Genomic DNA, 83,405 nt, shown 5'->3' with positions numbered 1-83,405 from the left:
AGCCTTACAGCGCCGATGGTACTGCAGGGGGGACCCTGTGGGAGAGTAGGACGCCGCCGAACAATTATTGGGAAAACCCCCGCATCACCGATGCGGGGGTTTTCTGCGTTTTCCGGTCTCTGTGCCGGGGACGGCATTCCGGGGCCAGGAGGCCCCGGTCGCTCACAATCGTCCCGCCGCCTTCAGTGCCAGATACGCGTCCGCCAGCGCCGGTGCCAGGGCGTCGGGCGTCGCGTCGACGACTGTGACGCCGTGGCGGCGGAGCTGTTCGGCGGTGCGGTGGCGTTCGGCCTGGGCCTGGGCCGCTGCTGCGGCCTCGTAGACCGCGTCCGTGGTGCCGCGGGCCCCGGCCATGCGGGCGATGCGGGGGTCCGCGACGGAGGCCACCAGCACCGTGTGGCGCTGGGTGAGCCGGGGGAGGACCGGCAGGAGGCCCTCTTCGACGGGGGCCGCGTCGAGCGTGGTCAGCAGGACGATCAGGGAGCGGCGTGGCGCCGTACGGAGGGCGGTCGAGGCCAGGCCCCGGGCGTCCGTCTCGACGAGCTCCGGCTCCAGCGTGGCCATGGCGTCGACCAGGGACGGCAGGAGGTCGCCGGCCGCACGGCCCTGGACGAGGGCGCGGACGCGGCGGTCGTAGGCGAGGAGGTCGACGCGGTCGCCGGCTCGGGAGGCCAGCGCGGCCAGGAGCAGGGCGGCGTCCATCGCCGCGTCGAGGCGGGGGGCGTCGCCGACCCGGCCGGCGGAGGTGCGGCCGGTGTCGAGGACGACGAGGAGGTGCCGGTCGCGTTCCGGACGCCAGGTGCGTACGGCGACGGTGGACTGGCGGGCGGTGGCGCGCCAGTCGATGGAGCGGGTGTCGTCACCGGGGACGTACTCGCGCAGACTGTCGAACTCGGTGCCCTCGCCGCGGGTCAGCAGGCTGGTGCGGCCGTCCAGTTCGCGGAGCCGGGCCAGCTTGGACGGCAGGTGCTTGCGGCTGGTGAACGGGGGCAGCACGCGGACCGTCCACGGGACCTTGTGGGTGCCCTGGCGGGCGAACAGGCCGAGGGGACCGTAGGAACGGATGGTCACGCGGTCGGCGTGGCGGTCGCCGCGGCGGGTGGGGCGCAGGCGGGTGGTGACCCGGCGGCGCTCGCCCGGCGGGACGGTCAGCCGGTGCCGGGACGCGGCCGTCTCCGTGCCGGGCTGCCAGCTGCTCGGCGGCCAGGCGTCGCGGAGCCGGGCGCGCAGCGGGCGCCGGGACGGGTTGGTGATCGTGAGGGTGACGTCGGCGGGTTCGCCGAGGCGTACCGAGGTGTCGCCGGAGCGGGTCAGGAGCAGGCGGCGCACCGGGGCCGCCAGGGCGTAGTCGCAGGCGCAGGCGGCGGCCAGGGGGACGTTGACGGCGAGGATGCCCGTCCAGCCGGCGTCCCAGATGCCGACGGGGAGGGAGCTGAGGGCCGCCAGGAGGGCGGCGCGTCCGGTGGGGGCCATCAGCGGGGGACCGGGACGTGGGTGAGGACGGCGTTGATGACGGAGTCGGCGGTGACGCCCTCCATCTCGGCCTCCGGGCGCAGCTGGACGCGGTGGCGCAGGGTGGGCAGGGCGAGGGCCTTGACGTCGTCGGGGATGACGTAGTCGCGGCCGGTCAGCCAGGCCCAGGCGCGGGCGGTGGCGAGCAGGGCGGTCGCGCCGCGGGGGGAGACGCCGAGGGTGAGGGACGGCGACTCGCGGGTGGCGCGACAGATGTCGACGACGTACGCGGCGATCTCGGGGGAGACCGTCGTCTTGGCCACGGCGGTGCGGGCGGCCTCGAGGTCGGCGCTGCCGGCGACGGGGCGTACGCCGGCGGCGCGCAGGTCGCGCGGGTTGAAGCCGGCGGCGTGCCGGGTGAGGACGTCGATCTCCTCCTGGCGGGAGGGGAGGGGGACCGTGAGTTTGAGGAGGAAACGGTCCAGCTGGGCCTCGGGCAGGGGGTAGGTGCCCTCGTACTCGACCGGGTTCTGGGTCGCGACGACCAGGAACGGGTCGGGCAGCGGGCGCGGGGTGCCGTCGACGGTGACCTGGCGTTCCTCCATGGCCTCCAGCAGCGAGGACTGGGTCTTGGGCGGAGTGCGGTTGATCTCGTCGGCGAGGAGGAGGTTGGTGAAGACCGGGCCGGGCTGGAAGGAGAACTCGGCGCTGCGGTTGTCGTAGACGAGGGAGCCGGTGACGTCGCTCGGCATCAGGTCCGGGGTGAACTGGACGCGCTTGGTGTCGAGGTCGAGAGCGGAGGCCAGGGCGCGGACGAGGAGCGTCTTGGCGACGCCGGGGACGCCTTCGAGCAGGACGTGGCCGCGGCACAGCAGGGCGACGACGAGGCCGGTCACGGCGGGGTCCTGGCCGACCACGGCCTTGGCGATCTCGGCGCGCAGGGCCTCCAGGGCGGCGCGGGCATCGGCCCGGTGCCCGGTCTGCCCGGCATTGTCAGTGGTCGGGTCCATCATGGACGGCGTACCTCGCTTTCGAGGGCGTCGAGCTGTTCGGTGAGGGTGATCAGGGCCGCGTCGTCGCGGGGCGGCGGGCCGAAGAGCAGGTCGTGCAGGGACTGTCCGTTCCTTTGCAGGTGGGCGGAGAGAGCGGGGAGCAGGGCCTCGGGCGTGTGCGCCTGGGCCACGGGGACGCCGACGAGGGGGGCGATGCGGGTGCGGGTGGCGGAGCGCAGGGCGGCGGCCGCGCGGTCGCGGGCGTCGGCCTTGCGGTAGAGGCGGGCGCGGCCTTCGACGGTCTCGGAGGCGCGGATCGCGACGGGGAGCCGTTCGGGGACGAGGGGGCCGAGCCGGCGAGCCCGCCACGCGGCGGCGACGGCGGCGGCGACGAAGAGCTGCAGCGTGCCCCACAGCCAGCCCGAGGGGATCAGGTCGAAGAAGCTGCGCTCGCCGGAGTCGGGGGCCGTGTCGTCGGAGAGGGAGGGGAGGTACCAGACCAGATGGGGGCGGGAGCCGAGGAGTTGCAGGGCGAGCGAGGCGTTGCCCTGCTGGTCGAGGCGGCGGTTGTAGAGGATGTCGGGGGCGCCGAGGACGACGGTGTCGCCGCTCCCGGCGGTCTGCGGGACGCGCAGCAGGGTGGGCAGGCGGTCGCTGGGGTAGCAGCGGTCGGCGTCCAGGAGGGGGGTGGTGTAGCGGATGCCGCCGGTGTCGGCGGTGCCCGCGCGCCGGGCGGCGGGCAGGTCGCAGTGGGGGGACAGGGCGGTGTCGAAGCTGACGGCGGGGTCGGCGCTGACGCCGGGGACGAGCCGTTCGACGGAGGCGGGGCCGGGGGCGACGAGGACGGTGCGGCCGCCGGAGCCGGCGGTCGCGGCGTGCAGCCGCTTCTGCTGACGGGGTGTCAGCAGGTCGGGCACGGCGACCAGGAGGGTGGTGTTCCGGCCGGCGGCGGCGCGGGCCTCGTCGAGCGTGGTGACGACCCGCGTGGACACCCCGCGGTCGGCGAGGAGCCGGGAGACGGCGCGGCTGCCGGAGGGGTCGGCGGAACGGGGGTCGAGGCGGCCGTGCCGGGCGTCCGAGCGCAGCACGGCGATCGCGACGGCTCCCGCCAGCAGGATCACCAGGGCGAGCAGAACGGCCCGCGCGCGGGTCCACAGGTGGCGGGCGGTGGGGGAGGTCGAAGTGGTGGCCGGGAGCGTGGCCTCGGGGGTCGTCATCCGGCCGCTCCCGGGCGAATGCCGGGCGCCGCACCGGCGCCGGTGTCCGCGCTGCCGCCGGTGGTGGTGAGCCGTGGCCGGGTGGCCTGCAGGTCGCGGTCGAGGCCGGCGATGCGCCGGTACGACTCCTCGGTGGCCCGGCGTCCGCCGTATGTGACGTCGTCGAAGTCCCGTGCGGCGGTGTGCAGCCGCCCGGTGTGCTCGGGCAGGACGCGGCCGGCCTCGGCGGCGGCCTCGTCGGCGGTGCGGCCGGGGCGGACGTCCAGCAGGGCGCGTTCCTCCAGGGAGCGGACGATGGCCCGCATGCGTTCCTGGACGGCCTGGTTCCAGTGGCCCTGGGCGGCGTGCGCCTCGGCGGCGGCGCGGTGTTCGGCGGCGCTGCGCGGACGGTCGTCGAACAGGGCCGCCGTGGCGGCGGGTGCGCGGCGCGGGGTGCCCAGGCGCCACCACAGGGCGGCCAGCACGGCGAGGACCGCGACGATGATGACGACGAGGCCGGTCGTGCCGCCGGGGGAGGCGGTGGAGGCCGCGTGGAAGACCTTGTCGAGCCAGTCCCAGAAGGCGTCCAGGGCGCGCTGGAGCAGACTCGGCTCGTTCTGGTGGTACATCCGCTTCGACAGTTCGCGTCGGGCCGCCTCCCGCGCCGGGTCGCGCGGGATCGTCAGCGGCGGCGCGTCGTCGGAGGCCGGCAGCGCCCGCACGGCCCTGCGGCCGGCCGGTGCCGGGCCGGCCGCGTGCAGCGCGAGCCGTACGGCCGTGCGCGGCAGTGCCGGTACGGCGGTGAGGACTCCCCCCGTCAGGTGCACCGCGTCAGCTCCCCGGGGTGGTGCCGGAAGGGGCGGAGCCGTAGCCGGGGACGCCGGCGGCGCGGGCCAGTTCCAGGTCGAGGGCCTCGCGGCGGATGCGCTGGTCGATGTAGAGCAGCACGGTCACGCCCGACGAGATCGGGAAGGTGATGGTGGAGCCGATCACCGCGCCGATGCCGCTGATGACGAGGTACGTCCAGCTGAAGGCGGCGCCGTCGGCGGTGAGGAACATGCCGACCCCACCGCTGGACGCGGCGGCGAGGAGGTTGAAGGGGACGACGACGATGGCGGCGACGATCTCCGCGAGGACCGCGGCCAGCAGCTGAATGCCGAGGACACGCCACCAGTTGCCGCGGACCAGCTTCGTGGAGCGGCTCATCGCCTTGCGGATGCTCTGCTTCTCCAGCATGAGGGCGGGCGAGGCGAGCGAGAACCGGATCATCAGCCAGAGCGTCACCACCAGCCCGGCCAGCCCGCCGAGGACGGCCAGCGCGGCACCCGCGGCCGTGGATCCCGCCGCGACGACCAGGATGCCCGGCGTGATGCCGGCACCGGTGACGACACCGGAGATGAGGATCAGCAGGAAGACCAGACCGAACAGCCTGGGCACCTGCGGGCGGGCGTCCCGCCAGGCCTCGCCGGCCGTCACCGGCCGGCCGAGCACCGCGCGGCTGGTGACCGTGGTGAGCAGCGCGGTCGCCAGCACGGTGCCGATCAGCGAGATCAGCACGCCGACGCCGAGGACGAGGAACGTGTCGCCCAGGGCGCGGCCCAGTTCCTCCGGGGTCGCGCTCGGGTCGCCGAGGGCGTCGGCGTCGGCGGTGTCCTTGAGCCACAGGCCCTGCAGCAGGACCAGGACGACCTGCGAGAAGACCGCGACGATCAGCGAGATGCCCAGCACCGTGCGCCAGTAGGTGCGCATCGTGGACACCGCGCCGTCGAGGATCTCGCCCACGCCCAGCGGGCGCAGCGGGATCACGCCGGGCTTGGCCGCGGGCGGGGGGCCGCCCCAGCCGCCGTAGCCGGGCGTCTGCCAGCCGCCCCAGCCGCCGGGGCCGCCGTAGGCGCCGGGGCCGGCCGGGCCCGCGGGGGGCGGGGTGCCCCAGCCCGGGCCGGGCGGCGGCGGGGGCGGGGTCTGGCCCGGGGCCTGGTCCTGACCCTGGGGCGCCGTGGGCGCGGTCCACTGGCCCGGTGGCGGCTGCTGCCGGGACCACTGGGCGCCGGGGTGCTGCGGAGGTGCGTCCGGCTGGTCCGCGGGCGCGGAGGAGCCGCCGGGCCGGTCGGCGCTGCCGGGCCGGTCGGCGCCGGACGCGTCGGATGCCCGCCCGTCGCCCGGTTGGTCGGGCGGGGTGGATCCGGGCGGGACCCAGCCCGGAGTGTCGTTCATCATCGCTCCTTCACGGTGCCCGTTCGCGGTCGCGGCGGCAGGTCGGGAGCCATCGTGCCATGGGGTGGTCAGGGGGCGACCGGCCGCGGTGGACGCAGCACACCTTCAATTGTCCGCCGAAAAAGGGGCAGACTGATCGCATGGCTGATCAATACGCGCACACGCGCGAGGACAACCGGCCGACCGACGCCCCGGCGATCCCGGCGATCCGCTGGGAGGAGCCGCCCGAGGGCCCCGTCCTGGTGCTCCTGGACCAGACCAGACTGCCGGCCGAGGAGGTCGAGCTGGTGTGCACGGACGCGTCCGCGCTGGTGGAGGCGATCCGGAGCCTCGCGGTGCGCGGGGCGCCGCTGCTGGGCATCGCCGGCGCCTACGGCGTCGCGCTCGCCGCCGCACGCGGCTTCGACGTGGACGAGGCCGCCACCGCCCTGGCGGGCGCCCGCCCCACCGCGGTGAACCTGTCCGTCGGCGTGCAGCGCGCTCTGTCCGCCCACCGGGCGGCGCTCGCCAAGGGCGGCACGACCGGGCAGGCCGCCGAGGCGGCACTGGCGGCGGCGCGGCAGCTGCACCGGGAGGACGCCGAGGCCAGCACCCGCATGGCCGAGCACGGGCTGGCGCTGCTGGACGAGTTGCTGCCCGGCGGCGGGCACCGCATCCTCACCCACTGCAACACCGGCGCGCTGGTGTCCGGCGGTGAGGGTACGGCGTTCGCCGTGGCGCTGGCCGCGCACCGCGCCGGGCGGCTGCGGCGGCTGTGGGTGGACGAGACGCGGCCGCTGCTGCAGGGCGCGCGCCTGACGGCGTACGAGGCGGCCCGGCACGGCATGGCGTACACGCTGCTCACCGACAACGCGGCCGGTTCGCTGTTCGCCGCCGGGGAGGTCGACGCGGTGCTGGTCGGCGCCGACCGGATCGCCGCCGACGGCTCGGTGGCGAACAAGGTGGGCAGTTATCCGCTCGCGGTGCTCGCCCGCTACCACCACGTGCCGTTCATCGTGGTGGCGCCGGTGACGACGGTGGACCCGGACACCCCCGACGGGGCGGCCATCGAGATCGAGCAGCGGCCCGGGCACGAGGTGACCGAGTTCGTCGTACCGCAGGCGCCCGTGGTCGGTGCGGGCGCCGGCACCCCGGTCGCGCCGCTGGGGACGCAGGCGTACAACCCGGCCTTCGACGTCACCCCGCCCGAGCTGATCACGGCGATCGTCACCGAGGAGGGCGCGGTGTCGCCCGTGACCGCGGAGGCGCTCGCCGAGCAGCGCGCCCGGTCGTCGCAGGCCGCCGGCAACGGCTGAGACACGGCGAGCGCGGTCCGGGCGGGTGTCCGGCCCGGTCCGCCGGGGCGGCCCGGGGCCCGGACCGCGCTCGCCGGAACGAACCGGAACGAAGGGGCGTTCGCGCCGATCTGCCCAAGTGGGCGGCGCGGTCGTCCGTGGTGCGCAAGGATTCGGCCAGTGATCGACGTGTTCCCGACGCCCGCGGGTGCGGACCAGGGCAGACAGCGGCGGGGTCGTACGACTATCGTCACGAGCCAGTGACGTGCCTCACCCGCACCTTCGCCACTGTTACGAGAATGGGATGATGTCGTTTATGAAGGGACGAGTCCTTGTCGTCGACGACGACACCGCACTGGCCGAAATGCTCGGCATCGTGCTGCGTGGTGAAGGTTTCGAGCCGTCTTTCGTGGCCGACGGCGACAAGGCGCTGGCTGCTTTCCGTGAGACGAAGCCGGACCTGGTGCTGCTCGACCTGATGCTGCCCGGCCGTGACGGCATCGAGGTGTGCCGTCTGATCCGGGCGGAGTCCGGGGTACCGATCGTCATGCTGACGGCCAAGAGCGACACCGTCGATGTCGTGGTGGGCCTGGAGTCGGGCGCCGACGACTACATCGTGAAGCCGTTCAAGCCGAAGGAGCTCGTCGCCCGCATCCGGGCGCGGCTGCGCAGGTCCGAGGAGCCGGCGCCGGAACAGCTGACCATCGGCGACCTCGTCATCGACGTCGCCGGGCACTCCGTGAAGCGGGACGGGCAGTCGATCGCGCTCACCCCGCTGGAGTTCGACCTGCTGGTGGCGCTGGCCCGCAAACCGTGGCAGGTCTTCACCCGCGAGGTGCTGCTGGAGCAGGTGTGGGGCTACCGGCACGCGGCCGACACGCGCCTGGTCAACGTGCACGTGCAGCGCCTGCGGTCCAAGGTCGAGAAGGATCCGGAGAAGCCGGAGATCGTGGTGACCGTCCGTGGCGTCGGTTACAAGGCGGGGCCGGCCTGACATGTCGCAGAACAGTGCCGCCTCGGCGCCCGGCCGGTCCGGAACGCGCGTCGGGCGGCCTGTGGGCCGGGCGGGTTCCCACTGGGCCCGGCTGCTGGAGGGCGGACTGCTGCAGGGCGGCGTCCAGGGCAGCCCGGTGCTGCGGCTGATCCTGCGCTGGGTGCGCCGGCCGCTGCTGCCCGTGATGCGGCTGTGGCGGCGCAACATCCAGCTCCGGGTCGTGGTCAGCACGCTGCTGATGTCGCTCGGCGTGGTGCTGCTGCTGGGGTTCGTCGTCATCGGCCAGGTGCGCAACGGGCTGCTCGAGGCCAAGGTCAAGGCCTCCCAGAGCCAGGCCACCGGCGGGTTCGCCGTGGCCAAGCAGAAGGCGGACGAGGTCGTCACCGGTACCGGCGACGACGGCTCCGCGGCGGACGGCCGCGAGTCGCAGAACGTGATCCAGTGGATGAGCGACCTCGTCGCCTCCCTCTCCAGCGGCGGCCAGGGCGCCTTCGACGTGGTGACCCTGCCGGCCGGCGGCAACGCCGGCGGCGGGCGCGGACCGCGCGCCTCCGGCACCGTCGACCCGACCGCCAGCGTTCCGGAGGACCTGCGCGCGCGGATCGGCGAGGGCACCACCGCCGCGCGCAGCTACACCCGCATCGTCTACAAGACCGGCGGCAAGGCCCCCCAGCCCGGCCTGGTCATCGGCAAGCAGCTCAACGACCCCAACGGCGACCCCTACCAGCTGTACTACCTCTTCCCGCTCACCCAGGAGGAGAAGTCGCTCAGCCTGGTCAAGGGCACCCTGGCGACGGCCGGCCTCTTCGTCGTCGTCCTGCTCGGGGCCATCGCCTGGCTGGTGGTGCGGCAGGTCGTCACACCGGTGCGGATGGCCGCCGGGGTCGCCGAGCGGCTCTCCGCGGGACGGCTGCAGGAGCGGATGAAGGTCACCGGCGAGGACGACATCGCGCGGCTCGGCGAGGCCTTCAACAAGATGGCGCAGAACCTCCAGCAGAAGATCAGCCAGCTGGAGGAGCTGTCGCGGATGCAGCGCCGGTTCGTCTCCGACGTCTCCCACGAACTGCGCACCCCGCTGACGACCGTGCGGATGGCCGCCGACGTCATCCACGAGGCGCGCGGCGACTTCGACCCGGTGACCGCGCGGTCGGCGGAACTCCTCGCCGACCAGCTCGACCGGTTCGAGTCGCTGCTCGCGGACCTGCTGGAGATCAGCCGCTTCGACGCGGGCGCGGCGGCCCTGGAGGCCGAGCCGATCGACCTGCGGGACGTGGTGCGGCGCGTCGTCAGCGGCGCCGAGCCGCTCGCCGAGCGCAAGGGCAGCCGCATCCGCGTGGTCGGCGACCAGCAGCCCGTCGTCGCCGAGGCCGACGCGCGCCGGGTGGAGCGCATCCTGCGCAACCTCGTGGTCAACGCCGTCGAGCACGGCGAGGGCCGCGACGTCGTGGTCAAGCTCGCCGCGGCGGGCGGCGCGGTCGCCGTCGCCGTGCGCGACTACGGCGTCGGGCTCAAGCCCGGCGAGGCCACGCGCGTCTTCAACCGCTTCTGGCGGGCGGACCCGGCACGCGCGCGTACCACCGGCGGTACGGGCCTGGGCCTGTCCATCGCGCTGGAGGACGCGCGGCTGCACGGCGGCTGGCTGCAGGCCTGGGGCGAGCCGGGAGGCGGCTCACAGTTCCGGCTGACCCTGCCGCAGAGCCTGGACGAGCCGTTGCGGGGCTCGCCCATACCGCTGGAGCCGACGGACTCGCGGCGCAACCGCGGTCTGCACGACGCCGGCGGGCCACGCGACGGAGACAAGCGCGCCACCGTACCGGCGCAGCCGCCCACCGCACCGACGCCCCTGCCGCGGGATCCGATCGTGCCGCGGCTGGCCATGGTGCCGCCCACCGCCGACCCGACCGCGCTGCCCGGCAGCGGCGCGCGCGTGGTGGCCCGGCCGGCGGCGGGAGCACGGCGTGCGGAGGACACTGCCGGTGGGGCCGGTGATGCCGGTGGCCCGGATGGTGCCGGAGATGTCGCCGGGGCCGACAGCGCGGATGCCGCCGGTGAGGCGGCCGGCGCGGGCTCGGCGGAGGCGGATACGGCGGCCCCGGACACGGGCGGGCCGGATGCGCCGGACGCGGGCGGGCCGGTGCCGGACGCGCCGTCGGCCGGAACGGCAGGGGCGGCAGAGAACGCGGAGAACGCAGAGAACGCGGAGAACGCGGAGAACACCGACGGGCCGGCGGAGGATGCCGGGAGGCCGGTTGCGGAGACCGAGCCGGGCAGGGCCGCCGACGGCAGGAAGTCGGAGGTCGGGCCCGAGGGGGCGCAGAAGGAGCATGGGGAGGCATTCCGTGGGCGCTGACCGCGAGGGAGGCGCGGATCGCGTGGGGGGCGCGGATCGCGAGGGCCGCGCGGGGCGTACGCGGGGCGTACGGCGGCCGGTGCGCGCGGTGGCGTACGCCGCGTGCGGTGCCGTCCTGCTGGCCGGGTGCGCCTCGATGCCCGACAGCGGGGACCTGCGGGACGTGGAGTCCACACCGCGCCAGGACGCGCAGGTCCGGGTGTTCGCCATGCCGCCCAGCGAGGACGCGCAGCCCCCGGAGATTGTTCAGGGCTTCCTCGAGGCTCTGACCAGCGACGATCCGCACTACGACACGGCGCGCAAGTACCTCACGGCCCGGGCCGCGCAGGCCTGGCACCCGGAGTGGTCCACCACCGTGCTCGCCGGCGCGCCCGCCATACGGGCGGTTTCCCCGCACAACCGGGAGGACACCGACGACTACCTGGTCAGGCTGGCCGGCGACCAGGTGGCCACGGTCGACGCGCAGCAGTCGTACACGCCCGTCACCAGGCGCTACCGCCAGACCCTGCACCTCACGCGCGACAAGAAGTCCGGGCAGTGGCGCATCGACGAGCTGCCGCAGGGCGTCGTCATGGGCAAGTCGGACTTCCAGCGCAACTACCTGTCCGTCGACAAGTACTACTTCGCCTCCAACACGCCGACCGGCTCCGGCGCGCGGCTGGCGGCCGTCGCGGACCCGGTGTACGTGCGTCGGCGCGTGGACCCGACGACGCAGATCGTGCGCTCCCTGCTGAACGGGCCCACCAGGTGGCTGGGCCCGGTGGTGCGCTCCAGCTTCCCCACCGGTGCGGGGCTGAAGAAGGGGGTCGCCTCGCTGGCGCCCGACGACCAGAACAAGCTGACCGTGCCGCTGGAGACCGGATCCGCGCGGGTGGGGGAGCGCAGGTGCGCGGAGATGGCGACGCAGCTGCTGTTCACGCTGCAGAGCCTCACGCCCACCGTGGAGGAGGTCGAGCTGGAACGCGCCGACGGCCACCGGCTGTGCGACCTGCCCCTGGGCAGAGCCGAGGCGGTGGCCACGCACGGCTCGCTGCAGCAGCCGTCCTACCTGTACTTCATCGACGACAAACACCGTCTGGTCCGGCTCTCCGCCGACGGCAACCGGACACAGACCGATCCGGTGCCCGGCGCGTTCGGGGAGAGCGGCGCGCAACTGGGGTCGGCGGCGGTGTCGCGCGACGAGCACACCGCGGCCGGGGTCAGCATCGACGGCGGGAACCTGTACGTCGCCTCCATGGCGTCGGGCAGTTCGCTCGGCGACCCCGTCCTGCACAGCCAGGGCAGTGCGGTCGAGGACCGGCTGACGACGCCCAGCTGGGACGGCGACGGCGACCTGTGGGTGGCCGACCGCGATCCCAAGCACGCGCGGCTGCTCGTGCTCGAGCAGGGCGCGGGCTCACCCGTCGAGGTGCGCACACCCGGCCTGGACGGGCGCATCGAGGCGGTGCGGGTGGCCGTCGACGGGGTGCGTGTCGCACTCGTGGTGGAGAAGGGCGGCAGGCGCTCGCTGCTCATCGGGCGGATCGAACGCGACAGCGGCGCCAACGGACGGCCGGTGATCTCCGTCCTCGAACTGCGCTCGGCCACACCCGAGTTCGAGGACGTCACCGACATGTCCTGGGCCGGGGACAGCCGGCTCGTGGTCGCCGGGCGCGAGGAGGGCGGCGTGAAGACCATGCGCTACGTCCAGGTCGACGGCTCCACGCCGGAGGGCCCGGCGCCGACCGCGCTGACCGGCGTGAAGAAGATCGCCGCGTCCGAGGACGACCGGCTGCCGCTGGTGGCGTACTCCGAGGACGGCATCGTCCGGCTGCCGTCCGGAGCGCAGTGGCAGAAGGTGGTCAAGGACGGGTCGGCACCGGTCTACCCGGGGTGAGGCGACGGGCACGGACTGCCGGTGACCTGTGCGCCGGGATGGCCGGTGACCGCGTCCGACCTGCGGCTTTCTGGTGCCGTTTGGTGCCGTCCGATGCCGTCCCTCGTGCGGGGGACGGCTGTGGGCGGTGGCGCGCGGTTGTCCACAGGCGGTTCTCCACAGGGGTGGCCGGGGCGTGCGGGCGCGGGCACAGTGGTCGCATGCGGGGGTGGTGGCAGGACCTCACCGGCCTGGTGCTGCCGGCCGAGTGCGCGGGTTGCGGCAGGGCTCGCACGGTGCTCTGCCGGGAGTGCCGTACGGCCCTGACCGGGGCCGCGCCGCGCCGGGTGCGGCCGGTGCCGGAGCCGGCGGGGCTGCCGGCGGTGCACGCGGCGGCCGCGTACGCCGCCGGGGTGCGCGCCGCCCTGCTGGCCCACAAGGAGCGGGGCGCCCTGCTCCTGGCGGGCCCACTGGGCGAGGCACTGGCGGGTGCCGTGCGGAGAGGACTTCGGGACGCGGGAGCGGAAGGGGGTGCAGGCGGGGGCGGCGCCCGTGCGGTGCTGATCGTCCCCGTGCCGTCGGCGCGCACAGCGGTGCGGGCGCGCGGGCATGATCCGACGCGGCGGATCGCCCTGGCGGCGGCGCGGGAGCTGCGGCGGGGCGGCACGGCGGCGCGGGTGGTGACGGTGCTGCGGCAGCGCCGGATTGTGGCCGACCAGTCGGGGCTCGACTCCCGGCAGCGGCTGGCCAATCTCTCCGGCGCGCTGGAGGCCGTCCCCGGCGGCGGCCGGTTGCTCGCCGGCGGCGCGGTCGTCCTCGTGGACGACCTGATGACGACGGGCGCCTCGCTGGCCGAGGCGGCGCGGGCCGTGCGGGCCGCCCTGGTCGCGGAGGCGGGCGCGGAGACGGGCGCCGAGGCGGTCCGTGGTGCGGGCGGGAAGTGGACACGCACGTGTGGAGACCCGATGACGGCCGTGTACACCGGGGAGATCCGGGAAGGCACAGGGGAACGGACGGCGCGGGCGTCGGGAGGGAGGGCGGTGCGGACACCGCGGGCACCCCGGGCACCGGAGCGGGCGGAAGCCGGTCGCCGGTGCGGACCGGTCTGCGCGGCGGTGGTCGCCGCGCCATCGGATTCCTTCGCAATAAGCCGGAACTGACTGAGAACGTGCGACGTTGCAGGTAATAAGGACGCCAATTCACCTGAACGGAGGTACGCCGCAGTAGAGGGTGACGGCATCCGTCCGGGCGAGATATGTTCGGTTGTGAGGGAAGGCGCAGGCCACACCCTTCATATCCGAATGCCGTGCTGCGGGTTTTTCGCAATCACCCGAGCCGGTGGGGTGGAGATCTTGCCCACGGGGGAGGAGGAGGTGGACGTCACCGAGTCCGAGGTTCCGGGGCTCACCGGAGCTTGGTGCAAGTGGGAGATGCTCCGCCGTCGGAGCGGGGCTATCCGGGAACGGAGTTCTGCGTGGACATCGTCGTCAAAGGCCGCAAGACCGAGGTACCCGAGCGGTTCCGCAGGCACGTGGCCGAGAAGCTGAAGCTGGAAAAGATCCAGAAGCTCGATGGCAAGGTGATCAGCCTCGACGTCGAGGTGTCCAAGGAGCCCAACCCCCGACAGGCGGACCGGTCCGACCGGGTGGAGATCACGCTTCGCTCCCGTGGTCCGGTCATCCGGGCAGAGGCAGCGGCCAGCGATCCGTACGCGGCACTGGACCTGGCCACCGAAAAGCTCGAGGCCCGGCTGCGCAAACAGCACGACAAGCGATGCGCCCGGCGCGGCACGAAGCGGCTCTCGGCGGCCGACGTCGCCGACCACGTCCCGGGTGTCGCCACCCTGAGCGGCAACGGCAGCCCCGTTGTGCAGGAAAAGCCGGAAGAGGTGCCGACCAAAAAGATCGGCCCGCTCGAGGTGAAGGGCGACGGACCCCTCGTCGTCCGCGAGAAGACGCACGTCGCCGCCCCGATGACTCTCGACCAGGCCCTCTACGAGATGGAACTGGTCGGCCATGACTTCTACCTCTTCGTCGACTCCGAGACCAAGGAGCCGAGCGTCGTCTACCGGCGGCACGCGTACGACTACGGTGTGATCCACCTCAGGACGGACCCGATGATCGCGCAGGAACCCTCTCCCGAGGCGGGCGGCTCGCTGGGCGGCTGACCCCCGGGTGACGGCGGAGCCGGTGCCCCTGGAGCGCTTGTGCGCCCCCAGGGGCACCGGCGTGCGACCCTCGGCGCACCGCTTCGTCACCTCGGTGCCGTCCGGGCATGGAATCATGGCCGCAACGGCTCAACGGACGGGCCGTTGCCTTGGGTTGGCGATGGCACGGGACCACAGGCCACAGCCTCAGGGGGAGGAACGATGGCGGACACCTTCGGACCGGTCGGACCGATGCGGGACGGGGAGGCCGACGACCGCGTCGCCGGCGCGAACCGGGACGCGGAGGCCTCGCGCAAGGAGCCGATCAGAGTCCTGGTCGTGGACGACCACGCCCTCTTCCGCCGCGGCCTGGAGATCGTGCTCGCCGCCGAGGAGGACATCCAGGTCGTCGGCGAGGCGGGCGACGGCGCCGAGGCCGTGGAGAAGGCCGCCGACCTGCTGCCCGACATCGTCCTGATGGATGTGCGGATGCCCAGGCGGGGCGGCATCGAGGCGTGCACCGCCATCAAGGAGGTCGCCCCCAGCGCCAAGATCATCATGCTGACGATCAGCGACGAGGAGGCCGACCTCTACGACGCGATCAAGGCGGGCGCGACCGGGTACCTGCTGAAGGAGATCTCCACCGACGAAGTGGCCACCGCCATTCGCGCCGTGGCCGACGGCCAGTCGCAGATCAGCCCGTCCATGGCCTCCAAGCTGCTCACCGAGTTCAAGTCGATGATCCAGCGCACCGACGAGCGCCGCCTGGTGCCCGCACCGCGGCTGACCGACCGTGAGCTGGAGGTCCTCAAGCTCGTCGCCACGGGGATGAACAACCGGGACATCGCCAAGGAGTTGTTCATCTCGGAGAACACCGTGAAGAACCACGTGCGCAACATCCTGGAGAAGCTCCAGCTGCACTCCCGGATGGAGGCGGTGGTCTACGCGATGCGGGAGAAGATCCTCGAGATCCGCTAGCTCAGGACTGGCCCAGGACTGGCCCAGGGCTGGCTCAGAACTGGCCCAGGACTGGCCCAGGATCAGCCCAGAACGCGGGCCAGTTCCCGGATGAGCGGCTCGCGCAGCTCCGGTGCGTCCACGCGCTCCACGCGGACGTCCGTGCACGCCACCCAGCTCGCCGCCTCCACCAGCGCTTCGGCGACGGCCGGTACGGCCCGCGCGCCGTCCAGGGTGACCTGCCGGGCCACCAGCGTGCGCCCCTCGCGCGCCGGGTCGACGCGGCCGACGAGGCGGCCGCCGGCCAGGACCGGCATCGCGAAGTAGCCGTAGACCCGTTTCTGCCGGGGCACGTAGGCCTCCAGGCGGTGGCTGAAGCCGAAGATGCGTTCCGTGCGCGCCCGTTCCCAGATCAGGGAGTCGAACGGGGACAGCAGCGTGGTGCGGTGGCGGCCGCGCGGCGGGGTCTCCAGGGCCGCCGGGTCCGCCCAGGCGGGCCTGCCCCAGCCCTCGACCGTGACCGGCACCAGGCCCGAGTCGGCGATCACCGCGTCCACCTGCTCGCCCTTGAGACGGTGGTAGTCGGCTATGTCCGCGCGCGTGCCCACCCCCAGGGCCTGGCCCGCCAGCCGCACCAGGCGGCGCAGGCACTCGCGGTCGTCCAGCTCGTCGTGCAGCAGCGCGGCCGGGATCGCGCGCTCGGCCAGGTCGTACACCCGCTTCCAGCCGCGGCGCGTCACGCACACCACCTCGCCGTACATCAGTGCCCGCTCCACCGCGACCTTGGTGCCGGACCAGTCCCACCACTCGCTGGTGCGCTTGGCGCCGCCCAACTCGGTGGCCGTCAGCGGGCCCTCGGCCCGCAGCTGCTTGACGACCTGCTCGTAGGTGCCCTCGGGCAGCTCGTGGTTCCAGTGCGGGCGGCTGCGGTAGGCGTGGCGGCGGAAGGCGAAGTGGGGCCACTCCTCGACGGGGAGGACGCAGGCGGCGTGCGACCAGTATTCGAAGGCGTGCGGCGCCGGGGAGGCGCTGCCCGACCCGGTCACCCAGTAGGCGTCTTCCACCGCCCGGCGGCCCACCGCGCCCAGACGGGCGTAGGGCACCAGCTCGTGGGAGCGGGCCAGCACCGAGATCGTGTCGAGCTGCACCGCGCCGAGGCGGCGCAGCACCCCGCGGACACCGGCCCGGCGGTCGGGCGCGCCGAGCAGGCCCTGGGCGCGCAGGACGATGCGGCGGGCTTCGTCGGCGGACAGCTCCGTGGTCGGACGCGGCAGGCTCGTCATGGCACCGGACGATAGAGGACGCCACTGACAACGCTGATAACGCTGACAGCACCGACAACGCCGCCGGGGCAGCCGGCGCGACCGGCACCGCCGGGACAGCCGGCACCGCCCGCCCCTCCGCGCTACCGCGCTACGCCGGCCGTTCCGGCGCCGGTATGTACGGCATCGTCGACGGCAGGCCCAGGTCCGACGGCAGCAGGGAGCCGACCCAGCAGTCGCGGCGCACGCCCTGGTGGACGAGGGCGGAGCGGTGGGTTCCCTCCAGGGTGAAGCCGACGCGCTCGGCCACCGCGAGGGAGGCGGTGTTGCCGACCTCCGCGCGCCACTCCACCCGGTCGACGCCGAGCCGGGTGAACGCCCAGCGGCAGGCGGCGGCGACGGCCTCGGTGACGTAGCCGTTGCCGCGGTGCTCCTTGGCCGCCCAGTAGCCGATCTCGGCGGTGCCCGGCGGGTGCATCGACAGGCCGAGCATGCCCGCCAGCGCGCCCGAGGGGAGGAAGAGGCCGAAGGTGAACGCCGAGTCGTTCGCCCAGCCGTCGGGCACGATCTGCTCGGTGAACGCGCGCGCGTGCTCGTACCGGTACGGCGAGGGGACGGTCGTCCAGCGCTGGATGCTCGGCTCCTGCACGGCGGCGTAGACCGCGTCGGTGTCCTGCGGTCCCACGGTCCGCATCAGCAGGCGCCCGGTGGTGAGGGTGACGGGTTCCATCGGCTGATTCTGCGCGGACACGACGGGTGCCGCCACGCATTTTCGCCCCGGGTGAGCGGGCGGCCTCGCCCCGGGTGAGCGGGCGGCCACGATGCGCGCAATTCCGTGCGGCAGCGCGGCACCATCCGCGCCGCTCGGCCGTTGTCCTCTGTGCAGGAGACGCGCAGCAGTGGACGGCCGCCGTTTCGCCGGACCTCCCGGCCCGGCGGGATCCTCGCATACGATGGCCGTTGCTCAGTACGTCAAGTGGTAACCGACCGTCCCAGGCCCGACCGGCAAGGAGACAAGCCCCCGTGTCCGTCCTCTCGAAGATCATGCGTGCAGGCGAAGGCAAGATCCTGCGCAGACTGCACCGCATCGCGGACCAGGTCAACTCCATCGAAGAGGACTTCGTCGGCCTCTCCGACGCCGAGCTGCGGGCCCTCACCGACGAGTACCGGCAGCGGTACGCCGACGGCGAGAGCCTCGACGACCTGCTGCCCGAGGCGTTCGCGACGGTCCGCGAGGCCGCCAAGCGCGTCCTCGGCCAGCGGCACTACGACGTGCAGCTGATGGGCGGTGCCGCCCTCCACATGGGTTACGTCGCCGAGATGAAGACCGGTGAGGGCAAGACCCTGGTCGGCACGCTGCCGGCCTACCTGAACGCGATCTCCGGAGACGGCGTCCACATCGTCACGGTCAACGACTACCTGGCCGAGCGCGACTCGGAGTTGATGGGCCGCGTCCACCGGTTCCTCGGCCTGTCCGTGGGCTGCATCCTGGCGAGCATGACGCCGGCCCAGCGCCGCGAGCAGTACGCCTGCGACATCACCTACGGCACGAACAACGAGTTCGGCTTCGACTACCTGCGCGACAACATGGCCTGGTCGAAGGACGAGCTCGTCCAGCGCGGCCACAACTACGCCATCGTCGACGAGGTCGACTCCATCCTCATCGACGAGGCCCGTACGCCGCTGATCATCTCCGGCCCCGCGGACCAGGCCACCAAGTGGTACGCCGACTTCGCCAAGCTGGTGCAGCGCCTCAAGCGCGGCGAGCCCGGCAACCCGCTCAAGGGCATCCCCGAGACCGGCGACTACGACGTCGACGAGAAGAAGCGCACGGTCTCCATCCACGAGTCCGGTGTCCAGAAGGTCGAGGACTGGCTGGGCATCGACAACCTCTACGAGTCGGTCAACACCCCGCTCGTCGGCTTCCTGAACAACGCCATCAAGGCCAAGGAGCTGTTCAAGCGCGACAAGGACTACGTCGTCATCGACGGCGAGGTCATGATCGTCGACGAGCACACCGGCCGCATCCTCGCCGGTCGCCGCTACAACGAGGGCATGCACCAGGCGATCGAGGCGAAGGAAGGGGTGGAGATCAAGGACGAGAACCAGACGCTCGCCACGATCACCCTGCAGAACTTCTTCCGCCTCTACAAGAAGCTGTCCGGCATGACCGGTACGGCGATGACGGAGGCCGCCGAGTTCCACCAGATCTACAAGCTCGGCGTGGTGCCCATCCCCACCAACCGGCCGATGATCCGCAAGGACCACCCGGACCTCATCTACCGCACCGAGGTGGCCAAGTTCGAGGCGGTCGTCGACGACATCGAGGAGAAGCACCGCAAGGGGCAGCCGATCCTCGTCGGCACCACCTCGGTGGAGAAGTCCGAGTACCTCTCCCAGCAGCTCAGCAAGCGCGGCATCCAGCACGAGGTGCTCAACGCCAAGCACCACGAGCGCGAGGCGCAGATCGTCGCCCAGGCCGGCCGCAAGGGCGCCGTCACCGTGGCCACCAACATGGCCGGCCGCGGTACCGACATCAAGCTCGGCGGCAACCCCGAGGACCTCGCCGAGGCGGAGCTGCGCCAGCGCGGCCTCGACCCCGAGGAGCACATCGAGGAGTGGGCGCAGGCCCTGCCCGAGGCGCTCAAGCGGGCCGAGGAGGCGGTGAAGGCCGAGAAGGAGGAGGTCGAGAAGCTCGGCGGCCTCTACGTGCTGGGCACCGAGCGGCACGAGTCGCGCCGGATCGACAACCAGCTGCGCGGCCGCAGCGGCCGTCAGGGCGACCCGGGCGAGTCCCGTTTCTACCTCTCCCTCGGCGACGACCTGATGCGGCTGTTCAAGGCGCAGATGGTCGAGCGCGTGATGTCGATGGCGAACGTCCCCGACGACGTGCCGATCGAGAACAAGATGGTCACGCGCGCGATCGCCTCGGCGCAGGCGCAGGTCGAGCAGCAGAACTTCGAGGCCCGCAAGAACGTCCTGAAGTACGACGAGGTCCTCAACCGCCAGCGCGAGGTCATCTACGGCGAGCGGCGCCGCGTCCTGGAAGGCGAGGACCTGCACGAGCAGATCCAGCACTTCATGGACGACACCATCGACGCCTATGTCCAGGCGGAGACCTCCGAGGGCTTCCCGGAGGACTGGGACCTCGACCGGCTGTGGGGCGCGTTCAAGCAGCTCTACCCGTGCAAGGTCACCATCGAGGAGCTGGAGGAGGCGGCCGGCGACCGCGCGGGCCTGACCGCCGAGTTCATCGCCGAGTCCATCAAGGACGACATCCGCGAGCAGTACCGGCTGCGCGAGGAGCAGCTCGGCTCCGAGATCATGCGCGAGCTGGAGCGCCGGGTGGTGCTGTCGGTCCTGGACCGCAAGTGGCGCGAGCACCTCTACGAGATGGACTACCTCCAGGAGGGCATCGGCCTGCGCGCCATGGCGCAGAAGGACCCGCTGGTGGAGTACCAGCGCGAGGGCTACGACATGTTCGTGGCCATGATGGAGGGCATCAAGGAGGAGTCCGTCGGCTACCTGTTCAACCTGGAGGTGCAGGTCGAGCAGCAGGTCGAGGAGGTTCCCGTCGAGGAGGCCCAGCCGTCCCCGGAGAAGGTGCAGGACGCCGTGCCGGCGCAGGCGGGCGCGCGCCCCGAGATCCGCGCCAAGGGCCTCGAGGCACCCCAGCGCCGCGACCTGCACTTCGTGGCCCCCACCGTCGACGGCGAGGGCGGCGTCATCGAGGGCGAGTTCCCCACGGACGGGGAACCGGCCCGCGCCGCCACCGACGGCCTCACCCGCGCGGAGCGCCGCAAGCAGGCCCGGGGCGGGCGGCGCCGCAAGAAGTAGCCGCGGCGGCGGTACGGCGCGCAGGGGCCGGGCACCGGGGAATCGGGCCCGGCCCCTCGCCGTGACGGCCTGCCGTGCCGGGCCGGTCACCGGTCGCGTCGGGCCGGTCGCCGGCCGCCGGCTGCGCCAGGTCAGCCGTCGGCCGGGCCGGCCGGTCACCGGTCGCGCCGGGTCAGCCGTCGGCCGGGCGGGGCTCCCGCGGGCCGCCCAGCTCCACGGCCGTGCAGCGCCAGCGCAGGTCCGCGCCCAGTTCCAGGCGGAAGGCCAGGGCGCGCAGCTGCTCGCCGGCGCCGATGCGGGCGAAGACCTCCAGGGCGCCCTCACGGGGCTCGAAGTACCCGACGTCGCGGACGACGGGGCGCGGGCCGCGGGTGCGCAGGGGGAGGCGCCGGGCGAGCCGGATCAGGTCGTCGTAGGCGCGGCCCGCGGTGTGCCGGAGCATCGAGTGGACGGGACGCGCGCCGCTGAGGACGGCCAGGAGCCGGTCGGCGAAGACGTCGGTGGGGCCGAGCCGCACGGCGCCCGCGGGACGGACGGCGAGGGCCGGCACCGGCGGCCGGCCGCCCTGCGGGGCCGTCCGCGCGGTGCGGGGCGGCCGGGCGGCGGGGGCGCGGGGCGGAGTGCCGCCCGGGCGGCGGATGTCGCGGCGGCCCGGCGGGCGGCGGCCCGGCTGCCGGGAGGTCCTGGTCATGACCTTGTTCATGGTGGTCCCCGTTCCGTGGTCCGGCTGAATGCGTACCGGCAGGTAACTCGATGTCACGGATCTTGTACGTGGTGTGAGGGGCGGTGGCAAGGAGGCTGGCGCGCTCCGGGCGGGCCCGCGGCATTCACTTATCCGGGTGACCGGGCATGGGCTCCGGCCCGGCGGCAAGGGGACGGACAGGGTGAATCACGGGGCGCCGGGTGGACGTGCGACGGGGCGCGGGCGGGGACTCGAAGGGGGACCGGCGCACGTATGCTGAGGGATCTCCGGTGCTGAGGGATCTTTGGCGGTGCCGGAGTGTCGTCAGCGGAGTCTTCGACCACGAAAGCGGCCGGCCATGCGTGTGTACGTTCCCCTGACCCTTCCCCGTCTCGCCGAGGCGTACCGGACGGCCCGGCTGGGGACGAAGCCGTTCGTGGCGTACGCGGTCACGCCGGGGCTGCGGGAGTGGTACCTGTCCGACGACATCGAGGAACTGGAGTACGCGGCGCTGAGCCGGGCCGCGCTGGCGTCGCTGCGGCTGCTGGCGGCCGACCCGGACGCACCCCGGCGGCGGGTCGTGGTCGCCGCCGACGTGCCCGAGGGTGCGGCGTCCGCCGACCCCGACCGCGGGCTGGACCCGGCGGCGCTGGGCGAGGTACGGGTCGATGCCACCGTGCCGCTGGCCAAGGCGGCCGCGGTGCACGTCGACGCGGACGACGCGGAGGCGGACGTGACGGCCGCCGTGGAGGCCCTGCCGACGGCGGAGGCGGGCGACGACGACGCGCAGTTCACGGTGGACGGCGCCGAGGACCACGAACTGCTGTGGTACGCGACGCAGGAGATCCCGAATCTGGTGGAGGCGGCGGACTGACCTCCGGCCGGTCCCGCACCGGCCTTGCGCCGGCCCCGTGCTGGCCTCGCGCCGACCTCGGACGACCGGTGGACCGGCCTCGCGCCGACCTCGGACGACCGGTGGACCGGCCTCGCGCCGACCTCGGACGACCGGTGGACCGGCCTCGCGCCGACGTGCGACTTCAAGCGCGCGTCGGGCGACGCCTCCTTGAATGTCGGTGCCGGCGGGTACGTTTCCCGTCATGGGGAAGCAGGCAGGTGCGCACATCGTCTGGGACTGGAACGGCACGCTCTTCCACGACAACGAAGCGATCATCGGGGCGACGAACGCGGCGTTCGCCGAGCTGGGGCTGCAGCCGCTGACACTGGAGCAGTACCGGGCGCTGTACTGCGTGCCGGTGCCGAAGTTCTACGAGCGGCTGCTGGGACGGCTGCCGACGGACGCCGAGTGGCAGGTCATGGACGAGGTCTTCCACCGCTACTACGCCGAGCACCGCGACCGGTGCCGGCTCACCGACGGGGCGGTGGAGCTGCTGGCGGACTGGAGGTCGGCGGGCCGCAGCCAGTCCATCCTCAGCATGTACATGCACGACGAACTCGTCCCGCTGGTCCGGGGGTTCGGGATCGAGCCGCACTTCGTCCGCATCGACGGGCGGATCGGGCCGTCCGGTGGCAGCAAGGCCGAGCACATGGTGCGGCACCTGCAGGCGCTCGCCGGGGTGGACCCGGCGCGCACGGTGGTGATCGGGGACGCGGCGGACGACGCGGTGGCCGCGCGACACGCGGGGGCGCAGGCCGTGCTGTACACCGGCGGGTCGCACAGCAGGGCCAGCCTGGAAGGGGTCGGGGTGCCGGTCGTGGACACGCTGGCGGAGGCCGTGGCGGAGGCGCAGCGACTGGTGGCCTGACACCGGCGACACACCGACGACACGCCAGCGACACGCCGACGTCGGACCGGCGACACAACGGCGCGGACGACGGCGCGGCGGTGCGGACGACGGCGCAGCGCCCGCCGTCCGCACCGGGTTCCGCGCCGCGTGCCTCCCCGAACGCCGGGCGCGGCACCGTACGCGCCGTGCGCGGCACAGTGCGCCCGCCTTTCGCGCCCGGCGCCGCACCGTACGGACATACGGACGTACAGATGTAAGGGGGGGTACAGGTGTACGGGCGTACGTCCGTCCGGGCGTCAGGTCACCGGCGCTTTCGCGCGCAGGATCCGCAGGAATTCGCGCATCCACCCCGGGTGGTCGGGCCAGGCGCGGGCGGAGACCAGGGTGCCGTCGACCACGGCCTCGGCGTCCTGGAAGGTGGCGCCGGCCGCCTGCATGTCCGGCTCCAGCGCCGGGTACGCCGTCACGCGCCGGCCGCGCAGGCCGTCGACGGCGGCGGTGAGCAGGGGGCCGTGGCAGATCTGCGCGACCGGTTTGTCGGCGTCGAAGAACGACTTGAGGATCTTGCGGAGCTCGGGGTCGTTGCGGAGGTACTCGGGCGCGCGGCCGCCGGGGACGACGACGGCGGCGTACTCGCCGGGGTCCACGTCGGCGAAGGCGACGTCGGCCTGGCAGGTGTAGCCGGGTTTCTCCGTGTAGGTGTCGAAGCCGGGTTCGAAGTCGTGGACGACGAAGCGGAGGGTCTTGCGGGTGGGGGCGGCGATGTCGACGTCGTAGCCCTCCTCGCGGAGGCGCTGGTAGGGGTAGTAGACCTCGAGCGACTCCGCCGCGTCGCCGGCGACGATCAGGACTTTGGGTGGCATGGTGGACGCTCCCTCGCTGGGTGTGCGCCGCCCGTCTCGGGGCGGCGCGTCTCGGGGCCGCGGCCCGCGCGGCGGGGCGGCGTGCCCCTGATGGCGATGTGTCCCGGAAGACGATGTGTCCCGGAAGACGATGTGTCCCGGAAGACGATGTGTCCCGGAAGGCAGCGCGCCCCGAAAGGCGACGTGCCCCTGAAGGCAACGTGCCTCGCGCCGGGGGTGCGTGCCAAGGGGTGGCACGTCCCGGTGTGCGCCACCCCTGTGCAGAACGTCAAAGTTCCACCCCCGGTTTTGTACACATACGGCTCATGACGGGGCACCCGTCATGAGCGATAGCCTTGGTGGCGTGATCAGCGCGATACGCCGCGGGGGCATCGTCGCCCCTGCTCTGCGCCCGGGGAGCACGGACGACACCCGTGACCGGGCGGCGGTCGCTGGTCCTCGCGGGCGGGACGGGACGTGGCAGGTCCCCGGAACGCCGACCACCCTCGCGGATCCGGCGTCGCAGAGAGCAGCGTCACACCCGTCGGGCGCGTCGGAAATGGCTGATATCCCCCCGCTCATCGCACCTCCCGGCATAGCGTCGATGCAGACCGGACACCCCGCGTCACGGCGTTGCGTCGGAGGCGACGAGACCGTACTTCCTTCTACGTCACGCAATGGCGCGCGACAGGAGCCAGAGGACAATGCAGACCAAGCTGGACGAAGCCAAGGCCGAGCTGCTCGAGAGGGCCGCCCGGGTAGGTGAGAACAGCCCGGTCGGGGGGCACCTACCGACCGGGACGACGGGCGCGGGCACTCCGGGGACCCCGGGCAGCCCGGTCGCCTCCGACAGCGAGTCCGTACTGACGTTCCTCCAGCGTTACTACCTGCACACCGCTCCCGAGGACCTCGCCGACCGCGACCCGGTCGACGTCTTCGGGGCCGCCGTCTCCCACTACCGACTGGCCGAGAACCGCCCCCAGGGCAAGGCCAACGTGCGGGTCTACACGCCGACCGTCGAGGAGAACGGCTGGACCTGCACCCACACGGTCGTCGAGGTCGTCACCGACGACATGCCGTTCCTGGTGGACTCGGTCACCAACGAGCTGACCCGGCAGGACCGCGGCATCCACGTCGTGGTGCACCCGCAGTTCGTGGTGCGGCGCGACCTGACCGGCCGGCTGATCGAGGTCCTCACCGACCCGCCGGCGGGCGAGCTGCCGCACGACGCGCACACCGAGTCCTGGATCCACGTCGAGATCGACCGCGAGACCGACCGCGCGGACCTGAAGCAGATCACCGCCGACCTGCTGCGCGTGCTGTCCGACGTGCGGGAGGCCGTCGAGGACTGGGGCAAGATGCGCGACTGCGCGCTGCGCGTCGCCGAGAGCCTGCCCGGCGAACCGCTCCCCGGCGACCTGCGCCCCTACGAGGTGGAGGAGGCCCGCGAGCTGCTGCGCTGGCTGGCCGACGACCACTTCACCTTCCTCGGCTACCGCGAGTACCAGCTCCGCGACGACGACTCGCTGGCCGCCGTCCCCGGCACCGGCCTGGGCATCCTGCGCTCCGACCCGCCGCACGGGGGCGACGACGACCACCCCGTCAGCACCTCCTTCGAACGGCTGCCCGCCGACGCCCGCGCCAAGGCCCGCGAGCACAAGCTGCTCATCCTGACCAAGGCCAACAGCCGCGCCACCGTGCACCGGCCGTCCTACCTGGACTACATCGGCGTCAAGAAGTTCGACGCCGACGGCCAGGTCGTCGGGGAGCGCAGGTTCCTCGGCCTGTTCTCCTCGGCCGCCTACACCGAGTCCGTGCGCCGGGTCCCGGTCATCCGCCGCAAGGTCGACGAGGTGCTGGAGCGCGCCGGGTTCTCGCCCCACAGCCACGACGGCCGGGACCTGCTGCAGATCCTGGAGACCTACCCGCGCGACGAGCTCTTCCAGACCCCGGTCGACGAACTCGAGGCCATCGCCACCTCCGTCCTCTACCTGCAGGAGCGCCGCCGGCTGCGGCTGTACCTGCGGCAGGACGAGTACGGGCGCTACTACTCGGCGCTGGTCTACCTCCCGCGCGACCGCTACACCACCGCCGTACGCCTGCGGATCATCGACATCCTCAAGGAGGAGCTCGGCGGCATCAGCGTCGACTTCACGGCGTGGAACACCGAGTCGGTGCTCTCCCGGCTGCACTTCGTGGTGCGCGTCCCGCAGGGCACCGAGCTGCCGCAGCTGTCGGACGCCGACAAGGAGCGTATCGAGGCCCGGCTGGTGGAGGCCTCCCGCTCCTGGGAGGACGGCTTCGCCGACGCGCTGAACGCCGAGTGCGGCGAGGAGAGCGCGGCCGAGCTGATGCACCGCTACGCGCACGCCTTTCCCGAGGGCTACAAGGCCGACCACTCCCCGCGTGCCGCGGTCGCCGACCTGGTCCACCTGGAGCGGCTCGACCAGGAGGACAGGACCTTCGCGGTCAGCCTGTACGAGCCGGTGGGCGCCGCGCCCGAGGAGCGCCGCTTCAAGATCTACCAGAAGGGCGGTTCGATCTCCCTCTCCGCGGTGCTGCCGGTGCTGAGCCGGCTCGGCGTGGAGGTCACCGACGAGCGGCCCTACGAGCTGCGCTGCGCCGACCGCACCACCGCCTGGATCTACGACTTCGGCCTGCGCATCCCGCAGTCCGCCGTCGCCGGCGGCGACTACCTCGGGGACGAGACCCGCGAGCGCTTCCAGGAGGCGTTCGCCGCGGCCTGGACCGGCAAGGCGGAGAACGACGGCTTCAACGCGCTGGTGCTCAGCGCGGGCCTGACCTGGCGGCAGGCGATGGTGCTGCGCGCGTACGCCAAGTACCTGCGGCAGGCCGGGTCCACTTTCAGCCAGGACTACATGGAGGACACCCTCCGCAACAACGTCCACACCACCCGGCTGCTGGTCTCCCTGTTCGAGGCGCGCATGTCGCCGGAGCGGCAGAAGGCCGGGCGGGAGATCGTCGACGCGCTGCTGGAGGAGCTGGACGCGGCCCTGGACCAGGTGGCGAGCCTGGACGAGGATCGCATCCTGCGCTCCTTCCTCACCGTCATCAAGGCGACGCTGCGCACCAACTTCTTCCAGCGGACCGACAGCGGCGAACTGCACGACTACGTGTCGATGAAGTTCGACCCGCGGGCCATCCCCGACCTGCCCGCGCCGCGCCCGGCGTTCGAGATCTGGGTGTACTCGCCGCGGGTGGAGGGCGTGCACCTGCGCTTCGGCAAGGTCGCGCGCGGCGGCCTGCGCTGGTCGGACCGGCGCGAGGACTTCCGCACCGAGATCCTCGGCCTGGTCAAGGCGCAGATGGTGAAGAACACCGTCATCGTGCCGGTCGGCGCCAAGGGCGGCTTCGTCGCCAAGCAGCTCCCGGACCCGGCCAAGGACCGCGACGCGTGGCTGGCCGAGGGCATCGCCTGCTACCGCACGTTCATCTCGGCGCTGCTCGACATCACCGACAACATGGTCGCCGGCGAGGTCGTCCCGCCCCGGGACGTGGTGCGCCACGACGGCGACGACACCTACCTGGTGGTCGCGGCCGACAAGGGCACGGCGACGTTCTCCGACATCGCCAACGAGGTCGCGCAGTCGTACGACTTCTGGCTCGGCGACGCCTTCGCCTCCGGCGGCTCGGCCGGCTACGACCACAAGGGCATGGGCATCACCGCCCGCGGCGCCTGGGAGTCCGTCAAGCGGCACTTCCGGGAGCTGGGCGTGGACACCCAGACGCAGGACTTCACGGTCGTCGGCATCGGCGACATGTCCGGCGACGTGTTCGGCAACGGCATGCTGCTGTCCGAGCACATCCGCCTGGTCGCCGCCTTCGACCACCGGCACATCTTCATCGACCCCGACCCGGACGCGGCGACGTCCTACGCCGAGCGCCGCCGCCTGTTCGAGCTGCCCCGCAGCTCCTGGGCCGACTACGACAAGAAGCTGCTGTCGCCCGGCGGCGGCGTCTTCGAGCGCACCGCCAAGGCGATCCCGCTCAACAGCCACATCCGCCGGGCCCTGGGCATCGAGGAGAACGTCTCCAAGCTCACCCCGGCCGAGCTGATGAAGGCGATCCTCAAGGCGCCGGTGGACCTGCTGTGGAACGGCGGCATCGGCACGTACGTCAAGGCCACCACCGAGTCGCACGCCGACGTCGGCGACAAGGCCAACGACGCCATCCGCGTCAACGGCGCCGAGCTGCGGGTCAAGGTGGTCGGCGAGGGCGGCAACCTGGGCCTGACCCAGCTCGGCCGGATCGAGTTCGCCATGCACGGCGGGCGGATCAACACCGACGCCATCGACAACAGCGCCGGCGTGGACACCTCCGACCACGAGGTGAACATCAAGATCCTGCTCAACGGGCTGGTCGCGGACGGCGACCTGACGGTCAAGCAGCGCAACAAGCTGCTCGCCGAGATGACCGACGAGGTGGGCCGCCTGGTGCTGCGCAACAACTACGCGCAGAACACGGCGATCGCCAACGCGCTGGCCCAGTCCAAGGACATGCTCCACGCCCAGCAGCGCTACATGAAGCACCTGGTGCGCGAGGGCCACCTGGACCGGCAGCTGGAGTTCCTGCCCACCGACCGGCAGATCCGCGAGCGGCTGGGCTCCGGGCAGGGCCTGACCGGTCCGGAGACGGCCGTGCTGCTGGCGTACACGAAGATCACGGTCGCCGAGGAGCTGCTGCGCACCTCGCTGCCCGACGACCCCTACCTGCGCGGCCTGCTGCACGCCTACTTCCCGACCGCGCTGCGCGAGCAGTTCCCGGAGCGGATCGACAGCCACCCGCTGCGCCGCGAGATCACCACGACGGTGCTGGTCAACGACACGGTCAACACGGGCGGTACGACATACTTGCACCGCCTGCGCGAGGAGACCGGCGCCTCGCTGGAGGAGATCGTGCGGGCCCAGACCGTGGCCCGGGCCATCTTCCGCCAGGCCCCGGTGTGGGACGCGGTGGAGGAGCTGGACAACAAGGTCGACGCGGACGTGCAGACCCGCATCCGCCTGCACTCCCGCCGCCTGGTCGAGCGCGGCACGCGCTGGCTGCTGAACAACCGGCCGCAGCCGCTGCAGCTCGCCGAGACCGTGGACTTCTTCGCCGAGCGCGTGGAGGAGGTCTGGACGCAGCTGCCGAAGCTGCTGCGCGGCGCGGACCTGGACTGGTACCAGCAGATCTACGACGAGCTGACCGGCGCCGGCGTCCCGGGCGAGCTCGCCACCCGCGTGGCCGGGTTCTCCTCCGCCTTCCCGACGCTCGACATCGTGTCGGTGGCCGACCGCATGGGCAAGGAGCCGCTGGCCGTCGCCGAGGTCTACTACGACCTCGCCGACCGCCTGCACATCACCCAGCTCATGGACCGCATCATCGAGCTGCCGCGCGCGGACCGCTGGCAGTCCATGGCCCGCGCCGCCATCCGGGAGGACCTGTACGCGGCCCACGCGGCGCTGACGGCCGACGTGCTGACGGTGGGCAACGGCTCCTCGACGCCGGAGCAGCGCTTCAAGCTGTGGGAGCAGAAGAACGCGGCCATCCTCAGCCGCGCCCGCACCACCCTGGAGGAGATCCGCGGCTCCGAATCGTTCGACCTCGCCAACCTGTCGGTGGCGATGCGCACGATGCGGACGCTGCTGCGGTCGCACTCGTAGCGTTCCGCGGCGGGCCGCCGCACGCGGCGGCCGCACACGACGAGGGCGCCCCGGGCCGGGAACGGCCCGGGGCGCCCCGCGTTCCGTCTCCGGCGGGCCCGCCCGCCGGCCGGGCGCACGCGGCCTTCGCCTCCGGTTTACGCGGCCTTCGCCTTCGGCGGGCTCTTCTTGTCGCTCCCGCCCGTGAACGCCTCGTACGCCTTCAGGACCTCCTCGGTCGGGCCGTCCATGCGCAGCTCGCCGCGTTCCAGCCACAGCACGCGGTCGCAGGTGTCGCGGATGGACTTGTTGTTGTGGCTGACCAGGAACACCGTGCCGGCGCGCTGCCGCAGTTCGCGGATGCGCTGCTCGCTGCGCTTCTGGAAGGAGCGGTCGCCGGTGGCGAGGGCCTCGTCGATGAGGAGGACGTCGTGGTCCTTGGCGGCGGCGATGGAGAAGCGCAGGCGGGCGGCCATGCCGGAGGAGTAGGTGCGCATGGGGAGGGTGATGAAGTCGCCCTTGTCGTTGATGCCGGAGAAGTCGACGATCTCCTGGTAGCGCTCCCTGATCTGCTCCCGGGACATGCCCATGGCGAGGCCGCCGAGGTGGACGTTGCGCTCGCCGGTCAGGTCGTTCATCAGGGCGGCGTTGACGCCGAGGAGGGAGGGCTGGCCGTTGGTGTAGATGCGGCCGTTCTCCACCGGGAGCAGGCCGGCGACGGCCTTCAGCAGCGTCGACTTGCCGGAGCCGTTGGTGCCGATCAGGCCGATGGCCTCGCCCTTGTAGGCGACGAACGACACGTTCTTCACGGCGTGCACCCGCCGCACCCCGGCCGCCTTCTCGGCCTGCCTGCGGCGCAGGATGCGGTGCAGGGCGGCGGTGGCGGTGCCGCGGCCGGCGCCGGTGCCGTTGACGCGGTAGACGATGTCGACACCGTCGGCGATGACGGTCGGGATCCGCCCGGAGTTCTGCTCAGCCACGGCCGTAGGTCTCCTCAGCCTTCCAGAAGTAGATGAAGCCGCCGACGCCGGCGAGCAGGGCCCAGCCGAGGGCGGTCGCCCACACGTGCGGCGGGAGCTGCGCGGCGTGGAAGCTGTCGATGAGCGCGAAGCGCATCAGGTCGATGTAGACGGCGGCCGGGTTGGTCTCCAGCACGACCGTGACGAGGTGCGGCAGGTGGTCCTTGGCGGTGAGCTTGTCGATGCTCCACATGACGCCGGAGACGTACATCCAGGTGCGCAGTACGAACGGCATGAGCTGCGCGATGTCCGGCGTCTTGGCGCCCCACCGCGCCATGACCATCGACACGCCCGCGTTGAACATGAACTGCAGCACCAGGGCCGGGACCGCGAGGACCCAGGACGGGGCGACCGGCACGCCGAAGCCGAGCAGGATCACGACGAGGGCGGCCATGGAGAACAGCAGTTGCTGGAGCTGCTGCAGGCAGAAGGAGATCGGCAGGGCGGCGCGCGGGAAGTGCAGGGCGCGCACCAGACCGAGGTTGCCGGAGATCGCGCGGGTGCCCGCCATGATCGAGCTCTGCGTGAACGTCCAGACGAACACGCCGGTGACCAGGAACGGGACGTAGTCGGGCACGCCGTGCTTGGTGCCCAGCAGCACACCGAAGATGAAGTAGTACACCGCCGCGTTGAGCAGCGGGGTCATCACCTGCCAGAGCTGGCCGAGCTTGGCCTGGCTGTACTGGGCGGTGAGCTTGGCGGTGGCGAACGCGGTGATGAAGTGGCGGCGCGCCCACAACTGGCGCACGTACTCGGGCAGAGACGGGCGGGCACCGCTGACCGACAGGCCGTGGCGGGCGGCGAGCGCCGCGAGGTCGTCGTCGGCCGGGGCCGGGGTGTGGGGCGGTGTGTCGAGGACCTGGCTCACATCCGCTGCTTTCGGTCGGGGATCTGCTCCGGTGGGTCTGCACGGCTACGGCCGCCGTTCCCCTGACCCGGCGCCGAAAGACGCGGGCGAGAAGTTTCCCTGTGCTTCGCTCCACGTTCTCTTACGTCGGGACGGGACCGTATCGTCGCAACGTGAGCGTAGGGCGTTATGACGTTGGAACGCAACCGTTTCGTCGCAACGCCCTATGCTGGGCGGCATGACGACGAACGCCGACGAGCAGCCGACGCGTCCGCGCCGCCGGGCCCCCGCCGGGGCGGCCGTCCTGCGCGAGGACGTGACGGAGGCCATCCGCGCGGCGGTGTTCGAGGAACTCGCGGCCGTCGGCTACGCGCGCATGTCCATCGAGGGCATCGCGCGCCGGGCGGGCGTCGGCAAGACCGCGGTCTACCGCCGCTGGCGCTCCAAGCTGCACCTCGTCCTCGACATCGTCTCGGCGCTCGCCGTCCAGGGCCTGCCCGTCCCCGACACCGGCTCCCTCGAACAGGACCTGCGCCTGCTGTACGAGGTCACCTCCCGCGCCCTGCGCCACCCCGTCGCCTCACAGGTCATCCCCGACCTGCTCGCCGAGGCCGCCCGCAACCCCGACATCGACCAGGCCATGCAGAAGGCCCTGCGCGAGGGCCAGGAGAGCGTCGCGCTGCGCATCCTCAAGGCCGCCGCCGCACGCGGCGAACTGCGCCCCGGCTACGCCGAGGACGTGGCCCTGGACCTGGTCTCCGGCCCCCTGTACTGGCGCTCGGTGGTCATCCGCGGCGAAAAACTCCCCAAGGGCTACCTGACGGCCCTGGCCCGGGCGACGGCGGAGGGCATCAAGGCGCTGTAGGCGCGCGCCGGAGGGCTCTTCCGTCCTGCGGCGCCACCGAGTTGACGCCTTGTCACGCGCGTCACTGTGATGCGTGTCACGCAGGCGTGGCGCGCTATGCGCCGAATACCCCGGTAACACTCACTGGATCTTCATCTTTTTCTTATTGAGGTGGAACTGTTGGGTTGCCTATGTGATCGTGTAGCGGACGTGGCGGGCGTGGAAGTAGCCGCGGACGATGTGGGGTTGGCGCTGGCGGCGTCGTAGGAAGCGGCGGGTTTCGTGGGCGAGGTCGTCGGCGGAGCGGGCGCGTGAGGCGTGGACGTGCCGTTTGAGGTCGGCGTTGAGGAGCTCGTCGGGGTTGAGTTCGGGGCTGTAGCCGGGCATCAGGTGCAGTTCGACGCGGTCGGCGTTGTTGTCCAGCCAGGTGCGGACGGCCTTGCTGCGGTGGACCGGGTGCCGGTCGGCGATCACGTGGACCTTGCGTCCGGCGTGGCGGGCGAGCCGGTCCAAAAAGCCGGTGAACACCTTTGCGGTGAAGCGGCCGGTGAAGACGGTGAACCACAGCGCGCCGCGCGAGGCGATCGCGGACATGACGTTCACGCGCAGCCGCTTGCCGTTCACCCGCACCACCGGAGTGCGGCCCTTCGGTGCCCAAAAGCGGCCGGGCAAAGCTGTGTTGGAGCGCAGCCCGCACTGGTCGGCCCAGGCCACGACGGCTTTCTCCGTCTTCGCCCGCGCGGCGATGGCCGGGTAGTCCTGCTCGAGCCACGCACGTACCTTCTCGTCACACTGCTGGCAGGCACGGCGGGCCGGGCGCTGCGGGGAGAAGCCGTGCCGGCGCAGCCACGTGCCCACCCCGCGCTCGGTCATCACCACCCCGCACACCATCCGGATGAGCTCCCGCACCGCGGCCCGGGTCCACAACGGCCCGCCGATCAGCAACTCCTCGGGCGTGTAGTCCGCCATCGCCTGGAACAGCGTGCCCCGCTCCTCATCGCTGATCAGCTCCTGTGGTCCGGGGCGCCGCCTCCGCCGCACCGCCAAAGCCTCCCGGCCGCCGCCGCGGTAGGCCCGCCACCAACTGCCCACCGAACGCTCGCTGACTCCGAACATCTCGGCTGCCTGCCGGTACGTGCGCAGCACCCGGTTCCAGCGCGGCCACCACTCGCAGCCGCACCGCCTCCCGCGCGGCAGGCGACAGCCGACGCGCGTCCTCAACCTCGATCACACCCTGTCAACGAGCAGGCAACCCAACCGTTCCGCCTCAACAGCTCCTCCAGAACCATCCGTCAGCGGGCAACGTCGCTTCCAGTGCCCGAATCGCAGACGAGGCCAGAGCGGGAGCAATTGGCTTCGGCAGCCATTCCCTGATTCCGGAATATTCTTCACCCCAAGACAAAGAACTCCCGGTTGGGACATTAGCCGCAACCACAGCAGCAGAAGCCACCACTTCCTCAGGAAGCACAGAGGAGCTTGAATTACCGCCTGCCTCGACGACAGAACGGAACACATTCTCGACAACTGCCAGCCGCTGCAATGCAGATCGTTCTTTCAGTTCATCGAGGAAGTCCTCAGCAGTGTCACTGTCGAACGGACCCGATCCCCAGGTCCCCATTACAAACTCCAATCGAGACTTACGGCAGGTATCCGCCGATTGAAACTTCGATCTCTGGGCCTCTCCGGTTCAATAGAGTCCCACCGGTTTCGGATCGGTCCGCCCCGACGAACTGCCCAACCTGCTGAACCGCCTGTGCCGTTTGCCGTACCGCGCCGCCTGCGGGGCCACGCTACGCGATCGGTACCCGGCCCTACCGGGCGCCCAGCGAAGCAACCGTGCGCCGCGTACTGCAACGCATCGACGGCGACGCCCTCGATGCCGCGACCGGCGACCGGCTCACCGCTCACGCGGACGTCTGCCGCGCTGCCGACGAGGACGAACACCCGCCGTCCGCGCCGACGGCCGCCGCGTCCACCTCATCTCCGCACTGCGCGGCGACGGCATCGTCCTCGCCCAGCGCGAAGCCGACGCCCAAAGCAACGAGATCACCGCGTTCCGGCCGCTACTGGAGCTTCTCGGCCATGACCGACACAGTCGTGACCTTCGAGGCGCTGCCACCCCAGACCGGCCACGCGAGGTTCCTCCTCGAGGAGAACAGGGCGCACTGCATCGCCGTCTTCAAGGGCAACCACCCGACCCTGCACGCCCTGGTGAAGGACCTTCCCCCGCAAGGAAGTGCCGCTGATGGACCGCACCCGGGCCGCCGCGCACGGCCGCGACGAGATCCACCGCCTGGAGGCCGTCACCATGTCGCGGCTGCCGTCCCCGCACGCCAGCCAGGCGCTGCAGACTGTCCGCCGGCAATCCTTGGACTACACGTGATCATGCCCGGCCGATCACGAGAACGACAGCGCCCTGGTCAGCGGGTCGCCTTGATTCGCTCGATCTCCCGACGGATCGGACCGATGCGCGGAACTCGATCCCACCACCATTCACCACTCGGCCTCTCGCCTTCATCCAGGCGGCGAACGACTCCAGATTCATCACCTTCGGTGAACTCTCTAAATCTAGAGTCGACATCGCCGAGCGCTCGCCTGAATCCCTCAAGGGAATTCTGGTCAGCGATTTCCATACCACGGGCGATGAAGCTCCTAAGGGCGAGTGCAGCAATCAAGTCATAAACACCCCATACCGTCCTGTCGGAATCGGGAAGCTCAAGCTCTCCCTCAATCCTGACAACATGATCACGCCAGCTCTGCAGCAGCTCGACGAGCCCCAACGCCTTTCCCGGCGCGACAGGAACAGAGGCATTTTCCAGCCGAGAGGCTTCCATTTCCGTCAGGAAGCACCCAAGCCATTCGTCGCGTTCACTTCTATTCACCCATTCACCTGCCAGGGTGGTACGCCGTGGACTTCCGCAGCATATCCCAGTCGACAATCACACGGACGCCGTTGTGGTCGAATCTCGACGAGTTTTTCCCCTCCAACTGGCGTGGCCCCGTCAGCGCATATTGAGCCGGGACTATTGGATTGCCTACACGATCGTGTAGCGGACGTTGCAGGCGTGGAAGTAGCCGCTGGCGGCGGTGGGGGAAGCACCCGAACACCTCGGCCGCCTGCCGATATGTGCGCAGCACCCGGTTCCAGCGCGGCCACCACCCGCAGCCACACCACCTCCCGCGCGGCGGGCGACAACCGACGCACTCCTGAACCTCGACCACGTCCGGTCGACAAGCAGGCAACTCAACTGTTCCGGCTCAATGGGTCGACGCTGGTGAGAGGGAAGAGGTTCAGGCTGTGATCAGCAGTTTGAAGTCTGCATTGCGTCCCGTCAGCGACAGTGCATATCGGTAGTCCGCTGATCGGTTTCGAACCGACAGTCCAGACGACTGCTCGTGGTCGTGCATCTTGGCTGTGTGCCCGTGGCGGGGCTTGAAGACGTGACGGGTTCAGGTGGTGAGCGACGGTGGTGCGATCGTCCGTGCGCGGTCGTACAGGTCGCGGGCTACCGCGTTCTTCAGATGAGGGCGCAAGAGACCGAACATCGCCCGCACGCGGTCGTCGGCGCGGCCGGACTGCACCTTGGGGTAGTCGTCGAGGGCCTGGTGCCAGGTGGCGCATGCCGCTTCCAGGTGGCCGAGTTCCAGTTGCCGCTCGGCCAGCAGTCCACGGCGGTGCACTCGTGTGCGCCGGTACACACTGGGGCGGAGCCGGTCCGCCTGCTGCATGGCTTCGACGGCTCCGGCCTTGTCGCCGAGTTCGTAACGGACCTGGCTGACGTGGTAGTTGAGCGAAGAGGGGTCGTACGAGCCGAACGCCTTTCCGCGTGACTCGGCGCGGTCCATGGCCGCCTCGGCCTCCCGGATGCAGCGCAACGCGCCCGAACGGTCGCCCGTCTGTGCGGCGGCATGTGCCTGCTGACCGAGGAGGAAGGCACGCATCCGCGGCCCGGCTTTCGGGGAGGCGGCGGCAGCGGCATCGGCCAGTGCCACGGCCTTCGCTCCGTGGCGGAGGTCGACCGCCTGGACGCTCATCCCCCGCAGGGTGGTGCAGTACGTCAAGTGATCCTCGGCCGCGCCCGCCAGCTCCAGAGCCTTGACGTAGTAGCGCTGCGCGAGACCGTGCAGCCCTTCGTCCACGGCCATGTAGCCGGTCAGGTAGAGCAGGTCCGAGGCGGCGGACAGCATCGCCTTGCGTACGTCCTCGGGCGCGTCGGCGCGCAGATAGGAGGCCACGGTGTTGACCATGAACGAGGCGGCCATGGGGCGTGCGTGTCGGCCGCCGAACTCGTCGTCCAGCTCCGAGACACGCTCGGTCATGGCGACGACCATGTTCACTTCGCTCATGCCGATGCGTGTCGTACGGCCGGACCGGACGGCCTCGGCACGCCCGACCACATCAGGCCAGCCGGGAATGGTGAGGGCCACGGAGAACAAACCGGCACCCAGGACGCTGCGGCGGGACGGGTCCATATCCAGCCTCCCCAGCTCGATCACCCCCTCCACGGTATCCGCAGCCGTGGAGGAGGCATCCTGTGGAACGGGCAGGCCGGCTTCGGCATGGGTGACGGGGCGGTCGAGGCGGCGCGAGAGAGCTTCGAGGATGCATGCGCGCACCGCGCCGCGGGGGATGGTTCCGCCGAGCCAGTGGCTCACCGCCGACTCGTCGTAGCGCAGGGGAGTCCCGGTTTCGGTGCCGATGCGGTTCACCGCCCGTGCGAACTGACGGTGGGTCCAGCGGCTTTCGGTGAGCAGACGCCCGAGCGCCACGTTCGGTTCACGCTTGGCCATGCCTTCAACTCCCCGTGCTCCCAAGGACTTTCAAGGCTTTCAAGTCCTGGCGTTGCGACAACGGTACCGCTGTGCGTAGTCGTGCGGTTGCGTAGAGGAAGCAGGAGCCGGCGAGTCCTCGCCGCAGCCGTCGTTTGAGGGACTCAAGAGATGAGAAGCGAAGCGCGGGCCCGACTGGCCCGGATGACCGAGGAGCGGGGCATGGACGGGATGTTGAGGATCGACACCTATGAGGGCACGGACCTGCTGCCGGGTCCGAATCGATGCTCGCCGTGTCGCTGCCCACGGCACTGCCCCACGACGTCGGAGGACGGGGCAGCGAGGCTGAGCGCCGCGGTGCGCGAGGTCAACGAGCGCAGTCGCGGAGAGCGACTGTGAGGCGGTCAGCCGCTGTCGTCGATCGCTACGACGGACCGCTCCTGATCATCACGATCCCGGGGCCGGTCGGCTTCGTTCTCGGAATGGCCGCCACATCCACACCCACCTGACTCCTCCCCCGTCACGCATCCAGGTTCCCCACCCGTGACGAGGGAGGGTCCGCCGCCGGAAGCGGCGGGCACCCCGTCCGGCTGCCTTCTTCGCAAGGGTCCGGCAGCCGGACGGGTCCAACTCCGCAGCACCTGCCGCGGAGTCCGCTTCAACCGTAAGGGAGAAAAGATGAACGTGGACGAGCTGTTCACCGGCGACCTGATCACCGGCGTCCCGGCCGTCGAGGCCGCGCTGCTCGACAAGATGCCGGGCGGCGGCGACAACAACGGCGACCACTGCAGCAAGTGATCCAGGGCTGATGCCAGGCGGGGCGGGACCGTACGCGGCCCCGCCCCGCCGCATGACAACGGAAAGGGACGACATGCTGTCGATGCGTCTGCGCCTGGACGATCTCCAGAAGCCCGAGTGGAGGCCACAGGGCGGCCGTTGGATCAATGGCGAGAGCTGGGTCGAGCCCGCGAACATGTCCGTGTTGGCCATGGAGGTCAACGACGACCAAGCCCCGCGCGTACGAGTCCGGGTGAGGGAATGCAAGCAGGGTGAGGCCGACTTCGTCAAACTCACCATGGAGCCTGGACGAGCCCGCCTGTCGGCAGGAGCCTTCGGCACGGCTCCGCTCTACCTGACGGAGAAGGCCGGCGAGCTGCACGCCTCGTGGGACCTGACCGCGCTGCGACCGCATCTGCGGATTGACCGCCTGGTGCCGCGCGTCGTCGCCCGAACGCTGACGAGGCAGCACCGCTACACGTCCGAGACGCTGTTCGCAGGCGTCTACCGCCTCACCGAACGGGCGTCAGCCATGTTCACCACCTCGGGGCTCAGCATCCACTACCCGGAGCCGGCCGAACACGTGCTTGAGCCCCGCACATTGCGGCCCGGCGTTGATCCACTCGTGGCTCTGGACGGGTTGCTGACCGACGTGATCCGCCAGGCGCCGACTGCAACCGGATGCGTGGGTGTTGAACTGTCCGGCGGCGCGGACTCCGGGAATGTCGCCCTGGCCGTGAAGGCCGCCCGCTTCCCCGAGACGCACAGCTTCGGTCTGCTGGTGGGAGGCAGAACCGGCAGGCGACAGAGCGAGCGGCGCCGGGCCCTCGTGGAACACTGCGGCTTCCACGACACGGCCACCCCCGCCATGCAGCACCCACCCTTCTGCCCTGGAGGTGTGCGTGCTTTGCGTAGGCCGCACGATCCGGCGGGAGCCTTCTACCAGGAGGCGTTCGATGTCGTACGCGAGCAGGCAGCCGCCCGGCGGTGCGAGGTCATGTTCACGGGCAGCGGCGGGGACGAGATCAACGCCTGCCACTCCAGGACGCGGGCCGAACTGCCGATGCCGGAACCCGTGCCGTGGCTGGGCGACAAAGCAGTCCGAGCGCTCACCGAGGTCAACGAGCACCTGGCCCCCATCCCTGTGCTGCCCGTACCGACCCTGATGGCGTTCGGGATGCACAACCCCGGCTTCCTCCGGGCCGGGATCTGGCCAGTGAGCCCGCTCGCGCACCCGCGGATCGTGCGGTTCATGGAGCAGCTACCGCATGAGTACAAGCGAGGCAAGGCGCTGTTCCGCGAGCGGATCAGGCGGGCCGGGCTGCCCGAACGGGTGGCCGCGCCGGCCGAACCGGAGAACTTCCTGGCCGTCCTGCAGAAGGGCCTGCGGTCCTACGGCCTGCTCGTCCTGGACGGCATGCTGAAGGAGTCCATTCTGGTGGACCTCGGCTACGTTGACGGCAAGGCGCTCGCCCAGGCGCGGAAGGACGCCGGCTCCGCTCCGGTCGTCCCCGATCTGCTGTGCGATGTGCTCGCCTTGGAGGTCGGACTGCGAAGCCTCACGTGACCAGCCCCCACACGGAAGCCGAGCTCATGGAAGCCACCAACCTCCTGTACCGCGATCCGGAACTGTACGACATGGTCCAGACCGACGGCACGGGCGCCGGGATGTGCCGGACCCTGATCGAGTCGCACCGGCCGGACGCCCGGACCCTGGTCGACTTCGGATGCGGTACCGGCAGGGACCTGGAGATCCTGGCCAAGCGCTTCGACTGCGTCGGCGTGGACCTCCAGCCCGGCATGGTCGGCTACGCCCGCAAGGTCCGGCCGTGGCTGGACATCCGCACCGGCGACATGCGCACCGTACGACTCGGCAAGCGCATGGACGTGGTGACCTGCATGGGCAACAGCCTCGCCTACGTGCACGACAACGAGGAAATCAGTCAGGTCTTCGCCACCTTCGCGGCCCACGCCCGGACGGGTGCACTGCTGGTGCTGTGCTCACCGGTCGCCCCGATCACCCGGACCGGGCCGACCACTGCCACGGTGGACACCCCGGAGGGACCGGCTATCGTGACGATCCGTCATGAGTGGGACCTGAGGAATCAGACGAACACCATGCACCGGCACTGGGTACTTCCCTCGGGCGGCGAGGCCCGGGACGAGATCCGCAGGCGCGTCCTGTTCCCCCGCGAGCTGGAGCGTTACGCGGAGTGCGCCGGTTTCGAGGTGCTGGACATGCTCGACGGCTCGGGGACAGGGCTCTCCGGCCCGATCGCGTACACGGCGGCTCGGTACACCGGACGGTGACGCCGAGGCGTCCGGGAGTTCCGCGGTCCTGCCGGCCGGGCGCTCCGGCGGGCAGGGCAAGACGGGTTCCTATCCCCGCGCCGCCTCCGGGTGCAGGCGCAGCCAGCCCTCCCACGCCGAGGTGATCATGTCGTGGATGTCGTGGCGGGCCTTCCAGCCGAGTTCGGTGGTGATGCGGTCGGCGGAAGCGACGACGCGGGGCGGGTCGCCGGGGCGGCGGGCGGTGACGGCCGGGGGGAGGTCGTGGCCGGTGACGGCGGTGATGCGGTCGATCATCTCGCGGACGGAGACGCCTTCGCCGCGGCCGACGTTCAGGGTGAGGTGCCGGCCGGGGGAGGTGAGGGCGCGGGCGGCGGCCACGTGGGCCTCGGCGAGGTCGACGACGTGGATGTAGTCGCGGATGCAGGTGCCGTCGGGGGTGGGGTAGTCGTCGCCGAAGATCTGCGGGGCCTGCCGGCGGGTGAGGCGTTCGAAGACCATGGGGACGAGGTTGAAGACGCCGATGTCGGCGAGTTCGGGGGCGGCCGCGCCCGCCACGTTGAAGTAGCGCAGGCAGGCCGTGGCCAGGCCGGTCGCGCGGCCCGTGGCGCGCACCAGCCACTCGCCGGCGAGCTTGGTCTCGCCGTACGGGTTGATCGGCGCGCACGGCGTCTCCTCCGTCACCAGCTCCACGTCCGGCGTGCCGTACACGGCCGCCGAGGAGGAGAAGACGAACGCCCCGACGCCCGCGTCCGTCACGGCCTGCAGCAGGGTGCGCAGGCCCTCCACGTTGTGCCGGTAGTACAGCAGGGGGCGTTCCACCGACTCGCCGACCTGCTTCTTGGCCGCCAGGTGGACGACGCCGGTGACGTCGTGCCCGGTGAGGGTGCGCGCCAGCAGGTCGGCGTCCAGGATCGAGCCCACCACCAGGGGCACGTCGGCCGGGAGGCGCTCGGCGATGCCGGTCGACAGGTCGTCGTACACCACGGTCCGCTCGCCCGCCTGCGTCATCGCGCGGACGACGTGCGCTCCGATGTAGCCGGCGCCGCCGGTGATCAGCCAGGTCATGTGCGGGCGTCCCCTCGTCGGTGTGGCCTGTCGGCTACCAGTGAAGCAGGCGGCGGCCGGACGCCGGCCACCGATGCGGGCGGCCGGGGATCACCGGCACGGGCGGGCGGGGGTCACGGATGCGGGCAGGCGTGGGTCACCGGCGCGGGCGGGCGTGGGTCACCGGCGCGTCATGACGCGCTCGGTGCCCGCCGCCTGCGGCCGGTCCGGCTCCGGCGGGGCCGGGTCGTACGCCGGCACCGGCCGGGTGGAGCGCCACAGCCGCCGGAAGGACAGCACGGCCGCCGCGGCCAGCAGGCCGTTGCGCAGCAGCATCAGCGCGCAGCCGATCCAGGTGGAGGTGACGACCTCGTGGTACAGGGTCGGGTACGCCACCACGCTGACCGCGCTCGCCGCCGCGACCAGCGCGGCCACCGGGCGCTGCGTGGTGTGCCGGGAGGTCAGGCAGACCGCCGCCAGGCCCAGCAGCCACACCATGTACTGCGGGCTGATGACCCGGCTGGTGACGGTGAACAGCAGCACCGCCGCGAGCGCCGCGTCGCAGGGCGTCGCCGCACTCCAGCGCCGGGCCCGCACCCGCCACAGCACCAGCAGTCCGAACGCGGCCGCCGTCAGCGCCAGGGAGAGGCCGGCGACGGCCTGGACGTAGGGACCGGTGAACTCCAGCGCGCCGTACCGGTAGCGGACCACTCCGGGCCAGCCCGCGTGCCGCGCCAGGGACAGGGCCGTGCCGCCGAACGACTCGATCTGCACGCCGCGCCCGCCCTGCTGGCGCAGGAAGGCCAGCGGGTTGCGGAACAGGGCGGCCAGGACGGCGAGCACGCCGACCGTGACGACGGCGGCCCATCCCCACGCCGAGCGCGTGGTCCGTCCCCTGGGCGTGCCGAGCAGGAGCAGCGCCGGCCACACCTTCACCAGCGCGCCGAGCGCCGCGAACGTGCCGCACGCGCGCGGGGAGCGTGTCAGCGCCAGCAGGCAGAGCACGCCGAGGGCGGTGGCCTGCACGTCGTAGCGGGCCAGCGGCACGTGCAGCAGCAGCGGCAGGCCGCCCGTCCAGTACGCGGCGCCGTGCAGGCTGCGGCCCGGGCGTGCGCCCGCGCGGGCCAGCGCGAGCGCGGTCACCGCGTCGGCGGCCAGGGTGAGGGCGACGAACGCCTGGAAGTACGTCAGCTCCGGCAGCAGCCGCGGCGCCAGCAGCACGAGCCCGGCGCCCGGCGGGTACTGCCACAGCGGGTCGTGCGCCGGGAACGCGCCGTGCGCCAGCACGACGTACCAGCGGTGGTACAGCCGCCACACCTCCCGCGCCACCCCGCCGCCGCCCAGCAGGGGCAGGGTGTTGTGGGCGAGCAGCCACAGCATCACGGCGCGGGTGGCGAGCCAGCCGGCGGCGAGGGCGAGGAGGCGGCGGCGCGTCGCCGTGCTCGCCGGTCTCGGCAGGCCGGCACGGCTCGGCACGCTGGGACGGCTCGGCAGGCGGGCGAGGCTCGTGAAGGCATTCATCAGCGCGGATCGTAAGCCGGGAATATGCCGCTTTCCCGTTCATACGCGGGTAGTCGACATGAATAGCTCAGTAGTCGTACAAAATCACCCGGCGGGAGGGTGGGCCCGCTGCCGTGTTCTCCGCCGCACCCGCTGCCGGTGGCTCGTCAGTGGCCCGTCAGCGACTCGTCAGTGACTCGTCAACGACCCGCCGTGGGCAGTCCCGCCGTGTCCGACGCCGCCGCGTCCAGTGCCGTGGTGAGGCGGTCCAGGCGCTCCTTGAGTTCGCGGATCTCCTCGACGCCGTAGCCGGTCGCGGCCGCGATGCGGGCCGGCACCTCCAGGGCCCGCTCGCGCAGCGCGGCGCCGTCGTCGGTGAGCCGCACCCGTACCGAGCGCTCGTCGTGCGCGCTGCGCTCCCGGCGGACCAGGCCGGCTGCCTCCAGGCGCTTGAGCAGCGGGGAGAGCGTGCCGGAGTCGAGGCGCAGCCGCTCGCCGAGCTGCTTGACGGACATCTCGCCGTGCTCCCACAGCACGAGCATGGCCAGGTACTGCGGGTAGGTGAGGCCCAGGTCCCTGAGCAGGACGCGGTAGACGCCGTTGAAGGCCCGCGACGCGGCGTGCAGGGAGAAGCAGATCTGGCGGTCGAGGCGGAGCCACTCCTCGTCTCTCATGCCCCCATGGTAGCTCTCGCGCTATTAGATTGTGCGCAATTGAATTGCGTGCTCTACTTGTGGGTGTCAGTACGACGTTCCCCACAGGGAGGGATCTCCATGGACGCGCTCTACACCGCTGTCGCCACCGCCACCCACGGCCGCGACGGCCGCGCCGTCAGCTCCGACGGCCGGCTGGACCTCGCCCTCGGCACGCCGGTGGAGCTGGGCGGCAACGGGCAGGGCACCAACCCCGAGCAGCTGTTCGCCGCCGGGTACGCGGCCTGCTTCAGCAGCGCCCTCGGCCTCGTCGGCCGGCGGGCGAAGGTCGACGTCAGCGAGGCCTCGGTGACCGCCGAGGTCGGCATCGGCAAGCAGGGCGAGGGCTTCGGCCTCGCCGTCACCCTGCGCGTCGAGCTGCCCGACACGGTGGACGCGGCGACCGGCCGCAAACTGGTCGAGCAGGCCCACCAGGTCTGCCCCTACTCCAACGCCACCCGCGGCAACATCCCGGTCGACCTCGTCATCGAGTGACCGACGTCATCGAGTGACCGGCGACATCGAGTGACCGACGTCATCGAGTGACCGACGACCGGGCGAGCGGGCGACCGGGCGAGCGGGGGCCGAGCGGCCGAGCGCCGAGCCGTCGAGCGGCGGTCGCCGCGCACCGGCCCCCGCCCCGCCTCGTCCCGCAACGCCCCGCCCGCTTTGCTGGGGTGAGGCCGTCAGCCGGTGAGCAGGCGCTGCTCCGCCTGCGCCGGCCCCGGGATCCGCGCGCCGCCGGCCCGCCCCCGCAGCACCGCGTCCAGCAGCAGCGGCACCCCCACCACCGGCAGCAGCCACGCCAGTACGATCAGCCGGCCGCCCCACACGGTGATGTCGGGATGCGCCGCCTGGGTGAGGACACCGGTCGCCGCAGCGCCGAGCAGGAACACGCCGAACGCCCGGCGCCGCAGCGCCCCCCACGCCCCGGCCGCGAGCAGCGCCAGGAACAGCGGCTCGGTCAGCCCGCGGCGCAGCCACTCCACCCAGAAGCGGACCTCCAGCCGCAGCAGGTCCGGCCACGGGTGGGGGCGGTCGGGCAGGGCGTAGTGGTCGGTGAGCAGGTCCTGCAGGCTGTCGTACTCGGACGGGTAGTGCAGCAGCCGCGCCAGCAGCAGCGTGCCGGCGGCGGCGCAGCAGCCCAGCGCGGCCACCGCGAGGACCGCCCGCTGCGGCGGCCGGCCGCGCCACCGGCGCCGTACGGCGAGGGCGGCGCCCGCGCCGGCCAGGCACACGCCGAGGAACAGCGCCTGGGAGTGCTTCACCGCGAACAGCGCCGCCAGCGCCCCGCCCAGCAGCGCGACCCCGGTCCGCGGCCGCCCGTGCAGGGCCAGGGCGCAGCCCCACACGGCGGTCAGGGTGAGGGCGAGCAGCAGGCCCTCGGTCATCGGGCGCATCGCGGTGGTGCCGCACGGCAGCACGTAGTACAGCGCCTGCCCGGTCAGGGCCAGGGGCACCGGCAGCCGCAGCGTGCGCAGGATCAGGAAGACCAGGGCACCGCCCGCGGCGGCGGCCGTCACGCTCGCCGCCCACATGCCCCACGTCACCCCGAACACCGTCAGGAACGGCACCAGGAACATCGGGTAGCCGGGCCGCACCTCGAAGATCCGCATGAACCGCTCGGACAGGAACGGCGCCGTGTGCCCGCCGGTCTGCCCGGCCCGCAGCCGCGCCGACACCTGCCGCCACTGCTCGGCCCGGCACTCCCGGTACACCCGGTCCGCCGGGCTCGGCCCGCGGAAGCGCACCACGTCCACGCTGTGGTTGCGGCGCGCCATGGAGGCCCGGCTCGCGCAGGCGTAGTCGACGGCGACCGCGGCCGCCTCCCGCTTGTCGGCGCCGCGCAGGCTGACGGCGTACGACAGGTAGTTCTTGGTGTCGGGGGTGGCCCGGCCGCTGACGTTGGCGAGTTGCAGCACCGCGAACACGGCGGCCAGGACCAGGACCCAGGCGCGCGGCCGCGCCGCCGGCGTCCCGCGCGGCACCGCCCTCGCGAGAACCCTCAGGGGAGCCTTCACGACAACCCTCACGACACCCCCCACGGGAATCTTCCCGAGAACCCCCACAGGAACTTTCACGCGAACCCCCACGGGAATCTTCATGAGACCCCTCACGAGAAGGTGAGGAGGTTGTGGCCGGCGGGCGCCGGGGCCTGCGCCGGCACGGCGGCCGGCTCCGGCATCCGCTCGCCCAGCAGCAGCGTCCGCACCACCCGCTCGGCGGCCCGGCCGTCGTCGAACTCGCAGAACCGGTCTCGGAACGCGCCGCGCAGCCGCTCCGCCTCCGCGTCCCGCCACCGCCCGGAGGCGAACAGCCGCACCAACTCGTCGTAGGAGCGCGTCACATGACCCGGCGGTTCGGCCGTGATGTCGAAGTAGGCGCCCCGGCTCGCCGTGTAGACCTCCCAGTCGTCGGCGTGCACGACGATCGGCCGGTCCAGGTTGGCGTAGTCGAACATGAGGGCCGAGTAGTCGGTGAGCAGCATGTCGGAGGCGAGCATCACCTCCTCCACGTGCGGCTCGTCCGTCGCGTCGACGACCACCCCGCGCCGGGCCAGCTCGGTCAGGCCCAGGCCGCGCGCCGGGCCGGCGGCCAGGGACGGGTGCAGGCGCACCACGAGGGTGTGGCCCTCGCCCAGGTCGGCGGCGAGGCGGGCCGGGTCGATCCGCTCGACCAGCCCGCCGCGCCGGTGGTCGCGGCGCGTCGGCGCGTACAGCACCACCGTGTGCTCCCGCGGGATGCCGTGCCGCTCCCGGAAGGCGGCCCCCGCGCCGGGCGCGGCGCCGACGAGGACGTCGTTGCGGGGGCTGCCGGAGCGCACGGAGGTGAAGTGACAGGGGTAGGCCCGCTCCCACACCCGCTCCGAGTACCGGTTGGCGACCAGGCTGTAGTCCCAGCGGTCGGCGCGGCGCAGCATCTGCGGCACGTCCACCTGGAAGCGGGCGCCGGGCTTGTCCCGCAGGTCGGCCGCCATGTACTTCAGCGGTGTGCCCAGGTGGGTGTGGATGTGCACGCTGCCGGGCCGCTTGGCCGGGCGGCCGGGCCAGTTGACGTTGTTGACGAAGAACCCGGCCCGCGCGGCGAGCCGGCGGTGGCCCGGGGAGTCCAGCAGCACGTACTCCACGTCCTCGGGCAGCCGCGCCGCCACCTCCTCGTCGGCGACGACCCACACGCCGCGCAGGTGCGGCGCGATCTCCCGGGCCTTGCGGTAGATCGCGCCCGGGTCGCCCAGCACGCCCCGGTGCGAGAACGCCGAGTACAGCACCAGGTGCGGATCCAGCGGGCGGCGGGCGTGCAGCGCGAACCAGGCGTCCTTGGCCCGCCCGGCCGCCGCCCCGCGCACCCGCAGCGCCCGCCGCTGTGCCGCCCGCCGCACCGACTCCGCCTGCCGCGCGGCCCGGTAGACGGTGTACGGCCAGGTCAGCAGCCGCGTCTCGCCGGTGACGCGGGTGCCGCCCGCCGGCCAGTGGGCGCGGAACAGCTCGGCCGTCCGCAGGAAGAACTCCCGCTTGTCCCCGGGCGGCAGCCGGTCCGGTTTGGCGAGGACGTCCAGGCAGTGCTCGCCCATCTTGCGGTGCAGGTAGGGCCGCCAGTCCGCCAGCTCGGGATGGTCGTCGAGGTAGGCGAAGACCCGCTCGTACTGGTCGTGGACGTCGAAGTGCTTGCGGCTGGTGGTGGACAGGATGTTGCCCTGCCGGCGCTGCCGGTAGTTCAGGCAGATCCGGTCCAGCGTGGCGATCCGCCCGGCGCTCAGCATCACGGGGAACGTCCACGGGGTGTCCTCGTAGTAGCCGGGCGGGAAGGTGAAGCCGTGCCGGTCGACGAAGTCGCGCCGGTAGGCCTTGTTCCACACCACCATCAGCAGGTCGAGGATCTCCGGGCGCTCGGCGGCCGTGAACGTGCCGTCGGCGCAGTCCGCCAGGACGTGGGCGAGGGCGTTGCGGCGCATCCCGCCCCACCAGTAGGTGCGGGCATAGTCGAAGACCAGCACGTCCGGGTCGGCGGTCTCCGCCAGGCGGTCGGCGATCGCCTGCAGCGTGCCCGGGGTGAGGGTGTCGTCGCTGTCGAGGAAGAGCAGGTAGTCGCCGCCGGCGTGCGGCAGGCCCGCGTTGCGGGCGCGGCCCAGGCCGACGTTCTCCGGCAGGTGCAGGGCGGTGACGCGCGGGTCGCGGGCGGCGTACTCGTCGAGGATCGCGCCGCTGCCGTCGGGGGAGCGGTCGTCGACGGCGATCACCTCGAAGTCCGTGAACGACTGTCCGAGCACCGAGTCGAGGCACTCGCGCAGGAAGCCCTGCACCCGGAAACAGGGCACGACGATGCTGAAGCGGGGCACGGCGGGTCAGCTCCTTGTGAGGGGGCTTGTGCGGAGGCTGGTGAGGGGGACGGCGGCGGGGGCCGGGACGCGCTCCGCGAGCGGGGTCACGGGCGGGATCGCCTCCGGCGGCTCGCCGAGGAACACCCGGCGCACCACGCGCTCGGCGGCCCGGCCGTCGTCGAACTCGCAGAACCGCTCCCGGAAGGCGGCCCGCAGCCGGGCGGACTCGGCGCTGCGGTAGGAGCCGTCGGCGAACACCCGCGCCAGTTCCCCGGGCGTGCGCGCGACGGGACCGGGCGGCTCCGCCATCAGGTCGAAGTAGACGCCGCGGGTCTCGGTGTAGACGTCCCAGTCGTCGGCGTACACCACGATGGGCCGGTCCAGGTTGGCGTAGTCGAACATGATCGACGAGTAGTCGGTGACCAGGGCGTCCGCGGCCAGGCACACCTCCTCCGACGAGGGGTGCGCGGTGACGTCGATGACGCGCCCGCCGCCGCGCCCGCCGCCCCGGTCGTAGAAGTAGTGGGCGCGCAGCAGCACCACGACGTCGTCGCCGGCCGCCTCGCAGAACGCCTCCAGGTCCAGGCCGCCGGTGGCGAACCCGGTGCGGTGGTCGCGGTGGGTCGGGGCGTACAGCACCGCCAGCTTCCCCTCGGGCACCCCGAGTTCCGCGCGGATGCGGGCCACGTCGTCGGCGGTCGCCGTGTAGAAGACGTCGTTGCGGGGATAGCCGTACTCCAGCGCCTCCCAGGAACCGGGGAAGGCCCGCTCCCACATCTGGGTGGAGTGGCGGTTGGAGGACAGGTTGTAGTCCCACCGGTCCACCCGGCCCAGCAGTTTGGTGAAGCTGCCGGTCGCGGCGGCGACCACGGGATACGTCGACTGGTCCACGCCCATCTTCTTCAGCGGGGTGCCGTGCTGCGTCTGCACGTGCACGCTGCCGGGGCGCTTGACGACGCCCTCGGCGAAGTTGGCGTTGTTCACCAGGTACTTGGCGCGGGCCAGCACCTGCCAGTAGCGGCGGCTGCCGATCACGGCGTAGTCGACGCCGTCCGGCACGGTGTGCGCCCGGTCGGGCTCGACGAGGAACACCGACCGGATGTGCGGGGCGAGTTCGCGGGCCCTGGCGTGGATCGCGGCCGGGTTGCAGGCGTAGCCGCGGCCCCAGTAGGCGCAGTACACGGCGAGGTTCTCGTCCAGCGGGCGGCGCAGCTCGCGGGCGTACAGCAGGCGGGTGCGCAGGCCGCGCGGGAGGGGCAGGCGCCCGGCGGCCCGCGCGGCGGTGCGGTTGGTGCCGCGCAGCGCGCGGAACGCCGCGTAGGCGCCCGCCGCCAGCAGCCGGTGCTGCACGCCGAGGCTGCCGCCCGGCGGGCGGAAACCGGCCGGGCGGTGGCCGCGGTGGAGGCGGCTCGCGCGGCGGAAGAAGGCGCGGCGGCTGTCGGCGGGCAGCCGCTCGGGCCGGGCGGCCGTCTTCAGCACGACGGCGAACAGGTCGGCGAACAGCGGCCGCAGCCGCTCCGCCGGCAGGCCCCGCTCGGCCGCGGTGACCAGCACCCGCTCCACCTGGTCCAGCAGGTCGAGCTGGTGCGGGCCCGGCGTGTTGAGCCGGCTGCCCTGCCGCCGCACCAGATGCCGTACGACGACCTGCCGCAGCACCGCCAGCCGCGTCGCCGCCGCGGTCACCGCCCCCATCCAGCCGAGGTCCGTGAAGTGGCCGTCGGGAAAGGCCAGCCGGTACGTGACGACGAAGGCGCGGCGGTAGACGGCGCTCCACGCCGGAAGGGGCACGCCCGTCAGCCGCGGCACCTCGTCGGGGGTGAAGGCGCCGCGGGGCGCCTGCGCCAGCAGCGGGGCGGCCGGGTTGCCCGGCCTGCCCTCCCACCAGGGCACCCGCTCGTGCTCGGTGTACAGCACGTCGACGGCCCCGGGGCCGCCCACCTCGTCCAGGCGGTCGGCGATGGCCCGCAGCGCGCCCGGGGCGAGGGTGTCGTCGCCGTCGAGGAAGAGCAGGTGCTCGCCGCCGGCCCGCGCCAGGCCCGCGTTGCGGGCCGCGCCCAGCCCGGCCGCCGGCGGCGAGTGCACCGGGGAGAGCACCCGGGAGTCCCGCCCGGCGTACGCGGCGGCGACGTCCGCGCCCGGGGAGCCGGGCGCGTCGCACACCGGGATCAGCTCGAAGTCGCCGAAGGACTGCGCGAGGACCGAGTCCAGCGCCTGGGACAGCCGGCCCGCGACCCCATGGGTCGGGACGATGATGCTGAAGCGGGGCATGCTGCTCTTTCTGTTGTCGTCCTGCTGCTCGGGCCGCACGCGCGCGACCGCCGAACCGTTTGCGGGCGGCCCGGTCGTCCGGCCGGCCGCCAGGTGGACGGTCTGCACGGCGCCGGCCGTGACGAACGGAGGGGCATGGGAACTCCCGGAAGAGCAAACGTCGTTCAGTGGCTCTCGGTGACGGCCGAGAAGCCGGCGGGTTGCGGCACGGTGGCGAGCGGGGAGCGCGCGCGGGCCGCCGCGGAGGGCGCGGGCCGCCGCTCGGCGAGCGGGACGACCGGCGGCAGCCCGCTCGCCTCGTCCGTCTGGCCGTACACGACCCGGCGGACCACCCGCTCCGCGACCCGCCCGTCGTCGTGCGGGCAGAACCGCTCCCGGAACGCGGCCCGCAGCCGCTCCGCGCGCGCGTCGCGCCAGTGCCCGGCGGTGAAGACGTCGATCAGCTCGTCCTCGCTGTGCGCCACCGCGCCCGGCGGGTCGGACCACAGGTCGACGTAGCTGCCGCGGGTCGCCTCGAACACCTCGCGGTCCGGGGTGTACAGCACGATCGGCCGGTCGAGGACGGCGTAGTCGACCATGAGGGACGCGTAGTCGGTGACCAGGACGTCCGCCGCCAGGCACAGCGACTCCACACCCGGGTGGCGGGAGACGTCGATCAGGCCGGGCGCGCCGGGCGCCGGAAGCGGGTGGGCGGTGCGGGCCAGGACGACGAAGCCCGGGCCCAGGCGGCGCAGGACGCGCTCCAGGTCGAGGAGGGGCCGCTGGGTGCGCAGGTGGTCGCGCGGCGCGGGCGCGTACAGGACCGCCACCGCCTCCCGGGGGACGCCGAGCGCCTCGCGCAGCCGGGCCACGTCCTCCGCCGTCGCCGTGTGGAACACGTCGGTGCACGGGCGGCCGTATTCCAGCGTGGCGTAGGAGCCGGGGTAGACCCGCTCGTGGGTGAGGGTGGAGTGGCGGTTGGCGGACAGGGCGTAGTCCCACTGGTCGACGCCGTCCAGCAGCCGCGCGAAGTCCGTGCCGCGAGCGGCGGCCGGGCGTTCCTGCAGGTCCAGGCCGGTGTGCGCGAGCGGGGTGCCCTGGTGGGTCTGCAGCACGATCTGGCCCGCGCGCTTGGCCGGGCGGGGCGTGAGGGGGGAGTTCGCGAGAGGGGAGTCGTCGACCAGGTACGCGGCGCGGGCCAGCGCGGTGAAGTACGCGGCGGTGCCCGGGGTGAGGCGGCGGATGCCGGGCGGCACGGTGTGCCGGTGCTCGGGGCGGGCGACCCACGCGGTGCGGATGTGCGGCGCGAACTCGCGGAACGCGGCCTCCAGCGCGGCCGGGTCGCCGCCGTGACCGCCCTGCGCGGTGAACACCGCCCAGTCGGCGCGCAGCGGCAGGCACCGCTGGAGGCGGTGGTGGACGCGCAGCAGGGCGGTGCGCACGGTCCCGCGCAGGCGGGCGGCCGTCCCGCGGGTGCGCCGCAGGACGGCCGCGGCCAGGCCCAGCAGCCGGAAGGTGCGGTGCAGGCCGAGGCGGACCAGGGCGTGGCGCAGCCGGGTGCGCGGCGAGGGACCGGGCAGGGTCGCCCGCCCGGCGCCGGCTCTCCCGGCATCGGCCGTGCCGGAGGCCGGGGGGACGGCGGCCGGGGGAACGGAGGATGGGACAACGGCGGCCGGGGGAGCGGAGGTTGGGGGGACGGAGGTCGGTGGGACGGTGGCCGCGGGGGTGCGGTGGCGGCGGCAGTGGGCGCGGGCCGCGCGCAGGAACGCGGCCCGGGAGGCGCGCGGCAGGCGGCCGGGGCGGGTGAAGACCACCGTCAGGTGCTCGAGCATGCGGCGGAACAGCACCGGCCGCCAGTGGGCCAGTTCGGGCCGCTCGGCGAGGAACGCGAAGAGACGGTCGTACTGCGCGAACACGTCGAAGTGCCGGTCGCTGGTGGTGCCGAGGATGCTGCCGCGCCGGCGCTGCCGGTAGTGCACGCACACCCGGTCCAGCGTCGCGACCGACCGCGCGGTCAGCAGCGCCGGGTACGTCCACGGGGTGTCCTCGTAGTAGCCGGGCGGGAAGGTGAGGCCCTCGCGCTCGACGAACTCACGGCGGTACGCCTTGTTCCACGCCACCATCAGCAGCGTGAGTAGGCCTGGGCGGTCCTCGATGCGGAACGGCGCCGGGCCCTCCTCGGTGAGCTGGGCGGCGGCCTTGTTGCGCCGGGCCTCGCCCGTCCAGTACGTGCGGGCGTAGTCGTAGACCAGGACGTCCGGCTCGCCGGTCGCCTCGATCCGGTCGGCGATGGCCCGCAGCGCGCCCGGGGTGAGGGTGTCGTCGCCGTCGAGGAAGACGACGTAGTCGCCGCCGGCGTGCGCCAGGCCCGCGTTGCGGGCGGGGCCCAGGCCGGCGTTGCGCGGCAGGTGGACGGGTTTCACCCGCGGGTCGCGGGCGGCGTAGGCGTCGATGACCTCGCCGCACGCGTCCGGCGAGGCGTCGTCGACCGCGATCAGCTCCAGATCGGGGAAGGACTGCGTCAGCACGGAGTCCAGGCACTCGGGCAGATACGCCTGCACCTGGTACGCGGGGACGATGACACTGAACCTGGGCACGGGGACATCCATCGGTCGGCACGGGCGTGACGGGCGTTGTGCCCGGCAACGGCCGATGGAGTGACATGGTTACGGCGACTACGGCATTCGGGGGACACGGCGGGAACGTGGGGGAACGTGGGGGAACGCGGAGAGGGAGCGCGGGGGAACGCGGAGAGGGAGCGCGGAGAGGGAGCGCGGAGAGGGAGCGCGGGGGGAACGCGCAGGGGGCGGGCCCGTGCCGGACCCGCCCCCTGTGCGACGGCGCCGTCGTGCGGGCGGAACGGCGCCGTCCTGCGGGCTACTTGACCGCGCCCGCCATCACGCCGGAGACGAACTGCCGCTGGAAGGCGAAGAACACCACCAGCGGGATCACCATGGAGATGAACGCGCCGGGCGCCAGCACGTCGATGTTGTTGCCGAACTGGCGGACCTGCGTCTGCAGCGCCACCGTGATCGGCTGGGTGCCGGACTTGGTGAACACCAGCGCCACCAGCATGTCGTTCCACACCCACAGGAACTGGAAGATGGCCAGGCTCGCGATGGCCGGGCCGCCCAGCGGCAGCACCACCCGTGCGAACAGGCGCAGTTCGCCGGCGCCGTCCAGGCGGGCCGCCTCCAGCAGTTCGCGCGGGATCTCCGCGAAGAAGTTGCGCAGCAGGAACACCGCGAACGGCAGGCCGAAGCCGGTGTGGAACAGCACCACGCCGAAGACCGTGCCGAACAGGCCGATCTTGCCGAAGAGTTCGGCGATCGGGATGAGCGCCACCTGCACCGGCACGACCAGCAGGCCGACCACGCCCAGGAACCACCAGTCGCGGCCCGGGAACTCCATCCACGCGAACGCGTAGCCCGCGAGCGAGCCGACGACCACGACGAGGACGGTCGCCGGCACCGTGATCAGGACGGTGTTCACCAGGGAGTCGGTGATGTCGCTGTTCTCCAGCAGTTTCTGGTAGCTGTCGAAGGTGAGCTGCGAGGGCTTGCTGAACACCGTCCACCAGCCGCTGGCGCTCATGTCCTCCGGGGAGCGCAGCGACGACAGCAGCAGACCGATCGTCGGGACCAGCCAGAACAGGCCCACGACGATGAGGAACACGCGCAGCAGCCCGCCGCTGACGGCCCCGGCCAGCCGCGAACCGAGCGGCTGCCGCGCCTTCACCGGCTCCGCCTTGGTCACCTTCGGGAGAGTCCCGGCCTCCACGGTCATCGCCGCACCTCCCTGCCGGTCCGACCCGTGCAGGTCCGACTCGTGCCGGTCATCGCCTGACCTCCCGCTTGAGCCGACGCATGGTGCTGCATTCGTCCGGGGGGGCAACCCCCGGACCCCCGGCCGCCGGTCCGACTCGCGCCGGTCATCGCCGCACCTCCCGCTTGAGCCGACGCATGTTGAACAGCATCACCGGGATCACCAGCAGCAGCAGGAACACCGCGATGGCGCTGGCGATGCCGGGCTGGCCCTCGGAGAAGCCCTTGCGGTACAGCTCCAGCGCGAGGACGTTGGCGTCGTCCTGGGAGGAGCCCGGGGCGATGATGAAGACCAGGTCGAAGATCTTCAGCACGTTGATCATCAGGGTGACGGTGACGACGGCGAGGACCGGCGCCAGCATCGGCACCGTGATCCGGCGGAAGACCTGCCACTCGTTGGCGCCGTCGACGCGCGCCGCCTCCAGCAGCTCGCGCGGCACGCCCGCGAGCCCGGCCGCGATCAGCACCATCGCGAACCCGGCCCACATCCACACGTACGCGCCGATGATCGCCGGCGTGACCAGGGACGGGCCGAGCCAGTCCAGGCCGTTGTACGGCTCCTTGAAGTTGCTCGCCGGCAGCCGCAGCAGCGCGCCGTCGGCCTGGGCGGGCAGGGTGAACGTGCCGTCGCCGGCGGCCGTCGTCGACGCCACGACCTTGCCGTCCTTGACGGCCTCGATCCGCATGCCGGCGTACCCCAGCTCGCCCGGGTCGACCGCGCCGAGCCGGCCGACGCCCTTGCCGCGGGTGAAGTCCTGCCAGGTCGTGCCGGTGATCTTCCCCGGTTCCGGCTTGGCGGCCGCGGCCTTCTTGGCGCTGTCGGGCATCTGGTCGGGGGCGACGCCGACGAGCGGCAGGCCGACCGCCTGGCCGGTGTGGACGGCGGCCGCGGTGACGAATCCGCCGCTTTGCGGCCGCAGGGGCGAGTTGCGGCCCGGGTGCGCCTTGGGGAACGCCGAGGACTGGGCGAAGGTGTCGTGCACGCCGACCCACACCGCGTTCGCCACGCCCTTGTCCGGGTCCTGGTCGTAGACCAGCCGGAAGATGATCCCGGCGGCGAGCATGGAGATCGCCATCGGCATGAAGACGACCAGTTTGAACGCCGTCCCCCAGCGCACCCGCTCGGTCAGCACCGCGAAGATCAGACCGAGCGCGGTGGACACGGCCGGCGCGAACACCACCCAGATGATGTTGTTCTTCAGGGCGGTGCGGATGCCGTCGTCGGTGAACAGGGCCTTGTAGTTGTCGAAGCCGGCGAAACCGTCGCCGGAGGCGTTGGAGAAACTGCGGACGACCGAGTACCCGATCGGGTACACCACGAGCGCGCCGAGCAGCACCAGGGCGGGCAGCAGGAACAGCGCCGCCACCGTCCTGCGGGTGCCGGTCACGCTCCCGCGCCTCTTCGGTGCGGCGGGGGCCGCGGGGGCCCCCGCCGCCGTGGCCGACGTCATCGCCGGATCAGCTCCCGCTTCCGTAGGCCGCCGCCGCGTCCTTCTCCAGCTTCGCCTGCGTGCCCGCGACGTCCTTCGGGTTCTTCAGGAAGTCCTGCAGGTCCTTCCACTCGCCCTTGCCGGGCGTGCCGCCGAACGCCTGCGGCGCCTGGTCGGACATGTCGAAGCGGAAGTCGTCGCCGGAGGCGATGAGCGCCTTGGCGATGGTGCGCTGCACCTCGTTCGGGTAGGCCGACAGCGGGACGTTCTTGTTCGGGGACAGGTAGCCGCCCAGCTTGGCCTGGATGGTCGCCGCGTCCGGCGAGGCCAGGAAGGTCACCAGCGCCTGCGCCGCCTTGGAGTCCTTCAGGACGACGGCCGCGTCACCGCCGGTGACCACCGGCGAGCCGGCACCCACCGCCGGGAACGGGAACACCTTCGCGTCCGTGCCGACCTTCGCCTTGGTCTCGCCGATGTTGACCTGCGCGAAGTCGCCCTCGAAGACCATGCCGGCCTTGGGCTGGTCGCCGCCGGTGAAGGTCTGCGTCACGGAGGCCGGGAACTCCGTCTGCAGCGCGCCGTTCGGGCCGCCCGCGAGGTAGTCCTTCTTGCCCCAGATCTGCGCGAGAGTCGTCAGCGCCTGCTTGACGGACGGATCGGTCCACTTGATCTTGTGCTGGGCGAGCTGGTCGTACTTGTCCGGGCCCGCCTGCGAGAGGTAGACGTTCTCGAACCAGTCGGTCAGCGTCCAGCCGTCGGCGCCGCCGACGGAGAACGGCGTCACACCGGAGTCGTAGACCGTCTGCGCGGTGCCCAGCAGGTCCTTCCAGGTCTTGGGCTCCTTGGCGCCCGCGTTCTCGAAGACCTTGGCGTTGTACCAGATCAGCGACTTGTTGGCGGCCTTGTAGTAGGCGCCGTACTGCTTGCCGTCGACCTTGCCGATGTCCTGCCAGCCCGGCGAGTAATTCTTCTTGAGCTGCTCCTGCGCCGCGCTGCCCAGCGGCTTGGCCCAGCCCTTGTCGACGGCCTGTTTGATGGCGCCCGGCTGCGGCAGCAGCGCCACGTCCGGCGGCTGGCCGCCCGCGATCTTCGAACCGAGGAAGTTGATGATGGGGTCCTGGGCGGGGACGAACGTCACCTTCGCGCCCGTGCGCTTCTCGAACTCCGCCAGCACCTTCTTGAAGTTCTTCTGCTCGCCGCCCGTCCACACCGCGGCGACCTCGAGACTCTGGCCGTTCAGTTTCGGAAGGCTGACCGTGCTGCCGGTCGGGGTGCCGCTCTCCTTGGAAGAGCCGTCGTTGTCGTTGCCGTCGCCGCCGCAGGCGGTGAGCGAGAGCGCCAGCGCTCCCGCGCACAGGGCGGCCGCGGCGGCTCTGGCGGCCTGGCGGGCCGCCGGGCGGGTCGTGCGTGTCCGGATGGTGTGGCTCGTACTGCGCATCACTGCCCCGTTCTTCGTTCCTCGTCGAACGTCGAGCGCTGTCCCGTGCGCTCTGGTGTACGCCCGACACGTTCCGGGCGGCAAGAGCGCCCACGCGTCCGGGCGCTTGATCGTGATGGGCTCGTGACCAGGCACGGCACGTTCGGGTGACGGGGGGCGGGGGGCTGCGCGGGGCCCCGGACGCGCGGCGGCGCCCGGGGCGGTGACGGTGCCCGCGGCGGTGGATGGTGTCCGCGGCGGCGACGGTGCCCGCGGCAGGGTGGGCGGTGTCCGCGGCGACGGGCGGTGTCCGCGGCGGTGAGGTGCTTGCGGCGGCGGACGGCGTCTCAGAGCAGCGACGGCATCTCCGCCGCCGCGACCTGGCGGGCCGCGCGCTCCATCGCGCTGGCGAGCAGGGCGAGGTCGGTGGGCCCGTTCCCCAGCTCCCGCACGGGCCGCCGGGCCGGGGGGTCTCCCATCCGCTCCCACTCCAGCGGCACCACTGTGGGCCGCTGCGTCGCCGTCCGCGGAATCCGCCCGGTCACCCGCCCGCCCTGGAACGGCGTCACCGAGCCGTCCGCCGCGGCCAGCCGTCCCCGGCCCGGTGCCGGAGCGTCGGTGCCCGATCCGGGCGCCTCCAGCGTCACCCGCAGCGCGGCCCGCCGGGCCGGCTCCGACTCGGCGGTACGGCCCCCGGTGCCGGCCGCCGCCACCAGGTGCACGCCGAGCCGCCCCCCGTCCCGGGCCACCGCCTCCAGCGCCCGTATGACGGAGCCCGCGGCCGGCCGCCCGGGGGCGCCGAGGGCGGGTGCGAGCAGCGCGTCCAGGTCGTCCACGACCACCACCAGCCGGGGCAGCGGCGGTGTCGCCCCGGCCTGCGACCGCTCCCGCGCGGGCCGCAGCCGCAGCGTCGAGCTCGACGCCGGGTCCAGGTCGGCGGCACCGCCGCCGGGCGCGTCCGCCCGGTCGGCCGCGATGCCCCGGCCGGCCGGGGTGATCCGGTCCGCCGCGGTGATCCGGTCGGTCGGGGTGCCCCGGTCGGTCGAGGTGATCCGATCGGTCGGGGTGATCCGATCGGTCGGGGTGATCCGGTCGGTCGGGGTGATCCGGTCGGTCGGGGTGCGCGGCGCGACGAGGCGGCCGGAGACCGCACGCCGCGTGTGCCACTCGGCGAAGTCGCCGCGCCCCAGCAGCTCGGCCCGCCGCTTCAGCTCGGCGGTCAGGGACTGCGCGAACTCCCGCATGCGCACGGGGTCGTTGGCGGTGAGGTGGGTGGTGACGTGCGGTACGTCCGTGCACACCCGCAGGCCCTCGCCGGGCCCGCCGCCCGCGCCGGCGCCGTCACGCCCGTCGACCAGCACGATGCCCAGCCGGTCCGGCCGCTCCGCGGAGGCGAGCGAGGCGACCACGGCCCGCAGCAGCTCCGTACGTCCGCTGCCGGCCGGTCCCTCGACGAGCAGGTGCGGCCCCTGCGCGGCGAGGTCGACGCCGACCGGGCCGCGCGGTCCGGCGCCGAGCACGGCCCGGGCGCGCCCGCCGACGGCCGTCGCGTCGTCGGCCGCGTCCGCCCAACGCGCCATCAGGGACGCCGGGGTGGCCCGGGCCAGCCCCAACTCGTCCAGCAGTCGTGCCGACTGCGGCAGCGGCGCCGCCACGCGCGCGTGCCGCTGCCCGTCCGCCCCGTCCGTCCGCAGCGGCGCCAGCGCCCGCGCGAACCGCTCCGCCCAGGCGGCCGACACGGCGTCCACGGCGGCCACGGTGCCGTGCCCGACGAAGCCCGGTTCGGCTCCCCGCGGGGACGGGGGCACGGCGCCGGGGCCGGGGTGCGGCGCGGCGGCGCCGGAGCGCGGGCGGGGGACCGGGCGGGCACCCGCCCGCGGGTCCGCCCCCGGCAGCCCGGCCAAGGGCGCCGCGGGCCCGGCCGTCGCGGCCGTCCCGGCCCGCGCCACCCGCATCAGCCGCAGTGCCGTCGCCACGTCGCCGCTGAGCAGCGCGACCGCGCCGCACGCGCGGAACGCGGGCGCGACCGCGCACGCCGCCTCGTACGTCTCCGTCACCGGCGACACCGGGGAGGCGGACGCCGTCTCCGCCAGGCACACCACGTGGACACCGGCGCGCGATCCCTCCTGGGCCAGCCGCAGCACCGCCTCCCGCACGGCGGCGCTCCCGGGATCGCCGTCCACGACGAGCACGCTGTACGGGCCGGGCACGGCAGCCGGGGCGGTCCCGGCGGCCTCGGCTGCCCCGACGGCCTCGCCGGTGTCCCGTGCCCAGGACGGGCGCCGGGGCGGCACGGCCGGCCGGGGATCGGCGGCACCGGGTGCCGGGGCCGCGGGCGGGTCCTGCAGCCGGCGCAGCAGCTCCCGCGCGCGGGCCGCGGCCTGGTCGTCGTCGAGGGCGAGGAGCAGGCGGCAGTCCTGGCCGTGCCGCGGGCGCACATGGGGCAGCCAGCCCAGCCACGCCCACTCGGCGGTCCACTCGGCCAGGGGCCGCGAGCGGTCCGCGCTGATCAGAACGATCTCCAGGGTGTCGGGGGAGTGCAGCGCGGCGAGCTGCGCCAGCACCGCGCGGGCCAGCCCGGCCAGCCGTTCGCGCGGCCCGGCCAGGCCCAGCGACCCGACCTCGCGCAGGTCGGTGGTGACCGGGACGGCGGGCAGCAGCCCGGAGCCGTCGGGTGCGGCCCGGTCGGCCGTGCCGAGCCGGACCGTCAGCGCCTCCGGGTGGTCCGGGCCGCGTTCCCACAGGCGCGGCCCCGGCCCGAGCGCCGTCAGCAGCAGCGCCGCCGGATCCGGCCACCTCTCCGGCGCCTGCGGCGCGGCGGCCGCGGGCGCCGTGCGCGCCGCGGACGACCCGTTGGCGTACGCCTCCCCGGCGTACGCCTCCCTGGCATCCCGCGGCTGCTCGCCGCGGCCGGAGGCCAGCCGTCGCGCCCACGCGGCCAGCCCGCCCCGGCGGCGCACGCCCGGCGGCACCTCGGTCCCCCGCAGCGGCGTGCCCTTGCGGCCCCTGCCGTCGGCCGCCGCGGCACCGGCCGCCCCCGTACCGGCCGCCCCCGTACCGGCCGCCCCCGTACCGGCCGCCGCGGCACCGGCCGCCCCGGCACCCGCTGTCTTCGCGTCCGCCACCCCCGCGTCCGCCGTCCCTACGTCCGCCGTCCCCGCGCCGGTGAAGGCGCCGGGACGGCCGGCCACACCGAAGTACGCGGCATGGGTGTCGTCCTCCGGGCCCGGGTCCCGGTGCCCGGCCCGCCGCTCCAGCGGCGGCGCCCCGGCCCGGCCCGGCACCAGCGGCGGTTCCCCCGCCGGTCCCGGCACGGGCTGCGGCGCCGGTCCCGGCACGGCCCCGTGCTCCCGGGCGCCCGCCCCGCCCGCGGGGGCGGCGGCCGGCGCACCCGGCCGGCTCCCCGCGCCGCTCGCCGGCGCACCGGCCGCCGCCAGGTCCGTGAGCACCCGCAGGTGCCCCTCCCCGTCGGCCGCCGTGCGCACCCGTGCCCCCGGCCCGCCGGGCGGGGCCAGCCGCAGGGCGGACTCGCCGATGCGCAGCAGCGCGCCCGGGACGAAGCGGACGGGGTCGGTGCCCACCCGGGCGCCGTTGAGGACCGTTCCGTTGGTGGAGTCCAGGTCGGCGACGGACACGCGGCCGTCGGGGGCGAGGGTGACCGCGCAGTGCAGGCGGGAGACGTCCGGGTCGTCGAGCGGGACGTCGGCGTCGGCGGAGCGGCCGACGGTGACGCGCCCGCCGTGCAGGAGGTGGACGCCGCCGGCGTCGGGGCCGGCGACGACGTGGAGCTGGGCCGGGGCGCCGTCGAGCTCGGGGTGGGGCTCGGGGTCGGCGGGGGCACCCAGGGACAGCACGGCGCCGTCGACCAGGGGCGGCTCGCCCAGCGTGCTGCGCTGCGGGTCGAGCCGTTCGGCGCCGGCGTACAGCACGGCGGAGCCGCCGTCGCCGCCGGAGACCGCCGACGCGAGCGCGGAGGCCACCGCGGCCAGGGCCGTACCGGTCGGCGCCGTCACCAGCACGTCGCAGCGCGCGGCGCGGCCCCGCGTCTCGGGGGACGGGGCCAGCGGGTCTACGACGGTCAGCCGGATCTGCATCGCCGTCAGCGGTCCCTTCTGCGCGGGCGCCCGGACGGAGGCAGGGGGACGGGGCCGGCCCGCGGTTCCCCCCTCGCGGACTTCCCCCACCGCCGCACGAGCACGTCGGCCAGTACAGGGGCATCCTCGCACCTGCCGCTGACAACGTGCCCGCCGTCCACGGTCAAGTGATCTTGATTGGTCGGCTCTGCCCGCAAAAATGCCTGCCCAGCGGCCCATCCGTGACCGTTTGAGATCGGTCACGTTCGCCGACCGGCAACCAGCGCACCGAAGCGCGCGTCTTTCCTTCGAACATGTACGGCCATGTACGGCTCTCCGTCCGCCATGTACGGCTCTCCGTCCGCCGATCACGTGCGGTATGTCCACCGACCACGTGCGGTATGTCGGGTCCGTCCAACACGTCCGGTACGTCGGTCCGTCGAACGCGGACGGCGTTCCGTCCGTAGTTATCTGCCCGTGCGGCATACCGGCGGCGCGGGCGGCGGACGGACGGCGGACGGGCGGGCGGCCACGCGTGGCGCGCACCGGTGACGGCCCGGTGGCGCGCGGTGCGGCACTACAGTGGGTCGGAAGGACCCGCAGCACGCCGGAGACGGCGGCCGGACCGACCAGGCAAGCGAGCAGCAGGGAGCGCATGACGTGCGGCCGGTAGGCAGCAAGTACCTGCTCGAGGAGCCGCTCGGGCGCGGCGCCACGGGCACCGTCTGGCGTGGTCGCCAGAGGGAGACCGCGGGCGCCGAGGCCGCCGTGCCCGGCCAGCCCGGCGAGACCGTCGCCATCAAGGTCCTCAAGGAGGAGCTGGCGAACGACCCGGACGTCGTGATGCGGTTCCTGCGGGAGCGCTCCGTGCTGCTCCGGCTGACCCACCCGAACATCGTCCGGGTGCGCGACCTGGTCGTCGAGGGCGACCTGCTGGCGCTGGTCATGGACCTCGTCGAGGGTCCCGACCTGCACCGCTACCTGCGCGAGAACGGCCCCTTCACGCCCGCCGGCGCCGCTCTGCTGACCGCGCAGATCGCCGACGCGCTCGCCGCCAGCCACGCCGACGGCGTCGTGCACCGCGACCTGAAGCCCGCCAACGTGCTGCTCCAGCAGCAGGGCGACCAGTTGCACCCGATGCTGACCGACTTCGGCATCGCCCGGCTGGCCGACTCGCCCGGCCTGACCCGCACCCACGAGTTCGTCGGCACGCCCGCCTACGTCGCGCCCGAGTCCGCCGAGGGTCGCCCGCAGACCTCCGCCGTCGACATCTACGGCGCCGGCATCCTGCTGTACGAGCTGGTCACCGGGCGTCCGCCGTTCTCCGGGCAGACCTCCCTGGAGGTGCTGCACCAGCACCTGAGCGCCGAGCCGCGCCGCCCCTCCACCGTGCCCGACCCGCTGTGGACGGTGATCGAGCGCTGCCTGCGCAAGAACCCCGACGAGCGGCCCGGCGCGGTCGGCCTCGCACGCGCGTTGCGCGTCGTGGCCGACGGCATCGGCGTACACGCGAACTCCGCGCAGATCGCCGCCGCCGAGAACGTCGCCGCGCTCCTCGCCCCCGACCCGGCGCCCGCCGCCGTCCCCGGCACGGGCGCGGCCGGCGCCGCCGACCCGACGCAGGTGCTGCCGCGCGGCTCCGCGGCCGGGCCCGCCGGGGTCTACGACCCGAACGCCGCCACCAGCGTGCTGCCGCACACCTCCGGCCCGCCCGGCGCCGCCGACCCCACGCGCGTCATGCCGCCCGTGCCGCCGGGACAGTCCGGCGAGGACCAGGGACAGCAGCCCGAGCAGCCGCACCCCTGGCAGACGCAGCTGCGCGCCGCGCGCGACCGCAACGAGCAGACGCAGATCCAGTACCTCGACCCCAGCGAGGACCCGCTGCGCCGCCGCCCGCACCGGCAGGTGGCCCGGCCCCAGCAGCAGCCGCCGCGCGCCCCCGAGCGGCAGCGCCCGCAGCAGCGGCCCCAGCGGTACGCCACGCCCCAGCCTCAGCCCCAGCGGTACGCCACGCCGCAGCCGCAGCAGTACGCGCCGCCCGCACCGCCCGCGCCGCAGCGGCCCGCGCGCGAGCCCCGGCCGCCGCGGCAGCGCAGCGCCAACCCGATGCGGATCCCCGGGCTCGGCTGCCTGAAGGGATGCCTGTTCACGATCGTCATCCTGGTCGTCGCGAGCTGGCTGATCTGGGAGCTGAGCCCGCTGCGGGACTGGATCGGTCAGGGCAGGGGCTACTGGCAGCAGCTGAGCCACTGGTTCCACACCGTCAGCGACTGGGTCGGGAAGCTGAGCAACGACGGCGGTTCCGGCGGTTCCGGCGGAACGGGCGGCAACTGACGGCCGGCCCGGCGGCAGGCTTGGGGATGTGTCGACATCCGCCGGGTGATTTCCGTCTCCGCGGCGGGGGCCGGCTCTCCGGACGCGTAGTTTTGTCGGCAACACGCGTCTGTAGGAGCAGTCTTGGCACGGAAGATCGGCAGCCGGTACACCGCCCACCAGATCCTGGGCCGGGGCAGCGCCGGCACGGTGTGGCTGGGCGAGGGACCGGACGGTCCCGTCGCCATCAAGCTGTTGCGCGAGGACCTGGCCTCCGACCAGGAACTCGTCGCGCGCTTCGTGCAGGAGCGCACGGCACTGCTCGGCCTGGAGCACCCGCACATCGTCTCCGTGCGCGACCTCGTGGTCGACGGCAACGACCTCGCGCTCGTCATGGACCTGGTCCGGGGCACCGACCTGCGCACCCGCCTGGAGCGGGAACGGCGGCTCGCACCCGAGGCCGCGGTGGCCATCGCCGCCGACGTCGCCGAGGGCCTGGCGGCCGCGCACGCGGCGGGGGTCGTGCACCGGGACGTCAAACCGGAGAACGTGCTCCTCGACATGCAGGGCCCGCTCGGGCCCGGCGGCGCGCACCCGGCGCTGCTGACCGACTTCGGCGTGGCCAAACTGATCGACGCGCCGAAGCGGACCCGGGCCACGAAGATCATCGGCACGCCGGACTACCTCGCCCCGGAGATCGTCGAGGGCCTGCCGCCACGCGCCGCCGTCGACATCTACGCCCTCGCCACCGTGCTGTACGAGCTGCTCGCCGGCTTCACGCCGTTCGGCGGCGGACACCCGGGCGCGGTGCTGCGCCGGCACGTCACCGAGACCGTCGTACCGCTGCCGGGCATCCCCGACGAGCTGTGGCGGCTGCTGGTGCAGTGCCTGGCCAAGGCGCCCGCCTCCCGCCTGCGCGCCTCGGAGATGGCCGCCCGGCTGCGCGAGCTGCTGCCGCTGCTCGCCGGGATGCCGCCGCTCGACGTCGACGAACCCGACGTCGACCCGGTGCAGGACGCCCCGGAGGAGCCGGCCGCGGCGGCCGGGGCGTCCGGGGCGGCCGGGGGCGGCGGCGGTACGGGCGGGTCCGGGCCGGTGCGGCGGCGGGGTGCCGTGCCGCTGGTGCCGGGGGCCAAACCGGACTCCAACCGTGACACCCACACGTCGATGCGTGTGCCGGGGCCCGACGAGCTGGCCGGCGGCGCCCGGGGCACCGCCCGCGCGCCGCGCGCCGCGGGGGCCCCGCGGCCCGGATCCGCCCGGCACCGGGCAGCGGCCCGGCGGCGCCGGATCGCCCTCGGGGCGGCGGCCGTCGGCCTCGCGGCCGCCGTCGGGATCGGGGCGTGGCTGGCGGCGGGCGACGACGATACGGGGGCGCCTCCGCGCGGCGGTACGTCGACGTCGGCGCCGGCGGTGCCGTAGGCGGGGCCTCCCGTTTGCCCACCCGCCCGCCCGTCCCAGTGGGTCACAGCCCACCGCCACGGGGCTCCGCCCCGGACCCCGGCGGGGGCTGCGCCCCCGGGGGTTTCCCGCCCACCCGCCCGTCTCGGTCGGACAGAAGGCCCCGCCACGGGGCTCCGCCCCGGACCCCGAGCGGGGGCTCCGCCCCCTGCGCCCCCGGGAGGTTTCCCACCCGCCCGCCCGTCTCGGTGGGTCACAGCCCACCGTCACGGGGCTCCGCCCCGGACCCCGGCGGGGGCTCCGCCCCCTGCGCCCCGAGGGGCTTCCGCCTCACGACCGGGCGAGGGCTGCGCCCCGCACCCTTGGCCAGGACTCTGCCCCGCACCCTTGGCCAGGACTCTGCCCCGCACCCTTGGCCAGGACTCCGCCCCGCACCCTTGGCCAGGACACCGTCCCGCACCCCCGGCAAGGACTCCGCGCCAGCCCCCACCAGGCGGACCGCCACCCCCACCCACCCCCCTGACCTGCGGTTTCGCCGTTCCCCCGCCCGGTGGGGCCGCTCATGGGCGAGTCGGGTTGCCGCAGCCGTTAGGCTGGATGCGTGGCAGTCGTCGACGTATCCGAAGAGCTGAAGTCCCTCTCCTCGACCATGGAGTCGATCGAGGCCGTCCTGGACCTCGACAAGAAGAGGGCAGACATCGCCGTGCTCGAGGAGCAGGCGGCGGCACCGTCCCTGTGGGACAACCCGGACGAGGCCCAGAAGATCACCAGCAAGCTGTCGCACCTGCAGGCGGAGGTCCGCAAGGCGGAGGCCCTGCGCAGCCGCATCGACGACCTCGCGGTGCTCTTCGAGCTGGCCGAGGCCGAGGACGATCCGGACACCCGGGCGGAGGCCGAGCAGGAGCTGGCCGCCGTGAAGAAGGCGCTGGACGAGATGGAGGTCCGGACGCTGCTGTCCGGCGAGTACGACGCCCGTGAGGCCGTCGTCACCATCCGCGCCGAGGCCGGCGGTGTCGACGCCTCCGACTTCGCCGAGCGGCTGCAGCGCATGTACCTGCGCTGGGCGGAGCGGCACGGCTACCCGACGGAGCTGTACGAGACGTCGTACGCGGAGGAGGCCGGCATCAAGTCGACCACCTTCGCCGTGAAGGCGCCGTACGCCTATGGCACGCTCTCCGTCGAGCAGGGCACGCACCGGCTGGTGCGCATCTCGCCGTTCGACAACCAGGGGCGGCGGCAGACCTCGTTCGCCGGTGTCGAGGTGCTGCCCGTGGTCGAGCAGTCCGACCACGTCGACATCGACGAGTCCGACCTGCGCATCGACGTCTACCGCTCCTCCGGGCCCGGCGGCCAGGGCGTGAACACCACCGACTCCGCGGTGCGCATCACCCACCTGCCCACCGGCATCGTCGTCTCCTGCCAGAACGAGCGCTCCCAGATCCAGAACAAGGCCACCGCCATGGCCGTCCTCCAGGCCAAGCTGCTGGAGCGGCGCCGCCAGGAGGAGCAGGCCAAGATGGACGCCCTCAAGGGCGACGGCGGCAACTCCTGGGGCAACCAGATGCGTTCGTACGTCCTGCACCCGTACCAGATGGTCAAGGACCTGCGCACCGAGTACGAGGTGGGCAACCCGGAGGCCGTGTTCAACGGCGAGATCGACGGGTTCCTGGAGGCCGGGATTCGCTGGCGCAAGCAGCGGGAGCAGGAGCAGCAGAGCAAGTAGGCGTCCCGGCGGCGCCGCCTCGAAGCCCGCTCCGCGGTCCGCTTCGGCGTCCGTTCCGAAGTACGTTCCGAAACGTTTTGTCGACAAGGCAACTGCCGCCCCACGGGCGGCAGTTGCCTTGTGTCTGGGTTTTGCATCACACTCACAGGACTCGGCGCCTCGCAAAACGCCCCAACAAGACATCGCGCCCGCAACGCGCTTGACGCTCCTTTGAAAAATCGCGAGTGTGGAGCGCGGCATGCGTGTTTCCGGGGCGCATGTGAACCGGGGGGCTCTGAGCGCTACCTCCGTCGATCACGGCCCCGAGCGCGGCCTCACTGACGATCAGCTACTGGGGGTAGCAACCACATGACCAAGAAGACACGGATCCGTGTCGCGCGCATCGCAGCCGGTGCCGTCATAGCGGCCGGCGCCTCGCTGACCGCCGCGGGCGCCGCCTCGGCGCTCGACCTCGGTGTCAACCTGAGCGCCGGTGGCAGCGGTGCCGACATCGGCGTCACCGTCGGCGACGGCCCGACCGAGGGTACGCCCACGCCGACCGACACCGGTCTGCCCACCGACCCGGGTACGCCGACCGCCCCGGGTACGCCGACCGAGCCCGGCACGCCCACCGCCACCGACCCGACCGAGCCCACCGGCGAGCCCACGGAGCCGACCGAGGAGCCGACCACCCCGGGCAACGGGAACGGCAACGGCAACGGGAACGGCCACGGCGGCGGGAACGGCCACGGCAACGGAAACGGCCACGGCAACGGTTCCGGCGGCGGCAACACCCACACCAACCCCGACGGCGGCTCCCACGCCTCCACCCAGGAGGAGGGCTCCTCCGCCCTCACCGACACCGGCTCGGACACCGCCGCCGCGGGCAGCTCCAACGCCGCCGCCCAGGGCAGCGGCAAGCAGCTCGCCGAGACGGGTGCCGCGCAGACCACCTTCCTGCTGGTCGGTGCCGCCACGATGATCGCCGGCGGTGTCGGCTTCCGCTTCCTGCCGCGCCTGATGGAGGGCCGCGGCGGAGCCGCCGCCTGAGACGGCCGTAGCGACACGTACGGTAAGCGCGCGCCGTACGGACCGTGACACGGCAGGGGCCCGGAGCGTGTGCTCCGGGCCCCTCGCACATCTGCCGTATCCGCCTGCCGCCGCCTTCGCGTGCGGCCTCGGGCGAGCGCCGCCCGGACCGTGCCGCCTGTGCCGCCTCTACCGCTCAGGCCGTACTACTCAGGGCTGCTCAGGCCGTCTGGTGCGCCAGCAGCGCCACCGCCGCGATCAGGACCGCCAGCAGCGCGATCAGCGCCATCGGGTTCAGTCCCGCGAAGAAGTTCTCCTGCTGCATCCGCTCGCGGTACGCACGGCACACGGGGCACCGGCCTTCGCTCACGGGCGCCGCGCAATTCGCGCACACCAGCCGGTCGTACGTCATGCGCTCGCCCTCCTTGCACCGGTTTCACGTACGACAACGCTCGCGCGGGTGCGAACGTTCCCCCTCCACTGTGCCAGGTTCCGCGCGTTCCCGCGTCGCTTCCCCGGGGCGGCCGCACCGGGGCACCCACCCCGGTCACCGGGGCAAATGCACACAAGCTGCGCACAACCCGTACGGCACCTGCGGGCTCCTGCCCCGTTCGCGTATGGTCACGCACATCAATCCCCGGCGACCCGTGGTGCACCCGTGATCCGATTCGACAACGTCTCCAAGGTCTACCCGAAGCAGAACCGCCCCGCGCTCAGGGACGTCTCCCTGGAGATCGAGAAGGGCGAGTTCGTGTTCCTCGTCGGGTCCTCCGGCTCGGGCAAGTCCACCTTCCTGCGGCTCATCCTGCGCGAGGAGCGGGCCACGCACGGCCAGGTGCACGTCCTGGGCAAGGACCTCGCGCGCCTGTCCAACTGGAAGGTGCCGCACATGCGCCGCCAGCTGGGGACGGTGTTCCAGGACTTCCGCCTGCTGCCGAACAAGACGGTCGCCGAGAACGTGGCGTTCGCGCAGGAGGTCATCGGCAAGTCGCGCGGCGAGATCCGCAAGTCGGTGCCGCAGGTGCTGGAACTCGTCGGACTGGGCGGCAAGGAGGACCGGATGCCCGGTGAGCTGTCCGGCGGTGAGCAGCAGCGCGTGGCGATCGCGCGCGCTTTCGTCAACCGGCCCAAGCTGCTCATCGCCGACGAGCCCACCGGCAACCTCGACCCGCAGACCTCCGTCGGCATCATGAAGCTGCTCGACCGCATCAACCGGACGGGCACCACCGTGGTGATGGCGACGCACGACCAGAACATCGTGGACCAGATGCGCAAGCGCGTCATCGAGCTGGAGAAGGGGCGCCTCGTCCGCGACCAGGCCCGCGGCGTGTACGGCTACCAGCACTGACCAGGAACGGAAAGGCCCAACCAGACGCCATGCGCGCGCAGTTCGTTCTGTCGGAGATCGGGGTCGGTCTCCGCCGCAACCTGACGATGACCTTCGCGGTCATCATCTCCGTGGCCCTCTCGCTCACCCTCTTCGGCGGCTCGCTGCTCATGCGGGACCAGGTGAGCTCGATGAAGGGGTACTGGTACGACAAGGTCCAGGTCTCCATCTTCCTGTGCAACAAGGCCGACGCGGAGTCGGACTCGCACTGCGCCAAGGGCGCCGTGACGCAGGAGCAGAAGACGCAGATCAAGAAGGACCTGGAAGCGCTCCCCATCGTCGAGAAGGTCTACTACGAGTCGGCGGACCAGGCGTACCAGCGCTACAAGGAGCAGTTCAAGGACTCGCCGCTGATCAGCTCGATCACCCCGGACCAGATGCAGGAGTCCTACCGGGTCAAGCTCCGGGACCCGGAGAAGTACCAGGTGATCGACACCGCGTTCTCCGGTCGGCCCGGCGTGCAGTCGGTGGAGGACCAGCGCAACGTGCTGGAGAACCTGTTCAACCTGCTCAGCGGCATGAACTACGCGGCCCTCGGCGTGATGGCGCTGATGCTGGTGGTGGCGCTGCTGCTGATCGTCAACACCGTGCGCGTCTCGGCGTTCAGCCGCCGCCGCGAGATCGGCATCATGCGCCTGGTCGGCGCGTCCGGCTTCTACATCCAGGCCCCGTTCATCGCCGAGGCCGCCATCGCCGGGCTCATCGGCGCGAGCGTCTCCGTCGTGCTGATCGTCGGCGCCAAGTACCTCCTCATCGACGGGTGGCTCGCCGCGCGGATCCCGGTGGTCAACTTCATCGGCTGGGACGCGGTGATCGTCAAGCTGCCGCTGGTGCTGGCGATCGGGCTGCTGATGCCCGGCCTGGCGGCACTCTTCGCGCTCCGCAAGTACCTGAAGGTGTGACGCACGCCAAGGAGGCCGTGCGGTCAACCGGCCGTACGGCCCCGAGCGTTGTCCTAGACTCACCGCCATGTCAGGCCGAGAGCTGTTCTGTCCGCCCCGCCGCACCCGCCGCGGGGTCGCCCTGACACTGGTCTGCGCGGGCGTGCTCGTGACCGGTGCGGCGACGGGCTCCCTGCCCGGCACCGACCCCGCCGGAACCGGCCGGAAGACCCCGTCGGGACCGGCCCGTTCCGCCGCCGCGAGCCACCGCGAGGCCGTCGCGAGCCACCGCGAGGCCGTCGCCGAGGCCGCCTCCCGCGCGATGGCCGGCGGCATGTCCCCCATGGAGGCCGCCGAGCAGGCCGTCAGCCGCAGCGGCGACCGCTGGGACGCCGTCTACTCCCGCGGCGAGTACGAGGAGTTCGAGCAGGCCCTCGACGGCCGCTACACCGGCGTCGGGCTGTGGGCGCGCCGCGAGCGCGACGGCCGTATCGAGGTGACCCGGGTGCAGACCGGCTCGCCGGCCGCCGCCGCCGGCATCCGCGCGGGCGACCGGCTGCGCAGCATCGACGGGCGCACGGTCGACGGGCTGCCCGTCACCGAGGTGGTCGGGCTGCTGCGCGGGGACGCCGGCGACGACACCGCCGCCCCCGCCGGCACCCCCGTCCGGCTCGGCCTGGAACGCGGCACGCGCGCCTGGAGCCTCACCCTGCGCCGTGCCCGCCTGTCCACCCACCCCGTGACCGTGCGCCGCCTCGCCGACGGGGTCACCGTCATCCAGGTCACCGCGTTCACCAAGGGCTCCGGCGAGGCGGTGCGCAGCGCCGTGCGGCACGCACCCGCGCACGCGGGCGTCGTCCTCGACCTGCGCGGCAACTCCGGCGGCCTGGTCACCGAGGCCGTCACCGCCGCGTCCGCCTTCCTCGACGGCGGGCTGGTGGCCACCTACGACGTCGACGGCGCCCAGCGCGCGCTGCACGCCGAGCCCGGCGGCGACACCGCCAGACCCCTGGTCGCGCTCGTCGACGGCGGCACGATGAGCGCGGCCGAACTGCTCACCGGTGCCCTGCAGGACCGCGGCCGGGCGGTCGTCGTGGGCTCCCGCACCTTCGGCAAGGGCTCGGTGCAGATGCCGACCCGCCTGCCCGACGGCTCGGTCGCCGAACTGACCGTCGGCCACTACCGCACCCCCTCCGGGCGCGGCGTCGACGGCCGCGGCATCACGCCCGACCTGGACGCGGGCGGCGACGCCCTGCGGCGGGCGCGGACCGTGCTCGGCGGCCTGGGCGACGCGACCGGCACGGCGTCGTAGCACCGTGACCGGGCCGGTCGGGCCGTAACCGGGCCGTGCCCGGTCCGTGGCCGGCACCGCGCGCCGCCCCTCACGCCGACCCCTCGCGCCGCCCCCTCGCGCCGCCCCCTCGTGTCGATCTTTATTCGCTTCCCCCGCACCTCCTGCGGAGTGCGAAAATGGCGGCACTATGGCTAAGGAAAAAGGGCGCAAGCTGATCGCGCAGAACAAGAAGGCGCGGCACGACTACCTCATCCTCGACACCTACGAGGCCGGTCTGGTGCTCACCGGGACCGAGGTGAAGTCGCTGCGCCAGGGGAGGGCGTCACTGGTCGACGGCTTCGTCCAGATCGACGACGGGGAGGCGTGGCTGTACAACGTGCACGTGCCGGAGTACAGCCAGGGCACCTGGACCAACCACGCCGCCCGCCGCAAGCGCAAGCTGCTGCTGCACCGCGCCGAGATCGACAAGCTCTACGGCAAGGCCCAGGAGACCGGGCACACCGTGGTGCCGCTGTCGCTGTACTTCAAGGACGGCCGCGCCAAGGTGGAGATCGCCCTGGCCAAGGGCAAGAAGGAGTACGACAAGCGGCAGGCGCTGCGGGAGAAGCAGGACCGGCGCGAGGCCGCCCGCGCGATCGCCGCGGCCCGGCGTCGGCAGCGGGCGTGAGCCGGATCATGCTCCCGCGGCTCCCGGGGCGGGAATGCTCCGCCACCCGGACGCGTTGCACCAGGTACCACGGCGGGGTGACCGCCGGGGGACCCGCCGGGAACACGGTGGCATCGACGTGCGTTGGTCACGTACGATGGGATCCGCACCCGGTGCGGTGCGAGGCCCCTCGCCGGAGCGCGACGGGGTCGCTGATTGAAAAATCAACATGGGGATGATCGGTTTCGACAGCGGTTGTCGAAGCAGGGGAAGCGTGCCGAGGAAGCGGCCATGATCTCGTAAACCACAGGCCGAAAAAAATAATCGCCAACACCAAGCGCGATTCCTCCCAGTTCGCCCTCGCTGCCTGATAAGCGGCGAAGCGAACTCCTACGGGAGTGTCAGCCCGGGACTGTTCCCGACCCGGATCCTGGCATCAGCTAGGGAACTCAACCTCTAAGCCCGGTCACGGGGCGTAGAGGGAAACCACACAGTGACTGAGCCCGTCGGAGACTTGTCCGCGTGATCTCCGGGGCCGAGAAAAGCGAAGCGGACTGCGCACGGAGAAGCCCTGGTTCTGCACCGTTGGACGCGGGTTCGATTCCCGCCATCTCCACGAAGGCGACAGGCGACCTGTGCCCGCGGACAGCGCGGGCCTGGTCGCCTTCGTCGTTTCTGCGCGCACTTCGTGCGCGCGGTGCGGGGGCTCCGCCACCCGCACCCCCTCGGCTGGGGTGAGCCGGGGATTCCGAGCGGCTGGCTCGGGGGCCCGGTGCCGGTGAGCGACGGGCCCTTGTACGCCTGCGCGCGGGTCGCCGCCCCGGCCCGCGGACGCTCACGGTTTCTTCCTGGATTCAGGCTCCGTGGGAGACGTACGCGACGAAGGCGGTCCAAGCCGGCGCGGGGACGGCGAAGCGGGGGCTTCGGGCGCCGAGCTTGGAGTCACGGACGTGGACGGCGTCGGCAGTACCTTCCACACAGGAGCCGCGGAGGCCACCGCTGTCGCTCGACTCCCGCCAGGCGTAGGCGACTTCGAGGCATTCGCCGCCTCCGCTGCTGCTGTAGCTGGACTTGAACCAGGCCAACTCGGTGCTCACAGCTCCTCCGCCAACTTCGAGATGAACCGGGCCGACTCGTCCGGACCGAGGGCTTGCCGGAGGATCATGGCATGCCGCTGGACGATGGCGCTGACCTTATCGGCGTCCGCGTACAGCCTCCCGGTCTCCTGCCCCTCTTCATAGACCAGCAGCTCATGTTCGGCGGTTTCCAGCAACACGAAGGGGCCGTCCACACCTGGACCGGCGCCGACGAACCGCAGCGCCTGGATGGTCACGTTGCGCGCCTTGCCCGCCTCCACCAGCCGGAGCAACTGCCGTCTGTGCACCTCCGGGCCACCCACCGGGTTTCTGAGTGCGGCCTCCCCGATCACGAAGCTGAACGCCGTGGTCCGCTTGTCCAGCAGCACCTGCCGCTCGCGCCGCCCGGTGGCGCGTTCCTCGATCGTCTCGTCGTCGAGCGGAGGCAGGTACGCGTTGAGCAGCGCCCGCACGGTCTCCTCGGTCTGCAGCAGGCCCGGGATGTGGAGGGGCTGGTAGAAGCTCAAGGAGATCGCCTCGGACTCGTACTTCACGTAGTCCTCGGCGTAGGAGAGGAACTTCTCGGGCTTCAGGTATTCGTGCGCGGCGACCAGCTTGCCCCGCGCCCCGCACATCTGGTCCGCGGTCTGCAGGAGCCTGAGTGTCGGCCTGCGCCGTCCGCACTCCATCGACTTGACGTACTCGTAGTCGTAGCCGGCCTCGTCGGCCAGTGCCTGGCGGCTGACCCCCCGCTTCCTCCCGCCACAGCTTGATCTGCCCGCCGCAGTACCGCCAGTTCTGCTGCGCCTGCCGGGACTCCCCCGAAGTCACTGGCCCACCCGCCTCCCGCTGTCACGCCGGGTACGGCTACGCGCTGTACCCGTTCCGCCACTCGTGAGGCTATGTGCCGATCGCCAGCCTGGGGTCCGTACATGACGGAGAATCACCCCCAAGGGACACGGCGCATGCGGACACCGCCCCAAGAACCCGCCCCTCGACCCTCCCCTTCCCCTTCCGCGGTTCCCCGGGACATCGAGTGGCGCCTGCCCCGCCACGCCCGCAGCGTGGCCCGGGCCCGGACGCTGTTGCGTGAGCAGGCGTCGTCCTGGAAGCTGCCGGAGGAGGTCGTGGAAACGGCGGTGCTGCTGCTCGGCGAGCTGATGACGAACGCGTACCGGCACGCCAAGGTCCCCCGCGGCCGCGAGATGTGGGCACGCGCCGTGCTGGCGGAGGACCACCTGCGCGTGTCGGTGACGGACGCGGACGACACGCTGCCGGCGCCGCGGGAAGCGGCACCGGACGACGAGACCGGCCGCGGCCTGGCCCTGGTCGCGGCACTGGCGGACGACTGGGGCGCAGAACCCCGCGCCGCCGGCATCGGCAAGACGGTGTGGTGCGTACTGCGGGTTCCGGCTCCGTAGGGCTGAGGGTGATGGGGGAGGGCTGGGCGGAGACGTGGTAAATCCGGACTTTCCGAACGTTGGTGTGGCGTCGGGGACCTGACCGCATAGTCGTCCATGACCAGACCGATCGGGTTTCCGTAGCTCCCGGACCGCGGAGCAGAAGGAGAAGGGCCGGCCCGCATGACGTACGACACCGATCCGCGCCCCCTCCTGATCCGCGCCTACGACGACCTGTCACCTCTGCGCACCACGGACGCGGAGGCACACGCCGACATCGGCGACTTCGCCCGTGACGTGCCGCTGGACGACCCCGGACTGGGCCTGTCCGGCGACCTCGCAGACCGGCTGGACTCGTGGAACCGGGCTCGTCCTCCCGGTGGATTCACGACCCGAGCGGTCCTGCGCAAGCACGTCGAGCAGGGGCTGGAGGCGGCTCGGGCGCTTGCGCGGCACCTCGGTCCCGCCTGGGCGGTGCGCTACTGGGACGAGCGGCACCGCACCGCGAAGTTCGTGTGCTGGGGATGCCGGCGCCTGCACTGGACCGTCGACGCGCACGGCGCCCCTCCGTACCCGGTGCACATCGTCGTCGAGGGCGAGTACAAGTGGCTTCCGCTGCGTGCCGAGGAGTTCGGGGACTTCGCCCCGGACGACCCCGCCGCCGCCCTCGGCCTCTCCGACGACTTGATCGCGGCCCTGTACCAGTGGGCGAAGGACATCGACGCGGTGATGGAGAGGTGGCTCACGGAGCGGGACGACGCCGCGCGGGACGCTGCCTATGAACGGCTGGACCGGGAGGGACGGCAGTTGACCCGGCGAGTCGCCCGCGCACTCGGGCCGGGCAGGACCGTGACCTATGGAGGAGTCGGTTAGCGCGGTCGGTACGGTGCGGGAGCGGGAGGAACCGAACCGCACCGCACCACGTGATGCACGACGGTGACAGCGTGGCCAAGGGGCTTGCCGGGTTCTCTCAGCCCTGACACGGTCCAGGCACCGGCGGCCGCCCCTGCCACGGCCCTTCGCAGGACCCCGCAAGTCTCAGGCCCACCGCCACTGCCGTCGCCGTCGTCGTCGCCGTGTGCCGTCGTGCCGTCAACATCCCCTGCCTCCAGGGGAGTCGGATGGGCGTCGGAGGGGTCACGCAGCGTTGTTGAAACGGTTCGATGTGTGACGTCGAAGCGCTTCGGCGGGCGACGGTAGGTGCGGACCGTGGACACGTCAATGGGGTGCGCGTGAAGTGCCCCCCGCGTTCGGTGGGCCGGACAGCCGGGACAGCGCCAGCGCCAGGACGGCGGCCGTGACCGGAAGGCCGTAGCCGGCCGCGGCCGAGACGTGCTCCACCACCCAGCCCCCGGCGGCCGAACCGCAGGCCACCCCGGTCAGCAGGCCGGTCACCGCGAGTGTCATGCCCTCCGTCAGCCGACCGGGCGGACAGCGCCGCTGCACCAGGGTCATGAGGGTGACCATCGTCGGCGCGATCGCCGTCCCCACCGCCAGCAGCCCGGCGCCGACGGCGAGCACCGAACCGGTCAGCCGGGCGGCGAGCAGCGGCAGCGCCAGCAGCCCGGCCAGCGCGGCCAGACACCACGTCAGCCGCCGCCCGGCCGCTCCGCCCGGCCGCGCCGCGCCGTACACCAGGCCGGCCACGCAGGAACCGGCCGCCTGCAGCCCCAGCACCACACCCGCCGTGGCCCGGTGCCCGTGTGCGTCCGCGAACGCCACGGTGACGACCTCGGTCGCGCCGAAGCCGGTGCCCAGCGCCGCGCACACCGCCAGCAGCGCCGGCATGCCGGGCGCCCGCACCGGCCCCCGCCCGGCGGCGGTACGGCGGGCCGGCGGCGGCTCGGTCGCGCGCTGCGCGCAGAACAGCAGCATCCCCGCCACCAGCAGCACCGCCCCGGTGAGCGTGCCCGCCTCCGGGAAGAACGTCCCGCACAGGAAAGCCGCCAGCACCGGGCCCAGCAGGAAACACGCCTCGTCGGCGGCCTGCTCGAAGGCGTTCGCGGTGTGCAGCGCCGCCGGGTCCTCGCGCAGCAGGTGGTTCCAGCGGGCGCGGGCCATGCCGCCGATGTTGGGCGTGGTCGCGGTGGCCGCGTGGGCGGCGAACAGCGTCCAGTCCGGCGCGCCGCGGCGCACGCACAGCACCAGCGCCAGACTGCCCAGCGCCGCGCACACCGTGGCGGGCACGGCGACGCGGGCCTGGCCGTGGCGGTCCACCAGCCGCGCCACCCACGGCGCGGTCACCGCCGTCGCCGCCAGGCCGGTCGCCGTGACGGCGCCGGCGAGGGCGTACGAGCCGCGCGTCCCGGCGATCATCATCACCGCGCTGACGCCGAACATGCCCATCGGGAGCCGGGCGAGGAGATTCCCGGTCGCGAAGGCGCGAGTGCCGGGGAGGGTGAAGAGGCGGCGGTACGGGCCGGGGGTGCGGCGGCGGGTGGCCGGCCTGCGCCGGGCGCGCGGGGTGAAGTCGACGGCGACGAGCGTGTCCGCGGTGACGGTGAGGAGAGGCGGAGCGGGTTGCGGGGTCGGCTGGTTGGGGGGACGGGTGATCGACGGGATGCCGGGGTGCGGGGTTGATCGGGTGGTGGGGCGGGAGGCCGGCGAGACGTCGGGGTCCGGGGGCGGCGGAACGCTGGGGCGCGGGGTCGGCGGGACGCCGGGGCGCGGGGTCGGTTGAGGCATGTCGCCACGGTCGCCCGGAACCGATCAAGCGGTCCAACACCTGTTCCGCCCCGATTCACGCACCTGCGTTGTAAGTTCCCGGCATGTCCGCCGCCGCCGACGTCGACCCCCGCCTGCTGCGCGCCTTCCTCGCCGTGGCGGACGAACTGCACTTCACACGCGCCGCCGCCCGCCTGTACATCGCCCAGCAGGCGCTCAGCCGGGACATCCGGCGCCTGGAACGGCACCTCGGCGCCGAGCTGTTCGTCCGCACCACCCGGCAGGTGACGCTCACCGCCGAGGGCGCCCGGCTGCTGCCGTACGCGCGCCGCGTGCTGGCCGCGCACGAGGAGCTGCTCGCCGCCTTCGGCCGGCCCCGCCCGCTCCTGGTCGACCTCAACTTCCCCGAGCACGTCACCGCGACCCGCGTCCTGGCCCGGGCCCGCGAACTCGCCCCCGACCTGGAATTGATGGCCCGGTACGAGAGCGGGCTCACCGGCGGGGCGCAGGAACTGCTCGCCGGGCGCCTGGACGCATCGTTCGGCCGCTTCGCCGGACTGGAACCGGCGCTGCGGGCACGGCTGGAGCACCGGGTGGTGCGGTACGAGCCGATGGCGGTCGTCCTGCCCGGGGACCACCGGCTGACGGCCGGCCGGGAGGTGCCGCTGGCCGCGCTGGCCGGCGAGACCGTGTACGCCGGCGCCGGCAACCCGCGCACCCCGGAGTGGACCGACCTTGCGCGACGCCTTTTCGCCGGGCGCGGAATCGAGGTGGCGGCCCCGCTTCCCCTCGCGGTCGGGACGGCCGAGTTCGAACGGATCATGGCGCGAACGGGGCACCCCATCCTGGCCGTGGTCGACTTCCCGCCCCTGCCGGGCACGGTACTGCGGCCCCTCGTCGACCCCGTCCCGCTGTCCCCCGTCTCGCTGGTGTGGCGCAGGGGAGCGAGTCATCCCGGCCTCGACGCGCTGCGCCGGGCGGCGCGCGAACTGGGCGAGGCGGAGGGGTGGCTGCGGCGGCCGGCGGGGGCGTGGCTGCCGGACGTGGACGAAGCCGCCGGGGCCGACGGAGCTGACGGGGCCGACGGAGTCACCGGAGCTGCCAGAGCCGCCGGAGCCGCTGAAGTCACCGAAGCCGCCGAGGGTGTGGCCGGGTCTCCGGCGGCGGCGCCGGCGGATTGAACGCGTGATCGGTCAAGACCGTATCTGACTACACCTGGTCATTTTCGGCCAGGAGAGTGGCGCGGGATTTGTTCACAATCTTGATCCGGTGTGCACTAAATACGCACACGCGCTACATTCGGAGCCCGAGCACGATGTGACAAATGGGGACGCTTGTTCCGAGTGGGGGCCCGGAAGCGCGACGTGTGCTCGAGTCGTCTGCACACCCGGAACCATTTATTGGGGGGACGTACGTGCGCGTGAAATGGCGAGAAGACGCCCAACCAGAATGGCCTGATGCCGCGTCCGCGACCGGCGAGAACCCGGTCGTCGGCGGCGACACCCAGGCGTTCCCGGCGACCGGCGCCCTCACCGTTCCGAAGCGGCCCGTCCCCGGCGCCACCGACGAGACCCAGGTCCTGGAGAAGTCCGGTGCCGTCGAGGAGACCCGGGTCTTGGAGGAGCCCGATGCCACTGACGAGGCTCGGGTCCTGGAGGAGTCCGGCGTCACCGACGACACCCAGGTCCTGGAGGAGCCCGGTGCCGTCGACGAGACCCAGGTCTTGGAGAAGTCCGGTGCCGCTGACGAGACCCGGCCCCTGGCGGAGCCCGCCACCACCGACAAGGCCGAGGTCCTGGCGGAGCTCGCCACCACCGACAAGGCCGAGGTCCTGGCGGAGCCCGCCACCACCGACGGGACCCGGCCCCTGAAGGGCCCCGGTCCCGGTGCCGTCCGGCTCGTCACCGACCCCTGGTCGGAGCCGGCCGGTGCCGACGGAGCCGGTTCCCAGGTCGATCCGGACGAGGTCACCGTCCAGCTCGACGGCGTCCGCGTCGCCGCCGGCCCCGGGGCCGGCGGGGGCACCGGGGGCAAGAACACGGGCGGCACGGGTGGTACGGGCGGTGCGAGCGGCACGGTCGGCTCCGACGGGCCCGTCTTCGTGGACGAGTCCGGGCGCCGCAGCCGCCGCTTCCGCCGCATCGGCCTGGCCGCGGCCGTCGCCTGCGCCGCCTACGCCGTCGTCATCGTCGTCACCCTCTTCTTCGGCAACTCCACCGCGCCCTGGCTGCCGGTGCCGGGCCAGGACGACGATCCGCCGGCGAGCAAGAAGGACGACACCTCGCCGGAGCCGTCCGAGCCCGCGCTGCCGCCCCCCGGCCTCGTGGGCGGCGACATCCCCGGCGCTGCGACGGCGCCCGGCGTCCCGGCCGTGCCGTCGACCGGCGCCACCGTATCCGCGCCCGGGGCCACGGCGGCGCCCGCGCTGAGCCCCGGCGCGTCCGCGAGCCCCGCCCCGCGCTCCACCTCCTCCGGCAGGAAGCCGGGCTCCACGGCGACCAACCCGGTCGTCAGGCCGGGTTCGCCGACCGGCGCCCCCACGCCCACGACGACCGGCGGCACGACCGGCAACGGCAACGGCAGCGGTGGCGGCAGCGGCTCCTCGGCGACGCCCACGCCGACCGACACCGCCACCAACGCGCCCAGCCCCGCCGCCGGCGGGGCTTCGACGCCGGTGGCCGGAGGATCGCCCACGCCCGCGCCCGTCGCCTCCAGCCCCGCCGCATCCGCCGCATCCGCCACGACCGCCGCCTCGAACGCCCCCACCCCGGAGCACGTCCTCTGATGGCATTCCGCACCCGCCGTCCCGGGCCCGCCACACCGGCCCGAACCGGGTCCCGGCGCCGCCGCCTGCCCCTTCGCCTGCTGGTGCCCGTCCTGCTGCTCGTCGCCCTGATGGCGATGCTGATGCTGCGCGGCTACGTGCACAGCGAGATACTCGCCGACCACCGCATACGGCCCGAGGCCGCCACCGACAAGGTGCCGGAGAAGATCCTCGACGGCGGCCCGGTCATCGACACCCGCGGCGGCAGGACCGAGAGCCTGCGCATCCCCGACCACCGCCTCGTCCTCACCTTCGACGACGGCCCCGATCCCACCTGGACCCCCAAGGTCCTGGACACGCTCAAAAAGCACCACGCGCACGCGGTGTTCTTCGTCACCGGCACCATGACCTCCCGCTACCCGGACCTGGTGCGGCGCATGGTGGCCGAGGGCCACGAGGTCGGCCTGCACACCTTCAACCACCCCGACCTCTCCTACCACGGCAAGCGGCGCATCGACTGGGAGCTGTCCACCAACCAGCTCGCCATCACCGGCGCGGCCGGCATCCGCACCTCCCTCTTCCGCCCGCCCTACTCCTCCTTCGCCGACGCCATGGACGACAAGTCCTGGCCGGTCACCCGGTACATCGGCAGCCTCGGCTACATCACCGTCGTCGACACCGTCGACAGCGAGGACTGGCGCAAGCCCGGCGTCGCGCGGATCATCCGCAACGCCACCCCCGAGGGCGGCAAGGGCGCGGTCGTCCTGATGCACGACTCCGGCGGCGACCGCCACCAGACCGTGCAGGCCCTCGACCGCTACATCCCGCTGATGCGGGCGAAGGGCTACACGTTCGCCAACCTCACCGAGGCACTCGACGCGCCCAGCGCCCACACCCCGGTCACCGGGCCGGAGTTGTGGAAGGGCCGGGCGTGGATCCTCCTCGTCCAGGCGTCCGAGAAGATCACCGACGGCCTGGCGGTCGGCCTCGCCGTCGTCGGCTCCCTGGTCATCGCCCGCTTCCTGCTGATGCTGCTGCTCTCCGGCGTCCACGCCCGCCGCACCCGCCGCCGCGACTTCACCTGGGGCCCCGGGGCGCCGGTCACCGAACCGGTGTCGGTGCTGGTCCCCGCGTACAACGAGGCCAAGTGCATCGAGAACACCGTCCGTTCCCTCGCGGCCAGCGACCACCCCATCGAGGTCCTGGTCGTCGACGACGGCTCCACCGACGGCACGGCGAAGATCGTCGAAGCGCTCGGCCTGCCCGGCGTGCGCGTCATCCGCCAGCTCAACGCGGGCAAACCGGCCGCGCTGAACCGGGGCATCGCCAACGCCCGGCACGACCTGATCGTGATGATGGACGGCGACACCGTCTTCGAGCCGTCCACCGTCCGCGAACTCGTCCAGCCCTTCGCCGACCCGCGCGTCGGCGCCGTCGCCGGCAACGCCAAGGTCGGCAACCGCGACTCCCTCATCGGCGCCTGGCAGCACATCGAGTACGTGATGGGCTTCAACCTCGACCGCCGCATGTACGACGTGCTGCGGTGCATGCCCACCATCCCCGGCGCGGTCGGCGCCTTCCGCCGCACCGCCCTGGAACGCGTCGGCGGCATGAGCGAGGACACCCTCGCCGAGGACACCGACATCACCATGGCCATCCACCGCGACGGCTGGCGCGTGGTGTACGCGGAGAAGGCCCGCGCCTGGACCGAGGCCCCCGAGACCGTCCGGCAGTTGTGGTCCCAGCGCTACCGCTGGTCCTACGGCACCATGCAGGCCATCTGGAAGCACCGCCGCGCCCTGGTCGAACGGGGCCCCTCCGGCCGCTTCGGCCGCGTGGGCCTGCCCCTGGTCTCCCTGTTCATGGTCGTCGCACCGCTGCTGGCGCCGCTGATCGACATCTTCCTGCTCTACGGCGTGGTGTTCGGCCCCACCGGGAAGACGATCGGCGCCTGGCTCGGCGTCCTCGCCCTCCAGGCGGTCTGCGCCGCCTACGCGTTCCGTCTCGACCGCGAACCCATGACTCACCTGATCTCGCTGCCCCTGCAGCAGATCCTCTACCGCCAACTCATGTACGTCGTCCTGCTGCAGTCCTGGATCACGGCCCTCACCGGCGGCCGCCTGCGCTGGCAGAAACTGCGCCGCACCGGCGTCGTCGAGGCCCCCGGCGGACCGGCGCCGCGCCGGCGCACCGCCGACAGCACTGGCAACGTCGACAGCGTCAACAGCACCGGCAGCACCGGCAGCACCGGCAGCACCGGCAGCACCGGCAGCACCGGCAACGTCGGCAGCACCGAACGGAGGCCCGTGGCATGACGCAGACCCCGTCCCAGACACCGGGACCGGAGGCGGCGGCCCCGGAGGCGGCGGCCCCGGAACCGGTGACAGCGGAACCGGTGACAGCGGAACCGGTGACAGCGGAACCGGCGGCAGCGGCACCCGAGGCACAGGCCGCCCCCACCACCCCGCAGGCGGCGCCGGGACGCGACCGCTACCTGGACCTGCTGCGCGCGATCGCGCTGGTCCGCGTCGTCGTCTACCACCTCTTCGGCTGGGCGTGGCTGACGGTGCTGTTCCCGTCCATGGGAGTGATGTTCGCGCTCGCCGGCTCCCTCATGGCGCGTTCCCTCAAGCGTCCCGCGCTGAGCGTGATCCGCGGCCGCCTGCGCCGGCTGCTGCCGCCGCTGTGGGTGTTCGGCGCGGTGGTGCTGCCGCTGATGTTCGCGAGCGGCTGGAACCCGCTCGAGGACCCCGACCAGGGCGGCGCCTGGGGCGTCGTCGACCTGTTCGACTACCTGGTCCCCATCGGCGCCCCGCCGTACCCGGAGCACCTCGGCTCCGCCTCCGGCCTGCTGGATCCCACCTGGGCGGAACAGGCCTGCGGCCCGCTGTGGTACCTGCGCGCCTACCTGTGGTTCGTGATCGCCTCCCCGCTGCTGCTGCGGGCGTTCCGCCGCGCCCCCTGGCCGACCCTGCTGGCCCCGCTCGCCCTGGCGGCCGTCGTCGGCACCGGCGTCGTCACGATCCCCGGCGAAACCGGCAACGCCGTCACGGACTTCGCCGTCTACGGCGGCTGCTGGATCCTGGGCTTCGCCCACCACGAGGGCCTGCTCCGGCAGGTCCCGCGCTACCTGGCCGTCTCCTGCTCCGCCCTCGTCATGGCCTTCGGCCTGTGGTGGGCCACCGGCCACCCGGGCCCCGAGGGCATGGACCTGAACGACATCCCGCTCGCCCAGGCCACCTGGTCCTTCGGCGCCGTGGTGATCCTCCTGACGTACTCCCCGTCCTGGCGGGAACTCCCCGGCCGCCTGCGTCGCTGGGACCCCCTGGTGACGCTCGCCAACAACCGGGCCGTCACCATCTACCTGTGGCACAACATGCTGATCATGGCCGCGTTCCCGCTCCTCGACCTGGCCTACGACCTGCCCTTCCTGCAGAGCGACAGCGCCACCGCCGCCCTCGACGCGACGTACACGCTGTGGACGTTCGTCCTCGTCTGGCCCCTCGTCGCGCTCGCCGTGCCGGCCGTGGGCTGGGTCGAGGACCTGGCGGCGAGGCGCAGCCCGCGGCTGTGGCCGGACGGGCGCCGGCGCCGCGGGCGGGGACGGGCGTCCGCGGCGGCACGCGCCTGAGGCGGCGACCGCCGGCTGTGGCATGCCTGTGACGAAGAACGGTTGCGGTCGCGATCGTCGGCTGTGACGATGGAGGCACAGAAACGTTCAGTTGTGCCAATCGGTAAGCGGGGGAGGCGAGTTCGGACGTGAAGTTCGACATGGGTGCGCAGACGCTGTCGAACCTGGTGCGGGACACGCGGGGTTCGTCGGACGACCTGGGGTCGCTGGTGCGCCAGCTGGTGCAGGCGGCGCAGCCGTTGGAGGGGAAGTTCAACGGCACGGGCCGGGCGATGTTCGACCAGTTCAAGGCGCGGGCGGACCAGATCGCGAGTGAGCTGAACTCCTCGCTGTCGGCGATCCTGGGCGGTCAGTCCGGCATGGACAGCGCGTTCGGCACGGGTGACCAGGAGCAGGGCGACAACGCGCGCCAGCAGATGGCGGCGGCCAACTTCGACGCGGCACGGTTCCGCTGATCCGTCGTCAGGTCATGGGCGGGGCCCGCCGTGCACGGGCCGCGGGCTCTCCGCCGAAGCCCTCGGGCTGCCTTCAAGCCGCCTTCGGGCTGTCATCGAGTCGTCCTCGAGCCATCTTCGAGCCATCTTTCGAGTCATTTCACGGGGAGTGTGATCAGTCATGGCGGGTGCGGGTGCGGACCGGCGGTCGTACGACACGGGTGCGTCGGCGGATGCGCAGGGCAA

General features: G+C 72.9%; 61 protein-coding genes and 1 other RNA gene. 32 read left to right on the top strand and 30 right to left on the bottom strand.

The window, feature by feature from the left end; all coding sequences use genetic code 11:
- Positions 1–162 precede the first annotated feature (162 nt).
- From IE225_RS27920 to IE225_RS27900, 5 genes are read right to left on the bottom strand one after another with little or no spacing between them, the layout of a single operon-like run.
- Positions 163–1,473 carry a DUF58 domain-containing protein gene (locus IE225_RS27920; protein ID WP_190060402.1) on the bottom strand — a complete coding sequence of 437 codons (1,311 nt, stop codon included), beginning with the start codon at positions 1,471–1,473 and terminating at the stop codon, positions 163–165.
- Positions 1,473–2,462 carry an AAA family ATPase gene (locus tag IE225_RS27915; protein ID WP_190060406.1) on the bottom strand — a complete coding sequence of 330 codons (990 nt, stop codon included), beginning with the start codon at positions 2,460–2,462 and terminating at the stop codon, positions 1,473–1,475. The genes IE225_RS27920 and IE225_RS27915 overlap by 1 nt, the downstream gene beginning before the upstream one ends.
- Positions 2,462–3,661: a DUF4350 domain-containing protein gene (locus tag IE225_RS27910; protein WP_190060401.1), complete on the bottom strand. Its 1,200-nt coding sequence runs from the start codon at positions 3,659–3,661 to the stop codon at positions 2,462–2,464. Before IE225_RS27910 ends, IE225_RS27915 begins: the two co-directional genes overlap by 1 nt.
- Positions 3,658–4,467 carry a DUF4129 domain-containing protein gene (locus IE225_RS27905; RefSeq protein WP_190060400.1) on the bottom strand — a complete coding sequence of 270 codons (810 nt, stop codon included), beginning with the start codon at positions 4,465–4,467 and terminating at the stop codon, positions 3,658–3,660. Before IE225_RS27905 ends, IE225_RS27910 begins: the two co-directional genes overlap by 4 nt.
- A gap of 4 nt (positions 4,468–4,471) precedes the next feature.
- The gene (locus tag IE225_RS27900; RefSeq protein ID WP_190060399.1) at positions 4,472–5,854 is read right to left on the bottom strand and encodes a DUF7847 domain-containing protein; all 1,383 of its coding nucleotides are present in this window, start codon (positions 5,852–5,854) and stop codon (positions 4,472–4,474) included.
- Between the two features lie 140 nt (positions 5,855–5,994).
- Between IE225_RS27900 and mtnA the strand changes: the two genes are divergently transcribed.
- The 7 genes from mtnA to IE225_RS27865 all read left to right on the top strand — a co-directional run bounded on the left by mtnA (position 5,995) and on the right by IE225_RS27865 (position 15,451).
- On the top strand, positions 5,995–7,149 hold the full coding sequence (mtnA, locus tag IE225_RS27895; protein ID WP_190060398.1) for an S-methyl-5-thioribose-1-phosphate isomerase: 1,155 nt from the start codon (positions 5,995–5,997) through the stop codon (positions 7,147–7,149).
- Between the two features lie 283 nt (positions 7,150–7,432).
- Positions 7,433–8,122 carry a two-component system response regulator MtrA gene (gene mtrA / locus IE225_RS27890; RefSeq protein ID WP_190060397.1) on the top strand — a complete coding sequence of 230 codons (690 nt, stop codon included), beginning with the start codon at positions 7,433–7,435 and terminating at the stop codon, positions 8,120–8,122.
- 1 nt (position 8,123) lies between these two features.
- The gene (mtrB, locus tag IE225_RS27885; protein ID WP_229880130.1) at positions 8,124–10,472 is read left to right on the top strand and encodes an MtrAB system histidine kinase MtrB; all 2,349 of its coding nucleotides are present in this window, start codon (positions 8,124–8,126) and stop codon (positions 10,470–10,472) included.
- Positions 10,447–12,348: an LpqB family beta-propeller domain-containing protein gene (locus tag IE225_RS27880; protein WP_190060396.1), complete on the top strand. Its 1,902-nt coding sequence runs from the start codon at positions 10,447–10,449 to the stop codon at positions 12,346–12,348. Before mtrB ends, IE225_RS27880 begins: the two co-directional genes overlap by 26 nt.
- 200 nt (positions 12,349–12,548) lie before the next feature.
- Positions 12,549–13,487, top strand: coding sequence for a ComF family protein (locus IE225_RS27875; RefSeq protein WP_190060395.1), 939 nt, complete (start codon positions 12,549–12,551; stop codon positions 13,485–13,487).
- 314 nt (positions 13,488–13,801) lie between these two features.
- The gene (gene hpf, locus IE225_RS27870) at positions 13,802–14,494 is read left to right on the top strand and encodes a ribosome hibernation-promoting factor, HPF/YfiA family (protein ID WP_373303284.1); all 693 of its coding nucleotides are present in this window, start codon (positions 13,802–13,804) and stop codon (positions 14,492–14,494) included.
- Positions 14,495–14,695: 201 nt separating this feature from the next.
- A complete protein-coding gene (locus tag IE225_RS27865; RefSeq protein WP_190060393.1) occupies positions 14,696–15,451 on the top strand; it encodes a response regulator in 756 nt (251 codons plus the stop codon).
- Between the two features lie 62 nt (positions 15,452–15,513).
- Here IE225_RS27865 and IE225_RS27860 read toward each other — a convergent pair whose 3' ends face one another.
- On the bottom strand, positions 15,514–16,713 hold the full coding sequence (locus IE225_RS27860) for a winged helix-turn-helix domain-containing protein (protein WP_190060392.1): 1,200 nt from the start codon (positions 16,711–16,713) through the stop codon (positions 15,514–15,516).
- Positions 16,714–16,843: 130 nt separating this feature from the next.
- Complete coding sequence (locus tag IE225_RS27855; RefSeq protein WP_190060391.1) at positions 16,844–17,422, bottom strand: GNAT family N-acetyltransferase; 579 nt, start codon at positions 17,420–17,422, stop codon at positions 16,844–16,846.
- A gap of 293 nt (positions 17,423–17,715) precedes the next feature.
- On the opposite strand from IE225_RS27855, the gene secA reads away from it, so the two are divergent.
- A complete protein-coding gene (secA, locus tag IE225_RS27850) occupies positions 17,716–20,529 on the top strand; it encodes a preprotein translocase subunit SecA (RefSeq protein WP_190060390.1) in 2,814 nt (937 codons plus the stop codon).
- Between the two features lie 172 nt (positions 20,530–20,701).
- On the opposite strand, the gene IE225_RS27845 is transcribed toward secA, so the two are convergent.
- On the bottom strand, positions 20,702–21,232 hold the full coding sequence (locus IE225_RS27845) for an Rv3235 family protein (protein ID WP_190060389.1): 531 nt from the start codon (positions 21,230–21,232) through the stop codon (positions 20,702–20,704).
- 337 nt (positions 21,233–21,569) lie between these two features.
- Here IE225_RS27845 and IE225_RS27840 point away from each other — a divergent pair, with 337 nt between their 5' ends.
- Positions 21,570–22,085 carry a DUF6912 family protein gene (locus tag IE225_RS27840; RefSeq protein ID WP_190060388.1) on the top strand — a complete coding sequence of 172 codons (516 nt, stop codon included), beginning with the start codon at positions 21,570–21,572 and terminating at the stop codon, positions 22,083–22,085.
- A gap of 223 nt (positions 22,086–22,308) precedes the next feature.
- Positions 22,309–22,974, top strand: coding sequence for an HAD family hydrolase (locus IE225_RS27835; RefSeq protein ID WP_190060387.1), 666 nt, complete (start codon positions 22,309–22,311; stop codon positions 22,972–22,974).
- 278 nt (positions 22,975–23,252) lie between these two features.
- Here IE225_RS27835 and IE225_RS27830 read toward each other — a convergent pair whose 3' ends face one another.
- Positions 23,253–23,819 carry a DJ-1/PfpI family protein gene (locus IE225_RS27830; protein ID WP_190060386.1) on the bottom strand — a complete coding sequence of 189 codons (567 nt, stop codon included), beginning with the start codon at positions 23,817–23,819 and terminating at the stop codon, positions 23,253–23,255.
- A gap of 683 nt (positions 23,820–24,502) precedes the next feature.
- Here IE225_RS27830 and IE225_RS27825 point away from each other — a divergent pair.
- The gene (locus IE225_RS27825; RefSeq protein WP_190060385.1) at positions 24,503–29,464 is read left to right on the top strand and encodes an NAD-glutamate dehydrogenase; all 4,962 of its coding nucleotides are present in this window, start codon (positions 24,503–24,505) and stop codon (positions 29,462–29,464) included.
- 137 nt (positions 29,465–29,601) lie between these two features.
- Here the strand turns inward: IE225_RS27825 and IE225_RS27820 are convergent, their stop codons facing one another.
- Together IE225_RS27820 and IE225_RS27815 are read right to left on the bottom strand one after the other, a co-directional pair.
- Positions 29,602–30,423 (bottom strand): ABC transporter ATP-binding protein, encoded by an 822-nt coding sequence (locus IE225_RS27820; RefSeq protein WP_190060384.1) that lies wholly within the window; start codon positions 30,421–30,423, stop codon positions 29,602–29,604.
- Positions 30,416–31,330: an ABC transporter permease gene (locus IE225_RS27815; RefSeq protein ID WP_190060383.1), complete on the bottom strand. Its 915-nt coding sequence runs from the start codon at positions 31,328–31,330 to the stop codon at positions 30,416–30,418. The genes IE225_RS27820 and IE225_RS27815 overlap by 8 nt, the downstream gene beginning before the upstream one ends.
- Positions 31,331–31,547: 217 nt before the next feature.
- Here IE225_RS27815 and IE225_RS27810 point away from each other — a divergent pair, with 217 nt between their 5' ends.
- A complete protein-coding gene (locus IE225_RS27810) occupies positions 31,548–32,174 on the top strand; it encodes a TetR/AcrR family transcriptional regulator (RefSeq protein WP_190060382.1) in 627 nt (208 codons plus the stop codon).
- A gap of 168 nt (positions 32,175–32,342) precedes the next feature.
- On the opposite strand, the gene IE225_RS27805 is transcribed toward IE225_RS27810, so the two are convergent.
- Both IE225_RS27805 and IE225_RS34175 read right to left on the bottom strand, forming a co-directional pair.
- Positions 32,343–33,269, bottom strand: coding sequence for an IS630 family transposase (locus tag IE225_RS27805; protein ID WP_229880129.1), 927 nt, complete (start codon positions 33,267–33,269; stop codon positions 32,343–32,345).
- A gap of 151 nt (positions 33,270–33,420) precedes the next feature.
- A complete protein-coding gene (locus IE225_RS34175) occupies positions 33,421–33,771 on the bottom strand; it encodes a DUF4259 domain-containing protein (protein ID WP_190060381.1) in 351 nt (116 codons plus the stop codon).
- Positions 33,772–34,398: 627 nt separating this feature from the next.
- Here IE225_RS34175 and IE225_RS27795 point away from each other — a divergent pair.
- Entirely contained in the window at positions 34,399–34,536 is a 138-nt protein-coding gene (locus IE225_RS27795; RefSeq protein ID WP_190060380.1) for a hypothetical protein, read from the top strand.
- Positions 34,537–34,573: 37 nt separating this feature from the next.
- Here the strand turns inward: IE225_RS27795 and IE225_RS27790 are convergent, their stop codons facing one another.
- The gene (locus IE225_RS27790) at positions 34,574–35,035 is read right to left on the bottom strand and encodes an SH3 domain-containing protein (protein ID WP_190060379.1); all 462 of its coding nucleotides are present in this window, start codon (positions 35,033–35,035) and stop codon (positions 34,574–34,576) included.
- A gap of 568 nt (positions 35,036–35,603) precedes the next feature.
- Positions 35,604–36,944 (bottom strand): tetratricopeptide repeat protein, encoded by a 1,341-nt coding sequence (locus IE225_RS27785; protein WP_190060378.1) that lies wholly within the window; start codon positions 36,942–36,944, stop codon positions 35,604–35,606.
- Between the two features lie 850 nt (positions 36,945–37,794).
- Here IE225_RS27785 and IE225_RS27780 point away from each other — a divergent pair.
- Both IE225_RS27780 and IE225_RS27775 read left to right on the top strand, forming a co-directional pair.
- Complete coding sequence (locus IE225_RS27780; RefSeq protein ID WP_190060377.1) at positions 37,795–39,267, top strand: asparagine synthase-related protein; 1,473 nt, start codon at positions 37,795–37,797, stop codon at positions 39,265–39,267.
- A gap of 26 nt (positions 39,268–39,293) precedes the next feature.
- A complete protein-coding gene (locus IE225_RS27775) occupies positions 39,294–40,010 on the top strand; it encodes a class I SAM-dependent methyltransferase (protein ID WP_190060404.1) in 717 nt (238 codons plus the stop codon).
- 69 nt (positions 40,011–40,079) lie between these two features.
- On the opposite strand, the gene galE is transcribed toward IE225_RS27775, so the two are convergent.
- From galE to IE225_RS27760, 3 genes are all read right to left on the bottom strand, one after another.
- Entirely contained in the window at positions 40,080–41,057 is a 978-nt protein-coding gene (galE, locus tag IE225_RS27770; protein ID WP_190060376.1) for a UDP-glucose 4-epimerase GalE, read from the bottom strand.
- A 159-nt stretch (positions 41,058–41,216) separates the two neighbouring features.
- Positions 41,217–42,557 carry a glycosyltransferase 87 family protein gene (locus IE225_RS27765; protein WP_190060375.1) on the bottom strand — a complete coding sequence of 447 codons (1,341 nt, stop codon included), beginning with the start codon at positions 42,555–42,557 and terminating at the stop codon, positions 41,217–41,219.
- A 179-nt stretch (positions 42,558–42,736) separates the two neighbouring features.
- Positions 42,737–43,210: a MarR family winged helix-turn-helix transcriptional regulator gene (locus IE225_RS27760; RefSeq protein ID WP_190060374.1), complete on the bottom strand. Its 474-nt coding sequence runs from the start codon at positions 43,208–43,210 to the stop codon at positions 42,737–42,739.
- A gap of 99 nt (positions 43,211–43,309) precedes the next feature.
- Between IE225_RS27760 and IE225_RS27755 the strand changes: the two genes are divergently transcribed.
- Positions 43,310–43,723 carry an organic hydroperoxide resistance protein gene (locus IE225_RS27755; RefSeq protein ID WP_190060373.1) on the top strand — a complete coding sequence of 138 codons (414 nt, stop codon included), beginning with the start codon at positions 43,310–43,312 and terminating at the stop codon, positions 43,721–43,723.
- A 191-nt stretch (positions 43,724–43,914) separates the two neighbouring features.
- Here IE225_RS27755 and IE225_RS27750 read toward each other — a convergent pair whose 3' ends face one another.
- From IE225_RS27750 to IE225_RS27715, 8 genes are all read right to left on the bottom strand, one after another.
- On the bottom strand, positions 43,915–45,216 hold the full coding sequence (locus IE225_RS27750) for a hypothetical protein (RefSeq protein WP_190060403.1): 1,302 nt from the start codon (positions 45,214–45,216) through the stop codon (positions 43,915–43,917).
- Between the two features lie 125 nt (positions 45,217–45,341).
- Positions 45,342–47,564 (bottom strand): bifunctional glycosyltransferase/CDP-glycerol:glycerophosphate glycerophosphotransferase, encoded by a 2,223-nt coding sequence (locus tag IE225_RS27745; protein ID WP_190060372.1) that lies wholly within the window; start codon positions 47,562–47,564, stop codon positions 45,342–45,344.
- Positions 47,565–47,570: 6 nt separating this feature from the next.
- Positions 47,571–49,814, bottom strand: a complete 2,244-nt coding sequence (locus IE225_RS27740; protein ID WP_190060371.1) for a bifunctional glycosyltransferase/CDP-glycerol:glycerophosphate glycerophosphotransferase — start codon at positions 49,812–49,814, stop codon at positions 47,571–47,573.
- A gap of 164 nt (positions 49,815–49,978) precedes the next feature.
- Complete coding sequence (locus tag IE225_RS27735) at positions 49,979–52,390, bottom strand: CDP-glycerol glycerophosphotransferase family protein (RefSeq protein WP_190060370.1); 2,412 nt, start codon at positions 52,388–52,390, stop codon at positions 49,979–49,981.
- A 280-nt stretch (positions 52,391–52,670) separates the two neighbouring features.
- Positions 52,671–53,579 (bottom strand): carbohydrate ABC transporter permease, encoded by a 909-nt coding sequence (locus IE225_RS27730; RefSeq protein ID WP_190060369.1) that lies wholly within the window; start codon positions 53,577–53,579, stop codon positions 52,671–52,673.
- 145 nt (positions 53,580–53,724) lie between these two features.
- Positions 53,725–55,068, bottom strand: coding sequence for a carbohydrate ABC transporter permease (locus IE225_RS27725; RefSeq protein WP_190060368.1), 1,344 nt, complete (start codon positions 55,066–55,068; stop codon positions 53,725–53,727).
- 7 nt (positions 55,069–55,075) lie between these two features.
- A complete protein-coding gene (locus IE225_RS27720) occupies positions 55,076–56,485 on the bottom strand; it encodes an ABC transporter substrate-binding protein (protein WP_190060367.1) in 1,410 nt (469 codons plus the stop codon).
- A 326-nt stretch (positions 56,486–56,811) separates the two neighbouring features.
- Positions 56,812–60,558, bottom strand: a complete 3,747-nt coding sequence (locus IE225_RS27715) for an FHA domain-containing protein (protein ID WP_190060366.1) — start codon at positions 60,556–60,558, stop codon at positions 56,812–56,814.
- Positions 60,559–61,197: 639 nt separating this feature from the next.
- Between IE225_RS27715 and IE225_RS27710 the strand changes: the two genes are divergently transcribed.
- From IE225_RS27710 to IE225_RS27695, 4 genes are all read left to right on the top strand, one after another.
- Positions 61,198–62,871 (top strand): serine/threonine-protein kinase, encoded by a 1,674-nt coding sequence (locus IE225_RS27710; protein ID WP_190060365.1) that lies wholly within the window; start codon positions 61,198–61,200, stop codon positions 62,869–62,871.
- Positions 62,872–62,994: 123 nt separating this feature from the next.
- Positions 62,995–64,272, top strand: coding sequence for a serine/threonine-protein kinase (locus IE225_RS27705; protein ID WP_190060364.1), 1,278 nt, complete (start codon positions 62,995–62,997; stop codon positions 64,270–64,272).
- 580 nt (positions 64,273–64,852) lie between these two features.
- Positions 64,853–65,974: a peptide chain release factor 2 gene (gene prfB, locus IE225_RS27700; protein WP_190060363.1), complete on the top strand. Its 1,122-nt coding sequence runs from the start codon at positions 64,853–64,855 to the stop codon at positions 65,972–65,974.
- Positions 65,975–66,322: 348 nt separating this feature from the next.
- Complete coding sequence (locus IE225_RS27695) at positions 66,323–67,003, top strand: hypothetical protein (RefSeq protein WP_190060362.1); 681 nt, start codon at positions 66,323–66,325, stop codon at positions 67,001–67,003.
- A 199-nt stretch (positions 67,004–67,202) separates the two neighbouring features.
- Here IE225_RS27695 and IE225_RS27690 read toward each other — a convergent pair whose 3' ends face one another.
- Positions 67,203–67,394, bottom strand: coding sequence for a hypothetical protein (locus tag IE225_RS27690; protein ID WP_190060361.1), 192 nt, complete (start codon positions 67,392–67,394; stop codon positions 67,203–67,205).
- A 246-nt stretch (positions 67,395–67,640) separates the two neighbouring features.
- On the opposite strand from IE225_RS27690, the gene ftsE reads away from it, so the two are divergent.
- The 5 genes from ftsE (at position 67,641) to ssrA (ending at position 71,809) form a co-directional block, all read left to right on the top strand.
- On the top strand, positions 67,641–68,330 hold the full coding sequence (gene ftsE / locus IE225_RS27685) for a cell division ATP-binding protein FtsE (protein ID WP_190060360.1): 690 nt from the start codon (positions 67,641–67,643) through the stop codon (positions 68,328–68,330).
- 29 nt (positions 68,331–68,359) lie between these two features.
- Positions 68,360–69,271, top strand: coding sequence for a permease-like cell division protein FtsX (gene ftsX / locus IE225_RS27680; protein WP_190060359.1), 912 nt, complete (start codon positions 68,360–68,362; stop codon positions 69,269–69,271).
- A 67-nt stretch (positions 69,272–69,338) separates the two neighbouring features.
- Positions 69,339–70,562, top strand: a complete 1,224-nt coding sequence (locus IE225_RS27675; protein ID WP_190060358.1) for a S41 family peptidase — start codon at positions 69,339–69,341, stop codon at positions 70,560–70,562.
- 169 nt (positions 70,563–70,731) lie between these two features.
- Positions 70,732–71,211 carry an SsrA-binding protein SmpB gene (gene smpB / locus IE225_RS27670; RefSeq protein ID WP_190060357.1) on the top strand — a complete coding sequence of 160 codons (480 nt, stop codon included), beginning with the start codon at positions 70,732–70,734 and terminating at the stop codon, positions 71,209–71,211.
- A 210-nt stretch (positions 71,212–71,421) separates the two neighbouring features.
- Positions 71,422–71,809: a transfer-messenger RNA gene (gene ssrA, locus IE225_RS27665) on the top strand.
- A gap of 235 nt (positions 71,810–72,044) precedes the next feature.
- On the opposite strand, the gene IE225_RS27660 is transcribed toward ssrA, so the two are convergent.
- The gene (locus tag IE225_RS27660) at positions 72,045–72,287 is read right to left on the bottom strand and encodes a DUF397 domain-containing protein (protein ID WP_190060356.1); all 243 of its coding nucleotides are present in this window, start codon (positions 72,285–72,287) and stop codon (positions 72,045–72,047) included.
- Positions 72,284–72,955, bottom strand: a complete 672-nt coding sequence (locus IE225_RS27655; protein WP_308432564.1) for a DUF5753 domain-containing protein — start codon at positions 72,953–72,955, stop codon at positions 72,284–72,286. Before IE225_RS27655 ends, IE225_RS27660 begins: the two co-directional genes overlap by 4 nt.
- Positions 72,956–73,330: 375 nt before the next feature.
- On the opposite strand from IE225_RS27655, the gene IE225_RS27650 reads away from it, so the two are divergent.
- Together IE225_RS27650 and IE225_RS27645 are read left to right on the top strand one after the other, a co-directional pair.
- Positions 73,331–73,687, top strand: a complete 357-nt coding sequence (locus IE225_RS27650; protein WP_229880128.1) for an ATP-binding protein — start codon at positions 73,331–73,333, stop codon at positions 73,685–73,687.
- A 162-nt stretch (positions 73,688–73,849) separates the two neighbouring features.
- Positions 73,850–74,539, top strand: coding sequence for an immunity protein CdiI family protein (locus IE225_RS27645; RefSeq protein WP_190060354.1), 690 nt, complete (start codon positions 73,850–73,852; stop codon positions 74,537–74,539).
- Between the two features lie 345 nt (positions 74,540–74,884).
- Here the strand turns inward: IE225_RS27645 and IE225_RS27640 are convergent, their stop codons facing one another.
- Positions 74,885–76,351, bottom strand: coding sequence for an MFS transporter (locus IE225_RS27640; protein WP_190060353.1), 1,467 nt, complete (start codon positions 76,349–76,351; stop codon positions 74,885–74,887).
- Between the two features lie 83 nt (positions 76,352–76,434).
- On the opposite strand from IE225_RS27640, the gene IE225_RS27635 reads away from it, so the two are divergent.
- The 5 genes from IE225_RS27635 (at position 76,435) to IE225_RS27615 (ending at position 83,180) form a co-directional block, all read left to right on the top strand.
- Positions 76,435–77,511, top strand: coding sequence for a LysR family transcriptional regulator (locus IE225_RS27635; protein ID WP_190060352.1), 1,077 nt, complete (start codon positions 76,435–76,437; stop codon positions 77,509–77,511).
- Between the two features lie 239 nt (positions 77,512–77,750).
- A complete protein-coding gene (locus IE225_RS27630) occupies positions 77,751–79,115 on the top strand; it encodes a hypothetical protein (protein WP_190060351.1) in 1,365 nt (454 codons plus the stop codon).
- Entirely contained in the window at positions 79,115–81,409 is a 2,295-nt protein-coding gene (locus tag IE225_RS27625; protein WP_190060350.1) for a bifunctional polysaccharide deacetylase/glycosyltransferase family 2 protein, read from the top strand. The genes IE225_RS27630 and IE225_RS27625 overlap by 1 nt, the downstream gene beginning before the upstream one ends.
- A complete protein-coding gene (locus IE225_RS27620) occupies positions 81,406–82,725 on the top strand; it encodes an acyltransferase family protein (RefSeq protein ID WP_190060349.1) in 1,320 nt (439 codons plus the stop codon). The genes IE225_RS27625 and IE225_RS27620 overlap by 4 nt, the downstream gene beginning before the upstream one ends.
- 128 nt (positions 82,726–82,853) lie before the next feature.
- Positions 82,854–83,180: a hypothetical protein gene (locus IE225_RS27615; RefSeq protein ID WP_190056484.1), complete on the top strand. Its 327-nt coding sequence runs from the start codon at positions 82,854–82,856 to the stop codon at positions 83,178–83,180.
- Positions 83,181–83,405: the final 225 nt, after the last annotated feature.

This window comes from Streptomyces echinoruber, from assembly GCF_014651135.1.
GTDB classification, from domain to species: domain Bacteria; phylum Actinomycetota; class Actinomycetes; order Streptomycetales; family Streptomycetaceae; genus Streptomyces; species Streptomyces echinoruber.
The sequence above is the reverse complement of the archived record's forward strand: the minus strand, read 5'-3'. Positions and strand labels throughout refer to the sequence as shown.

Coding starts and splice junctions, on each gene's coding strand:
- IE225_RS27715 (WP_190060366.1), bottom strand. CDS start 60,558: ATGCAGATCCGGCTGACCGTCGTAGACCCGCTGGCCCCGTCCCCCGAG.
- IE225_RS27860 (WP_190060392.1), bottom strand. CDS start 16,713: ATGACGAGCCTGCCGCGTCCGACCACGGAGCTGTCCGCCGACGAAGCC.
- IE225_RS27915 (WP_190060406.1), bottom strand. CDS start 2,462: ATGGACCCGACCACTGACAATGCCGGGCAGACCGGGCACCGGGCCGAT.
- mtrB (WP_229880130.1), top strand. CDS start 8,124: ATGTCGCAGAACAGTGCCGCCTCGGCGCCCGGCCGGTCCGGAACGCGC.
- IE225_RS27845 (WP_190060389.1), bottom strand. CDS start 21,232: ATGAACAAGGTCATGACCAGGACCTCCCGGCAGCCGGGCCGCCGCCCG.
- IE225_RS27785 (WP_190060378.1), bottom strand. CDS start 36,944: ATGGCCAAGCGTGAACCGAACGTGGCGCTCGGGCGTCTGCTCACCGAA.
- mtnA (WP_190060398.1), top strand. CDS start 5,995: ATGGCTGATCAATACGCGCACACGCGCGAGGACAACCGGCCGACCGAC.
- IE225_RS27690 (WP_190060361.1), bottom strand. CDS start 67,394: ATGACGTACGACCGGCTGGTGTGCGCGAATTGCGCGGCGCCCGTGAGC.
- IE225_RS27675 (WP_190060358.1), top strand. CDS start 69,339: ATGTCAGGCCGAGAGCTGTTCTGTCCGCCCCGCCGCACCCGCCGCGGG.
- IE225_RS27920 (WP_190060402.1), bottom strand. CDS start 1,473: ATGGCCCCCACCGGACGCGCCGCCCTCCTGGCGGCCCTCAGCTCCCTC.
- IE225_RS27625 (WP_190060350.1), top strand. CDS start 79,115: ATGGCATTCCGCACCCGCCGTCCCGGGCCCGCCACACCGGCCCGAACC.
- IE225_RS27755 (WP_190060373.1), top strand. CDS start 43,310: ATGGACGCGCTCTACACCGCTGTCGCCACCGCCACCCACGGCCGCGAC.
- IE225_RS27655 (WP_308432564.1), bottom strand. CDS start 72,955: ATGGAGTGCGGACGGCGCAGGCCGACACTCAGGCTCCTGCAGACCGCG.
- IE225_RS27865 (WP_190060393.1), top strand. CDS start 14,696: ATGGCGGACACCTTCGGACCGGTCGGACCGATGCGGGACGGGGAGGCC.
- IE225_RS27765 (WP_190060375.1), bottom strand. CDS start 42,557: ATGAATGCCTTCACGAGCCTCGCCCGCCTGCCGAGCCGTCCCAGCGTG.
- IE225_RS27805 (WP_229880129.1), bottom strand. CDS start 33,269: ATGTTCGGAGTCAGCGAGCGTTCGGTGGGCAGTTGGTGGCGGGCCTAC.
- IE225_RS27645 (WP_190060354.1), top strand. CDS start 73,850: ATGACGTACGACACCGATCCGCGCCCCCTCCTGATCCGCGCCTACGAC.
- IE225_RS27840 (WP_190060388.1), top strand. CDS start 21,570: ATGCGTGTGTACGTTCCCCTGACCCTTCCCCGTCTCGCCGAGGCGTAC.
- galE (WP_190060376.1), bottom strand. CDS start 41,057: ATGACCTGGCTGATCACCGGCGGCGCCGGCTACATCGGAGCGCACGTC.
- IE225_RS27775 (WP_190060404.1), top strand. CDS start 39,294: ATGGAAGCCACCAACCTCCTGTACCGCGATCCGGAACTGTACGACATG.
- IE225_RS27810 (WP_190060382.1), top strand. CDS start 31,548: ATGACGACGAACGCCGACGAGCAGCCGACGCGTCCGCGCCGCCGGGCC.
- IE225_RS27695 (WP_190060362.1), top strand. CDS start 66,323: ATGACCAAGAAGACACGGATCCGTGTCGCGCGCATCGCAGCCGGTGCC.
- IE225_RS27795 (WP_190060380.1), top strand. CDS start 34,399: ATGGACCGCACCCGGGCCGCCGCGCACGGCCGCGACGAGATCCACCGC.
- IE225_RS27725 (WP_190060368.1), bottom strand. CDS start 55,068: ATGACGTCGGCCACGGCGGCGGGGGCCCCCGCGGCCCCCGCCGCACCG.
- IE225_RS27760 (WP_190060374.1), bottom strand. CDS start 43,210: ATGAGAGACGAGGAGTGGCTCCGCCTCGACCGCCAGATCTGCTTCTCC.
- IE225_RS27635 (WP_190060352.1), top strand. CDS start 76,435: ATGTCCGCCGCCGCCGACGTCGACCCCCGCCTGCTGCGCGCCTTCCTC.
- IE225_RS27640 (WP_190060353.1), bottom strand. CDS start 76,351: ATGCCTCAACCGACCCCGCGCCCCGGCGTCCCGCCGACCCCGCGCCCC.
- IE225_RS27835 (WP_190060387.1), top strand. CDS start 22,309: ATGGGGAAGCAGGCAGGTGCGCACATCGTCTGGGACTGGAACGGCACG.
- IE225_RS27730 (WP_190060369.1), bottom strand. CDS start 53,579: ATGACCGTGGAGGCCGGGACTCTCCCGAAGGTGACCAAGGCGGAGCCG.
- IE225_RS27875 (WP_190060395.1), top strand. CDS start 12,549: ATGCGGGGGTGGTGGCAGGACCTCACCGGCCTGGTGCTGCCGGCCGAG.
- IE225_RS27740 (WP_190060371.1), bottom strand. CDS start 49,814: ATGCCCCGCTTCAGCATCATCGTCCCGACCCATGGGGTCGCGGGCCGG.
- ftsX (WP_190060359.1), top strand. CDS start 68,360: ATGCGCGCGCAGTTCGTTCTGTCGGAGATCGGGGTCGGTCTCCGCCGC.
- IE225_RS27780 (WP_190060377.1), top strand. CDS start 37,795: ATGCTGTCGATGCGTCTGCGCCTGGACGATCTCCAGAAGCCCGAGTGG.
- IE225_RS27855 (WP_190060391.1), bottom strand. CDS start 17,422: ATGGAACCCGTCACCCTCACCACCGGGCGCCTGCTGATGCGGACCGTG.
- mtrA (WP_190060397.1), top strand. CDS start 7,433: ATGATGTCGTTTATGAAGGGACGAGTCCTTGTCGTCGACGACGACACC.
- IE225_RS27720 (WP_190060367.1), bottom strand. CDS start 56,485: ATGCGCAGTACGAGCCACACCATCCGGACACGCACGACCCGCCCGGCG.
- IE225_RS27830 (WP_190060386.1), bottom strand. CDS start 23,819: ATGCCACCCAAAGTCCTGATCGTCGCCGGCGACGCGGCGGAGTCGCTC.
- smpB (WP_190060357.1), top strand. CDS start 70,732: ATGGCTAAGGAAAAAGGGCGCAAGCTGATCGCGCAGAACAAGAAGGCG.
- IE225_RS34175 (WP_190060381.1), bottom strand. CDS start 33,771: ATGGGGACCTGGGGATCGGGTCCGTTCGACAGTGACACTGCTGAGGAC.
- IE225_RS27825 (WP_190060385.1), top strand. CDS start 24,503: ATGCAGACCAAGCTGGACGAAGCCAAGGCCGAGCTGCTCGAGAGGGCC.
- IE225_RS27900 (WP_190060399.1), bottom strand. CDS start 5,854: ATGAACGACACTCCGGGCTGGGTCCCGCCCGGATCCACCCCGCCCGAC.
- IE225_RS27880 (WP_190060396.1), top strand. CDS start 10,447: ATGGGGAGGCATTCCGTGGGCGCTGACCGCGAGGGAGGCGCGGATCGC.
- IE225_RS27620 (WP_190060349.1), top strand. CDS start 81,406: ATGACGCAGACCCCGTCCCAGACACCGGGACCGGAGGCGGCGGCCCCG.
- IE225_RS27910 (WP_190060401.1), bottom strand. CDS start 3,661: ATGACGACCCCCGAGGCCACGCTCCCGGCCACCACTTCGACCTCCCCC.